The sequence below is a fragment of the Bacillus sp. MM09(2025) genome, from assembly GCF_050496725.1.
In the GTDB taxonomy this organism is placed as follows: domain Bacteria; phylum Bacillota; class Bacilli; order Bacillales; family Bacillaceae; genus Bacillus; species Bacillus pumilus.
The window spans coordinates 1,150,334-1,265,676 of sequence record NZ_JBNWEN010000004.1; the positions used below are offsets into that span (position 1 = coordinate 1,150,334).

The 115,343-nt window shown below is 40.5% G+C and carries 103 protein-coding genes, 2 pseudogenes, 1 riboswitch and 1 other annotated feature (1 of these 107 cut by a window edge); of the genes and pseudogenes, 37 read left to right on the forward strand and 68 right to left on the reverse strand.

Annotation, left to right across the window (positions count from 1 at the left end; genetic code table 11):
• Nucleotides 1-142 precede the first annotated feature (142 nt).
• The 9 genes from ACQYAC_RS12270 to ACQYAC_RS12310 form a co-directional block, all read right to left on the reverse strand.
• Nucleotides 143-2,524 carry an immune inhibitor A domain-containing protein gene (locus tag ACQYAC_RS12270; protein WP_429943385.1) on the reverse strand — a complete coding sequence of 794 codons (2,382 nt, stop codon included), beginning with the start codon at nt 2,522-2,524 and terminating at the stop codon, nt 143-145.
• A gap of 189 nt (nt 2,525-2,713) precedes the next feature.
• Complete coding sequence (locus ACQYAC_RS12275) at nt 2,714-3,007, reverse strand: putative quinol monooxygenase (RefSeq protein WP_058013306.1); 294 nt, start codon at nt 3,005-3,007, stop codon at nt 2,714-2,716.
• A gap of 25 nt (nt 3,008-3,032) precedes the next feature.
• Complete coding sequence (locus tag ACQYAC_RS12280; protein ID WP_323639783.1) at nt 3,033-3,671, reverse strand: nitroreductase family protein; 639 nt, start codon at nt 3,669-3,671, stop codon at nt 3,033-3,035.
• 14 nt (nt 3,672-3,685) lie between these two features.
• A complete protein-coding gene (locus tag ACQYAC_RS12285; protein WP_008345718.1) occupies nt 3,686-4,129 on the reverse strand; it encodes a MarR family transcriptional regulator in 444 nt (147 codons plus the stop codon).
• A gap of 235 nt (nt 4,130-4,364) precedes the next feature.
• Nucleotides 4,365-5,666 (reverse strand): pyrimidine-nucleoside phosphorylase, encoded by a 1,302-nt coding sequence (locus ACQYAC_RS12290; RefSeq protein ID WP_012011779.1) that lies wholly within the window; start codon nt 5,664-5,666, stop codon nt 4,365-4,367.
• 25 nt (nt 5,667-5,691) lie between these two features.
• Nucleotides 5,692-6,873, reverse strand: coding sequence for a NupC/NupG family nucleoside CNT transporter (locus ACQYAC_RS12295; protein ID WP_088002690.1), 1,182 nt, complete (start codon nt 6,871-6,873; stop codon nt 5,692-5,694).
• Between the two features lie 166 nt (nt 6,874-7,039).
• On the reverse strand, nt 7,040-7,711 hold the full coding sequence (deoC, locus tag ACQYAC_RS12300) for a deoxyribose-phosphate aldolase (RefSeq protein ID WP_429943386.1): 672 nt from the start codon (nt 7,709-7,711) through the stop codon (nt 7,040-7,042).
• A gap of 83 nt (nt 7,712-7,794) precedes the next feature.
• Nucleotides 7,795-8,739: a sugar-binding transcriptional regulator gene (locus ACQYAC_RS12305; RefSeq protein ID WP_058013302.1), complete on the reverse strand. Its 945-nt coding sequence runs from the start codon at nt 8,737-8,739 to the stop codon at nt 7,795-7,797.
• 60 nt (nt 8,740-8,799) lie between these two features.
• Nucleotides 8,800-9,675, reverse strand: a complete 876-nt coding sequence (locus ACQYAC_RS12310) for an aldose 1-epimerase family protein (RefSeq protein ID WP_429943387.1) — start codon at nt 9,673-9,675, stop codon at nt 8,800-8,802.
• 207 nt (nt 9,676-9,882) lie between these two features.
• On the opposite strand from ACQYAC_RS12310, the gene ACQYAC_RS12315 reads away from it, so the two are divergent.
• Nucleotides 9,883-11,706: an acyltransferase family protein gene (locus ACQYAC_RS12315; protein WP_429943388.1), complete on the forward strand. Its 1,824-nt coding sequence runs from the start codon at nt 9,883-9,885 to the stop codon at nt 11,704-11,706.
• A gap of 137 nt (nt 11,707-11,843) precedes the next feature.
• Here ACQYAC_RS12315 and ACQYAC_RS12320 read toward each other — a convergent pair whose 3' ends face one another.
• From ACQYAC_RS12320 to ACQYAC_RS12330, 3 genes are all read right to left on the reverse strand, one after another.
• Nucleotides 11,844-13,115 (reverse strand): MFS transporter, encoded by a 1,272-nt coding sequence (locus ACQYAC_RS12320; RefSeq protein ID WP_429943389.1) that lies wholly within the window; start codon nt 13,113-13,115, stop codon nt 11,844-11,846.
• Nucleotides 13,116-13,351: 236 nt separating this feature from the next.
• Entirely contained in the window at nt 13,352-14,449 is a 1,098-nt protein-coding gene (locus ACQYAC_RS12325; protein ID WP_429943390.1) for a saccharopine dehydrogenase family protein, read from the reverse strand.
• A complete protein-coding gene (locus tag ACQYAC_RS12330; protein WP_429943391.1) occupies nt 14,446-15,153 on the reverse strand; it encodes a class I SAM-dependent methyltransferase in 708 nt (235 codons plus the stop codon). The genes ACQYAC_RS12325 and ACQYAC_RS12330 overlap by 4 nt, the downstream gene beginning before the upstream one ends.
• A gap of 129 nt (nt 15,154-15,282) precedes the next feature.
• Here ACQYAC_RS12330 and ACQYAC_RS12335 point away from each other — a divergent pair, with 129 nt between their 5' ends.
• Nucleotides 15,283-16,290, forward strand: coding sequence for a helix-turn-helix transcriptional regulator (locus tag ACQYAC_RS12335; RefSeq protein WP_339164520.1), 1,008 nt, complete (start codon nt 15,283-15,285; stop codon nt 16,288-16,290).
• Nucleotides 16,291-16,327: 37 nt separating this feature from the next.
• Here the strand turns inward: ACQYAC_RS12335 and yidA are convergent, their stop codons facing one another.
• The gene (gene yidA, locus ACQYAC_RS12340) at nt 16,328-17,140 is read right to left on the reverse strand and encodes a sugar-phosphatase (RefSeq protein WP_169056025.1); all 813 of its coding nucleotides are present in this window, start codon (nt 17,138-17,140) and stop codon (nt 16,328-16,330) included.
• 308 nt (nt 17,141-17,448) lie between these two features.
• Here yidA and ACQYAC_RS12345 point away from each other — a divergent pair, with 308 nt between their 5' ends.
• Nucleotides 17,449-17,808, forward strand: a complete 360-nt coding sequence (locus ACQYAC_RS12345; RefSeq protein WP_039182663.1) for a MerR family transcriptional regulator — start codon at nt 17,449-17,451, stop codon at nt 17,806-17,808.
• A gap of 144 nt (nt 17,809-17,952) precedes the next feature.
• Complete coding sequence (locus ACQYAC_RS12350; RefSeq protein ID WP_429943954.1) at nt 17,953-18,936, forward strand: Gfo/Idh/MocA family protein; 984 nt, start codon at nt 17,953-17,955, stop codon at nt 18,934-18,936.
• Between the two features lie 39 nt (nt 18,937-18,975).
• On the opposite strand, the gene ACQYAC_RS12355 is transcribed toward ACQYAC_RS12350, so the two are convergent.
• Nucleotides 18,976-20,490, reverse strand: a complete 1,515-nt coding sequence (locus tag ACQYAC_RS12355; protein WP_058013290.1) for a methyl-accepting chemotaxis protein — start codon at nt 20,488-20,490, stop codon at nt 18,976-18,978.
• 318 nt (nt 20,491-20,808) lie between these two features.
• On the opposite strand from ACQYAC_RS12355, the gene ACQYAC_RS12360 reads away from it, so the two are divergent.
• Nucleotides 20,809-22,146, forward strand: a complete 1,338-nt coding sequence (locus ACQYAC_RS12360) for an amino acid permease (RefSeq protein WP_429943392.1) — start codon at nt 20,809-20,811, stop codon at nt 22,144-22,146.
• Between the two features lie 31 nt (nt 22,147-22,177).
• Here ACQYAC_RS12360 and ACQYAC_RS12365 read toward each other — a convergent pair whose 3' ends face one another.
• The 8 genes from ACQYAC_RS12365 to ACQYAC_RS12400 all read right to left on the reverse strand — a co-directional run bounded on the left by ACQYAC_RS12365 (nt 22,178) and on the right by ACQYAC_RS12400 (nt 30,050).
• Entirely contained in the window at nt 22,178-23,284 is a 1,107-nt protein-coding gene (locus ACQYAC_RS12365) for a DNA alkylation repair protein (protein WP_268497334.1), read from the reverse strand.
• Nucleotides 23,285-23,374: 90 nt separating this feature from the next.
• Nucleotides 23,375-24,703 carry a GntP family permease gene (locus ACQYAC_RS12370; RefSeq protein ID WP_058013287.1) on the reverse strand — a complete coding sequence of 443 codons (1,329 nt, stop codon included), beginning with the start codon at nt 24,701-24,703 and terminating at the stop codon, nt 23,375-23,377.
• 24 nt (nt 24,704-24,727) lie between these two features.
• Nucleotides 24,728-26,272, reverse strand: coding sequence for a gluconokinase (gntK, locus tag ACQYAC_RS12375; RefSeq protein WP_429943393.1), 1,545 nt, complete (start codon nt 26,270-26,272; stop codon nt 24,728-24,730).
• A 184-nt stretch (nt 26,273-26,456) separates the two neighbouring features.
• Entirely contained in the window at nt 26,457-27,314 is an 858-nt protein-coding gene (locus ACQYAC_RS12380; protein ID WP_429943394.1) for a MurR/RpiR family transcriptional regulator, read from the reverse strand.
• Nucleotides 27,315-27,406: 92 nt separating this feature from the next.
• Entirely contained in the window at nt 27,407-28,342 is a 936-nt protein-coding gene (locus tag ACQYAC_RS12385; RefSeq protein WP_429943395.1) for a nucleoside hydrolase, read from the reverse strand.
• 97 nt (nt 28,343-28,439) lie between these two features.
• Complete coding sequence (locus tag ACQYAC_RS12390) at nt 28,440-28,922, reverse strand: DUF1433 domain-containing protein (protein ID WP_212045736.1); 483 nt, start codon at nt 28,920-28,922, stop codon at nt 28,440-28,442.
• A gap of 63 nt (nt 28,923-28,985) precedes the next feature.
• Nucleotides 28,986-29,465, reverse strand: a complete 480-nt coding sequence (locus ACQYAC_RS12395; RefSeq protein ID WP_429943396.1) for a DUF1433 domain-containing protein — start codon at nt 29,463-29,465, stop codon at nt 28,986-28,988.
• An 84-nt stretch (nt 29,466-29,549) separates the two neighbouring features.
• Nucleotides 29,550-30,050: a DUF1433 domain-containing protein gene (locus ACQYAC_RS12400; protein WP_268497326.1), complete on the reverse strand. Its 501-nt coding sequence runs from the start codon at nt 30,048-30,050 to the stop codon at nt 29,550-29,552.
• 99 nt (nt 30,051-30,149) lie between these two features.
• Here ACQYAC_RS12400 and ACQYAC_RS12405 point away from each other — a divergent pair.
• From ACQYAC_RS12405 to ACQYAC_RS12415, 3 genes and pseudogenes are all read left to right on the forward strand, one after another.
• Nucleotides 30,150-31,642 (forward strand): annotated as a pseudogene (locus ACQYAC_RS12405) (lipase family protein).
• A 12-nt stretch (nt 31,643-31,654) separates the two neighbouring features.
• On the forward strand, nt 31,655-32,065 hold the full coding sequence (locus tag ACQYAC_RS12410; protein ID WP_058013281.1) for a hypothetical protein: 411 nt from the start codon (nt 31,655-31,657) through the stop codon (nt 32,063-32,065).
• Between the two features lie 82 nt (nt 32,066-32,147).
• Nucleotides 32,148-33,824: a hypothetical protein gene (locus ACQYAC_RS12415; RefSeq protein WP_429943397.1), complete on the forward strand. Its 1,677-nt coding sequence runs from the start codon at nt 32,148-32,150 to the stop codon at nt 33,822-33,824.
• A 14-nt stretch (nt 33,825-33,838) separates the two neighbouring features.
• Here the strand turns inward: ACQYAC_RS12415 and ACQYAC_RS12420 are convergent, their stop codons facing one another.
• Nucleotides 33,839-34,738 carry a LysR family transcriptional regulator gene (locus ACQYAC_RS12420; protein WP_169056036.1) on the reverse strand — a complete coding sequence of 300 codons (900 nt, stop codon included), beginning with the start codon at nt 34,736-34,738 and terminating at the stop codon, nt 33,839-33,841.
• A 172-nt stretch (nt 34,739-34,910) separates the two neighbouring features.
• On the opposite strand from ACQYAC_RS12420, the gene ACQYAC_RS12425 reads away from it, so the two are divergent.
• From ACQYAC_RS12425 to ACQYAC_RS12455, 7 genes are all read left to right on the forward strand, one after another.
• Nucleotides 34,911-35,906, forward strand: a complete 996-nt coding sequence (locus ACQYAC_RS12425) for a LacI family DNA-binding transcriptional regulator (protein ID WP_429943398.1) — start codon at nt 34,911-34,913, stop codon at nt 35,904-35,906.
• A 172-nt stretch (nt 35,907-36,078) separates the two neighbouring features.
• On the forward strand, nt 36,079-37,344 hold the full coding sequence (locus ACQYAC_RS12430) for an extracellular solute-binding protein (protein ID WP_429943399.1): 1,266 nt from the start codon (nt 36,079-36,081) through the stop codon (nt 37,342-37,344).
• A 144-nt stretch (nt 37,345-37,488) separates the two neighbouring features.
• On the forward strand, nt 37,489-38,727 hold the full coding sequence (locus ACQYAC_RS12435) for a carbohydrate ABC transporter permease (protein WP_169056152.1): 1,239 nt from the start codon (nt 37,489-37,491) through the stop codon (nt 38,725-38,727).
• A gap of 1 nt (nt 38,728) precedes the next feature.
• The gene (locus ACQYAC_RS12440) at nt 38,729-39,571 is read left to right on the forward strand and encodes a sugar ABC transporter permease (protein ID WP_012011808.1); all 843 of its coding nucleotides are present in this window, start codon (nt 38,729-38,731) and stop codon (nt 39,569-39,571) included.
• Nucleotides 39,572-39,582: 11 nt separating this feature from the next.
• Nucleotides 39,583-40,791 carry a glycoside hydrolase family 53 protein gene (locus tag ACQYAC_RS12445; RefSeq protein ID WP_429943400.1) on the forward strand — a complete coding sequence of 403 codons (1,209 nt, stop codon included), beginning with the start codon at nt 39,583-39,585 and terminating at the stop codon, nt 40,789-40,791.
• A gap of 23 nt (nt 40,792-40,814) precedes the next feature.
• Nucleotides 40,815-42,881 (forward strand): beta-galactosidase, encoded by a 2,067-nt coding sequence (locus tag ACQYAC_RS12450; protein ID WP_429943401.1) that lies wholly within the window; start codon nt 40,815-40,817, stop codon nt 42,879-42,881.
• A 295-nt stretch (nt 42,882-43,176) separates the two neighbouring features.
• Nucleotides 43,177-44,505: a CitMHS family transporter gene (locus tag ACQYAC_RS12455; protein WP_429943402.1), complete on the forward strand. Its 1,329-nt coding sequence runs from the start codon at nt 43,177-43,179 to the stop codon at nt 44,503-44,505.
• 41 nt (nt 44,506-44,546) lie between these two features.
• On the opposite strand, the gene ACQYAC_RS12460 is transcribed toward ACQYAC_RS12455, so the two are convergent.
• The 8 genes from ACQYAC_RS12460 to ACQYAC_RS12495 all read right to left on the reverse strand — a co-directional run bounded on the left by ACQYAC_RS12460 (nt 44,547) and on the right by ACQYAC_RS12495 (nt 51,985).
• A complete protein-coding gene (locus ACQYAC_RS12460) occupies nt 44,547-44,975 on the reverse strand; it encodes a DUF4064 domain-containing protein (RefSeq protein WP_058013272.1) in 429 nt (142 codons plus the stop codon).
• Between the two features lie 28 nt (nt 44,976-45,003).
• Complete coding sequence (locus tag ACQYAC_RS12465; RefSeq protein ID WP_429943403.1) at nt 45,004-45,957, reverse strand: ABC transporter permease; 954 nt, start codon at nt 45,955-45,957, stop codon at nt 45,004-45,006.
• Nucleotides 45,954-46,883 carry an ABC transporter ATP-binding protein gene (locus ACQYAC_RS12470; RefSeq protein WP_268497317.1) on the reverse strand — a complete coding sequence of 310 codons (930 nt, stop codon included), beginning with the start codon at nt 46,881-46,883 and terminating at the stop codon, nt 45,954-45,956. The genes ACQYAC_RS12465 and ACQYAC_RS12470 overlap by 4 nt, the downstream gene beginning before the upstream one ends.
• 248 nt (nt 46,884-47,131) lie before the next feature.
• Nucleotides 47,132-47,653, reverse strand: coding sequence for a tubby C-terminal domain-like protein (locus ACQYAC_RS12475; RefSeq protein WP_429943404.1), 522 nt, complete (start codon nt 47,651-47,653; stop codon nt 47,132-47,134).
• A gap of 227 nt (nt 47,654-47,880) precedes the next feature.
• Nucleotides 47,881-48,219 (reverse strand): zinc ribbon domain-containing protein YjdM, encoded by a 339-nt coding sequence (locus ACQYAC_RS12480; RefSeq protein ID WP_429943405.1) that lies wholly within the window; start codon nt 48,217-48,219, stop codon nt 47,881-47,883.
• A gap of 92 nt (nt 48,220-48,311) precedes the next feature.
• Nucleotides 48,312-49,451: a glycerate kinase gene (locus tag ACQYAC_RS12485; RefSeq protein WP_429943406.1), complete on the reverse strand. Its 1,140-nt coding sequence runs from the start codon at nt 49,449-49,451 to the stop codon at nt 48,312-48,314.
• Between the two features lie 31 nt (nt 49,452-49,482).
• Complete coding sequence (locus tag ACQYAC_RS12490) at nt 49,483-50,754, reverse strand: GntP family permease (protein ID WP_429943407.1); 1,272 nt, start codon at nt 50,752-50,754, stop codon at nt 49,483-49,485.
• A gap of 118 nt (nt 50,755-50,872) precedes the next feature.
• Nucleotides 50,873-51,985: a CdaR family transcriptional regulator gene (locus tag ACQYAC_RS12495; protein ID WP_429943408.1), complete on the reverse strand. Its 1,113-nt coding sequence runs from the start codon at nt 51,983-51,985 to the stop codon at nt 50,873-50,875.
• A gap of 161 nt (nt 51,986-52,146) precedes the next feature.
• Between ACQYAC_RS12495 and ACQYAC_RS12500 the strand changes: the two genes are divergently transcribed.
• The 5 genes from ACQYAC_RS12500 to ACQYAC_RS12520 all read left to right on the forward strand — a co-directional run bounded on the left by ACQYAC_RS12500 (nt 52,147) and on the right by ACQYAC_RS12520 (nt 59,055).
• Nucleotides 52,147-52,797 carry a TetR/AcrR family transcriptional regulator gene (locus tag ACQYAC_RS12500; protein ID WP_429943409.1) on the forward strand — a complete coding sequence of 217 codons (651 nt, stop codon included), beginning with the start codon at nt 52,147-52,149 and terminating at the stop codon, nt 52,795-52,797.
• Between the two features lie 69 nt (nt 52,798-52,866).
• Nucleotides 52,867-54,120 carry an MFS transporter gene (locus ACQYAC_RS12505; protein ID WP_429943410.1) on the forward strand — a complete coding sequence of 418 codons (1,254 nt, stop codon included), beginning with the start codon at nt 52,867-52,869 and terminating at the stop codon, nt 54,118-54,120.
• Complete coding sequence (locus ACQYAC_RS12510; RefSeq protein WP_429943411.1) at nt 54,117-56,444, forward strand: FtsX-like permease family protein; 2,328 nt, start codon at nt 54,117-54,119, stop codon at nt 56,442-56,444. Before ACQYAC_RS12505 ends, ACQYAC_RS12510 begins: the two co-directional genes overlap by 4 nt.
• Before the next feature lie 13 nt (nt 56,445-56,457).
• Entirely contained in the window at nt 56,458-57,219 is a 762-nt protein-coding gene (locus ACQYAC_RS12515) for an ABC transporter ATP-binding protein (RefSeq protein ID WP_429943412.1), read from the forward strand.
• A gap of 657 nt (nt 57,220-57,876) precedes the next feature.
• The gene (locus ACQYAC_RS12520) at nt 57,877-59,055 is read left to right on the forward strand and encodes a Rap family tetratricopeptide repeat protein (protein ID WP_058013260.1); all 1,179 of its coding nucleotides are present in this window, start codon (nt 57,877-57,879) and stop codon (nt 59,053-59,055) included.
• Nucleotides 59,056-59,154: 99 nt separating this feature from the next.
• On the opposite strand, the gene ACQYAC_RS12525 is transcribed toward ACQYAC_RS12520, so the two are convergent.
• The 4 genes from ACQYAC_RS12525 to ACQYAC_RS12540 all read right to left on the reverse strand — a co-directional run bounded on the left by ACQYAC_RS12525 (nt 59,155) and on the right by ACQYAC_RS12540 (nt 64,572).
• A complete protein-coding gene (locus ACQYAC_RS12525) occupies nt 59,155-60,003 on the reverse strand; it encodes a PRD domain-containing protein (RefSeq protein WP_169056052.1) in 849 nt (282 codons plus the stop codon).
• 30 nt (nt 60,004-60,033) lie between these two features.
• A complete protein-coding gene (locus ACQYAC_RS12530; RefSeq protein ID WP_058013258.1) occupies nt 60,034-61,500 on the reverse strand; it encodes a glycoside hydrolase family 1 protein in 1,467 nt (488 codons plus the stop codon).
• 4 nt (nt 61,501-61,504) lie between these two features.
• Nucleotides 61,505-63,367, reverse strand: a complete 1,863-nt coding sequence (locus tag ACQYAC_RS12535) for a beta-glucoside-specific PTS transporter subunit IIABC (RefSeq protein ID WP_429943413.1) — start codon at nt 63,365-63,367, stop codon at nt 61,505-61,507.
• Nucleotides 63,368-63,675: 308 nt separating this feature from the next.
• Complete coding sequence (locus ACQYAC_RS12540; protein WP_429943414.1) at nt 63,676-64,572, reverse strand: hypothetical protein; 897 nt, start codon at nt 64,570-64,572, stop codon at nt 63,676-63,678.
• Nucleotides 64,573-64,761: 189 nt separating this feature from the next.
• On the opposite strand from ACQYAC_RS12540, the gene ACQYAC_RS12545 reads away from it, so the two are divergent.
• Nucleotides 64,762-65,313 carry a PadR family transcriptional regulator gene (locus ACQYAC_RS12545; RefSeq protein WP_429943415.1) on the forward strand — a complete coding sequence of 184 codons (552 nt, stop codon included), beginning with the start codon at nt 64,762-64,764 and terminating at the stop codon, nt 65,311-65,313.
• 4 nt (nt 65,314-65,317) lie between these two features.
• Nucleotides 65,318-65,806, forward strand: coding sequence for a DUF4188 domain-containing protein (locus tag ACQYAC_RS12550; protein WP_008347392.1), 489 nt, complete (start codon nt 65,318-65,320; stop codon nt 65,804-65,806).
• A gap of 10 nt (nt 65,807-65,816) precedes the next feature.
• Here the strand turns inward: ACQYAC_RS12550 and ACQYAC_RS12555 are convergent, their stop codons facing one another.
• Entirely contained in the window at nt 65,817-66,440 is a 624-nt protein-coding gene (locus tag ACQYAC_RS12555; protein ID WP_061410092.1) for an NUDIX hydrolase, read from the reverse strand.
• Between the two features lie 169 nt (nt 66,441-66,609).
• Here ACQYAC_RS12555 and ACQYAC_RS12560 point away from each other — a divergent pair, with 169 nt between their 5' ends.
• Both ACQYAC_RS12560 and ACQYAC_RS12565 read left to right on the forward strand, forming a co-directional pair.
• Nucleotides 66,610-66,816, forward strand: coding sequence for a helix-turn-helix transcriptional regulator (locus tag ACQYAC_RS12560; RefSeq protein ID WP_012011842.1), 207 nt, complete (start codon nt 66,610-66,612; stop codon nt 66,814-66,816).
• Nucleotides 66,813-67,493, forward strand: a complete 681-nt coding sequence (locus tag ACQYAC_RS12565) for a DUF3169 family protein (protein WP_061410094.1) — start codon at nt 66,813-66,815, stop codon at nt 67,491-67,493. The genes ACQYAC_RS12560 and ACQYAC_RS12565 overlap by 4 nt, the downstream gene beginning before the upstream one ends.
• Before the next feature lie 49 nt (nt 67,494-67,542).
• Here ACQYAC_RS12565 and ACQYAC_RS12570 read toward each other — a convergent pair whose 3' ends face one another.
• On the reverse strand, nt 67,543-68,889 hold the full coding sequence (locus ACQYAC_RS12570) for an amino acid permease (RefSeq protein WP_003214712.1): 1,347 nt from the start codon (nt 68,887-68,889) through the stop codon (nt 67,543-67,545).
• 162 nt (nt 68,890-69,051) lie between these two features.
• Nucleotides 69,052-69,131, reverse strand: a riboswitch (glycine riboswitch).
• A 264-nt stretch (nt 69,132-69,395) separates the two neighbouring features.
• Between ACQYAC_RS12570 and ACQYAC_RS12575 the strand changes: the two genes are divergently transcribed.
• The 3 genes from ACQYAC_RS12575 (at nt 69,396) to ACQYAC_RS12585 (ending at nt 72,954) form a co-directional block, all read left to right on the forward strand.
• Entirely contained in the window at nt 69,396-70,415 is a 1,020-nt protein-coding gene (locus ACQYAC_RS12575; RefSeq protein WP_429943416.1) for a LacI family DNA-binding transcriptional regulator, read from the forward strand.
• A gap of 437 nt (nt 70,416-70,852) precedes the next feature.
• Nucleotides 70,853-72,034 carry an MFS transporter gene (locus ACQYAC_RS12580; RefSeq protein ID WP_429943417.1) on the forward strand — a complete coding sequence of 394 codons (1,182 nt, stop codon included), beginning with the start codon at nt 70,853-70,855 and terminating at the stop codon, nt 72,032-72,034.
• 17 nt (nt 72,035-72,051) lie between these two features.
• Nucleotides 72,052-72,954, forward strand: coding sequence for a shikimate dehydrogenase (locus ACQYAC_RS12585; protein WP_058013249.1), 903 nt, complete (start codon nt 72,052-72,054; stop codon nt 72,952-72,954).
• A 42-nt stretch (nt 72,955-72,996) separates the two neighbouring features.
• Here ACQYAC_RS12585 and ACQYAC_RS12590 read toward each other — a convergent pair whose 3' ends face one another.
• A complete protein-coding gene (locus tag ACQYAC_RS12590) occupies nt 72,997-74,190 on the reverse strand; it encodes an MFS transporter (RefSeq protein ID WP_058013248.1) in 1,194 nt (397 codons plus the stop codon).
• Nucleotides 74,191-74,357: 167 nt separating this feature from the next.
• Nucleotides 74,358-74,663: a YxiF family protein gene (locus ACQYAC_RS12595; protein ID WP_429943418.1), complete on the reverse strand. Its 306-nt coding sequence runs from the start codon at nt 74,661-74,663 to the stop codon at nt 74,358-74,360.
• Nucleotides 74,664-74,803: 140 nt separating this feature from the next.
• Here ACQYAC_RS12595 and ACQYAC_RS12600 point away from each other — a divergent pair, with 140 nt between their 5' ends.
• Entirely contained in the window at nt 74,804-74,965 is a 162-nt protein-coding gene (locus ACQYAC_RS12600) for a hypothetical protein (RefSeq protein WP_429943419.1), read from the forward strand.
• Nucleotides 74,966-75,018: 53 nt separating this feature from the next.
• On the opposite strand, the gene bglA is transcribed toward ACQYAC_RS12600, so the two are convergent.
• Nucleotides 75,019-76,458, reverse strand: a complete 1,440-nt coding sequence (bglA, locus tag ACQYAC_RS12605; protein WP_429943955.1) for a 6-phospho-beta-glucosidase BglA — start codon at nt 76,456-76,458, stop codon at nt 75,019-75,021.
• Nucleotides 76,459-76,467: 9 nt separating this feature from the next.
• The gene (locus tag ACQYAC_RS12610) at nt 76,468-78,366 is read right to left on the reverse strand and encodes a beta-glucoside-specific PTS transporter subunit IIABC (RefSeq protein ID WP_429943420.1); all 1,899 of its coding nucleotides are present in this window, start codon (nt 78,364-78,366) and stop codon (nt 76,468-76,470) included.
• A gap of 154 nt (nt 78,367-78,520) precedes the next feature.
• Here ACQYAC_RS12610 and ACQYAC_RS12615 point away from each other — a divergent pair, with 154 nt between their 5' ends.
• The gene (locus ACQYAC_RS12615) at nt 78,521-79,231 is read left to right on the forward strand and encodes a GntR family transcriptional regulator (RefSeq protein ID WP_429943421.1); all 711 of its coding nucleotides are present in this window, start codon (nt 78,521-78,523) and stop codon (nt 79,229-79,231) included.
• Between the two features lie 49 nt (nt 79,232-79,280).
• Here the strand turns inward: ACQYAC_RS12615 and ACQYAC_RS12620 are convergent, their stop codons facing one another.
• Both ACQYAC_RS12620 and ACQYAC_RS12625 read right to left on the reverse strand, forming a co-directional pair.
• A complete protein-coding gene (locus tag ACQYAC_RS12620) occupies nt 79,281-80,288 on the reverse strand; it encodes a hypothetical protein (RefSeq protein ID WP_429943422.1) in 1,008 nt (335 codons plus the stop codon).
• A gap of 72 nt (nt 80,289-80,360) precedes the next feature.
• Nucleotides 80,361-82,535, reverse strand: coding sequence for an Ig-like domain-containing protein (locus ACQYAC_RS12625; protein ID WP_429943423.1), 2,175 nt, complete (start codon nt 82,533-82,535; stop codon nt 80,361-80,363).
• Nucleotides 82,536-82,774: 239 nt separating this feature from the next.
• Between ACQYAC_RS12625 and ACQYAC_RS12630 the strand changes: the two genes are divergently transcribed.
• Entirely contained in the window at nt 82,775-83,671 is an 897-nt protein-coding gene (locus ACQYAC_RS12630) for a PhzF family phenazine biosynthesis protein (RefSeq protein WP_429943424.1), read from the forward strand.
• A gap of 40 nt (nt 83,672-83,711) precedes the next feature.
• Here the strand turns inward: ACQYAC_RS12630 and ACQYAC_RS12635 are convergent, their stop codons facing one another.
• The 3 genes from ACQYAC_RS12635 to ACQYAC_RS12645 are packed head-to-tail and all read right to left on the reverse strand — an operon-like array spanning nt 83,712 to nt 85,629.
• The gene (locus ACQYAC_RS12635) at nt 83,712-84,587 is read right to left on the reverse strand and encodes a LysR family transcriptional regulator (RefSeq protein ID WP_429943425.1); all 876 of its coding nucleotides are present in this window, start codon (nt 84,585-84,587) and stop codon (nt 83,712-83,714) included.
• 9 nt (nt 84,588-84,596) lie between these two features.
• Nucleotides 84,597-85,103 (reverse strand): hypothetical protein, encoded by a 507-nt coding sequence (locus ACQYAC_RS12640; RefSeq protein WP_429943426.1) that lies wholly within the window; start codon nt 85,101-85,103, stop codon nt 84,597-84,599.
• A gap of 16 nt (nt 85,104-85,119) precedes the next feature.
• Nucleotides 85,120-85,629 carry an LURP-one-related/scramblase family protein gene (locus ACQYAC_RS12645; RefSeq protein WP_429943427.1) on the reverse strand — a complete coding sequence of 170 codons (510 nt, stop codon included), beginning with the start codon at nt 85,627-85,629 and terminating at the stop codon, nt 85,120-85,122.
• Nucleotides 85,630-85,778: 149 nt separating this feature from the next.
• On the opposite strand from ACQYAC_RS12645, the gene ACQYAC_RS12650 reads away from it, so the two are divergent.
• Both ACQYAC_RS12650 and ACQYAC_RS12655 read left to right on the forward strand, forming a co-directional pair.
• Entirely contained in the window at nt 85,779-86,027 is a 249-nt protein-coding gene (locus ACQYAC_RS12650; protein ID WP_058013239.1) for a hypothetical protein, read from the forward strand.
• 17 nt (nt 86,028-86,044) lie between these two features.
• Nucleotides 86,045-86,287 carry a hypothetical protein gene (locus ACQYAC_RS12655; RefSeq protein ID WP_429943428.1) on the forward strand — a complete coding sequence of 81 codons (243 nt, stop codon included), beginning with the start codon at nt 86,045-86,047 and terminating at the stop codon, nt 86,285-86,287.
• Between the two features lie 51 nt (nt 86,288-86,338).
• On the opposite strand, the gene ACQYAC_RS12660 is transcribed toward ACQYAC_RS12655, so the two are convergent.
• The 9 genes and pseudogenes from ACQYAC_RS12660 to ACQYAC_RS12700 all read right to left on the reverse strand — a co-directional run bounded on the left by ACQYAC_RS12660 (nt 86,339) and on the right by ACQYAC_RS12700 (nt 97,293).
• Nucleotides 86,339-87,709: a sensor histidine kinase gene (locus ACQYAC_RS12660; RefSeq protein ID WP_429943429.1), complete on the reverse strand. Its 1,371-nt coding sequence runs from the start codon at nt 87,707-87,709 to the stop codon at nt 86,339-86,341.
• Complete coding sequence (locus ACQYAC_RS12665) at nt 87,706-88,377, reverse strand: response regulator transcription factor (RefSeq protein ID WP_144461418.1); 672 nt, start codon at nt 88,375-88,377, stop codon at nt 87,706-87,708. Before ACQYAC_RS12665 ends, ACQYAC_RS12660 begins: the two co-directional genes overlap by 4 nt.
• Entirely contained in the window at nt 88,378-90,495 is a 2,118-nt protein-coding gene (locus ACQYAC_RS12670; protein ID WP_429943430.1) for an MMPL family transporter, read from the reverse strand. It abuts the gene before it with no gap.
• A gap of 103 nt (nt 90,496-90,598) precedes the next feature.
• Nucleotides 90,599-91,465, reverse strand: a complete 867-nt coding sequence (locus tag ACQYAC_RS12675) for an MBL fold metallo-hydrolase (protein ID WP_410581568.1) — start codon at nt 91,463-91,465, stop codon at nt 90,599-90,601.
• Between the two features lie 72 nt (nt 91,466-91,537).
• Nucleotides 91,538-92,704, reverse strand: a complete 1,167-nt coding sequence (locus ACQYAC_RS12680; protein WP_058013234.1) for an MFS transporter — start codon at nt 92,702-92,704, stop codon at nt 91,538-91,540.
• A gap of 137 nt (nt 92,705-92,841) precedes the next feature.
• Nucleotides 92,842-93,144 carry an ArsR/SmtB family transcription factor gene (locus ACQYAC_RS12685; protein WP_045034889.1) on the reverse strand — a complete coding sequence of 101 codons (303 nt, stop codon included), beginning with the start codon at nt 93,142-93,144 and terminating at the stop codon, nt 92,842-92,844.
• A gap of 44 nt (nt 93,145-93,188) precedes the next feature.
• Nucleotides 93,189-93,327 (reverse strand): annotated as a pseudogene (locus ACQYAC_RS12690) (MBL fold metallo-hydrolase); the annotation flags it as partial.
• 69 nt (nt 93,328-93,396) lie between these two features.
• A complete protein-coding gene (locus tag ACQYAC_RS12695) occupies nt 93,397-95,226 on the reverse strand; it encodes a hypothetical protein (RefSeq protein WP_429943431.1) in 1,830 nt (609 codons plus the stop codon).
• 183 nt (nt 95,227-95,409) lie between these two features.
• Complete coding sequence (locus ACQYAC_RS12700; RefSeq protein ID WP_429943432.1) at nt 95,410-97,293, reverse strand: 3'-5' exonuclease; 1,884 nt, start codon at nt 97,291-97,293, stop codon at nt 95,410-95,412.
• Between the two features lie 557 nt (nt 97,294-97,850).
• On the opposite strand from ACQYAC_RS12700, the gene ACQYAC_RS12705 reads away from it, so the two are divergent.
• The 3 genes from ACQYAC_RS12705 (at nt 97,851) to ACQYAC_RS12715 (ending at nt 101,035) form a co-directional block, all read left to right on the forward strand.
• Complete coding sequence (locus tag ACQYAC_RS12705) at nt 97,851-98,807, forward strand: hypothetical protein (RefSeq protein ID WP_429943433.1); 957 nt, start codon at nt 97,851-97,853, stop codon at nt 98,805-98,807.
• Nucleotides 98,808-98,824: 17 nt separating this feature from the next.
• A complete protein-coding gene (locus ACQYAC_RS12710) occupies nt 98,825-99,346 on the forward strand; it encodes a hypothetical protein (protein ID WP_339164600.1) in 522 nt (173 codons plus the stop codon).
• A gap of 285 nt (nt 99,347-99,631) precedes the next feature.
• A complete protein-coding gene (locus ACQYAC_RS12715; RefSeq protein ID WP_339164602.1) occupies nt 99,632-101,035 on the forward strand; it encodes an ion channel in 1,404 nt (467 codons plus the stop codon).
• 224 nt (nt 101,036-101,259) lie between these two features.
• On the opposite strand, the gene rlmH is transcribed toward ACQYAC_RS12715, so the two are convergent.
• The 6 genes from rlmH to ACQYAC_RS12745 all read right to left on the reverse strand — a co-directional run bounded on the left by rlmH (nt 101,260) and on the right by ACQYAC_RS12745 (nt 106,140).
• Nucleotides 101,260-101,739, reverse strand: a complete 480-nt coding sequence (rlmH, locus tag ACQYAC_RS12720) for a 23S rRNA (pseudouridine(1915)-N(3))-methyltransferase RlmH (protein WP_429943434.1) — start codon at nt 101,737-101,739, stop codon at nt 101,260-101,262.
• Between the two features lie 80 nt (nt 101,740-101,819).
• Complete coding sequence (locus ACQYAC_RS12725) at nt 101,820-101,990, reverse strand: CxxH/CxxC protein (RefSeq protein WP_073414986.1); 171 nt, start codon at nt 101,988-101,990, stop codon at nt 101,820-101,822.
• 164 nt (nt 101,991-102,154) lie between these two features.
• Nucleotides 102,155-102,982 (reverse strand): energy-coupling factor transporter transmembrane component T family protein, encoded by an 828-nt coding sequence (locus tag ACQYAC_RS12730; RefSeq protein ID WP_216889539.1) that lies wholly within the window; start codon nt 102,980-102,982, stop codon nt 102,155-102,157.
• On the reverse strand, nt 102,973-104,688 hold the full coding sequence (locus ACQYAC_RS12735) for an ABC transporter ATP-binding protein (RefSeq protein ID WP_429943435.1): 1,716 nt from the start codon (nt 104,686-104,688) through the stop codon (nt 102,973-102,975). The genes ACQYAC_RS12730 and ACQYAC_RS12735 overlap by 10 nt, the downstream gene beginning before the upstream one ends.
• Nucleotides 104,689-104,707: 19 nt before the next feature.
• Nucleotides 104,708-105,265, reverse strand: a complete 558-nt coding sequence (locus tag ACQYAC_RS12740) for an ECF-type riboflavin transporter substrate-binding protein (RefSeq protein WP_012011871.1) — start codon at nt 105,263-105,265, stop codon at nt 104,708-104,710.
• A gap of 14 nt (nt 105,266-105,279) precedes the next feature.
• On the reverse strand, nt 105,280-106,140 hold the full coding sequence (locus ACQYAC_RS12745) for an SAM hydrolase/SAM-dependent halogenase family protein (RefSeq protein WP_169056086.1): 861 nt from the start codon (nt 106,138-106,140) through the stop codon (nt 105,280-105,282).
• Between the two features lie 110 nt (nt 106,141-106,250).
• Nucleotides 106,251-106,521, reverse strand: a binding site (T-box leader).
• 192 nt (nt 106,522-106,713) lie between these two features.
• Here ACQYAC_RS12745 and ACQYAC_RS12750 point away from each other — a divergent pair.
• Nucleotides 106,714-107,403, forward strand: a complete 690-nt coding sequence (locus ACQYAC_RS12750; protein ID WP_169056087.1) for an ABC transporter permease subunit — start codon at nt 106,714-106,716, stop codon at nt 107,401-107,403.
• Nucleotides 107,404-108,285, forward strand: coding sequence for an ABC transporter ATP-binding protein (locus ACQYAC_RS12755; protein WP_180309769.1), 882 nt, complete (start codon nt 107,404-107,406; stop codon nt 108,283-108,285).
• Nucleotides 108,286-108,321: 36 nt separating this feature from the next.
• Here ACQYAC_RS12755 and ACQYAC_RS12760 read toward each other — a convergent pair whose 3' ends face one another.
• The 7 genes from ACQYAC_RS12760 to yycF all read right to left on the reverse strand — a co-directional run.
• Nucleotides 108,322-108,789 (reverse strand): GNAT family N-acetyltransferase, encoded by a 468-nt coding sequence (locus tag ACQYAC_RS12760; protein ID WP_169056089.1) that lies wholly within the window; start codon nt 108,787-108,789, stop codon nt 108,322-108,324.
• A gap of 67 nt (nt 108,790-108,856) precedes the next feature.
• A complete protein-coding gene (locus ACQYAC_RS12765; RefSeq protein WP_429943956.1) occupies nt 108,857-110,047 on the reverse strand; it encodes a S1C family serine protease in 1,191 nt (396 codons plus the stop codon).
• A 78-nt stretch (nt 110,048-110,125) separates the two neighbouring features.
• Nucleotides 110,126-110,920, reverse strand: coding sequence for an MBL fold metallo-hydrolase (locus ACQYAC_RS12770; RefSeq protein WP_034660602.1), 795 nt, complete (start codon nt 110,918-110,920; stop codon nt 110,126-110,128).
• Between the two features lie 6 nt (nt 110,921-110,926).
• On the reverse strand, nt 110,927-111,790 hold the full coding sequence (locus ACQYAC_RS12775; RefSeq protein WP_058013224.1) for a two-component system regulatory protein YycI: 864 nt from the start codon (nt 111,788-111,790) through the stop codon (nt 110,927-110,929).
• A complete protein-coding gene (yycH, locus tag ACQYAC_RS12780) occupies nt 111,777-113,156 on the reverse strand; it encodes a two-component system activity regulator YycH (protein WP_058013223.1) in 1,380 nt (459 codons plus the stop codon). The genes ACQYAC_RS12775 and yycH overlap by 14 nt, the downstream gene beginning before the upstream one ends.
• Nucleotides 113,146-114,984, reverse strand: a complete 1,839-nt coding sequence (gene walK / locus ACQYAC_RS12785) for a cell wall metabolism sensor histidine kinase WalK (protein WP_180309766.1) — start codon at nt 114,982-114,984, stop codon at nt 113,146-113,148. Before walK ends, yycH begins: the two co-directional genes overlap by 11 nt.
• A gap of 7 nt (nt 114,985-114,991) precedes the next feature.
• Nucleotides 114,992-115,343, reverse strand: the final stretch of a protein-coding gene (gene yycF, locus ACQYAC_RS12790; RefSeq protein ID WP_058013221.1) for a response regulator YycF. Its footprint extends 356 nt past the window's final position; the window shows 352 of its 708 coding nt (coding positions 357-708); its start codon lies off the right edge, out of view; it ends in the stop codon at nt 114,992-114,994.

A 115,343-nucleotide genomic window follows, 5' to 3' on the forward strand; every position in this document is an offset into this window, starting at 1 on the left:
CCAGTCTCTATTATATAATGATTTCATTCGGATATCAAAATAAAAAAGAACAGACATTCGACCAAAAAGCCGCCTTTTTCATCAAAAACAGTTTATTATCATATCAAAAAGCCGGATTCAATGGTAGAATCCGGCTTTCTATTTAGTTACTTTTAGAAATTAATACCTTTCCAACAGAACGATCCTTACTTTGTCCAACAACTTTAAAGGATAGACCGTATGTTGGGACGTCACGCCCTGCATCTGGATTATTTGGATTCACATAATTCTTTTTATCACTAAATGTACGAGTCGAGCGAATATAGCGATCTACCAATGTTAAGCCAGTTGTCGCTGTATAATCAATATTGAGCTTCGTACTTGGATTCAAAGAAAATGCGGCATCATGTACTTGGAAACCTGTAGCAGCAATGGAGCCGTCACTCCACTTCAATACTTGCTGATCTGCATCTACTACCCCAAGGAAACCGTTCCCTGGGTGTTTTCCTACCCAGTTATCACTGTAGGATTGATCGACATACCACACGACCAAACCGTTATTATAGCTCATGAGGCTTGCCCCTCGTTTGATATGCTTTAACCCTTTATCGACATCAGCATATGAGCGCCACTCTAGTAAATAATATTGTGCTGCATATTGTTTTCCATTCGATTTCGAGAATCCGTTAAAGGTGAAAGTAGACGTGCCCTCTGCATCATCTGACCACACTTTCGTTCCATCTGCAGTGATGTTTAAATCATCTACAAATAACCCTGGCAATGAATAGCCTGCATCGGTTGTGTAGCGGAATTGCAGGTCAATTTTCTTCCCTGCATAAGCAGAAAGATCAAAGGCTGCATCTACCCATCCGTCTGATTTTCCATCAATGCCATTGCCTTCGTTCGCTCCAGCTTCATTTCGATCGTTCGTGATGTTACCAGCAATGGTCTTCCACTGATCAGTTCCTGTTTCACGAACTTCTACATACGCATAGTCATAATCCTCTTCGATATCGTACCATGCTTTAAATGTCAGCTCTGCTTTGCTCCCTTTCGACAAATCGATACCTGTTGTCGTCATGGTCGCATTTAAATTGTCACCCGTTCCGCTAAAGTACGCATTTTGTCCTTGAGCAGGTTTTGTGACCACAATCTCTTTATCTGGTAAATCCACTCGAACCGCATCATGATTCGTTCCTTTTGTTGCTGCTTCATCAATCAGCACTGTTTTGCTTTTCTTTAATGTTTTACCATCAATGGTTTGTCCAGTAAGCCAGTTACCGCCATGCAAGTTTTGAAGCATTTCTTTCGCATATGGACTAAAGCCTGTTGGTTCCGTACCAGGGACTTTACCTGCCCAGCTTCCGCTTGACATGATCGACCAGTAGGAAACAGGTTCGCCCCCGCCTGTGTACTGTGTATCGTACTCATCAGGAAGACCAAGATCATGTCCGAATTCATGTGTGAATACGCCTGCCGCGCCATCTTCAGGCTCAATGGTGTAATCTAACGCGCCTAATTTTCCGCCTTGTCCGACTTCAGATTCAGTGTTTGGAATTTCAAATACATCACCAAGTGACCAGCGGTGCGACCAAATCGCATCAGAGCCAAGTTGTCCGCCGCCAGCTTCTTCACCTACGCCAGCATGAACGACCATCAGATGGTCAATGATGCCGTCTGGTTCATTATAAACGCCGTCGCCATCCATATCATATCGATCCCATTGATCATAATCACCGAGATCAATGTTCGGGTCCTTTGCTGCTGCTTCGAGTGCTTCTTTCACCAATTCACGCGGTCTGCCGTCACTGCCTGATTCATCAGGCACATTCCCGCCATAATAGGCTGCTTCATGCTTCGCTGTATACCAGCCAGCAACCGTTCCACTGATCGTGTAACTGCCGCCAGACTGCTTTTCATAATATTGCTTCATAGAAACTTTTCTTTTACCATCTGGACCTATGTAGCCATTTTTTCCGAAAAGCATGTCTTGATAGTGCTGTTGATCGTACTTGTCATAGTACATATCAGTCTCTTCTTTTTTAATACTATTATGCTTATAATCTTTAAAATCTACTAATAACACCAATACCTTATCATTGCGAACTTCGCCTTTATACTTTTCCTTTTTGACCGGTTTTACATGATTGCTTTCTTTTCCTTTATGCTTCTTTAACTTTTTCTTTTTAGCTAATTTGTTATGTACCTTTTGTTTGTATTCTTTCAGAAATTCAGGCTCTTCTGTTAAAGTGCTTGCACTTTGTTTCATAGCAGATTCTTCTTTTTTCTTAAGATAGTTCTTTAGTGCTTTTTGGGTTTCCGCTTCATTGGCATTCTTTTTGATCTTTCCTTGTTTTTTCAAGGCTTTGATGAGACGGTCTTCATTCACGACACTTGCGTCAAATGGAATACCTGAATAATGACCGCCATCTGAGGATGTTGATTTCTCTGTGGTGTGGGCAGATAGAGGGGTGCTGAAAGCTGCCAATGTGCCTAAACTGAGGACAGCCGTTAGTGCAATACTCGTCCATTTCCCTTTTTTCATATTGGTTCCTCCCTAATTTGGTAATAAATAATATCTAATTCTAGCATATTCCAATATACTTAAGTCGAAAAACATTTTATTTTCAGAAACTTTGTGGAAAATGCACAATACGGGAATGAAATGGGTGGAACAAGCTGTCGAAAATAAAAGAACCCTAGGCGATAACCGCCTAGGGTGTTTGTTGTTTTACTATGAAAGTTGCTGGCCTTGAAAGGCAACAACGTCAAGTGGAGCGGCTAAGAATTCTTTTGCTTTCGCGACGAAAGCTTGAAAATGAGCGCTCGCATTATGACTCTGAACCGCAGCGTCATCTTTCCACACTTCTACCATTAAGAAGGTATTTTCCTTATCTGTATCCTTGAACAGCTTGTAGGATACATTGCCTTCTTCCGCTTGTGAAGCTTTCATTAATGCATTGATTTCTTCTAGAAATACATTTTCTTTTTCTGGATGAATGGTCATCCCTGCATGAATAATAATCATCTAATCGTCTCCTTTTTAAAAAATATTATTTCCACTCTGTAATGCGTTCAATCGGTAAGCGGTAAGATGCATAACCTTCGTCAGCAGCTTTCCCAATTGATAACAGCATCACTGGTACATAACGTTCTTTATCCCAGCCAAATGTTTCAGCGATGACTTCTTTATCAAATCCGCCAATCGGGTTTGTATCATAGCCATGAGCACGAGCAGCAAGCATCAGCTGCATAGACACAAGTCCACCGTCAATTAAGATCGTTTCACGATTCACTTGCTCTGGAAGAGCTTCAAAATGTGCAGTTAATGCAGCAATTTGTCTTTCTTTTACTTCTTGCGGCATGTAGCCATTTTCTACTGCTTTTGAATAAATTTCTTCTAAGTATTCATTGTTTTTCATATCTGCAAACACTGCGATGACAGCTGATGATGTTGCCACTTGTGTTTGGTTGAATTTTGCAAGTGGTGCAAGCTTTTCTTTTCCTTCTGGGCTGTCAATGACCATGAAGCGCCAAGGCTGTGCATTCACTGACGATGGTGCAGTTGTTGCTTCTTCTAGAATCTCTGCCATTTCTTCTTTGCTGATTTTCACAGCTGGGTCATAGTTACGAATGGAGCGGCGTCCTTTCATAATTTCCATAAAATCGTTTGTTTTTAATGTTGTAGCCATGTTGAAACACTCCTTTAGGTTGTTTGAATCTTTTCGATGTTTTGTTGTATTCGGATGAGCACATCAGTGAGAAGCTTTCGTTCTTCGTCACTTACGTTTTCAAGCATTTCTGAGATAAATCGTTCTTTTTCTTTTTTAGAAGCTTCAATTCTCGTTCTGCCTTCTTCTGTCAGACGAACAAGCGTGACTCGATTATCTTCTGGCTTTCTTCTGCGCGTGACCATTCCTTTTGTTTCTAACTGTTTTAAGTGACGCGTCACAGCCGCACTATCAATATTTACTTTTTTCTGCAAATCTGACTGGCTGATTTCGTCTGCTTGAAATAACAGTGAGAGCAACTCTAGTCTTGATTGGCTGATGCCCGTGCATGCTTCGAACTTCACGCCCATCATACGGTTCACACACTGCAAACGGTATAATACCTCTGCTTCTTCAGAGCAAAATGCAGTCAATGCCATCCCCTCTTTTCTATTCAGATCAATTAGTTGATATATCAATCATTGACTCGTCAACTAATATACACCCATTATTTCATGATTGCAAGAGGTTTGTTTCATAAAGTGAAATTTTTTATCTCAATAGAAAAAGACGAGCTGAACGCCCGCCTTTTTAAACACCATACAGGTGGGAATCCCCACCTAAATCTTACATAAAAAAGGACAAAAGCGACGAAGCACTTTTGTCCTTTTTTCTTTATTCTGTGATCACCGTGTGAATGAGAGTTGGTGCATCAGCATGATCTGCGATGCGGATGTTGTCATAAATTTTCTCCATGACATTCGCAACATCTTCACGATTTGCATGAAGTGTCACGAGTGAATCTCCTTTTTCAACACGATCGCCGACTTTTTTGTTCAGCATGATACCAACAGATAGGTCGATATCGTCCTCTTTTGTTGCACGCCCTGCTCCAAGAATCATCGCTGCAACACCGATTTCGTCTGCGACGATTTCAGCAACGACACCTGCTTCTTTTGCAGGCACTTCGATTTGGTAAGGGGCTTGCGGCAGTTTTTCTGGTTGATCTACAATCGAGCCGTCTCCACCTTGGTTTTCTAAGAATTCCTTGAATTTCTCAAGTGCTTTACCGTTTTTCATGACTTCAATTAGCTTTTCTCTTGCTTCATCAAGCGTTTCTGCTTTTTTCGCAAGAACGACCATTTGACTTCCTAAAGTGAGCACAAGCTCGTTTAAGTCTTCAGGGCCTTCGCCTTTAAGTGTGTCAATCGCTTCTTTCACTTCAAGGGAATTTCCAATCGCTAATCCTAACGGCTGAGACATATCAGAGATGACAGCCATCGTTTGTCTGCCAACGTTGTTTCCGATGCGGACCATGGCTTTTGCAAGCTTCTCAGAGTCTTCAGGTGTTTTCATGAAGGCACCTGCACCTGTTTTCACATCTAATACGATCGCATCTGCGCCAGCAGCAATTTTCTTACTCATAATCGAGCTTGCAATGAGCGGGATCGAGTTAACGGTTCCTGTTACATCACGAAGGGCATAAAGCTTTTTATCTGCTGGTGTCAGGTTGCCTGATTGACCAATGACCGCTACTTTATGACGGTTCACGAGCTCGATAAATTCATCTTTTGTAATTTCTACGTGGAAGCCTTTTACCGCTTCAAGCTTATCCACTGTACCGCCTGTATGTCCAAGACCGCGGCCAGACATTTTCGCAACAGGTACATCAAGTGCAGCCACAAGAGGAGCAAGTACAAGCGTTGTTGTATCACCTACACCGCCTGTTGAGTGCTTGTCTACTTTAATGCCCTCAATGGCAGACAGGTCAATCGTGTCCCCTGAGTTCGCCATAGCGAGCGTTAAGTCAGCACGTTCTTGATCCGTCATATCTTGGAAGAAAATCGCCATCGCCAAGGCACTTGCTTGGTAGTCAGGAATTGTTCCGTCCGTATATCCTTTGACAAAGAAAGAAATTTCCTCTGAAGATAATTCTTTTCCGTCACGTTTTTTCGCAATGATATCTACCATTCTCATTGTTTTCACCATTCCTTTTTTTAAATTAGTAAATCAAACCGACAACGCCTGCTGTTAAGAAGCTGACAAGTGTTGCACCAAATAGAAGCTTTAATCCAAAGCGTGCAACAACGTTTCCTTGTTTTTCGTTTAAGCCTTTGACTGCTCCAGCAATGATACCGATAGAAGAGAAGTTCGCAAATGATACAAGGAATACAGAAATGATCGCTTCTGTACGAGCAGTGAAATGCAGACCGTCTCCAGATAGAGCGAGCATCGCCACAAATTCGTTAGATACCATTTTGGTTGCCATAATACTTCCTGCTTGTACCGCTTCACTCCAAGGTACACCAACAAGGAAAGCAAATGGTGCAAATACATATCCAAGTACATCTTGGAAAGAAACACCGATGACAGCTGTGAAAATGCCATTAATCATCGCAATTAATGCAACGAATCCAATCAACATCGCAGCGACAACAATCGCTACTTTGAAACCATCCATAATATATTCGCCAAGCATTTCAAAGAAGGATTGCTTTTCTTCTTCAACGACTTCGAGCATGTCTTCGTCCTTAGCTACTTCATATGGATTGATAATAGACGCGATAATAAATCCACCAAATAGGTTCAGCACAAGTGCTGTGACCACGTATTCTGGTTTAATCATTTGCATGTACGCACCGACAATGGACATTGAAACAGTCGACATCGCAGATGCACACAATGTATAAAGACGCTGTTGAGGTAATAATCCGAGCTGTTTCTTAATGGAAATGAAGACTTCGGATTGACCTAAAATCGCTGACGCCACTGCGTTGTACGATTCTAATTTCCCCATTCCATTGACTTTACTAAGCAAGTATCCAATTCCGCGTACGATCAACGGAAGGATACGCCAATGCTGCAAAATACCGATCAATGCTGAAATAAAGACGATCGGCAGTAAGACGTTGATGAAGAAAGTTGATGCATTATCATTCATTAATCCGCCAAATACGAAGTTGATTCCTTCACCGGCATAGCCTAAAAGCATTTGGAATCCTTTTGCAAAGCCCCCGACTAGGAAGTTCCCAACACCTGTATTGAGCAGAATATAACCTAAAATAAATTGCAGTACAATCATGACAATTACTGGACGGAATTTTACTCGTTTTTTGCCGTTACTAGCAAGCCATGCAATGGCGAGAATCACCAGCAAACCGATGATACCAATCACGTATTTCATGTTTTTCCTCCTCGAATGAATTCGTTTACATTAATGCGCTTGTATGGAACAAACCCTATTTCGTAAACAAAGTGCGGAAGAAATTCCCAGAAGTGAGATCCTTCCGCATATGACTTTTTCATTATTTATGAGTCACGAATGTTATCCTACCATAGGATCGTATGAATTAATAGTCTTTCGAAGGAGCTGATTGATCCCCTTTGATAATAGAAACACCTGCACTCGCACCAATTCGGGTAGCGCCTGCAGCTAGCATTGCATCAACATCTTCTTTTGTTCTCACGCCGCCTGATGCTTTCACACCAATGTCAGGTCCTACTGTTTTACGCATTAATGCGATATCCTCAGCAGTCGCACCGCCTGTACTAAATCCAGTCGATGTTTTCACAAAATCAGCGCCAGCTTTCACTGAAAGCTCACAAGCTTTGACTTTCTCTTCATCTGTGAGTAAACACGCTTCAATAATGACTTTCACAAGTGCTTTCCCTTTTGCCACGTCTACAACTGCACGAATATCTTGCTCAACTGCATCATATTCGCCGTCTTTCAATGCCGCGATATTGATGACCATGTCCACTTCGGTTGCACCGTTCTCAATGGCATCCTTTGTTTCAAATGCTTTCACTGCTGTTGTGTTTGCACCTAGTGGGAAACCGATGACTGTACAAACATCAACGCCTGTTCCTGCTAGTTCTTTCGCCGCAAGAGACACCCATGTTGGATTCACACAAACAGATGCGAACTGATGAGTCTTTGCTTCTTCAAGTAACTGCATGATTGCAGCTTTCGATGTATCTGGTTTTAGTGCTGTATGATCAATGAGCTTTGCTATCGTCATGCTTACACTTCCTTTTATTTATGATACTTTCATCATATATGACCGATGAACAATTGTAAACATAGTTATGAAATTTTGTTCATCTATTTTGTGACATTTAAAAGAGCCTTTGCTGTATGCTGATCAATAATCAATACGTTCGCATATTTTCCTCTTAGTGCCCCGTGGATAGAAGCAACCTTGCGATGTCCACCAGCAACAAGAATAGAACGTTCTTTTGCCCTTAAATCATCAAGCTCCACGCCAATCGTACGGTTGTTAATCGCTTCGCTGCAAATGCGTCCTTCTTGATCATAAAAGCGCGAACAGATGTCGCCAACGCTGGTTGCTTTGAGCAGTGCTTTTTCTTCTTCACGGAAGTAACCAAGTCTAAACAAAAGGGCCTCGTCTCTTACCGTTCCAACAGTGAACACAGCAATATTCGCCTGTTTGCCCATTTCAATGATGCGCTGAATATGTCTGTCCTGTTCAACCATCTCTTTGACGGCAGCACTGTCAAATACAACAGGAAGCGGCAAATAGCGGGGTGCTGTTTGAAAGGCCTCGGCAAACAGCTGGATGGTTTCCGCAGAATATGTATTCACATGGGAGTGGCTAATCCCACCCTTCAGCTGGACAACTTCTACACCTTTGACCTGTTTAGGTTGCATCTTTTGGGCAATTTGATACATGGTGGTTCCCCAGCTCACCCCAACGATATCACCGTCCTTTACTGTGTTTTGCAAGTACTCGGCACCAAATTGGCTCAAGTATTCGGTGATCGTTGGATAATCATCTTTGGGCGAAAATACCACATGAGCTTCGAGCAGGTCATATTTTTCCTTAAGCAATGAAGACAGCTCATTCAAGTCTTCAAACGGGTCCATTACCGTTATCTGGACGTACCCCTTCTCCTTTGCATATTGAAGCAGCCGAGATACAGTTGGTCTCGACAGGTCGAGCTGTTTGGCAATTTCCTGCTGGCTGTAATCCGATAAATAATATAGCCTTGCCGCTTCAATACTCAATTGTTGTTTCTCCCGATCCATTCGTACGCCTCCTTTTTTCTTCTATCATAACAAATTGTTCAACCTATCATGCACAAATGTTCATTTAAAGAAAATCGTATAGGCGGCTTGGAAGGTCTCATTCTTCTCTAAAGTTTGAATACCGAACTTTTCCTTGTACTGCCCATTCGTCCCTTCAACATCGGCAATACCGTACCAAGGCTCAATACAAACAAAAGGAGCCATTGTGCCATTTTCTTGATGATAAGGTGACCAAATACCAACGAACGGAAAACCAGTGAGATCAACCTCAACCCCGTGACCTGCCTGAGACGTCAATGACACTCGATTGATATGACTAAAGATCATCGCATCATGCTGAAAAAGTTCTGGTCGAAGCTGAATTGGTTGAAGCTGAATGCTTTTTTCTTTCTCCCTGACAAGTGAATTTTTCAGTTCATATTGGACAGGAAGATGCTCAATAGAAGGCGTCAATGTCAGAAAGTAATCTGCTGTGCGCTCTCCTTCAACAAGCGGGACTTGGAATGCAGGGTGACCTCCAATGGAGAAATACATCGTGTCATCCCCAGCATAATCAATTTCCCAGGAAATCGTCAGACCATTTTCTGATAGCTCGTACCGAATACGGGCGGTAAATTCATAAGGATACTGCTCGATGTGACGGCCTTTTGATTCATATTGAAAGGTCACTGTATGTTTCGTTTCTTCATGTAAATCAAAATCAACATCACGCAAGAATCCATGCTGCGTGAGCTCATAGGTTTGATCACCTATCTTATATTGGTCATTCTTTAATCGTCCAACAATCGGGAATAAGACAGGCGACACCCTGCCCCAGTAAGCAGGATCGCCAGACCACATATATTGGCGTCCACTTTCCTTGTGAAGCACCTCTCTGACCTCGGCACCTCTCTCATTGATCTGAATCAATAACTGATTATTTTCAAGTCTTCTCATTTCACACATCCCCTTTCCATCTTCTTTTATTATGACAGGGATTTTGGTTTTGAGTATAAAAATAAGGCCGCCTTCCAAACCATCAATTCTTTCTTTATATAAAATTTTAAAAAAGACAGAAATTCGCCAACAAAATGTGATGCTGATTCGTCTAATCTTATATAAAATAAAAGAAGCGTTTTTGACATAAATGGGGGATTCATTTTCATGAACAGCAAGGAGAATCGTTTACGTTATATATTAGGATTGGATGGGCTAAGAGCCGTTGCTGTATTGGCGGTCATTGCTTATCACTTACATATTGGACCTGCGAGCGGCGGGTTTCTTGGCGTTGATTTGTTTTTTGTGATCTCTGGTTACTTGATCACGACGATTTTGTTACATAAACAGGATCTAGGCTATCAAGAGCTTTTGCCATTTTGGATGGGCCGGATCAGAAGGCTTCTTCCAGCTGCTTACGTGATGATTTTCTTAACCGTCAGCTGGTGTGCGATTGCGGGCTCGAATGCACTATTGTCCATTCGCGGCGATGCCTTATCGTCCTTTTTTTATGTCAGTAACTGGTGGTACATCTTCCATCAGCTGTCTTATTTTGATAGCTTCAATGCTGTATCTCCACTGAAAAATTTGTGGTCTTTGGCGATAGAAGAGCAATTTTATATCATTTGGCCGGTACTACTGATTGCAGGTCTAAAATGGGTGAAAAATAGATCCCATCTGCCAATGATCACCTTTGGCCTTGCACTTGTCTCCGCCTTATGGATGGCGATTCTTTATTCACCAGATACGGACCCAAGCAGGGTTTATTATGGAACAGATACTCGTGCATTTGCACTTCTGATTGGGTGCAGCCTAGCATTTGTATGGCCCATGCACAGACTGTCCAGCAAAAAGCTACTTCCTGTTGGCAGACGTATTTTACATATCGCTGGTTTTGGTTCGTTTGCGATTTTTCTTCTATGTGTTTATGCAGTGGACGAATTTGACGGTTTCCTCTATCAAGGCGGCATGCTTTTATTCTGTCTGAATGCGGCGATTTTAATTGCGTGTATCTGTCACCCTGCAAGCCTACTAGGAAAATGGCTCTCCTATCAGCCGCTCGTCTGGCTTGGAAAGCGTTCTTATGGTATTTACCTGTGGCATTATCCCATCATCGTGCTGACCACCCCTGTCATTGAAATTGGACAGCCTTCTATAGGGCGTGTCGCATTGCAGATCATTGCCATTTTACTCATTGCAGAGGCTTCTTACCGCTTCCTCGAGCAGCCGATTCGCCGGCTTGGCTTCAGACAATATTTTGCCTCTTGGTCTATTTGGAAAAAGGGTTTCAAACAATGGTCTACGTCTCATAAAGTGTTCCTTGGAATCACTGCAGCTCTTTTGATCTTATTTACCATTGGCATGTCCAGCTCGTCCCATACATCTCCACATGCCAAGGAAGTGACTCAAATTAAGACGGCACCGAAAAAGGCAGGAGACTCTGCTGAATCAAAAACGAAGAAAAAGAAAGAAACACACGAGAAGAAAGCAGTAGATCAGAAGCAGTTTCACCAAATTCTTGCTATTGGTGACTCCGTCATGCTAGACATAGCGCCGAATCTTGAAAAAGCATATGCCCAAATCACCATCGATGCAAAGGTTGGCAGACAAATGAACGAAGCCGTCAGCATCGCTCCTCAGTATGCTTCATTTAATCAATCTAATGCCGCTGTTATTATTGAGCTTGGCACGAATGGCTATTTTACTGAGGGCACATTGACCGCATTTATTCAGCAATTTTCAAAGGCGCACATTTTCCTTGTGAACACGAAAGTCCCAAGGTCTTGGGAAAATGATGTGAATGCCGTCATTCAGCGAGTAGCCGATCAACATTCCAATGTGACCCTGGTCGATTGGCATTCAGCCGCTACCGGACAGCCATCTTATTTTCAGCCTGATGGTGTTCACCTTTCAACAAAAGGCTCTGATACATTGACCCAGCTCATTACAGCGAGCATCAAGAAAAAAGGAGATGTGTCATCGTCATCATAAGAAGACTAGCATCCTGTGAAGAAATTTGTGCAATTGCTCTACTAATAATAGAAGATGAAAAAAAGACATGCTTTCCCATGATTGGAGGCATGTCTTTTTTGTGATGGATGGCAGGAGCATCTGCACTCGGAGCTGCATTATGTTTTACTTTTAAAAGACCAAACTATGACAGGTATGAGAATTAACGATAAAATTCCTCCGCTTAAAGATAATGCAGCATAACTCGTATTCGCAACGATCATTCCTGAAAGAGCACCGCCAGAAGCACCTGCTAACGCCACAAAAACATCGAGTGTTCCTTGGGTTTTTGCCCGGGTTGATGGGTCTGTAGAATCAACTATTTGAGCAGTACCACTAATTAAACCAAAGTTCCATCCCAATCCAAGTAAAGACAGAGCAATGATTAATAGAATCATTGAATCACTTGGTGCGAATGCTGCGAATAAACCAGCAAGTAACAATGTGATGCCCGACGCTATGCTCATAGCTGTTCGCCCTAGTTTATCTACAAGTACACCCGTGATAGGTGAAGGAAGATACATCGCACCTATATGAAAACCAATTACAATGCCCACTTCGGCTAATCCATAACCATGATGCTGCATATGCACCGGTGTCATGGTCATGAGTGCAACCATGACGATTTGAGTTAAAATCATAACCGTGGCACCTACTGTAAGCCCTTTTCTATCTATTTTTTGATCAGCAGAATCTCGTTTATTTCCATGCCCATACTCTGCTTTGTATGCTGCTATTTTTTGGGCAATGACTAACGGATCAGGACGCAACAGAATAAAAAGGACAAGACCTGCTACAACAAATGCTGCTGCTGATAAAATAAAGGGACCCGCAAGTGCTGGAACACCAATTGATACTGCAAATTCACCCATCATTTCAACTAAATTGGGACCTGCTACTGCTCCAAATGTTGTCATGACCATTGTCATACTAATTGCAGTTGCACGTTGTTTAGAATTCGCTAAGTCAGTCCCAGCATAACGAGCTTGTAAATTTGTGGCTGTTCCTGCGCCGTAAATAAAGAGCGATGCAAATAATATAATGACACTATTCATCATAGCTGCAATCACAACACCAATTGCTCCTAGCCCTCCAGCAACAAAACCTGTCGATAAACCGATGCGCCGTCCATAACGTTGCGAAAGCTTTCCTACAATGAAAGCTGACCCAGCTGACCCCAAAGTAAATAAAGCGATTGGGACACCTGCATAGGCTTCAGTTCCAAGCATTTGTTGAGCTAAAAGTGCACCTACCGTAATTCCTGCGGCTATACCAGCCCCTCCAAATATTTGCGATAGACTGACAACGAACAATACTCGTTTAAATAATTTTTTCAATTTTTGGGGTGAATCTATATAATTCTTCACTACATCTTGTTCTGTATCTAGCAATTGTAAACACCCACTTGAGATTTATTTGCAAAATGTAACCATTATATTAGTTCAGCCTACAATCCTCGATTCGAATCTTTTTCACTCTCGACCATTTACATTGAGGACAACTTGTTTTTCAAGGAGATCATGAATAAAGCTGCCACATGACTGATCTATTCTTTTGAACTGACGCATATCTTAGAGTGAAAATGTCTTCATCTCGTTACCCAGACTAGCATCCTGCTAGTCTTCTTTTATGCCGTTAAAAGGCTGGCTTTCAGCGCTAACACACGCTTTCCCTTCGTTTTTTGATCCACCAACGCAAAATCACCATTCTCATACGCTAATGAAAATAATTGTTCGATATGAAACACACCTGTCTGAAACTGCCTGCTCAATAAATGCAGTGCCGCAGCAGAGGCGACTTGAGCTGTTGCTTGAGACTCATCATGCCCTTTTATTCCAAGCGCTGCTTGATGAATCTTGTTCCCCTCCATTCCTGTCGCCTCCACTTTCACTGCATATTGATCTGTTCCCATTTGAGCAGATTGAATCATGGAAATGGCACGTTCCTTGATTTTCGGCATAGTGAGAAGAGACGTCATTCCAATGCTCCTTGTGAAGGCAAATGCCCGCGTTGCCGCGCGAGAATCAAAACATAGCCTTGTTGTCACAGAAGGCACGCTGAGCGTCAAAGGCAATGTTTGCTGATCAGAGAAGGGGAACTGATAGGCTTGCCGCTTTCCAAGTTTCACACCAAAATCTATACGCTTGCCCCCGGTAAAGCTTTTGACTCTTTTATGCTGATGATGCTTAGTAATCACATAGTCAGTATGGACATTGTCAAGCGTCCATTCAATGGCGGCTTTTCCATGCTGATCACCCAATCCAAGCATAATCCCTATATCTATTTGATTCACTGATGAGAGCATAGATGCTGCTTTTGCTGCCAATAAGTTCGTAAGACCAGGCGCAAGCCCGACACTGAGTAAAGCCGTTGCACGGGTGTGCTGCTGATCCAGCTTTGCCACCTGTTCCATGTACGACCCTTTCGCAGAGATATCTATATAATCAATACCTGACCGCAGAACTGTTTCGGCAAATGATGGATCTTCTTGATCAAGGCACATGATCACCAGTTTTGTTTGATCCACCCAGTCCGAAAATAACGGCTCACTGACATCTAGTTGATAGGGAAGAACTTTCCCTTTTGTCTGGCGTGAAAATTTCTCTGCCTTCTCATAGCTTCTGCCTGCCGCTACAATTTGCCCGGGATACACTTCGCTTAGCTGAAGACATATTTGCTTTCCAACATGTCCATAACCGCCTATTACCATCACCTGTGATCTCATTTCTCATCCGCCTCTCTACGACCTCGCTTGCAAACAAGCCCCTTAATCATTCCTGCCTGAAAATAAGGTCTGATGTCTTCAAATCCTGCTTTGATTAAATGCTCTTTTATTTCTTCATCGGGAACAGGGTGTGTCGTGTGTCCCAGCCTGTTTTTAAAGGATGTAAACACTTCTTTTTCTAGGCCTTGCCGTTGCATGAAAAGAGACAGCATGTGAAGCTCCTGTTGAAATACTTGGGACTTCAACTCTCCCTGTATAAATGCCAAGACAAACGGCGCACCTGGTTGAAGCCTGCGGGCAACCTCCTCTAAAAAGGGCTGGCGCTTTTCTATAAAATGAATGACAAGCAAGCTCACCGCTGCATCGTAAACAGTTTCAGCTGAAACTTTATCTAATGAGGCCTCATGCCATGTGACACGCGCCTCCATCTCAAGCTGTGCAACTCGCTGTTTCGCCATGTCCAGCATAAAAGGTGACGGATCAACCCCTGTGATGAGCCAGTCTTCCTTTCTTTGAAGCATGTTGATGATCTCTTCGCCCCCGCCCGCTCCAACAGTCAGGATGCAGGAAGCCGCTCCCTTTAATTCAGTTTCTAATACGTCTATTGTCAACTCATGCAATAGCTGATAGCCGGGTACTTTATGGGCAATCGTCGCTGCATATGACTCAGCAACGGGATCGTGCCAATGCTGGTTTCCTTTCATATCCTTCTCCTCCAGTTCCTTTCCGCTTTACATCGTTTCCTGTACACTAACGGTATGATATCTTTATTGTAAAAAGAGACAACAGAAAACACGATCCCTAAAAGTGGGGATTTTTGAGGAGGAGATTATGTGACCAATCCAGCCACTCATTTTCAGCAGCTGAGACAACACATTCGGGACGAACTTGCTGCCGTCCTTGATTTTGATGCCGCCTGTATCACGACCATTGATCCAGCCACTCTCCTCTCGACAGGTTCCTTCACAGATGAACCGATTGAAGAAATTCATGACCAGCTGTTTCAAAATGAGTTCTTAAAAAAGGACGTGCATCAGCATGAGACTCTAGCCAAAGGCCCTGTTCATGCTGCTAGCCTAGTCCAAAGCGGGGAATATCTCGACAGTGAGCGCTACCAAGACATTTTGTTACCTAAAGGATGGTCTGATGAATTGCGGGCAGCTCTTGTGATTCAAGGAGAATGCTGGGGGATTGCCAGCCTCTATCGTCTAAAGGACAAGGAACCTTTTCAAGAAAAAGATATCCGAGTGGTCATCGAACAAACGCCTAGACTCGCAGCCAAGCTGAGAGATGAACTTTTCAAGAAAAGAGATACGGAAGAGGACGCGGCGGCGGAGCAGCAAGGCTTCCTCATTCTCTCGCACGATTACAACCTTCTTTATGGAAATGAAACGGGTCTTCATTGGCTTCAGACGTTTCAAGCCTTTGAACAAATTCATGACAAGGCGATTATGCCGCGCCCGTTTAGAGCATTAGGGGCTAAACTTTTATACGGCGGTATTGAGCAAACAGCGGCAAGTATGACGAGATTGCCTACGGGGCTGTTCCTCTCTCTTCAAGCATTTCGATTAACTCAGGCAGCAGGGCAGGAAGAAGCTGTCATGATTCACATCAAGAGAGCCCAAACCAGTGATATTCTTCCTTATGCGGCAAAAACGTACAAGCTGACAGAAAGAGAGATGAACGTCCTAGACTGCTTATTAAAGGGACAGTCTACAAAGGAAATTGCCAGTACTTTATTTATTTCAACCCATACCGTCCATGACCATGTGAAGGCGATGCTGCAAAAGACAAATTTGAGCAGCAGACGGATGCTTGTTTACTTTTTCTCTCACATTTAAAAAAAGCGGCTACCTAACTGGTAGACCGCTTTTTTGTTTATTTTCCTAGAACTAACTCATGCAGGATATGTGCAACGCCGGCTTCATTATTGGATTTTGTCACAACATCCGCTACTGCTTTGACATCATCAATGGCATTTCCCATGGCAACGCCGCAGCCCGCAAATTCCAGCATCGATACGTCGTTGCCATTGTCACCAATGGCCATGACCTCTTCACGAGCAATCCCCAGCTCTTTCGCTAGAAGCTTCACGGCATTCCCTTTGCTGACTTCAGGATGCAGGATTTCAAGGAAGAAATCTGTGCTTTTCACCATCATGTACTTGTCTTTTACTTCAGATGGAATGGCTTGTATCGTCTTTTCCAACCGTTCTGGCTGATCAATATACATCATCTTCGGAAGTCTCATTGATGGATCTGCCTCTTCAACAGGTAAATATTTAAGCGGCAGCTTTGTTAAATAAGATTCAAGTACTGTGTACTCACTAATATCACGATTCGGTGTGTACAAATGAGCGGAATCGAAATAATGCATCGGTGTATCAAGCTCACGGCTCAGCTTATATAAAGAAGTTAAATCCTCATAGGATAACGTCAGTTCTGACACTACTTCATTTGTGTGACTGTTTTGGACAAGCGCCCCATTGTAGGCAATCACATAATCTCCCTCTTGATTGAGCTGAAGATCATCTAGATAGCGATTCACTCCGCCAATAGGCCGTCCTGTACATAATACAATTTTAACGCCCTCTGCTTTCGCCTGTTGAATGGCTTCAAACACCTCATCCGGCACCATATGTTGATCATTTAATAACGTACCATCCATATCAATTGCAACTAATTTATACATTCACTGGTCCCCTTTTCTCAGCAAAAAACGTGCTGCACTATTTTGAGCCATCATCTAATGATGACAGGTTATATCATTACTATTTACCTATTTTAGCCTATCGTTTTTTCATCACGCTGTCTACTTGTTCTCACCTGTAACAAAATTGTCATATGCCTTCTCTATTATATCGTATTCTATTCATCCTGCTTTAAATAGAGTTTCTGCCCTTTTCCAACGTGAAAATGAAGACAAATGTTCACCAGTGAATATTTTGAAACTAGCAAATCTAATTGTATGATGGATAGCAAAGAAAGGAGGTGCAGGGAATGATTACGTTTACTAGAGGTAAATTGTCAAAAATGTCTGGTGTGCATATTGAAACCATTCGTTTTTATGAAAATGAGGGTGTGCTCCCCGAACCAAAAAGAGCACACAATGGCTATCGTTTATATGATAAAAAATATGTACTCATGCTATCCTTTATCACAGAAGCTAGAAAGCTAGATTTCTCACTCAAAGAAATTCGCGAAATTATCAAATCGCTATTTGAAAAACAATCAAAGACAGAAGCTGAACAGCTGCTCGAACAAAAAGTTGAGGATATTCAACACTCCATTCAAGAGTTAAAGAAGAGGAAAGCTGCCATTCAATTGTTAACAAAACAAACATTAGCGAACATCAGCTAATTGTAAGGGCTGCCAAAGATGTGCCAGTGTTTGCCGCTGGCGCCCCTCTCCGCCCAGGTGCCAAGTGCGCGTGCGATTCAAACATCAGTTATACTAGAGACAGCTTTACTTGATATCAAACGAGTGGAAGGGGTTTTGAATAGAATGAACATTGCAACCATTGGAACAGGTGTGATTGTGGAAAGCTTCTTGCAAGCGATTGACCAGCTTGACGGCGCTTCTTGTCATGCCGTCTATTCAAGAAAGGAAGCAACGGCAAAGAAGCTCGCAGACCAATTTGGTGTAAAAACGACTTATACAGATTTAACGGCTATGCTAGAAGATCCAAATATTGAAGCCGTTTATATTGCTTCACCGAATCGATTACATAGCGAGCATGCCACGGCTGCATTAAGAAACGGAAAACATGTGATTTGCGAAAAGCCTTTCACCTCTAATGTCAAAGAGCTGGAAGCCTTAATCGCACTCGCAAAGGAAAAGCAGCTTCTCCTATTTGAAGCCATTACGACTGTTCATATGCCAAACTATCATTTAATCAAAAAACACCTTCATCAATTAGGTAAAATCAAACTGGTTCAATGCAACTATAGTCAATATTCAAGCAAATATAATCAGCTGCTAGCCGGCGAAACGCCAAATGTCTTTAACCCTGAATTCTCAGGAGGAGCATTGATGGACATTAATATCTATAATGTCCATTTCATCATGAATCTCTTCGGATCACCGGAGCAGGTCCGCTACCAGGCAAACCGCCACCCAAATGGCATCGATACGTCTGGTGTTTTAACTTTCACCTACAATGATTTCATTGCGACAAGTGCCGGCAGTAAGGATACAAGCAGCATGAATTTTGCATTGATTCAAGGAGAAAAGGGCTTCATTCATGTGAAAAATGGGGCGAATGGCTGCGAGGAAGTGCTGCTTCATGTGAATGACCAGGTGATCTCACTCAATGCACAAACAAATTCAAACCGCCTGTTTTATGAAGCAGAGGCTTTTCAGCACATCATTGAAACAAATAATCATGAACAGTGCTATGCATGGCTTGATGAAAGTCTCTCCGTCATGAAAGTCCTTGATTCTGCAAGAAAAGATGCAGGTATTGTTTTCCCAGCAGATCAATTTTAATGAAAAAACCGCCTTCTATGAGAGGGCGGTTTTTGATGATTAAATACTCTTTGAATAGGCAACAAGGCGCTGAGACATGTGGTTCACTTCATCGACTGAAGCATTTACTTGCTCTGTTAAAGCAGCCTGTGTTTGTGTAAGAGCTGTCATGTTCGAAATATTTTCAAGAATTTCATCAATTTGTGTTTTCATTTCCGTTAAACTAGATTCGATATTCTCCGTTGCATTGGCACTATGAAGCGCCAGTTTACGCACTTCATCTGCAACGACTGAGAATCCTCTTCCTTGTTCACCAGCTCTTGCTGCCTCAATCGCAGCATTTAGACCAAGCAAGTTCGTTTGGTTCGCTACTTCTTTGATCAAGTCAGAAATATTTTTCGTCTCATCTGCACTATTTTTTGCTAAATTGGCAGCAGATGTTGACTGCTCCTGTGCGACAGCAAGCTCTTGCGCTTGGTTTGTCACAGAGCTGATGCCTGATACCATCTCGCTGATTGAACTTGATAGCTGTTCTACTTGTGAAGCCATTTCATTCGCTGTTTTCTCTTTGTTTTTTTCTAACGTGATGTCACGAATGGTTCCAGCCACACGAAGAGGAACACCTTTTTCATCACGAATGGTTTCACCACCGGCATGATACCAGCGATACTCGCCATTTTTGCTCTGCAATCTGTAATCAATATCAAATGGTGTGCGTCCAGAGTGATCATTTAAATGATCTGCAAAAGCTTGGAGAGCTTTTTCTTGATCCTCAGGATGCAGGCGGTCGCTCCAGCTGCTTAATACGTTCGGGAAATCCTTTTCGTCCGTAAAACCAAGCGTTTTTCTGAACTGCGGGGACCACCAGAACTCATTATTCGGGTTGACTGGATCGCCGGCCTCTACGACCATATCCCAAGGAGCCTCCACAAGCGCACGGTTGATTAAGTCATATCTCGTCACGAATGCTTGCAGTTCTTCTTCTTTCAATTTCTGATCATGAATATCAAAAAGAGCTCCCGCCACACGAAGAGGGACACCATTTCGATCACGAATGGTCGTGCCAGTTGCTTTGAACCAGCGATAATCTCCGTTCTTCAACTTCAAGCGATATTCGATATCATATGGTGTACGTCCCGAATGATCCGATAAATGCGAAGAGAATGCATTTAGGGTATATTCTTGTTCATCCGGATGAATTCGAGATGCCCAGCTGTCTAAAACGTTCGGAAAATCGTGCTCGTTTTGAAAGCCGATCATTTTGCGGAAATCATCCGTCCATGTGAATTCATTTTTTGGATTGACTGGATCTCCAGCGATCACGACCATATCCCATAAACCAACTTGAATGGCTTTTGTCACTAAATTCATCCGCATTTGAATATCTTCATTTACTTCCTGCATCTTTTGCAAAGCTTCATTTATTTGGGCTACTGCTTCAATCGTTTGACTTGAAGAGAATGCAGCAGTATCTATTCTTGCTGAAAGGTCTCCCTTCTCAATTCGTTCTACTAATCGACTGCTCTCATTTAAAAGGGTTCCCGACGATGAATCATTTGCTTTTCTCATAAACATCTTTCATAACTCCTTTCATTCCTTCATACTTTTTTGAAATATTTTACAGTTATAAACAATTCTTTATTAGGACTTTAGTAATACAAAAGATATATCGACAAAAACTGAAAATTGTTTATGTCAGAATGAAGGCAAATGTTCATTTTTTCACGAAGTTTCAGATTTTGGAGATGGGTCATGAATGAATCTATGGAAAAAAACGGCTCATTTGATAGAATCAACCGCCTTTTTTGTCTGAAAAATCTCTTTTTTTATATTGACACTGACGTCCCGAAAAAAGAAAATGGAACATAAGCATTTTTAAAAAAGGAGAACGTTATGAGCGCGAATCAGGAACAACAAGAATTAAAAAAGCTTTTATCACCGCGTCACATTCGCATGATTGCATTGGGCGGGGTCATTGGTACAGGAATCTTTAAAGGAAGTGCCGATACAATCGGTTTAGCAGGTCCTGGGGTCATCTTTTCCTATGTATTTGCTGGATTATTATTGCTCATCGTAATGGCAGCCTTAGCTGAAATGGCGATTGTCTATCCGGGAAATAACCTTCGCGACCTGATACAGATTGCGCTTGGTCAACGTTTTTCATTTGTTGTCGGCTGGGTTTACTGTTTCATGTGGCTCACTGTGTGTGTCATCGAGATTATTGCGGCAGGCAGCCTGCTTCAATACTGGTTACCGAATGTGCCGCTATGGTCACTATGTTTACTCTGCTCTCTCTTAGTCATCGGAATTAACTTAAATAATGTAAAATACTTTGGTGAAATTGAGTTTTGGTTCGCTGGAATGAAGATTTTCGTTATTATTGTGTTTATTATTCTTGGTGCAGCTCTATTATTTGGGATCATTCCGAACGAACAAAACACATCGGCACTCACCAATTATCAAAACTTCGTCCCGAACGGATGGGGGGCGATCTTTGCATCTTTATTAGTTGTTATTTTCTCTTATGGGGGCTCTGAATTGATTGGGCTAACCATTACAGAAACAAAGGATGCCGAAAAGGTCTTACCTGGTGTTGTTAAAAGTATGATGTGGCGTATTATCTTATTTTACACTTTGCCGATTTTGATCATCTGCGGACTCATTCCTTGGAATCAAATTGATCCAAATAACAGTCCATTTGTTCAAGTCTTTTCAGCAGCTGGTATGCAAGGTGCTTCTCACTTCATTAATTTTGTATTGATTACAGCCGTTCTATCGGCGGCCAATTCTGGCATTTATGGAACAACGAGAATGATGCATTCTCTCTCTAAATCAGATGGCGGTCCGAAAAAACTGGCACAGGTCAACAAAAGAGGCGTACCCATTTTGAGTTTATGGGTGACCGTTCTGTTTCTTCTCATCGGAACATTCTTTGCTTACTTATATCCAGAGCAAATTTTCAGTTATATGCTGGCTATTCCTGGTTTTGCTGTTTCACTCATTTGGATTAGCATTTGCCTGGCACATCTGAAACTTCGCCCGAAATATCCACAGGAGCCGTATTTCAAAGTGTGGCTGTTTCCGTATTTGACATTATTTGCAGGTCTTGTGTTAAGTGTGAGTTTTGTGATGTTTCTATTCAGACAAGAAAACTTGCCTAGCTCGATTATCAGTATCGGTTTCTTAATCGCAGCCATCATCGCTTCATTCTTAATGAAAAAGAAGGCTTAAACACTAAAACCCGCCATTAAGGCGGGTTTTTTCATAAACTGCTGTCTTTTGTCACTTCAAAATCAACAGACGCTTTCGGTATGCCGTTGATGATGATTGTTAATGTATGAGTCCCCTCATAATGTTTTCTCGTCGTCATATTTTGAAAAGACTGTGACCTGACGAATTCTCTATGTAACGTTGCGTCTGTTTCAAACTCTGTGATTTTAAATACCTTCTGATTGCGGGTACCCCGAGCTTTGACGTAGTCTATGGCATACTCTACACGCAGCTTTAGCGGCTTTTCAGCTTGTAGGGTAAAATGAAATGTCATTTTCTCTCCGATTCGAATAGGATCTTGTACAATCTTCAAATCCGTTACTTGAACGGATGGATCGTCCCCATAGCCAAACAACGCCATAATAGCTGGATCTCCTTTTTTGAGTAAGGTACGAGATGCATGTTTGACAATCCAGTTTGTATGTTTGTTGGTTCCATACCAGCTTTGAACCGTCTGCTTCATCAGATCTGGCTGAATTGCAGAGATATCATTTAAATGATTCGCTACACTTTTTTGCACATACCGCGATGGGTCAGCCTTCAAGTTTTCCAAAATGGGCAGCGTGACCGAAGGATTCTTTTTAAGTGAAGGGACAGATAAGCCCCATGGCAGACGCGGTCTGCAGCCTTCACTAGCCAGCCTCCGCAAATGTTCATCTTGATCCTGAGACCATATGAGCATTTGCGCCAGCATTTTGTCCTGATCTTGAATCAGAAATGGCCGAACGGCAAATTCAGAAGTGGAAAAGGGTGTGAAGAATTCGAGCGCTTTGATCGAGAGGTCCCAGTTTGCAAGGCCGTACGTCTCGACGTAGTCTGGAAATACGAGCGCACTAAGCCCTGAAAAATGCGGGGCTGCCTGACGCAGTACCTCAATTGCCTTCTCATAGTTTTGAGGCAGACAGGCGTGCATCGATTCAGTGACTCGTCGCATCCGCCCTTTTAATTCAAGCTGCTGCCAATCCTCTTGAAATACGAGCCGCTTGAATGGCTCAGCATCAAATCCAGACGAAGCCTGCGCAAGTTTCTCCGCTAATTCTTGGATAAATAATTCATTGTACACATGTTTTAATGGTTCGATCGTGTCCGCCTCCCACATCTCAATATCATTATTTTACCCCAATCTGAAGAAAGTGGTATCACAACACACAAAAACAGCCCGACTCATATGAATCAGACTGCTTGTTCGCTATATAAACATATTAATAATCATAATAAATGCAATGGCACTAACGGAAATGATCGTCTCCATAGCCGTCCATGTCAAAAACGTCTCTTTAATGGTCATACCAAAATACTCCTTGATCAGCCAAAAACCAGAATCATTGACGTGAGATAAAATTAACGAACCCGCTCCTGTTGCTAACACAAGCAGCTCCCTGCTCACATCCGGCATAGTTGCAGCAATTGGTGCTACAATACCTGCTGCCGTCATCATGGATACCGTCGCAGATCCTGTTGCCACACGAATCACTGCAGCAATCAGCCAGCTAAGCAAAATCGGTGAAATCGGCGAGTGTTTGGCTAAATCTGCAATATAATCACCAACACCCGAATCAATGAGCACATTGTTGAAAGCTCCGCCTGCTCCAATAACAAGCAAAATGGAAGCGATCGGACCTAAGCACTCATTACTAAAGGAAAGCACCCGGTCACGGCTCATTCCTTGCATAAAGCCAAGACTGAAGAAAGAATAAACCGTTGCAATCAGCAATGCTGTTATCGGATCTCCGATGTACTTGAATACCTGAAACCACATATTGTCCTCTGGTAAGATAATGTCCGCCAATGTGGCAAGAAGCATCAGAATCACCGGCACCAATATGGTAAACATCGTATTCACAAAGCCGGGGAGTCTTCGATCTTCATTGCGTTCAGTGAATTGCTTTCTCAGCATCTCCGGAACGGGTTTATGTATACGTTTTCCAATCCACTTACCATATAGCGGTCCAGCAATAATCGCTGTCGGCAATCCCACAATAATAGAGAAGAAAATGGTTTTCCCCACGTTGGCATGATAGATGCCAACGGCTGCCATTGCCGCTGGATGAGGCGGGACTAGCCCATGCACGACAGACAGGCCAGCGATTAACGAGATCCCAATGGTCACGAGCGAGATGCCTGTTTCAATGGCAATTGTAAAAAGTAAAGGAATGAGAAGAACAAAACCGACCTGGAAAAAGACAGGTATCCCCACGATAAAAGCAACAAACATCATTGCCCAATGCACATTTTTCGTCCCAAACCGGCCGATTAGAGTTTGCGCTATTCGCTCTGCTCCCCCTGATTCAGCCATCATTTTCCCAAGCATGGTACCAAGCGCTAGAACAATAGCCAGCAATGATAACGTATTGCCTAATCCCGTTTTAATCGATTGAATGATTTCCTGCAAATCCATCCCCGTCGCAAAGCCTACTAGCATCGAAGTAATAATTAAGCTCACAAACGGATTCAACTTAGCGACTGTAATGAGAATGAGTAAAAGGACAATCGCCGCAATCACAATGAATAAAAGCATGTTCTCCCACCTTTTCCCTGATGTTTAACGATTTTGTTTTAATTGCAGCGCACTAATGACATCAAATTCATCTTTCAGTTTGTCGTAGAGGCGCTCATATAAATAAAACAGCTCTATGTAAGTTTCATTGTTCTTCATATTAGGTTCATGACGAGCAGAGATTCGAATCCACTCTTGAACCTCTTCTATCTCTTCCATATGACCTAAACTATGTAGTGCAAGGACAGCAGCCCCCAGTGCTGACGCCTCGTAGCTTTCTGGAACAAGCACTTCTCTACCCATCGTATCCGCTAAAATTTGCCGCCATAGCGGAGATCGTGCAAATCCGCCCGAAGCTCTGACATCCTTTGCTGAACCGGTTAAATCTCTTAAGGCAACACCGATCGAGAAAACACTCATAATGACACCTTCTAACACAGCTCTAATAAAATGCTCCCGCTTATGCTGAAGACCAATTCCAAAGAAGGTGCCTCTCGCATTTGGATTCCAATAAGGTGCACGCTCACCTGATAAAAATGGCAGAAACAGCAAACCCTCAGAACCAGCTGGAACCTTTTCCGCGATATCCATCATCAGATCGTAAGGGTCCACCCCTAGACGCTTTGCTACCTCAACCTCTGACGACCCGAATTCATCCTTCAGCCATCTCAGCATGATCCCGCCATTATTGGTCGGTCCTCCTACAACCCAATGCTTATCTGTCAGGGCATAGCAGAACGTTCTTGATTGCTCATCTGTAATTGGTTTGTCCACAACCGTACGGACCGCACCGCTTGTCCCAATCGTCACAGCTACCTCTCCTTGACCAATAGCGCCCACACCTAAATTCGCTAGAACGCCATCATTCGCACCAATGACAAATGGTGTATCTTCTTTAATGCCCATGCGCAGTGCAATCTCTGGCTGAAGTCCTCTCAATTGATATGTCGTTGGGACAAGTTCGGATAGTTGACTGGCTTCAATTCCAGCAATACGAAGCGCCTTCTCATCCCATTGAAGCGATTCCAAATGAAACATGCCCGTTGCTGAAGCGATTGAATAATCGACGACATACTGACCGAAGAAATGATAAAGAATATATTCTTTGATCGAAATAAATTTTGCTGCCTTCTTAAAGACATTCGGTGCCATTTCTTTCATCCAACGTATTTTTGAAAGCGGTGACATTGGGTGGATCGGAGTACCTGTCCTTTTATAAATGTGAAAGCCATCCATATCTGATTTAATTCGTTTCGCTTGTTCTGCACTTCTGTTATCTGCCCAAATGATACTGTTCGTTAGCGTCTTTCCATCCTGATCCATCACAATTAAGGAATGCATCGCTGTACTGATCCCGATGCCTATAAGATTTTCTTCATCAAATGCTGCTTCCGTCAATGCACCTCTTACACTCGCAATGACGGCTTCTAATATCTTCTCAGGGTCCTGCTCAACCCATGCTGGCTGGGGCTGAATGAGCTCATAAGGAACTGAATGCTTCGATAATACCTTCCCCTGAGGTCCAAACAGAACCGCCTTTGTACTTGTTGTTCCTATATCCAAACCAATTACCGCCTGGTTCCCCTTCATCTGTATCACGCCCAATCATTGATTTGAAGTCACATATGTAGTTTTTGAATGCCTGCTGAATCCCATTATAAAAATAATTTTTTCGACATTCAACGACCGAAAAGAAAATTATTTTCAATAAAAAGCTCACAACCGTTACCACATCAGCATTTTTCATTATCAGAAAAATTTATTTTTGGAATCATTACACCCTTTTTTGTGAAATGGTTTCTCGCATTTGTTTTAAATTCGTTATTGTTTCCTGCTGCCTTAAATGAGCAAGTGCAAAATATAGAACGTCAATGACCGTCAGCTGAGCAAGTCTTGCGGACATTGCTTCTGTTCGAAAAGCCGTTTCTTGCGTTGCTGTATACAACGTGACATCTGCAAGCTGGCTCAATGGAGAGCGCTGATAGCTTGTAATGCCAATGGTTTTGGCTCCTTTTTCCTTTGCCGTTTTCATCGCATCGAGCAAATCTTTATTACGTCCAGAATGAGAAATACCGATCACTGCACTGTGCTGGTCAAGAAGACCAGCAGACATCGCTTGAAAGTGAGAATCTGTGTGAACAATACAGTTGATGCCTGTCCTCATAAATTTATGAAAAGCGTCAGTCGCAATGAGGCCAGACCCACCACTCCCATAAAACTCTAAGCGTTTTGCTTCATGAATGATTTGTATGGCCTTTTCTACATCCCCTGGATTCAATAATTGAAAGCTATCCTTTAATGCAGATATATTCGTCTGAAAAACCTTTTGCATAAAAACAGCCATATCATCATCAAGACTCATTTCTTCATCTACATAATTAGGCTTTGTTTGGTCTATTTCCTGGGCAATAGCAATCTTCAAATCTTGAAAGCCCTCAAATCCAAGCCTTTTACAAAGACGAAAAATCGTTGCCTCTGAGCTTGCGGTCTTTTTCGCAAGTTCCACAATAGACAAGTGGATGATGTCGCGGGGCTCACTCGTAATATGCTCTGCAATTGCTTTCAGCTTTGGCGGCAACCCTCTGCTTGCTGCTCGTATTTTTTCAATACTACTTAAACTAACAGAAGCCAATTGACTTCACTCCTCCCTTACTCATGTGAACGCATACATTTCCTCATGTTCCCATCTTATAAAAAAGAAGCCTGTTTGCACAGACTTCTTTTTTAAGCGCTCATTGTTTTGATCAATAAATCAAAGAAAGCGTCAGCATCTACATCCGTACACACTTGAACGTTTCGCTCTTTCTCCCATTGATGCTGAAAATCACAGATCATCTGTCCATCACAAAACTCACTCTTCGTCTCGACATCCACATGAAAGGCCTGTGTGCTCACGAGCTGCTTGTCAATGGCAAGACTGACAGCAAGCGGATCATGCATGGCACACGCCCACACACCATTCCGCTCAAAATAGCGCTGACGGTAAATGCTTGTACTCTCTCTAATATAATGGGCTAATGTTTCACTCTGAATCGCATCGATTCTTTCATCCGTAAGCAAGACCTGTCTCGTGACATCTAAACCCACTTGAGTCAATAAAGGGAATCCTGCATTCAGCACTAACTTCGCCGCTTCTGGGTCTGCATATGTATTAAATTCCGCAACCGGCGTGACATTCCCCTGTCCTTCAACGACACCACCCATAAAAATGACTTCTTTCACGTGATGAATCAGCTCAGGACACTTTTTCACTGCAAGGGCTAAATTCGTTAAAGGTCCTGTCAACACAAGCGTAACCTGCTTCGAATACTGCATCACCCGGTCGATGATAAAATCAGGCGCAAAACCAGCATCTGCTTTTTTCATAGGCTGAGCATTCTTTAAAGCACCGCCAATCCCATCCTCTCCGTGAACCCGATGTTCATAATGGGGCGCTCTTAAAAGAGGCGTTGCTGCACCTTTGATGACAGGAATATCATCTGCCTCAACCAGCTCAAGCACTTTACACGTATTCAATGTAGCCGCATCGACAGACACATTCCCACACACCGTTGTAATCCCCAACATATCAAACCGATTACTTTTCACTGCCAGCAATATCCCGATGGCATCATCTATTCCAGTGTCTACGTCCAAGATCAATTTCTTTTTATTTGCCATGGTTGAAATCTCTCCTTTATTTGAAAGTGTTGTTAGGGGAATGATAGCATATTATTTTTGAAATTGATTTAGGGAATCAATCGGCTTTGTCGACTTGTTATTTCTCTTTTTCTCCAATGTCTTTCAGATATTGTTCGCGTTCTTTTTTAGAAAGACTATTTAGAAAATCTTCTTTTACTTGAGGTTCAAAGTCATCCCAGTTCTCAAAGCGGTCTGATAAATCGGGGGAATGACTCATCGAACCGATTTCTTTTGTTCTATACTTTAATGAAGCGGAGAACTCGTACTTTTCTGGCTCACCATTTATATATCCTCTAATTACGATGTAGCCCATTGGATTAATAGTTACCCTCTTCTTAAACGTTATGGTCTTAATAAATTGATGGATGTCTTCTTTGCGTAAAAATTCTTCTATTTTAGGCTTCATTTTTTCTGCGAGCTCTTCTGCTTTTTCTTGATCGCTCTTTTCTTTTACCACATCATTTGATTTACTTTGCTTATTGTGCTGAGTGATTAACGAAGTCACTGAGACAATGATGATAACGACCAAAACAGATACAAGTTTTATTGTGTTTTTCATGTCTACCGTTGCCTCCTTCTTAATAATGAAAAATAAAAAACAGGTAGGTGATTACCTGTTTTATTATTTTTCTTCAATATCCTTAAGATACTGTTCTCTTTCCTTTTCAGAGAGTCGTTTAAGATAGTTTTCCTTTAATTCTGGTTCATCCTTAAATTTATCCCAATCTTTAAAACGATATGACAACTCAGGATCATAACTCATTGAACCTATTTTTTTAGCTCTATATTGTAAAGAAGCTGAAAATCCGTACTTCTCCGGTTCATTATTTATATAGCCATCGATTATAATATCCCCCATAGGTTTGATGGTCACGTCTTTTTCAAACGTTATGGTTTTAATAAAGTGATGAATGTCTCTTTTATGTAAATGCTCTTCTATCTTAGGCTTCATCTTCTCTGCGAATTCTTCTGCTGTTTCTTCATCGCTCTTCTCTTCCACTACATCATCCGACAGACTCTGATTAATGTACTCTACAATGAAAGCAGTTACTGAGATGATGACGACCACAATTAATATAGAAAATTTCATTGTATTTCTCATAAAAAATAAAAACTCCTTTATGAACCTTTAATCAATCTACCAATGAAATTGACACAAATAAAAACAGGTAGGTGAGTACCTGCTTTACTCTTTTTCTCCAATGTCCTTTAGATATTGCTCCCGTTCTTTTTCAGAGAGTCTATTAAGGTAGTTTTCTTTTATCTCAGGCTCATCTTTATATTTATTCCAGTCTTTAAAACGATATGACAACTCTGGGGAAAAGCTCATAGAACCAATTTCGTTAGATTTATGCATTAAGGATGCTGAGAAATAAAATTTTTCAGGATCATCATTTATATAACCATCAACTGTTACATATCCCATTGGACTAATGGATACCTTTTTTTTGAATGTTATTTTTTCTATAAAATGATGGATATCTTTTTTATGTAATCTTTCTTCTATTTTTGGTTTCATTTTCTCTGCGAACTCTTCTGCTTTTTCTTGATCACTTTTCTCTTTCACAACAGTTTCCCCTCCTGAATCATTCGATTTTTCTTTCTTATCTTGTTGGATAATAAGAGAAACTATTAGAATAATAACGATAGTAAATAATATAATCACAACTTTGATTGTGTTTTTCATTAGATAAATCCACCTTTGTTAATCTAGAGAATTTTAATCCTCTTTTTATAGATATCTATCATACAATATCATATAATATATAAGATAAATATTACAGGAGTGACAATTTTGTCTAAAACCGTAGCCCAAAACGAACTTTCTGCTAAAGACTATAATCTTATTTCCAATGCAGCTTATAAAATAGATTACTATAGAATTTCTAGTGAAATAGACATTAGTAAAAATAAGACCATGTATGTCATTGATTATAAAGAAACAACTAAAGGTCTTAATGCACTAACTATCGTTTCCGAAGAAGATTTTGATCGCTCCGATGGAGGCAAAGACCTCACCAAAATCAAAAACGCAGTCATCGCCTACCTCGGGTCAGAACCGATTGGCGCTGGCCAATATAAAGATACCATTAAAAAACATGAAAAAAAGAGTCAGATGATCTTCTTTATACCATTTTGACGAAGCTGCCTCCTTTTCGTCAGTCACAGACGTCAAAGGAAGTCACGACGAAGGTGGCGACAGGTACAACGACCTATACAAATGAGATTGTGCAAGATTGGCTGATATCAGATACAAAGTATTTGATTAAAAATATTCCCTTTGAACATGGTGCAGAGAATCAAATGGTTCAAGCAGATCGGTATGCGAAAGAAATACATAAGAAAATGCCAAATGCCAAGATGTATGTGACAGGTCATTCACTCGGCGGGTCGAATGCGTCCTATGTTCTTGTCAAAAATGATTTTATTAAAGGCGGGGTCACCTTTGAGAATCCGAATATTTACCCCAATCTATCGGATGGCCTCCAAGCCAAAGCATTAAAAGGTGATTACCGTAGTAGATTAACAGAATATATCAATCTCAATGACGGGCTTTCTCTTTTAAATCGACATACGACAGAAATCGGTCGTGTGAAAGTGATGTATGATGCCGCTTTACCTGAAGGCGTCGATTACTCCGAGGACCCCTCCAAAGCCGTCCAATTTATGAAAAATCTCCTCAATCGGGCAATGAGCGTTAATCCTTCATTGGATGCAAATTTGTTTCTTGAAGCCCTTGCTGGCAGCCATGGCTTAAATCGGTATGCCTTTTCATCAGATGGCTCCGTTGAAACCATTGATGACATGTTGAGAAAAAACCCTTCTCTCACTGCCGCCATGTTACATCAATTGAGTCAGTCGAATGTTCATCCGCAAAGTGTGGTGGCAATTTTAATCAAGTCCCATGTTCTCATGAACACAGGTCGTAAATTCTCGACATATGCCAAGCACCATATGCAGCAAATTATTCGCAAAATCGAGAAACTCGATGACAAAGTGGATCAATCTGTGGAACAGGTACGCTCGAGATACAAACAGATTGTTGGCTTTGGTTCCTATGATCAGCTGACGGCTTCTGATGTGGATGCCGTGATTCGTCATTTAAAAACGGAGGGACTTGAGAATGAGTTCTATTCCGTCAAAGAGTATGATACAGCGATTGATAGCGCGATGAATATAAAAAGGTGGCTGGACTCAATATCAGATGATATGAGCCAGCTAGGGAAAGAATACCATGATGCAGATACAGCCCTAGCAAAGAATATGGGCATTTCATAAGGAGAACGAGGAATGGAATTTTCAAAGAAACAACCAACAGATGCAGACCGTTTTTTGCAACGAATGACAGATACGCATACATCAAGCTCCATCTTTTCTCAAACAAACTTTCGCACTGAAGACATGACACCAGCAGAGCTGGCTGCTTTGAAAGCAAAGATCAAAGAAGAGCAGAAAACAGCGCTAAGCAGAGCCATCCGGCATCAGCTGCAACATGAATTTGCAGAAGACCGCCAAGAAGCGGGGAAAATTTTAGATCTAATTGATGAACTTCAGATCAAAGTGTATAAACATCAAAAGCGCATCCATTCGCATATGTCAGGACAAGCCATTGACGCTTTAACAGAGAAAATCGAGCAAAGACTCAAGTTTTACGAGCTGAAAGAAGATGTTCAATCCGCCATCGACTCGATTGGCATTTAGATGAACCTTCCGTTCGATGAATCTTTTCCCCGTCTCACTCGTATATACTAAAAGAGTGATTGATTTGAAAGGAGATCTGTTTGTGGGATATATTTTGTTATTTTCGGTTGTGATCGGTCTTGTCTTGACCCTCTTGCTCACACCGCTCAGATTAATCGTTAGAAAGAAAGGGACAGAACAGCAGGTTCCGCTTATGTGGATTGCAGGCCTTGCTTTACTGTTTATGGTCGGAATTTTTGTATTCTATTACATCACCAATTTGGATCGCAATCCTTCATCCCTCTGGTTGATTGGACTTGTTGTGACAGCAGCAGGCGCCTTTTTATCAGTTGGATTGGAGCGTAAGATCAAAGGCGTGCTGTTTCTTATTCTCTTACTGCTCGGTGTTTATATGGCGACAGCTTTTCTATTCAATGCGAATGAGAAATTTGATGTCTCCAAAATGGAACAAAAGGTGGAAATCAAAGCGTTTGATGAGACGGAAACACCTGCAAGTGTACCGCCTCAATTTGCTCGGAACAAAATGAAGAAATCGTTCGGACAGGTTCCGAACACAAGCTACTATGAGCTTGGCAGTCTGCAAATCCAGAAGGTCAACGGTGAGTATGTATACATCGCCCCAGTGGAATTCTCGGATTTCTTTAAATGGATTCGTTCAGGGAGTACGCCGGGTTACTTTACATTAAGTGCGACCGACTCATCTGCCAATCCAAAGTTTGTGAAAACAGAGATGGTCTACACACCTTCCTCTTATTTCAACAAAGAAATTGAGCGGCATATCCGCCTTCAATACCCTGATTTGATTTTCTACGGCGACACACAGCTGGAAATCAATGATGATGGAAAGCCTTATTACATTCGTACGTATGGCGATTTTATCTCTGCCCGAAACGGCTTTAAAGCTTCCGGCGTGGTCGTTGTTGATGCCAAAACTGGTGCAACGAAGAAATATTCGCTAGATCAAGTACCTGCTTTTATTGATGGCGCTGTTTCACCAGAAGCCGTTAGTCTGCAAAACAGCTATTTCGGAAACTATATTCACGGGTTCTGGAACAGCATGTTTGGAAAGTCAGATGTGAAGCTGCCTTCAGATGAAGGAACAGAAGCCAATGTGAGTCCAGTATTTGATTCAAAAGGAGATATGTACTACTTCACAGATTTCACAAGTCCAAAAGAGGGCGTTGATTCGATGCTTGGATATGCCCTGACAAATGCCCGAACAGGAAAAGCGACTTATTATACCGGTAATCTTGAAGCCTCCTATATGGATTCTCAAGGCGCTCTGCAAATTATCGAGAAACGTTTCATCGAGAAGAAATGGAAAGGCCGCATGCCGATTCTGTATAATTTCTATGGAGAAGCCAGCTGGCTCACGCCGGTTCTCGATTCAAATGGATTCCTGCAAAACTACTTTATCGTGTCGGCAGCCAATCCAGAAATTGCCGCGTACGCTTCTACACCAAACGAAGCACTGAGAGCCTATAAGACAGCTCTGCAAAAAGGCGGCGGTACCGTTAACAGTTCCTCTAAGCAGGAAAAGAAAGAAACTACAGGGAAAGTCAAACGAGTGTATAAAGAAAAGACCGGTGATTATACAACCGTCACCTTCCTTCTAGACGATGGAAAAAGCTACACCATGTCATCTGAAAAAGAACCTCTCGTCATTTATTTAAAAGAAGGCGATCAGGTCGCCATGAAATACACAGATACAGGTGAAATCTTCCTTCCAGTTGATGAAATCAACATTAAAGGGTTATAAAAAAGATGCTTCTCCTACCGAGGAGAAGCATCTTTTCTCTCTTTTCTTAACAATTCAACAAGCAATTCCTTATTTTTATTTCCCCCTGTCATAGGTGACTCGACATAGGAGAATTTTCGTTTGAAATCCATTCCTCTCACAGAAATGACAGCCAGTTCCCCCCCAATGCTGCCTCGCTGGAGGACATATTTAGATAAAATAGAAAGCCCCATTCCATGAATCACAGCCTCTTTAATCGCTTGATTGCTGCTAAATGTTACAAATGTCCGAGCTTTCAGTCCATTTGATTTCAGGACGTGCTGTAAGTATTCTCCGGTACCTGATCCCTCTTCTCTCGTGATCCATGTTTCGTTTTGCAATTGATCAATCGTGACATCCTTTTTCTTAGCAAAGGGGTGATCTAATGGTGCGACGATATAAAGCTCGTCTTCTAGAAAAGTTTCTACTGTCAATTCTTTGTCATTCGTCTGTCCTTCAATCAAACCGATGTCGACATGGAATAAGCGGACATGACTGGCGATCGCCTCTGTGTTATCAATGACCACCTCAATGTCCACATGCGGATAGAGCTGATGAAACTCTGCCAATATTTGCGGCAGCACGTACTCTCCAATGGTAAAACTCGCCCCGATTGTCAGCTTCCCTCTTGCCAGATGATGATGCTCATAAATATCCTGCTTCGCCTGTTCATATAAACGAATGATTTGTTTTGATCGATGGTACAGCATATCCCCAGTTGGTGTAACAGTTAGTTGCTTTGGCGAACGATTGAGCAGAACGGTCTGGAATTCCTGCTCCAAGTTCTTAATATGAAGACTGACACTCGGCTGAGAAATCCGCAGCTTTTGGGCTGCCTTTGTAAAGTTTTTCTCTTCCACAACTGTCACAAATGTCTTCAGTGCATCGTAATACATCGGTCCCTCTCCTATCAGAAATCTTAATCCAAAACCTTTCTTATATATATCTTACTAATTCCTTCCCAGTGCGTAAAGAAGCGCTTTACTGAAAACAATTTAATAAAAATATTTACTAATTTTTTTAAAGACTCTATACTAGAAGGAGATATTTTCTATAGGAGGTGCTGATTTGGCAGCTAAAATAAAGGACATTGCTGAAAAAGCCGGATTATCCATTGCGACTGTATCTCGCGTACTGAACCAAGACCCCAACCTATCTGTCACGGATCAAACACGCGAGAAAGTATACGCCGCCGCTGAAGCTTTGTCCTATCAAAAGAAGACATTCAAACATTCATTAAAAAAAATCGCCTTTCTCTATTGGATGACCGAAAAGGAAGAGCTTGAAGATATTTATTTTAAATCCATCCGTCTGGGCATTGAGGAACTTACGAATACTCGGAGTTTAAATGTCACCGCTTACAAACCATCTGACGGGCTTCACTCCATTGATCCTTCTACAGAAGGGATCATTGCCATCGGCCGATTTAAAAAGTCAGAGCTTGACCAATTATATGCGATCACCCAGCATATCGTTTTTATTGATACGTCACCAGATGAAGACCGTTTTGATTCTGTAAAGCCAAACCTGAAACGCATTGTTGAAAAGATCATCGATTCTTTTATTGAAAAAGAACATACATCCATTGGATTTGTTGGCGGCACAGACCTTGATCTGAATACGAATATGCATATTCCAGATATTCGTGAAACGACTTTCCGTGAATATATGATGGCTCACAATGTCCTTGAAGAGCGATTGGTCTATGTTGGTCACCATTTCTCAGTGGATGAAGGTTATGCGCTGATGATGAAGGCGATTGATGAGCTTGGAGATGACTTGCCATCCGCATTTTGTGTCGCTAGTGATCCTCTTGCCATCGGCTGCTTACAAGCATTAAACGAGCGCGGATTTTCTCTACCGAACCGCGTGAGCGTCTTTAGTATCAACGATATTCATGTGTCTCAATATGTATCACCACCGCTTACCACGTATCATATCCACACATCTTTACTTTGTGAAACAGCAGTCGATTTACTGTTAGAAAGACTTGTAGACGGCAGAACATTACCGAAAACTGTGCTGATTGCCTCAGAGCCTGTCTTTCGAAAAAGTACAATCTAAACAACTGGAAGCCCCGTCCAATCTGGAGGGCTTCTTTTCTCTCTATATGAGTAAAAAATTTTACTTAATAAATTTAATAAAATATGTTTACTTTTTTTACTTAAGTTGATATTCTCACATTAAGAAAGCGTTTTCTTATCATCTGTGAAAAAAGAACGAGAGGGGATTATTCATGAAAAAGGGAAAATGGGCGACTTTATCAGCAGTCGTTGGGACTGCTGTGCTTCTGCTTTCAGCTTGCGGACCGGGAGATGACAATTCAAGCGGAACACAGCCAGCATCTACAGGTACAAAGACCTTGCTAGTGTGGGAGGATGTCAAAAAATCTGATGGGATTCAAGACGCTGTAAAAGAATTCGAAAAACAACATGATGTGAAAATCAAAGTGGTCGAAAAAGCTTATGCCGACCAAATTGAAGCTCTCCGCCTAGATGGAGCAGCTGGGACAGGCCCAGATGTCATCACGATGCCTCACGATCAAATTGGATCTGCTGTCACTGAGGGGCTATTACAGGAAATGAAGCCAGATCAAAAAGTGATCAACTCCTTCACAGACGAATCCATTCAATCACAAACGGTAAACGGCAAGCTGTATGGTCTTCCTAAATCCGTTGAAACGACAGTGCTTTTCTATAATAAAGATCTTGTCAAAAAGGCACCAACGACACTTGATGGCTGGTATGATCTTTCGAAAAAGCTGACAAAAGGCGGAAAGTACGGTTTTGTTGCGAAATGGGATGAAATTTACTACGCACAAAGTGTTTTAGGCGGATCTGGAGGCTATATTTTCAAGCAGAAAAATGATGGCTCTTATGATGTCAATGACATTGGACTGAACAACGATGGCGCCATCCAAGGCGGAGAATACATTCAAAAATTCTTTAGCGAAGGACTTTTCCCGAAAGGCATCATTGGTGAACAAGGAATCAACGTCCTCAACTCCTTATTCACAGAGAAAAAAGCGGCTGCTGTCATTTCTGGTCCATGGTCATTTGGTCCATTTAAAGAGGCGGGTATTGACTATGGCGTGGCCGAGCTGCCAACACTCCCTAACGGAAAACATATGAGCTCATTCTTAGGTGTGAAGAGCTACAACGTCTCCTCTTATTCTAAAAATAAAAAACTAGCTGAGAAATTTGTTGAATTTATCACGAATGAAAAAAATTCGAAGAAGCGCTTTGAATTGACAGAGGAAATTCCACCAGTGAAAAAACTGATGAAAGATCCAATCATTACGGAAAACGCGAATGCGGATGCTGTTTCAAAACAAACGAAATACGCCACACTGACACCGAACAATCCTGAAATGGCAGAGGTGTGGAAGCCGATTGACAGTGCATTAGGTCTCATTGCAACTGGTCGTACAGATGTGAAAAAGGCATTTGATGATGCGGTCAATCAAATCGACTCTCAAATTAAAGCAAATCACTCCAAATAACATCAAATGCGGGTAGTCGGTAGTCTATCAAACTGCCCGTAGTTGATCTAATTTCATATGAAGTAGGTGTTAGACGTGACGGGTAACCTTGAACTAGACCGCACACACACAGTGGAATCAAAGACACACCGGAGACGGGCGCTAATGTTCTCCTTTATACCCGGGATGGGGCAGATATACAACAAACAGTACGGCAAAGGGGCACTCTTTTTCCTGTTCGGCGTCGCTTTTTTGATTGTATTTTATGATTTATTCAATATTGGCTTCTGGGGACTGTTCACACTGGGGACGATGCTGCCTCGTGACAACTCTGTTTTTCTTTTAGCAAAGGGGATTATTGCGCTGTTAACAGCTGGTTTTGGTATCGGCTTTTATGTACTCATGATGCGTGATGCTTTTATGAATGGAAAGAAACGGGATCAAGGGGTACCACTTCATTCCATCCGTGCTCAATATCATCAGCTCATCGATCAAGGCTTTCCTTACTTAATGAGCACTCCTGCTTTCTTTTTACTTCTATTTTCTGTTGTCTTTCCTATTATGTTCAGCTTTGCGCTTGCCTTTACGAACTATGATTTATACCACTCACCTCCTGCCAATCTAATCGACTGGGTAGGAATCAAGAACTTTCAAAATATCTTTTCCATTGATATTTGGAGAGACACCTTCATTGATGTACTTGGCTGGACCGTCGTATGGACTTTGGCTGCATCGACCCTTCAATGTGCCCTCGGCATCTTTTTAGCGGTTCTGCTCAATCAGAAGGATTTAAAGGGAAAACGGTTTTTTAGAACCATTTTGATTCTTCCTTGGGCTGTTCCAGGCTTTGTGACCATTTTGGTGTTTGCTGGACTGTTCAATGATACATTCGGGGCCATTAACAATACACTTTTTGCATCAATAGGGATTGATCCAAAACCATGGCTGACAGATCCATTTTGGAGCAAAATCGCCCTCATTGCGATGCAGACTTGGCTTGGATTTCCTTTCGTTTTCATTATGACAACAGGCGTTTTGCAGGCAATTCCCGAGGATTTATATGAGGCTGCGACCATTGATGGAGCCAATTTTTTTCAGAAATTCCGGTCCATCACGTTACCGCTTGTTCTCTATTCCATTGCCCCCATCCTCATCACACAATATACGTTTAACTTTAACAACTTTAATATCATCTACTTATTTAATGGCGGAGGACCGCCTGTTGCGGGGTCAACCGCTGGAGGAACGGACATCTTGGTGTCTTGGATTTATAAACTCACAATGCAGTCCTCTCAATATGCACTCGCTGCGGCTGTCACGATTTTACTTTCAATCTTTGTCATCGCCATTGCACTCTGGCAGTTTAAGAGAACGAATTCATTCAAAGAGGAGGACATGATGTGATATGGGATCAAAACAAAACAAGCTCATTCGCCTGAGCATTACTTATTTTATCCTTTTCATTGCCTCCATTTGTATTCTATATCCACTGCTTTGGACAATCGGTGCTTCTTTTAATCCTGGAAACAGCCTCATGAGCACAAGTATGTTTCCGAAGAATCCAACGTTCAGTCACTTTACCGAGCTCTTCTTTGGCCAAGGCGCACTTTATGCAAAATGGTATTGGAACTCCATGAAGATCAGTATTGCCACAATGTTGTTAACGCTGATTCTTGTTAGTTTTACAGGCTATGCCTTTTCTAGATTCCGTTTCAAAGGACGGAAAAATGGGCTGATGCTCTTTTTGCTGCTGCAAATGATTCCTCAATTTTCAGCACTGATTGCGATTTTCGTTTTGGCTCAAATGCTTGGACTGATTAACAGCCATCTTGCACTGATTTTGATTTATGCAGGCGGACAAATTCCGATGAATACGTATTTAATGAAAGGCTATCTTGATGCGATTCCAAAAGATCTTGATGAATCAGCCAGAATGGACGGCGCAGGGCATTTCCGTATTTTCATCCAAATTATTATGCCGCTTGCTAAACCCATTTTGGCGGTTGTCGCCATCAACTCATTTACAGGACCACTGGGTGATTTCATCATCTCCAGTGTCATTGTCCGCTCACCCGAAATGTATACACTCCCGATCGGTCTGTACAATCTAGTGTCAGACAAAATGGGGGCCAGCTACACGACCTTTGCAGCCGGGGCTTTACTCATTGCGATTCCAGTCGCTTTATTGTTCCTTGTGTTACAAAAACAATTTGTGTCCGGCCTCACACAAGGCGGGACAAAAGGATAAGGGGAGATTTGATGAAGAAATGGATGCTTGTCACGGTTATCGTTTTCTTTTTGATGGGGTTAGGGATTTTACCTGAAGCAAAAGCGGATGCCATTTCCGTTCAGCCGATCAATGGACTGCAAGGTGATTTCATTAAAGGAGCCGATATCTCCATGCTTGCGGAGGTGGAGAGAAGCGGGGGCAGATACTTCGACCAGAACGGAACACAGGTGGACCCGCTCAAGCTATTAAAGGAAAAAGGCGTCAACTATGTGCGCATTAGACTGTGGAACCACCCATACGACAACCAAGGCCGTGCCTATAATGGCGGGACAAATGATCTCAATACAGCCATCGCTTTATCGAAACGCGCAAAAGCGCAAAATATGAAAGTGCTGCTTGATTTTCATTACAGTGATTTCTGGACCGATCCTGGTAAACAGTTCAAACCGAAAGCATGGGCATCTCTTTCACAAAACGATTTGGTAAAAGCGGTTGGCACTTACACAGGGGATGTACTCAAAACGATGAGAGCCCAAAATGCACTGCCGAACATGGTACAGGTTGGAAACGAATTGAACTCAGGTATGCTCTGGCCGAACGGCAAAAGCTGGGGTGAAGGCGGGGGTGAATTTGACAGGCTCGCCGCTTTGCTAAAGGCTGGCACAAATGCTGTCCGCTCTGTTGATTCAAATATCAACATCATGCTTCACCTTGCCCATGGCGGGGATAACGGGGCCTCCCGCTGGTGGTTTGATGAAATCACCAAAAGAGGCGTCTCATTCGATACGATCGGTTTATCTTACTACCCGTATTGGGACGGGGGATTTAGCGGTCTTACTAACAATATGAATGACATTAGCGCCCGCTATCACAAAGACGTCATCGTGGTAGAAACCGCCTACGGCTTCACAACAGCAAATGGCGACAACCTAGAAAACTCATTTAATCAAGATTCAGTCAATACTGCTGGCTACCCAGCTTCACCTCAAGGCCAGGCATCTTTTATACGAGATCTATCAGAAAAAATTTCACAAGTGAAAAACAATCGCGGGAAAGGGTTCTTTTATTGGGAGCCGCTTTGGATTCCAGCGAAAGGTGCCCCGTGGTCAAGTCAATATGGGCTGGCTTATATCCAAACAACCGGTACGGCCGGAAATGCTTGGGAAAATCAAGCGATGTTTGATTTCAACGGAAAAGCACTGCCTTCTCTAGACGTATTTAAACAAATGACACCGTAATTAAAAGGATAGGACGTGACAAAATGGGAAAGCGTTACCCACTCGTTCACCCAAATGTGAAAGGCTTTTTGCATGGTGGCGATTATAACCCAGATCAATGGCTTCATATGCCAGAGATCATTGACGAAGATTTTCGATTAATGAAGCTTGCACATTGTCAAACATTCTCCATCAACATTTTCGCATGGAGTAAGCTAGAGCCAAAAGAAGGTCAGTATGATTTTGCATGGCTGGATGACATCATGGACCGCTTGGCAGCGCAAGGGGCACACGCCATTCTTGCAACACCAAGCGGAGCTAGGCCTGCTTGGCTGTCACAAGCATATCCTGAGGTATTGCGCGTCGAAGCGAACCGTCAGCGTAATTTACATGGACTGCGCCATAATCATTGCTTCACCTCACCCGTTTATCGAGAAAAAACGAATACGCTCAATCGTTTGCTCGCTGAACGCTACAAGGATCACCCAGCACTGATCATGTGGCACATTTCGAATGAGTACGGCGGCGAATGTCATTGTGATCTCTGTCAGGAAGCATTTCGAGGCTATTTGAAAGACAAGTACAATCATGACCTTGAAGCTTTAAACCAAGCATGGTGGACGGGGTTTTGGAGCCACACGTATAGTGATTGGTCACAAATCGAATCACCTGCACCGCACGGGGAGCACATGATTCACGGAATGAACCTAGACTGGAAACGCTTTGTCACAGCGCAAACGATCAATTTTTATCAAAATGAAATTGAACCGCTGCGGGAATTGACGCCTCACATCCCAGTGACCACCAACTTTATGGGCGACTACCCGCATATGCGCCCATTTCTCGGACTGGATTATCATCAATTTGCAAAAGAGGTCGACGTGATTTCATGGGATAGCTATCCAGCATGGCATAGCGGTAGGGAAACAACCGCTGAATTGGCGTCAAACGTAGCCTTCGTTCACGACTTATATCGTTCATTAAAGGACGGTCAGCCATTTCTCGTGATGGAGAGTACACCTAGCCTTGTGAACTGGCATGAAGTGAATAAGGTCAAACACAAAGGCATGGCACACCTTTCTGCCATACAGGCGATTGCCCACGGATCAGACTCTGTGCTTTACTTCCAGTGGCGCCAAGGACGAGGTGCCTCCGAGAAATTCCATGGCGCCGTAGTCGATCATTCTGGACATGAACATACGCGCGTGTTTCAAGAAGTCGCTGATCTAGGGAAACAGCTGGAGCAGCTGCAGCCCATCGCAGGGACATCCGTTCAACCAGAAGTCGCCATCATATACGATTGGGAAAACCACTGGGCCATTGATGATGCGCAAGGCTTAAATAATACAAACAAACGCTATGTAGAGGCTTGTCAAACTCATTATCGAAGCTTTTGGAAAAAAGGCGTCCCTGTTGACATTGTCGGCATGGAAAAGGATTTCTCATCCTATCGTGTGCTCATTGGTCCAATGCTCTACATGATCAAACCAGGTGTTGCAGAAAAAATTGAAGCCTTTGTTAAAGCGGGCGGTATTTTTATCGCAACCTATTGGAGCGGTATGGTCGACGAAAATGACCTCTGTTTCCTCGGCGGTTTCCCGGGTCCTCTCCGCCATGTACTTGGCATTTGGGCGGAAGAAATCAACACATTGATGCCAGATGAACACATATTAATGACCACAGGAAATGGACGCACCTACCATGTCGGGCAATATTGCGAATCCATCCATCCTGAAACGGCCTCTGTGTTAGGACATTTTGAGAATGGCTGCTACGAAGGACAGCCAGCCCTGACTGTCCATCCTTTTGGAGATGGAAAGGCGTACTATATGGCTTCCGAAAATGAGCAGATTTTTTATGATGAGTTTTACGAGGATCTCATCACAGGAATGGATATACAGCCCGTCCTATCAGCGGTGATTCCAGAGGGAGTCAGTGTCCAAAAACGAACAGATGGGTCGCAGGACTATGTGTTTATGATGAATTTTACGGAAAAACAGCAGCTCCTTTCACTAGATTCAGAAGCGAGCTATCAAAATATGCTGACAGGGCAACATGTGCCTCAAGAGCTTCAGCTTGATCCTTACGAGTACATTATTATGAAAAAATAGATTGAAAGAGGCGTCTACTCATTGGACGCTTCTTTCATTTTAACGAATCTAAATACCTATATAAATTTATGTGTTTTATATATAAACTTGAACCTTTATATTTTATCTAAATTTTTTGACATGTTTCACCCTGCGCCAATACTGGTTCCACCATCCTTTTTCACCATTTTATAGGTATGAAAGCGGTTGCCTAATACTCATATTTTTGATACCCTTTTTTCAATGCAGATATGGGACTGCATTGTCATAAAAAGAGCAAGAAAATGTAAACGGTTTATTGTAGGGGGAGGGACTTATGTTAACGTTTGTTGGATTGTTGATTATTTTAACGATTGTTGTATTGCTGATTTGGGGGAAAGCAAGTCCAATTGTTGCCATGGTCATGGTGCCTTTAATCGGGGCATTCATCGCAGGATTTGGGATTAATGACATTCAAACATTCTTTGAAGAAGGAATTATCAAAGTACTGCCAGTGGCGACCATGTTCATTTTCGCCATTTTATTTTTTGGCATTTTACAAGATACAGGGTTCTTTGAACCTGTAATAAAAACGCTGATTAAACTGACAAAGGGAAATGTTGTCACGGTTGCGATGGGGACAGCTCTAATAGGAGTCATCGCTCATTTAGACGGAGCAGGAGCGACTACATTTTTATTAACTGTCCCTGCACTGCTTCCACTTTATAAAAAATTACATATGAGTCCGTACTTATTGCTGCTTTTGATCGGGACGAGTGCCGGCTTAACGAATATGGTGCCGTGGGCTGGCCCCACAGGACGGGCAGCAAGTGTGTTGAACGTGGACCCATCCGAACTTTGGGTGCCGCTCATCCCCATTCAGCTCATTGGGGTCGTTCTCGTATTAGGAATGGCATTTATTTTAGGAAAAAGAGAAGAAAAACGCATTCGCGTCAAAATCGCCGCAAATGAAATCGCTGCTGTTCAATTAGAAGGCGCAGATTGGGACCGGGCTATTCAATCCATTAGCGAGACAGGTGATGCTGCTTTAAAACGTTATCACTTGATTTGGGTGAATTTCATTCTGTTTATAGCCGTAGTTGTCCTTCTTGTGCTCAACGTGATTCCGGCTAGTTATATGTTTATGATTGGTCTTTCTCTCGCACTATTAATTAACTATCCGAAAGTGGATGTACAAATGGAGAGAATCAAGGCGCATGCACCTAGTGCACTTATGATGGCCGCTGTTATTTTCTCCGCAGGTTCGTTTCTAGGCATTCTCGAAGGAACGGGAATGCTAAAAGCTATTGCTGTGGACAGCATTCAAATTCTACCTGCTTTCCTGCTTCCATTTTTACATATCATTGTCGGGATGTTTGGGGTACCACTGGATATGCTGACAAGTACAGACGCTTATTATTATGCACTTCTGCCAATTGTCGAATCCATCACATCTGAGGTTGGTGTGACGGGCACTTCCGCGGCGTATGCCATGATGATCGGAAACATCATAGGAACCTTTGTCAGTCCTCTCGCTCCAGCCGTTTGGCTTGCGATCGGTCTTGCAGGAGTCGATATGGGGAAACATATTCGCTACTCTTTCTTCTGGATGTGGGGATTCAGTATTGCTCTACTGATCGTTGCCAAACTGATAGGCATTATTTAAATAAAAAAAGACATGCGCACAGCGACGCATGTCTTTTTTATTTATGAAGGATATTCATTTGTGTGAATGTCTGTATTCGGCTTTCTAATAAGAGACATTAATCCAATGATAAACAATAGAACCATTGGAGCGAATGCAAGACCGATTGTTCCAATTAAAAGAGTCACAGCAGACACCAAGAAAAGAACACCTGAAATCACGGCACGGCGGTCTGTTTTCAAAAGAATCACAGCAACAATCGACAGCACTGCTGCAATTCCAGAAACGACCATAAACTGCGTACCAAATGCATTGACTGAAGCTTGAAGCGTTTCAATCGGTAATGTTTCGCCTTCCTCTTGTAACACTTCATTAATTTCATTATAAAATGATGGACCTACCGAGAGGATTAATGCTCCAAATCCAACACCAATGGCATTGAGGACAATACTAATAATCCCCATAATTTTTTCACCTTTACGACTAATCATGTGTAAACCTCCTAAAAATTTTAAAAATTTAACTGCCTGTTTTCACTTCTCGTTTTTGGAAGACAATTAAGGCAATGGCTAAGAAAATAGCCCAATAGATGACTAGGACTATTAGTGAGAATCCTAGAGACATACCTTCGATAACAGTAACCTGTTCCATAAAGTATTGGGATGGATCGTTTGCAAATAACAAATATTTTGACCAATCAAAGAAGAGCATTAAAATACCTGTAACTGATCCACCCACAATATAAGCTAACACACTAATGGCAATGGAGATGGCTTCACTTCTAAATACTGTAGAAATGGCAAACGAAAGGGTTCCCAAAACGACAAACATTGCACAATGAGCAAGATAATAATAGATCATATTTGCAAACTGCGAACGTTCAATCACTTCACCATTGTGATACACCAAATTCACATAATCAGTGCTAAGTCCAAAGAAAATAGCACCCAATATGAAGGACAAAATAAATAGAACCACAACAAGTAATAGAGCATACAGCTGTACTGTAATATATTTAGATATTAGGATCTTTAGCCTTGATGGTGGACGAATCAATAATAATTTTATTGTACCATGCTTGTATTCAGCCGACACAATAGTGGAAGCAATAATGATCACAAACACACCTACTAGCTGAAGTAAACTGGCGTTTGTTTTCACATAATCCCATACACTGTGGCTAAACTGATCAGCTGGCGGCAAGTTATGCTTGATTCGATAATCATTAATAGCGATCTCTTTTTCAAGGTTTCTTTTAAAGAAACCAGCCTCTGTCTCTTTGAGCTCTTTCTTGTTTTCCTTATTCATCATTTCTAGCTGGTTTTTCCAATCACCTGAAGCTTGATCTTTGTCATTTGTTTTCACTACAAAGATCAGTGTAGCAATCATCCCTAAAATAAGAAGTCCAACCATAATCCAAGTTCCAATACGATAACTGATCTTCATCCACTCGTTTTGAATGAGGCGAATCATACGTCTGCCTCCTTTTTACCTGTTAAGCTTAAGAACTTATCTTCTAAGGTTTGTTTTTCAATTTTGATTTCGTACAAATGAATGGATGCGCCGCTTAAATGACGAATCAATTCCGGCATTTTCTCTTCTGACAAGGAGAAGAATAAATACTGCTCCTCTTCTCTCACAGTCGTGCCTTCCTCAAATATACCAATGAGCTTCTGTGTTTCTTCCAGCTCACCAGATGCGACCTTCATTCGATAATTGACCAATTCGTCTTGATTCGTCTCTGCACGCTGATCCTCAATCGCTATCAGCTTGCCTTTTTGGATAATCGCAAAACGATCACACATCAATTCCATTTCTGACATGAGGTGACTTGAAACAATGACAGCTAGCCCTTCTTCCTTTGCAAGCCTTCTCAAGTAATCTCGTATCATGCGAATTCCCTCTGGATCAAGTCCATTGGTCGGCTCATCTAATATCAACAGTTTCGGTCTATGTATAAGTGCTTGCGCAATGCCTAAACGCTGCTTCATTCCTAATGAAAATGTTCGGACACGCTTATGTTTTACGTGCTGTAAGCTGACTAGTTCTAGCAGCTCATCAATTCGCCCTTCATCCACTTTCCCATTCATTCTGGCAAAGTGAACAAGATTTTGTCTGGCTGTTAAATGATTATACATTTCTGGGTTTTCAATAATGGCACCAACATCTTGGATGGCATGCTGATATGAAGATTGAATACTATGACCATTAATCAGAATGTCACCAGATGTAATTGGAGAAAGACCGACCATCATACGAATGGTTGTCGTTTTCCCTGCGCCGTTTGGTCCTAAGAAGCCAAAGACTTCGCCCGCTTGGACAGAAAAGCTCAAGTCTTGAACGATCTTTTTCCCGTGAATATGCCTAGATACATTATGCAGTTCTAAAACGTTCGTCACGTTACCTCTCCTTCTTTGTCTAAGTATCATCTATCATCTATTTCCAAATAAACACCATGATCCGTTAAAAATAGAAGAACACTTCCATATGGTACAGCAATGCCCAAAAGTTGTGAAGGGGATGAGCCAAAATTTAGTGAATCATCTGCCTTTTTTAAGGTAGGGTTAAGGTAATGATTTAAAATGAGTAAATTTTATATTTTTAAGACTGTGTAATTCAAAGTTTTATTGCAGTATGAGTTCCAAGCCTATTCTCTTAACATAAATATATAATAGAGGCATGCAATAAGATGTAAAGATAAGTCACCTTGCTTTTTTTCCATACTAACTTTTGCAGGAGGCACAATTTTATCGTATGTAATTTCAGCTATAGTCTGTTTTGCATTTTCCAACCTAACACGTTTATTGGCGAAATCTTTCTTTATATAATAAGTAGTATCTTTTATTATAAAACTCATCGTTGGATTTATCTTAATTTTGGTTCTATCTTCTAATACTAACCTTCCTTTATCTTTACATTCTATAACCCAATTTGAGCGAAACATTGATTGGAAAGACTTATTTTCAATAGCTGTTACAATAATATTAGAATTCGAATCCATTACCTCTATATTCACAAAGAACTCATCAAATATGTGATCAATCAACTTCTCAACTTTATTTGTATAGAATCTTTTTATACATCCAATTCTGAGATCTTCTTTATTCATAATAGGTATGCATTTAGTCGTTTTCTTTATCACAGGTTTTTTAAAGTATCCAAATTCCATTTTTACCTCCCATTGATAATTTATTAATTTATATAGTTGGAAAAACATTTAGAAAAATGTTTAAAAAATATAAAACACCTAATTTATCAAGGAATATGTTTCCTTTAACAATTTAGGTGTTTTTTTAGTTTAGCAACATTCATATCTTTATTTCTAAATCTTTAATAAACCAATGAAGCAGACCATCTCACTCAGAAAAAAAGGATTAATATCTTGCTTTTTTGATATTATATCTTTTTCACAAACTCTGATTTCAACTTCATTGCGCCAAAGCTAGGAATTTTACAATCAATGTTATGATCGCCTTCCACTAAACGAATGCCTTTGACCTTCGTCCCTATTTTTAAGACAGAAGAAGAACCTTTTACTTTTAAATCTTTAATGACAGAGACCGTATCCCCATCACTTAACAGATTTCCATTCGCATCTTTGACCACAAGCTGCTCATCTGCCGCTTGTTCTTGTTCAAGTGACCATTCATGCGCACATTCAGGACAAACCAGCAGACTGCCATCCTCATAAGTATACGTTGAACTGCATGAAGGACAATTTGGTAGATTAGACATTTGTGTTTCCTCCAACTTTCTATTTCATTTCATACAATTTTACCACATTTCTATAGAAAGAATGTGATAGAAAAGGAAACATTTTTCATCGTTTACTTATTTTTTCCAATCGATATAACAGCCGCAATATTCCGAGCGGTTCTTTCTACATGAATAGCCCCATCTCTCATCGCCTCAGAAAGAGAAGTGACACCTGGAACGATACTAAAAAGGGCATCAATGCCATGCTCATGTACGACTGCACTATCTTTTGAGAGAGAGCCCGCGATGCCGATCACAGGCAGGTGATACTGCTTTGCTGCTTTAGCTACACCAATTGGGGTTTTTCCATAAATGGTTTGCTGGTCAATTCGGCCTTCACCAGTAACAACTAGGTCTGCCTCCTTGATGACATCATCAAACTGAACTGCCTTCAGCACAATATCAATTCCTCGCTGCAAATCAGCGTGTAAAAAGCCTAATAAACTCGCACCAAGTCCTCCTGCCGCTCCTGCCCCTTCTGCATCTTCAAAAGATACATTAAACTGCTTTTCTGCTATTTGAGCAAAATGAGCTAAATTCTTGTCTAGCACTTGAACCATTTCTTCATCCGCACCTTTTTGAGGACCAAATACAGCAGACGCTCCTCTCTCACCTGTTAAAGGATTATCCACATCACAGGCTGCCTCCAGCCGAACTGATTTCAGTCTAGGGTCAAGTCCAGTTAGATCTATCGAAGCTAATTGATGAAGGGCTCCACCGCCTGGCGACAGCTCCTGTCCTGCTTGATCAAGAAAAGCCGCACCTAACCCTTGCATCATCCCAACGCCGCCATCATTTGTTGCACTTCCGCCAAGCCCAATGATGACATGCTTTGCTCCTTGATCTAGTGCCGCAAGCATTAATTCCCCAGTTCCTCTCGATGTCGTGAGTAACGGATTGCGTTTTTCTTGCGGAACAAGGTGTAACCCAGAGGCTGCGGCCATCTCTATAACGGCCGTCTCACCGTCTCCTAACATGCCAAAAAAGGCATCGACGGGGTCACCAAGCGGGCCTGTGACCACATGATTGATTATGTACCCACCCGTCGCATCAACTAGCGATTGAACAGTTCCCTCTCCTCCATCTGCCATGGGAAGTTTGATATATTCAGCGTCTGGCAAAATCGCATGAAATCCTCGTTCGATGGCACATGCTGTCTCATATGCAGATAAACTTTCTTTAAATGAATCTGGTGCAATCACAATTTTCATCCTAAAGCCCCTCGTTTCTTATCAAATGTCATCAGCCAAACAACTGGAAAACGCCAAATATAATGGTCGATACGACGGTTAATGTCAAACCAATTAACGATTCAAAAGGCATGAGCTTCAACCGCTCTTTGATATCCATTTGAACACTTCCTGCTGTTGCATGGAAAAAGCTCCCGTGCGGCATATGATCAAGCACAGTTGAACCAGCATGAATCATCGCTGCCCCTGAAAGAGCCGATACGCCGAGACCAAGTAACGTACCGCTAAATACGCCACTCGCTACTGCTGTTCCTGCTGTTGTCGAAGCAGTGGCGGCTGACATAAAGATCCCTGAAGCTGGTGCAAGTAAATACGGAGGTAATCCCGATGCATCAAGTGCTTGAATAAACACATCTTTTAAGGAAGAATTCGATACAATGCCTGCTAGTGTGCCTGTCCCTAATAACATAATCGCTACACCCGACATTTTGTTCAGCCCGGACATCGCATAATCATTAATAAATTTCCCTTTTTTCATGAAAAGAGCACCTACAATGCCTCCGATCGGTAAGGCGATCATTGGGTCTATATTGATTTGAAAAAGCGGTCTTAAAGCCAACAATAAAATGGTAACAAGTGGACCGACCACCGCTGGTAAAAAGGCAGGTACTTGAAACTGGCTTTGATTAACTTCTTCTTCAAATACAAGCGCTCCTTTCTTAGCAAGCTTTTTGGCTAACACGTATGTGACAGCTAAGCCAAATATAGCCGGAATGACACCTGCTGCCATCATTGAAGTAAGCGGTACACCAAACGCATCAGAAGCGGCAATGGCATTGGGGTTCGGTGACATGATATTCCCTGCTTTCCCGCCTCCAATCATGGCGAGTAAAATCCCCGTTTTTGACAGCTTTGCCCGTTTGGCAAGGGCAAGGGCGATAGGCGCTACCGTGATAACAGCTACATCTACAAAAACGCCCACTGTCGTTAAAATCATGGTTGCCAGTGCCAGTGCTAATAACGCCCTCGCCTCTCCAAGCTTTTTCACGATCGCCTCAGCGATAGATAAAGCTGCACCCGATTCAATTAAAACGCCAGCCAGCACCCCTGCCGCCATAATTCTAAGGACAGCCGGAATCATGCCTTTAGCACCTTCCATCATGACATTGACGGTCTGAGCAATATCTACGCCGCCAATTAAACCGCCTATAAATGCACCTGCCAGCATGCCATAAGCAGGTGATACTTTTTTTAGAATAAGAACAATCGCAATAACCAGTGCCATAATGGCTCCCAGTGTACTTACAGTCACATCACCATTCATCCTCGATCCCCCCAAAATTGTCTTTCTTTTATTGTAAGCGTTTACTAATTGGAATCGGGTTGTGAATCTAGATGAACTTTTTTCATTTATCACTTCATCTCATTGTGCATATGCACAATCAAGATAATTGATTCATCAACTGCGCCATATAAAGCTCCATCAACTGTTTTACATGACGGGGATCTTTTCCGGTCAAAGCTTGTATCTTATCTAAACGATATCTCAATGTATTCCGGTGAATATATAAACGATCAACAATTCTTTGTAAATCACCGCCCTCTTCAATGTAACTTCTTAATGTGTGGGCAAGCTCCACTTCTTGTGTTAATGGCTTGTAAAAGTCAGCCCAACTACCGTTTTCTTCAACAGCACCTGCAGCGATGAATAGCCTTTCCAGCTGATAAGATTCAAAAAAATAAATACTTTCCTCCGGATCAAGAGCCTTCCCTAACCGCAAGGAATTTCTAGCGTGTTCAAAGGACAATGACAGCCGGCTTATGTCGTCTGCGACAGTTCCTATCCCCACCAGCACCTGGCCTCCTACTGCATTTTCCATTGTTCTTTGCAGCTGCCCAACCACATGCTTTAAATGATGATCAGAAATCGGCTGCCTTAAAAGAACCAATTCATGGCGAAAAGTCATGCCAAGCAAATCATCCGCATTCTTATCGTATTGAATTGCATGCATCATTTTATGCACAGCGTCTTCTGAGGATGGAACTGGCTGAAAAATGATGGCCATTCGGCGCTTATCTAAATCCATGCCCAGCCATGCAGCTCGGTTCTTTAGCTGATGATCACCAACGTCCGAATCAGAAATTAACTGATTGACAATTTCACTCTCTATCCGCTGCCGCCACTGCACTCGTTCAAGCAGAAAAGACTGCTCTAACACTAGCTCAGCTGCCATTTTCACCAGCTCGGCATGATGCCGAATGTCCTCTGGCTCACCAGTAATGCCGATCACACCAACCACTTGTTCACGAAAGCAAATGGGCAAATTGATTCCTGGTCTTACTCCTTCTAAGTGCAAGGACGCATCGTGGTCAATTTCCATACTGTTCCCGTTTGTGAGCACAAGTCGTGCACCATCATGTTTCTGACCAATCCTTTTTCGTTCACCAGAACCAATGATGACACCATCCGCATTCATTACATTGATATTTTTATCTAAAATACGCATCGTACGTTCAACCATTTCTTGTGCCAATTCAGTGGTTAAAAATTGCATGAGGCATCTCTCCTGAAGGTGTTTTCATTCAATGTAACATAGTGTCATTGCACAATAAATGCAAAGTGTTTAAAAATGAGCCATTGACAAAGGTACATTGAAAAGTGTTTAATCAAATCAAAGGACCGACCGACAGTCTAGTTAAAAGAAAGGATGGCTTTATGAGAACCGTTAAACATCCTGAAGAACGTAAAAATGACATCTTAAACGCAGCAGAAGAGCTTTTTTCTACAAAAGGCTATCAGCAAACAACGATTATCGACATTCTGAAAGCTGTTGGCATTGCAAAAGGCACTTTTTATTATTACTTTTCATCCAAAGAAGAAGTGATGGATGCCATTATTGACAGGATCATCAAAGCAGATATCATCGTGGCAAAGCGTATTGCGGCAGAGCCAGACCTTCCAGTCGTTGACAAACTATTTCGCATCATCATGGCGCAATCACCAAAGCAAGGAAGCAATAAACAGGGCATGATTGAACAATTTCATCAGCCTTCTAATGCAGAGATGCATCAAAAAAGCTTAATCAAAGCAATTAAAGAACTATCACCCGTTTTAGCTGATGTTATTCAGCAAGGAGTGGAAGAAGGAACATTTAAAACGAATTATCCGCAAGAAACGGTGGAATTCCTTCTTGCTTCTGCACAGGTCATATTTGATGAGGGCCTTTTTCAATGGACAGCCGAAGAGAGTTTGCAGCGAGCGCTAGCTTTTATTGATATCCTCGAATCCTCATTACATGCAGAAAAGGGGAGCTTCTCCTTTCTTCTGAAACGTTTAACTGGAGAGCTTGATGAACACAATCAGTGATTGGTCACTTCAATACCAATCCTGCATACATTGTAGACTGACGGTCGGTCTAAAAGGAGAGTGATACCCATGTCTTTATTATCTAAAAGAGGTTCATCCCACTTTATGTACCTCGTGCTCGGACAGATTATTTCCGTTTTTGGGTCTTCCTTAATTCGGTTTGTTCTATCTTTACACGTGCTGGATATGACTCAGCGTGTTGACTTATATGCCTTACTATTCGCTTTATCCAATGTCCCGCTCCTTCTTTCCCCCTTAGCAGGCGCAATCGCTGACCGGTATAACAGAAGGAACTTGATGATTTTATTTGATGTTCTCACCGGCATCATGATTCTGGCTTTTTATTTTTGGTTATTCTCAGGCAATGATTCACTCTTTATGATCGGAGCGGTCATGGTGCTTCTTGGTGTGATGAGCACGTTCTATGCTCCCGCTGTGATGTCCAGCATTCCACAGTTAGTAAAACAGGAACACTTAGAACAAGCAAACGGGATCGTCAATGGCGTGCAGGCACTTTCAGGTGTTCTCGCTCCTATTATCGGCGGAGTTCTGTACGGACTGATTGGAAGTCAATCCATCATAGGTGCCAGTGCCATCGTGTTTTTTCTATCAGCATGCATGCTTTTACGGTTAAACATCTCCTTCTCCCCTAGCCCCTTAACGGAAAATATGGGCAAAGTGCTCGTAAAAGATATGAAACAAGGATTTTCCTATATTGGCAGTCAGCCATTTTTAAAAAGAGCCATGTTGCTTGCTGCAATGTTAAATTTCATCCTCACGCCATTTTTTATCGTAGGTGGTCCAATCATTTTAAGGGTCACAATGAAAAGCAGTGACATCATGTATGGTGTAGGCATGGGCTTAATTGAGTTCGCTGTCATCGCAGGAGCTCTGCTAGTTGGACTTGTAGCAAAGCATTGGCGCATCCCTACTTTATATCGCTGGCTGATCGTCATCGCGATCATCTTGCTACCTGTCGCATTCTCAACATCCAGCACAGCTCTTCAATTTGGTACTTATCCAGCTTATTTTCTCTTTCTAGCAGGATGTCTTCCAATTGCTATGCTGCTTACAATGATCTCAATCGTTGTGATTTCACATGTTCAAAAGAAAACGCCAAATAGTCAATTAGGAAAAGTGATGGCCAATCTGACAATGGTTTCTCAATGTGCTGCCCCGCTTGGTCAAATGATGTATGGGTTCTTGTTCAATACGTTTTCAGCAAACATGTATGTGACAGTACTAATAGTCAGTACTTTCATGTTTGCCCTTGCCTATTTAACAAAAGATATGCTGCAACATGAAGGAGAATCAGCCTCATGAGACTGACGTTTATCAAGAAAGACTTAACCCGCCATCGTCTCATTTCCATCGGTTTAATCATTTGCATTATGATGACATCATTTCTAGCAACAAGTGCCGCTCAAATGATAGTACAGCTGAATGGTTCCATTTCTAATCTGCTCCATTCAGCCAAGGCACCAGACTTTGTCCAAATGCATGACGGCAGCCTAAAGGAAAAAGATATTGAGGCATTTTCAAGAAAGCAGTCCATGGTAAAAGCACATCAAATCGTCCCAATGATTCCAATTGAACATGCAAATATCAAGTTCGGAAACGAACCTGCTAAAGCAGGTGTGATGGATCATTTATTTGTAAAACAAAATCTTTATTTTGATTTTCTTTTAAATGAACAAAATGAAAAGCTCACTGTCAGTAAAGGTGAAGTGGCTGTGCCTATCTACTTTCAGCAAAGGTATCATATGAAAATAGGAGAAACATTACTGATTGGGAAAGGGTCTCATCAATTCTCTTTCCGCATTAAAGCATTCTTGCGAGATGCACAAATGAACCCCAGTCTTGTTAGTTCGAAAAGATTCCTTCTTCATCACAAAGATTGGGACGCAATGAATCAAGTGTTTCATAAAAAGGAATATTTAATTGAATTTTTACTGCATGCTGCCGCTCAGGCAGATGCCTTTCAAGCAATCTACCAGTCATCACAGCTTCCACAACAAGGGCCAGCTGTCACATTACCTTTGCTGCGTATGCTGAACGCATTGACAGATGGAATGGTGATCGCCATTCTCCTACTTGTTTGCATGCTGCTCATCGGTATAGCTCTTCTCTCTCTTCATCTTGCTATGACTGCTTCTATAGAAGAGGACGAACGTGAAATTGGAATATTGAAGGTGCTTGGGATTCCTTTAACAAGAATCAAGAAATTATACGTTGGAAAATATGCCTTCCTTGCTAGTATAGGGTGTACAGCAGGATATGGGTTAACTCTTATATTTGGTGATTTGTTTACAGCCAATATTCAGCGATACATGGGGAGTCAGCCTTCTTTTACTTCTTGGTTCATCCCGCTTTGTGTTTCTATTGTGATGGCAGTGATCATCATTTCTTGCAGCTATACTGTCCTAAGAAAGTTTGGCCGAGTATCAGCCGCTAAAGCACTTCAAGGCAGCGTCATTTCAACGGATGATAAACAACAAATACCCTTGCATCTCAAGAAAAATAGGTTCATACCGGTCAATATGTGGCTTGGTTTAAAAGATCTGTTATCACGAAAGAAGTTGTACACAACAATTACTTGTATTATCGCCCTTTGTACATTTTTGATGCTGCTGCCTATTCAGCTATGGTACACCTTACAATCGCCGGATTTCATCACATATCTTGGCTCTGGTCAAAGTGACCTTCGAATTGATATACGACAAGGAAATTATCTAGAAGAAAATACTAATAAAATAGAATCAATGATCCGTGAAGATCGAGATATTCATGCATCAGCCATATATGAAACAACTTCTCTTCAGGCAAAATCAAAGGAGAATTCATTAGAAACACTCTATTTAGAAACAGGTAATCTCTCAGCATTTCCTCTCACCTATTTACAAGGGCGACAGCCATTAAAGAAGAAAGAAATTGCCTTATCAGTGCTCAGTTCAGATTCACTCCAAAAAAAGGTAGGAGAAAAAATTACTCTTGTAACAAACGGGCATGAAATTGAAAAAACTGTGACTGGCATTTATCAGGATGTCACCAACGGCGGGAAAACAGCAAAAGCAATATCACAGCCATTTCCGCAATCAGCCCTTTGGAAAACCATTCAAATTCAACTAAACCAAGAAATAGAAATTGCGGAGAAAAAGACAGTATTTGAAAAAGAGATATCTCCTGCAAAAGTGACAGATATGAAAGAATACGTTCATCAAACAATCGGTAGCACAGCATCTTTAGTAAAAGTCGTTGCATTTTTGTCTACATTAGCTGCTTTTGGAACTGCCAGTTTGATGTTATTCATGTTTCTGCATATGTTAAAAGCAAAAGATTCAAGTCGAAACCATTTATTACGAACGATTGGATTTTCTAAAAAAGATGTAACAGTACAATATATGACAAGTTTTATCGTCGTTATCTCTTTGGGCACCTTTATTGGCACGATCGCTGTCCACACAATTGGACCAGCTTTAATGAGTGTAGGTGGAGCATCCTTAGGGGCATCAAGCCTTCAGTGGCTGGCACCACAATGGGTGTCAGTTGTGTACCCAATCACACTGTTGATTGTCAGCTTAGCTTTAACCGCTTCGTTATTGAAGACGTTTTTTACTAGTCAAACTACTCGTCATACACTTTCATAAGGAGATGTTTCACATGGAACACTTGATTGAAACAAAACGATTGTCTTTGCAAATTAATTCTTTAAAAGGACAGAAACAAATCATTCTTAAAGATATCCATTTATCAATAAATCCTGGGGAATTTGTGACGATTATGGGACCTTCCGGCTGCGGGAAAACCTCCTTGCTTTATCAGCTTAGCGGGATAGAAACAGCCTCAACAGGAGAGATCAAATATAAGGGCCATTTATTATCAGAAATGACAGATAAACAGTTAACTGCTCTGCGTTTAACAGATATGGGATTTGTCTTTCAACACAGCCACTTACTAAAAAACCTTAATCTGTTTGATAACATCATTGCTGCAGCTTACTTAACAAAGAAAAAGCCAAGAAAAGAAGTGAATGAACGAGCTAAATATTTAATGGAGAAACTTGATATTGATCATTTAGCAGATAGATATTTGTCAGAAGTATCAGGAGGTCAGCTTCAAAGAGCCTCTATCTGTCGAGCGCTTATGAATGAACCAGACATTCTTTTTGCTGATGAACCAACAGGTGCTCTTAACTCTCATGCAACGAAGGATGTGATGAATATATTTTCGAAAATCCATTCTGAAGGAGCAACACTATTGCTTGTCACACATGACCCAAAGGTTGCTCTTCGTTCTGAAAGAATCATGTTTATGAATGACGGAGAAATAACAGCCAGCTTACATTTAGGGAAATTTGATGAGGCAAGTGCCGAGAAACGGGAGACCAGATTAAATCAATGGCTTCAAGATTTAGGTTTTTAAGTTGGAATAAAACAGGCAGCTTTCTGCCTGTTTTACTTTTCCTGGCACTCAAATGAATAATCCATAGACAAACTATTAGTTTCTAATATGATTTTGCCGCCTACTTGTTGACAAGATTCTGTCAGCAATTCTATTTCTTTGCTATAAAAATATCTCTTTGACATATACAGAGTCAATAAAACAAGTAACAGTGTCGCCATAATCACTGTGATTTGCCAGTTTAAGATTTTAAATCTTTTTTTCATACCAACATCCTTTCCAACAAACTAGTGTTTGAGATTGCTATTTATTTTGTCTGCTTCTATCAGTTTCTATTCCAAATTTGATCTAGCATCATCATAACTGATTTTCTTTAATAGATCGACCTTCCAACTTAACCACCGATCACCTGAAATCTCTTTATTTGTAATATACCAGTGATATTTTCGATCATAATCATAAAACCCATTGTATATATTCCTTTTTTAGACGATTAAAAAAAGATTTTAATCATTTGTAAAAACATTCAATCATCATTACAATTTCGTACATCACATGACCATAGGTCCTTTTTATTACCTCTTGGCAATCACCTCACAGAAATGATTATATTTTTCCAAAAATTGTGATATCGTTTTTTATGAAACAGGTGAAAGGATCTTAAAGAGGTGAAATTTCATGGCTATCATTTCTGCTGAACAGGTGGGGAACCGTTTAAATGATTGGCGAATTGCGATTCGCAAACATGATGTACAAAGTGCTAACGCAATGTACACAGAATTAAAGCAATTGCTTCAAGAAATGGAAGAGAATCAGGAGGTATTGACGTATTATTCATTGCTAGAAGGCAAGTATAAACTCATGATATATGAACGAAGAGGTAAAAAACTGAATGAACAGACAGAGCTAGATTGCCCCTCTAAAACAAACGACTTAATTGAATACTATTTTTACCTATACAAAGCCCTTTACGCTTCATATAACAGAGACTATGCATCAGCCATTGGACTGTTTAAAATTGCCGAGAAAAAACTGCAAAACATTCCGGATGAAATAGAAGTAGCTGAATTCCATACGAAAATCGCAAACTTATATATGCTACTTCGTCAAAGCCTAATTTCTCTTCACTATATTCAGAATGCTATAGATATTTTCAAAAGTCATGAAGGGTATGAAAGAAGACTAGCAACAGCCATTGTCATCGCTGCTGCTAATTATATGGATATTGGTGACTTCACAAGAGCAGAAAACTACTACAAAAAAGCATTACACATCGCTGACAGTCTAAATGATCATTTTCTAACTTCACAGCTTTTTCATAATATCAGTATTCTGTATGCCGAAGCTGGAGAATCGAAAAAATGTATCGATGCCCTAGAAAAGGCTCTAAGTGATGAAAACTACCTCTCATCGTGCTATTTCCATCACACCATGTTTATGTTAGTCAAAGAGCTGCTCTCTATTGATGAAAGAACACAAGCTCTCTATTACTTCGAATTGGTCAAACAAAAACATGAATCAGAGAAATGCCCCATCTATACAGCAAAAATGAATTTGCTTTACCATCTATACTTTACTGAGGATATGTCTCAAAAAGCTCAAGCCTGTTTCGAGGAAATCAGTATTCTAAAAGAATTAAAGGATGCTGAAGGTGTCTGTGAATTAAGTGCACTAGCTGCAAAACATTTTGAAGATTTAGGTGCCATTCATCAAGCCTATCTCTTTTTGAAGGAAGCCTATCACATGAACCATCCTATATTTGAATGGAGGAATTCTAATGAAAAAAATGAGTTTATTGATCATCGCATTAACCATCGTCGTTTTCGGACAAACAGTGTCTTTCAATTCGTTAAATGAGACGAATTCTGGCACAACAGAACGACCTATCGGAACTTAATATTAAATTGATCACAGCAAAGAACCACTTGCCCGATCACAAGGCAAGTGGTTCCACCATTATTTTAATTGCTGATAAGATATGAGGCGGTGTATATGTACCGCAAGATAAGTAAGCTCATCATTAGGAATGACGATACTATGCACCTGTTTAATATAATCTTTGATTTTAAAAGCAACATCCATCGCCTGAGGATACAAGTGTGCAATTTGTTCAAACAACTCATTTTCTTGATCCGAAAGTAATTTATTTGCATAAAACCTCTCTACAAAGAACTTCACATGTGTAATGAACCGACTGTAATGAATATTCTCTTGGTCCATTTTCATATTCAGTGCATAGCGCACAAGATTGACAATGCTTCCGATCATTTTGGCATATTTCATGCTATCTTTTGAATCGGATTCTTCACCTAATGCATTGATTAAGTGAAAGGCGATATTGGCAGCTTCTTCTTTGGGCAATTGTATGCCCAATGTATCATTGACTAACTCAAGAGCGTACTTCCCTACTTCAAATTCTTCAGTATAGTAATTTTTGATTTCCCAGTACACGCGGTTTGTAATATTAATATTCTTTTTATGTCGTTCAACAGCAAAATTCAAATGATCCATTAAGGTAAAATAAACCCCTGAATTTAGATTTGAATTTAACCGTTTTTCTGCATATTGGACGATGCGCTGAGTTAAATCGATAAACTCTTGAGGCATTGAATCTAACAATTGAAGAAATTCCTTTGCTTTCATGTTATCGACTGACATAAAGACTTGGTCCGCTTTTTTCTCTTCTATCATTTGACCCGGTTTCTGTCCGTAGCCAATCCCACGGCCAAACAAAACCATCTCCTGTTGGTTCTGATCTTCAGCCAGGACCACACTCGAGTTTAAAACTTTTTTGATTTTAAACATCGTCATCACCTGTTTTCATGATTGTGGTGTTCAATCAAGCGATTCACCATTTGTCTCAATGACTTTTTGGTACCAATAAAATGAGTCTTTTCGAGATCGTTTTAACGTTCCGTTTCCATCATCATCTTGATCTACGTGAATAAAGCCATAGCGTTTTGACATTTGTGATGTACCTGCACTAATAATATCAATTGAGCCCCAGCTCGTATATCCAAAGAGATCGACGCCCTCTTCAATCGCTTCTCTCATCTGGCGGAAATGCTCTTTAAAATAGTTAATCCGATAGTCGTCATGGATAGAGCCATCACTTTCAACTACATCCTTTGCACCCATTCCATTCTCAACAATGATAAGAGGTTTTTGATAGCGATCATACAGTTCAATTAAAGAAATTTTCAGACCAACCGGATCAATTTGCCAGCCCCAGTCAGTTGAAGGCAGGTAAGGATTTTTGACTCCACGAATCGTGTTTCCTTCTGTCTGTTCTAACCCTTCTTGAGCTGATTCAGTTAAAGACATATAGTAGCTAAATGAAATGAAATCGACTGTGTTTTCTTTTAGAATGTTGAGGTCTTCTGCCTCCATATGAATATGAATATTTTTTCTCTCAAGCATCCGTGTAATCAGTGGTGGATATTCGCCAAACACCTGAACATCTGCATAGAAATAGTTTTCTAAGTTTTGTTTTAAGGCTTGTTCCACATCATTCGGGTGACACGTATGCGGATACGTTGTCAATTTTGTCAGCATACACCCAACCTGGCTGCCTGGGATAATACGATGGCAATCAGCTGTGACAAGAGCAGATGCAACAAATTGATGATGAAGTGCTTGATACACCGTCTCTTCTACTTTACCTTCTGGGCAACGATCAGGAATAATTCCTGCTGTAATGAATGAGTGGCGGTGAATACTATCAATTTCATTAAAGGTGAGCCAATATTTCACATCATGTTGATAACGTTCGAAACATACATTGGCGAACTTCACAAAGAGATCGACCACTTTTCTTTCCACCCAGCCGTTATATTTCACACTAAGGGCTAAAGGCATTTCATAATGAGAGAGTGTCACAATCGGTTCTATATTGAGTTTTTTCATTTCGGCAAATACACGATCATAAAATTGCAGCCCTTTTTCATTTGGTTCAGCTTCTTCTCCAGTAGGGAAGATCCGGCTCCACGCAATAGAAATGCGAAGTGTTTTAAAGCCCATTTCAGCAAATAGAGCCAAATCCTCTTTATAGTGATGATAGAAATCAACCCCTCTGCGTTTAGGGTACTTTTTATCGTCTGGGTCTTTTATTGCACGATCTATATTTTCAGAAGTCACAGCAAGATGTCCTTCATAATCTTCTACACTTAAATTGGAACGATACATTGCAATATCTGCAACTGATGGTCCCTTTCCATCTATATTCCAAGCGCCTTCTGCTTGGTTGGCGGCAATGGCGCCGCCCCATAAAAATCCTTTTGGAAAACCTTTAATTGTTGTCATCTGTTTAGCCTCCTAATTGTGTGACAACCATCAATGTATCTTGACGATTGACCTCTTGTAATGGCTGTACCTTTATTTCATATTGATCTGTATTTGTGATGACAGCAAGTGTAACTGGATCATAACCTGCTGCTATGATTTTTTCTACATCAAATTCAATCAGTAAATCTCCTGCTTGAACACGTTCCCCTGCCTGCACTTTTGGATGAAAATACTGTCCTTCCAGTTGAACGGTATCAAGGCCAATGTGGAATAATACTTCAACCCCTTGGTCCGTTTTCATACCAAGTGCATGATTTGTTTCGAACAGCATGGTCACCTCACCATCTACTGGTGCATAAAGCGCTCCTTCTGAAGGGACAATGGCAATTCCGTCTCCCATGACCTTTGAAGAGAAAATATCATCTTTTACTTCAGATAGAGAGATCATTTGACCAATCACAGGACTTTTGAATGTTTCACCTGCTCCAATTTGTTCAGCAAATGCAGCTTGGTCATTTTTCTTTTCTTCTACTACTGTTTTATCCTTACCTAATACAAAAGCAGCAATAAAAGCGACAATAAAGGAAATGACTGCTCCAATGACAGCAAACATTAGATTTCGTGGGAGCTCATCTGATATAAACATCGACATACTTGCTAATCCAGGGCCAACAAGTACAAAGGCTTGTATACCAACTAATCCAATGAAGATCCCGCCAACAAACGAACCAATCATGACACTTCCAAGGACTCGCTTATTTTGAAGTGTCACACCATACAAAGCAGGCTCTGTGATACCAAAAAATGCTGAAATCCCTGCCGAAATGGCTGTTGATCTGAGTACCTTGTCTTTTGTGCGTAGTGCTACAGCGAAACAAGCTCCACTTTCCGCAATATTATGCGCAAGTGATGCTGGCAAATAAAGTGCTTCTTTCCCAAGGGTTCCCATCGTTGTGACTGCATAAGGGACCATTGCTTTATGCATACCTGATGCGACCATGAATGGGAGGACTGCTGCTAAAATCGCGACAGCTACCCAGCCTACTGTATTAAACATCGCAAGAATGATGGATGAAAAACCTTGTCCTGCTGTAAAACCAATCGGTCCTAATAGAAGTAATGTAATTGGTACAGTAATGACCAATGACATCATTGGAACAAAGAAAATCCGAATTGGTTTTGGTGAAAATCGCGTAAAAAATTTTTCCATTTGAGCGTATAACAATACAGAAAGGATTGCTGGGAACACTTGATACGCATATGCTATATTTTTCACGTCGAATGACAGCAATTGCGCACCTTCAGTAAGCATAGCCGTCATGTTCGGAAGAAGAAGCGCGCCGACTGCTGATAGTGCGACCAGTGGATTTACCTTTAGTTTATTCGCCGTCGTTACAGCGACTAGTAAAGGCAGGAAGTAAAGAGGTGCGTCCCCTACCATATTCAATATTTGATAGGTTTGACCCTTTGCATCCATCCAGCCTAATAGAGAAAAAAGGAGAAGAAATGATTTTAAAATCCCTCCGCCTGCGATAGCTGGAACAAGCGGCTGGAAGACACCGACAATGAAATCTAACAGAACTGTGCCTATTTTTCTTTTTTCTTTTGGCTGATTGGATGGCATGACTTGCCCCGATGAGCTGCCACCCATTAGACTTGTTACCTTTTGATACACTTCAATCACGTCATTCCCAATCACCACTTGGCATTGTCCTGACATTCTGACAGCTATGACACCTGGTGTTTTTTCTAGTGCTGGTACATTTGCTTTTTTCTGATCAATTAGCGTGAAGCGAAGTCTAGTTGAACAGTGCTCAAGGTGCGCAATGTTTTCTTTACCACCTACATACTGTAAAACGTCTTTGGCAACTTGTGTATAATCCATTTTTCTCCCCCTTTTCCCCATACATGAGACCTATATTTTGGCAATAAAAAAAGGACCTAAAACGACAAATTAAAGAAATTCATCGTTTTTAGATCCTGCCTGCATGACCAGTCACATGTCTAATTTATTTATATTGGATTTGATTTTAGTATATATTGAGTTAATGTAAGCGTCAACATAAATTTTTGAATTTAAAAAATATTTTTTTACAAGTCTAATGTCATCAAAATGACCTCATTTTACTTTATAGGACATTTAAATCGAAAAAGTCAGTAGTCTCAAATGCCCTATCTGATTTAATTATTATCTTATTTTTTCTTTGCTTTTTTCTTTGCGGCATTTTTAAATGCTTCTTCTTGCTTTTGATATTGTTTCTTATTCACAGCTTTCAGTTTCATTTTTTCATTCTTTTTCCAAATCGGTAACTCAATATAGGAAGCCTCTACATCAGATGACCCTATCATCTTAGACAAGCCACACTTTATTTTTGGTGTGGGATATACCCAAAAGTTTTTAAAACCTGTTATTCCAACTGCTTGATATTTTTCTTTTTTCAATGGCTTACTTTTCTTCCCTGTGGCTTTGGAGATTGTAATAGCCCCTGAAAAATCCCCTTCAAAAACGGCTTCTTCGATATGAAGGAAAATTTGATATGAATTGTTTTTTGCTGTATACAGATAGCCGTAGGCTTTATTTAAATTATCTGTGTATTTCCCTATGATCTCATAGTATCGGTCTTCTGCTGTATCCACGTACTCATCATAGCGCTTATCAATGGCTTTTTTGTATTCTTTTAATTTCTTCTCATCAACAGCTTGATAGCGTTTACTTTTCTTTGCACCTTGCTTTTTGACCATGAGATCTTTTCCAGAAAAATAGATGTCATATACGATTGTTTTCTTCTTTTGTTGGACCTTAAGTTTGTATCCTTTTTTGGTGGTTTTCCCCGTTAGTTTGTATTTTGTTTTCACCATAAAAGGTTCAATTGGATCAAGCTTAACACCCTTACCGTTTAGATAACCCGTGACTTTGCCTTTCTTTTCAGTCACTTTCAGCCAACTGACATTGTCCTTTGTTTTATAGGCATATGCATTAGATTGATTCAGTGATTCTTTTTTAGCAGATGCTTTGTTTCCTCCAAAACTTCCAACACCAATCAATAGTGCAACAATCATGAACAATATTCCTATGTTCCTCAACTTCATTTGTACACCCTCCATTCTTTTATGAATAGATGCGCAAGCACTTTACACATCAAGTATATATTACCATATTTATGATTTAACTCCTGTATTTCAGAAATATAAATCTATCAATTATTATTTTCTTGCTTTTTATTCATTTCAAATTTATTATATATCTAAATGATATATCTTTTAGATAGGTGTGTTGATATGAAAAAATACAATGATACGACGTATGCGATTTTAGGTATTTTAACGACAGATTGTAAGTCAGGGTACGAAGTGAAGCAATTAATTGATAGAAGCTTGCATCATTTTTGGAAAATTAGTTATGGACAAATTTATCCAGCTTTAAAGTTAATAGTCGAGGAAGGGCTTGCTGAGGTTTCACCTGCTTCTTCGTCAGGTCGCTCTGACAAGCGGGAATATTATCTGACTGAAAAAGGGCTGGACACGTTGAGGCAATGGCTGGCGCAGCCGCTCGATCAAGTACCATCAGAACGAAATGAAGTGTTATTAAAGTTATTCTTTGGTCAATATCTTTCGTTTGAGAAAAAATTGGTGCTTTTACAGGATTATGAGAGGCAGCTCCGTATCCGTTATGAGACATATGTTGCGATTGAACAAAACATTCAAGAGCTGTATCCAGATGAAGCTGATGCGAAGTATTGGCTGTATACGTTAGATTACGGAAAGAAAGTGGCGCAGGCTGGAATTGATTGGTGCGTGGAGACCTGTGAATCGATGAAGAAAGAAGGGTGAACAAGTGAAAAAAAATATACGTGCTGGCAGGTATACAACAGACAATTCTGAGCCGATTGTTGTGTTCATTATCGGAATGAGAATCAATAAACGCTGGGCTGTCCATCAATGGCTGCCAGTATTTAAGGCGATGCCGGGGATGATCAAAGAACTTTATACACATCAAGAAGAACTTGGTTTTCTAGGGACAGAAAATTACTTCGGTTTACGCACCACCACCATGATCCAATATTGGAAATCAACAGAGGACCTCCTTGCCTACGCCAAGATGGAGAAGCATTTGGCTGCTTGGAAAGGATTTAACCAAAGAGCACGAAATAATGACGCGGTCGGAATTTATCATGAAACGTATCAAATTCAAGCCGGCTCATATGAATCTATCTACGTGAACATGCCTTCATATGGATTGAGCCAAGCTAAAGCGCCCATCCTAATTGGAAAAGGGAAAGGAAAAGAAACCGCAAAAGAACGCCTTTCTACAACAAATTCCTAGAGCTGATTCTCTAGGAATTTCTTTTTGCAACCATCACAAAATGTTTTAATATGCGGGCAGTTAATCCCCAAATGGTGTAACGATCGTAATCATAAAACCACTCCTCAATCGAACGACTCCCCCAGCTGTATTTTTCTCCATTCATGATTTTTTCATAAGGAAAGTCCTCTCCTGGTGTTGGCTGCACCGATACATGGTGTAAGTACGGTTCGTATTGGATGAGCCATGATAGAGGCACAGTAAAGGTCTCCTCTACTTCTTCTTGATTAAAGGAATGTTTGACCTGCTGTTCATCAATGATTCCGACAAATGGATATACCACAAAGGATGGAGAGGCAATATAAGGACTGAGCTGTCCTAACACCTTGACGGATTCGGGCGGAATCCCTAGTTCTTCATATGTTTCCCGCAGTGCAGCTTCCTGTGCGGTTTCGCCGCCGTCGAGTTTGCCTCCTGGGAAGCTAATATCGCCAGGCTGTTTTCTCATCGTCAGTGATCGTACTTCAAATAAAACATGCCATTCCCCGTTTACTTGCACCAAAGGGACAAGGACTGCAGCTTTGAACGCTGTTTCTTCTCCAATAAATAAAGGTTGAGATTGATGTAAGTCATTTTTTAATTGGTCAATGAACACGGGCATCACCTATTTTCTGTTTCTCTTTCTTTTAGCGTATCATGGTTCATCTTTTGAAGAAAGATGATCTTTCTGACAATTATTTTTATCAATTTGACAACTTTACTTGTCAAATTGAATAATATGCTTTACAATCAAAGAAAGATTCAGATCAAATTGAGGTGACAGAATGAAAAATCGATTAAAAGAGCTTCGTGCGCGTGATGGTTTGAACCAAACTGAGCTTGCCAATCGTGCAAAAGTTTCTCGTCAGACCATCAGCTTAATGGAGCGAGATGAACTAATGCCATCTCTCTTGCTCGCTGTTAAGCTTTCACGAATTTTTCAGGAACCCATTGAACGTATTTTTCTATTCGAGGAGGATGAACTATCATGAAAACTGTATACAAAATGCTCTTAGGTGCTCTCCTTGGCTTTCTCGGTGCTTACTGTCTGCTTGCAGCTGAATTTGAGATGACCCTTCTTGATGTTGCATTTGAAGCGACTCTTGTCATCAGCGGCTTGACGATTGTATTAATTGTTTATTGTTTTTCAGGGATTTCACGTATGAAGAAAAGAGTATCACTTTCGGTATCTGGAGATGAAGAGGATGAACTCGAAGTAAAACAGTATCGCACCTTTACTGATTCGACTTTAGCCAATACGGTAAGTACCATTTTATCCATTATTGCCATCGGTATGGCTATCGTCACCGAACAGCCTATTTGGCTGATTCTCGTCAATGTTGCTATATTTATCGTCACCATTATCAGTTCTTACGTAGCAATATCCGTTCTAAAACTTGTCTACCCTAATCGCAATCTCCCAAGCCCTTCTGACAAAGATTATAGTAAAAAACTGCTTGCTATTTCCGACGAAGGTGAAAAGCATGTGATGCTTGGCGGATTGTTTCACACGTATCAAATGATGAACATCTTATTGACCGGTGCCATGTTTATTCTGATCGTGTATTCCCTTGGAGCCAATCACTCTCAGCTCTTTTCAATCATCGTGATTGGACTTGTTTTAATTATTTTGAATGCAAATTATATGTTCAGGATTAGAAATCGTTAAATAAACAAAAAGCACAGCCTAATACAAAGGCTGTGCTTTTTTCTGTCCATTATGACGCACGGCGTTTCTTTCGTGCATAAATCAATAATAAGAAACCAAACCAAACCGGTGTTAACAAGAGCGCCGGACGTGTTGCATCCGCAAACAGCATGATCACAAGAATGGCAGCAAAAAGGACAAGAACACAAATGTTTACAAAAGGTGTGAACGGTGCTTTAAAGGTAGATGCTGCATGCAGTTCAGGCTTTGTTTTTTTATATTTCAAATGGCAAATTAGAATTATACTCCATACCCAAATGAAACAAATGGCGCTGATGGTTGTGACAATACCAAAGGCTTGTTCTGGAATCAGCTTGCTTAAAAGAGCACCGACCGAAACTACAATCGTTGAAACGAATAGTGCATTACTTGGAACAGCGTGCTTGTTCAGGCGGCCAAAGGAAGATGGGCCCTGTTTTTGATGACTGAGATTATACAAAATTCGGCTCGTTGAGAACATACCGCTATTACAAGCCGAAGCCGCAGACGTCAAGACAACAAAATTAATGAGTCCCGCTGCTACTGGAATTCCAATCAGCCCAAAGGTTTTCACAAAAGGACTTTCTGATGCACTGAGCTCAGTCCATGGATTGATACACAGTAAGACAAAAATGGCGCCCACATAGAAAAAGAGAATTCTTAATGGAATTTTATTAATCGCAGATGGGATGTTTTTTTGCGGATTGGCTGTTTCTGCTGCGGACACACCGACCAGTTCCACTCCCACATACGCAAAGATGACCATTTGGAATGACAGTAAGAAGCCTGTGACACCATGCGGGAATAGTCCGCCGTGTGACCAAAGATTCGTTACCGTCACCGGCCCTGCATCTGTTTGGAAACCAATGATTAAAAGGACAATTCCAACGCCGATCAGCAATAGAATCGTAATCACTTTAATGAGTGCAAACCAAAATTCCATTTCTCCGAAAAGCTTCACCGTTAATAAATTAAACCCTAGTAAAATCAACAAACAAATAATAGCAGGAATCCATTGCGGGATATCAAACCAATACTGCACATACACTCCGACCGCAATAACATCCGCCATCGCGGTCATAATCCAGCAAAACCAATACGTCCACCCTGTCACAAAGGAAGCCCACGGACCAAGGTAATCCTCTGCAATATCGGTTAATGACTGATAGCCTGTCTTCGATAAGAGTAGTTCACCAAGTGCCCTCATGACAAAAAAGATCGCCATTCCGACAATTAAATAAGCAAAAATGATCGATGGCCCTGCCAACTGAATGGCCTTTCCAGAGCCTAAAAATAGCCCAGTTCCAATGGTTCCGCCAATTGCAATCAACTGAACATGGCGGTTTGATAAATCTCGTTTTAATTCTTGTTGTTCCAATGCTAACGCCCTCCTACGACACGATCTTATACTGAAATAATGAACTCTCAAAAAGTCCATAAAAAAAGAGATTGGATGCGCTCCAATCTCACGGTCATAAAAGAATAGCAAAATAGAGAAAAGCAATACACGGCTTCATCCATGCATTACAAATACAATATTTCGTACTCTTCTGTCCTTTTGCCTGAGATTGTGAACCCTTCGGCGCCGCACATACATGCGGTCTCTCCAGAAGCTGCTCCTGCTATAGTGTGACCCACAGCAATCATAGCCTTCGTTATTTACTTAAAATGTTGCTATTTCTGAATAATTTCATATTTTACGCCTCTAAAAGAAAGCTGTCAATGGAAATCTTTTATGAGTGACGGTGGCAGCCATATAACTTCACTTCATCAATCCCCCTTGATTCATGTATAATAAATCAAAAGATGTTCGGCTCGTTTGATGGAGAAATCCCTCTTGATCAAGAACAAAGTTAGGTAATCCATGGAAGTTGGTGAAAACAAATGAAAAAAATGAACAAACAGCGTGTCACATTACAGGAAGTCGCCAAGCATGCCGGTGTTTCGACTTCAACGGCATCACTTGTTGTTCGAAATAATCCTAGAATCTCTGAAGCCACTCGAAAAAAAGTACTGCAATCCATGGAGGACTTAGGATACGTATACGACCGCGTTGCTGCCAACATGCGGTCAAAAAGCTCAAATATCGTTGGCGTGATTGTCACGGATATTTCTAACACCTTTATTTCTGAGTTTTTAATTGGCGTGCAAACCACACTTGAATCACTGGGCTATACTGTTTTACTTGGTACGACCTTTGACAGTGTCGATAAACAGGAGCGGCTCATTTCCACAATGGTAGAGCACCGAGTGGGCGGAATTATTTTAAACCCAGCTTCAAAAAGCTCTGCACGAACGATCAAACAATTAAATCAAATTCGCACCCCAAAAGTACTGGCAAATCGTGAATTATCAGATGTGCAATGTGACTATGTCGGTGTTGATTATGAACAAGGTGCTTGGATGGCGGTTCATCATCTTCTTCAAAAGGGGCATCGGCGTATCGCCTTCTTAGGCGGCATCAAGACCTCATCGACTTGGATTGAGCGGATGAAAGGTTTCAAAAAAGCCCATGACGAAGAAAATCTGACGATTGATGATTCTCTTATTATTGACATAGAACCTACTCGTGAAGGCGGGAAAGAAGCACTTGGCCAAGTGCTTGATCAGCCTGAGCCTCCTACTGCTATTTTTTGTTTTAGCGATCTAGTCGCATTTGGGGTCATTCAAGAACTGTCAGCACGGGACATTAAGCCTGGTGAAGATATCGATGTGGTTGGATTCGATAATGTTCCTGAAGCGGAGATGTACCATCCGCCGCTCACCACTGTTTCCTCCTTCCCCCGATCCATCGGGGTAAAAGCAGCGAACCTTTTATATCATAAAATGAACGAACAGGATGAAGAGCTGCAGAGATTGATCTTAAAGCCTCAACTTCATATTAGAGAAACCGCTCCCTCATGATGAAAAAGAGAATTGCATGCAGCAATTCTCTTTTTTTATTGATCAAGTCAATGATTTCTTTGTTTCATTTTTCTTTTTTTAAAACACAAAGTCATAAACTTGACACATTTAAAACACAGGAGTATATTTATCTCGTTGCTTCTTTTAGTATATCGTTATACCTATTTCATCTTATCGTTATTTCTATTGAAAAACAGGAGAAATTGATTTTTTATGATTCTGATCAAATCATGAAGTGTCATTTTCTAATTAAGACTGGTATTATTTTTTGCATTTTGGTAGAACGATGTACTTAATTGAAGAACAGATGAATATTCATTATTTTACTCATCAATCACACAAGGGGTGTTGTGATGGACTTATGTACATGTAAGGAAATATCAAAGGGTATACAAAGAATTTAACCTTAAAGGGGTTTCAAATATAGGAGTGGGAACATGAAAAATCCTTATATTAAATCATCACTTGGAATGTATTTAAACTACTTCATGCTTGGCATGATCAATATTATTGTAGCTTCTAACATGGACAGCTTATCTGAACGTTACCATGTAGATATTCCGAAAATCAGCTTGCTTGTATCGGCGATCGGAATTGGTAAACTCATTGCTCTCTTTTTCTCAGGCCGGTTAGCCGACAGTTGGGGACGTAAGCCTGTCATTATTACAGGAAATTTTCTTTACTTATTATTCTTAATCGGTATTCCAACGACAACGAGTTATACACTGGCATTCATCCTTGCGATTTCAGCAGGTATTGCAAATTCACTGCTTGATTCAGGAACCTATCCTGCTTTGACAGAGTCATTTCCGAAGAAAGCAAGTTCGGCTTCTGTTTTAGTGAAGGCGTCTGTATCCATTGGTGCGACTGTTCTTCCATTTATCTTGGCGTTCCTAGTGGCACATGACATCTTTTGGGGCTGGGCGTTCTTTGGACTAGGAATTCTTTATTTACTTGTTGGGATTTACTTAATCTTTATGCCCTTCCCGAACCACAAGCAAGTTTCTTCACAAGACGCTCTTCCAGTACAGGAGCAGCTGAAAGAAGAACCAAAAATGCTTGGCGAAGGCTTAGCTGTTGTACTCATGGGATTCACGTCAACTGCATTGTTTGTCGTATGGCAGACATGGCTTCCACAGCTCGGGTTAAAATTAATCGGACTTGGCACAGAACAAGCCACACAGCTTCTATCTTATTTTAGTATCGGTGCACTGGTATCTGTTCTCTTGCTGTCGATCGTCTTAGACAAATTCATTTCACCGATTATGGTAGCGATCATTTATCCAATTGGGGCGTTCCTTGCAATGCTTTCACTTTTCCAAATCGAAACATACAGCATTGTCATTATCAGCACCTTTTTCTTAGGGCTATTTACAGCGGGAATCTTCCAGCTGGCGATGAGTATCATGATGAAACTATTCCCGACAAACAAAGCAACGGCTTCATCCTACGTCAACATTGCGGCAAGCTCCGCGTTTATTCTCGTGCCACTCATTACAAGCGGATTGGTCAGCACGTACGATATTAAAATGACGTTATTTTTCGATATGATCATTGCGGTTATGAGCGTATTGCTAGCGGTCTTTGTTCTTGGACGCATGAAAAAATTATTTAGATAATTAAGGAGATGTCAATCATGACAAACATACATGAACGAAATATTGATGGGAAAACAAAATTAGTCGGTCTTCTTGCTACACCAATCGGGCACAGCCTTTCACCACGGATGCATAACCTTGGCTATACACTAACAGGGATCAACTATGCTTATCTCGCATTTGAAGTAGGAAACGATGAACTAGAAGCAGCCGTATACGGTATGAAAGCAATGGGTGCAGCTGGATTTAACGTCTCTATGCCGAACAAAATGAAAGTACTAGATTACTTAGACGAACTAGACGATTCTGCAAGATACACACGTGCAAGCAATACCGTTGTCAACAAGGATGGTAAGCTCATCGGTTACAACACAGACGGTCTTGGATATGTGAGAAACTTGATTGAACACGGCGTTGAATTAGCCGGTAAAAAGGTCACTCTCGTTGGCTCTGGCGGTGCGGCGACTCCAATTGCGATTCAGCTTGCACAATCTGGCATTCGTGAAATTAGTATTTTTGCTCGTAATGACCAATACTTTGTTCAAGCAGAAGAAAATGTAAATTATATCAACAACGAAATGAAATCCTTCGGTGTCAAAGCAAACATTTTCCCACTTGAAGACAAAGACGCGTTCCGTCGTGAAGTAGCTGAAAGTGCGATTCTAGCAAACGGGACAAGCCTTGGCATGAAACCACTAGATCAACTCAGCATTATCGATGATACACTTGATGTACTTCGTGAAGATTTGATCGTGACAGATGTCGTATACAACCCGCAAAAAACAAAGCTTCTTGCGCAAGCACAGGAAGCTGGCGCCAAAACCATTAATGGTCTTGGAATGATGCTATGGCAAGGTGCACTTGCTTACAAACTCTTTACTGGTGAAGATATGCCAGTTGATCAAGTAAAACAAATTCTTTTTGAAAATGACCGATTCTAATACAAAAGAAAGACGACTTCCCTGAACGGAGGTCGTCTTTTTTTAATCATGCACCATGATTTGGCGGTATCGATACAGGATATACAATGCGCCGATAATGGCCGCAACAGCCACCACTGCATCGAACATAAAGATTTGTAAAATGGACGAGTGACTCTGAATTAAACCTGTTACAACCGGGATGACGATAGCCGACACGCCGCCCGCCGTGGAGATAATCCCTGTCATCGTCCCTTTGTTTTTCCAGAAGAATTCAGCCATCACAGTTAACGTCAGCTGAAAGACTCCTGCTGTTGAAAATCCCAATACAAACGCATTGATGGTTCCGATGACTGGAGATTTCACGACCAAGAGTACACAAATAGAAACAAGTGTAATGATTGGATAGATCAGCAGCACAGTGACTGGACGGACAAAACGGCGCAACAGAAATGCGAGCATCACGACAGACAGCAGCCCGCCCATGCTATAGTAACTGAGCAGTTTCACAGCACTGCCCGATGCCATCCCCAATATAGCCTCACCGTACGTAGGAAGCCAAATTTGCGGCAAAGCATATAGCCCATTTGACGTAAAGCTGATCACAATGAGTGCGATCCCTTCTCTCCAAAATGTAGGCTCTGTCGAGAAGCGCGGAAGTCCGTCATGGTCCGTTACCTGGACTTGTTCTACCTTGCGATGATTCGGAAATGGCAAGGTCCACAGCATCAAGACATTCACAAGGTAGATCAGAGCAGGAACAAAAAATGCCATTCCATAAAACAAATCATGCTCTGCCAAAAAGAAAATCGCGAGTGGCAAAATGGTTGCCCCAATTGATATAAAGGCCTTCACCATCACATTCGCAGATCCCGAATTTTGCGGGAAAGCCTCCATTAATGCAGGATACGTCCCAGCATCCATCGCTGAATTCGCGACTCCTGCCAAAATCGCAAACGCAAACGCAATTTGATAATTCGGTGACAATGGGATTCCGATCAGGAACACCGCCATCAGCACACCCGAAACCAAAATGACCGGCTTCCGCCCAAAACGATCTGACAGCACGCCCGATAAACCATACGTAAGTACCCTGCCAATGCCAAGCGCCGAAATCATATAACTAATTCCTGCACTATTGGTATCTAACTGTTTGATTAAAAATGGCATATTGGAAGCCAAAATTATATTGACCATACCTAATAAAAAGTAATTAATATACAGACTAGAAGCCGTTCTCACATACGGATTCCTCATCCTGACACACCCCTCAACACCATCGCAATGAAGTGACCGCTTATAAGATCTCATGTGTGAGGAAGAACAGCTTTACAGCCTTCACGTTCATACATCTCATCATGTCATGCAGCTCGCAGCTTACATGCCCTTCATGTATCAAGCATTTCTTCAATTTTTCACTGCTCTTATTTTATATGAATGTGAAAAGTAATGATAGTGAATTGCTTAAATTTGAGGGAATTGAGACGCTCTCGGTAGTGGTTTCCATGTATTTGAATTTTATCTTCTCTTGATTGAAGGAAAGTAAAAACCTTTTGACAAAACAGTTGATTTTCTTCGATATCTAAAAATGCGTTTTCTGGTAGTGTCATATAGCTTAATTCGTTCATTAAGTGCTTTCTTCTGCTTCTTCTTTTTAAGGTGTCCATTTTTGCTTTAGAGTTATTCATATTAGCGACCTTAATCTTCCCTTTCCATCTCGTACTTATCATTACGATACATACTTCATTAGAAAATTCATTACATCAAATCATGTAATAAAACCTATTCATATCTTTATCTCTTTTCAACCTCTGCAGCGATATGAGACAATGCTAACTAAAAACAAACCACTCTCAAAAGGAGTATCCATATGTATAAAAAAATTATTCCTGTTGTTATGGTAATATTCATCCTTTGGATTCTTCTTCAAATATCCTTGAACATGAATATCCTTCACAATCCAATGAACTATTTTGTCACTATTACTCTCTTTTTTCTTTGTATTCAGTCTCTATTAAAACATAAACGATGAAAAACCCGAACAAGCATATACCACGCTCATCCGGGCTTCTATTATTTTCTTTATTACACTTCTTCACCATTCGTGGCAATGACGTTTTGGTACCAAGTAAACGAATCTTTTTTGAGTCTCTTCATTGAACTGTTGCCTTCGTTGTCGCGGTCAACATAGATCATGCCGTAGCGTTTTTTCATTTCACCTGTTGTGAATGACACGATATCAATGATGCCCCAAGGTGTGTAGCCAATCAGGTCAACACCGTCGTATTCGATGGCTTTTTTCAGTGCTTCGATATGAGAAGCGAGATATTGAATTCGTTCTGGATCATGAATGGAACAGTCTTCCTCCACTTGATCAATGGCACCAAACCCATTTTCAACAATGAAGAGCGGGATTTGATAGCGATCGTAAAAACGATTCAACGTATATCTTAAGCCTGTCGGGTCAATGGACCAGCCCCAGTCGCTTGATTTGATATAAGGATTATCTACACCATGCGGAAGGGCTCCGTTGACAATGTCTCCGTCGTTATCAGACACCGCATCACTTTTAACCGTTGTCGACATGTAGTAGCTAAAGCCAAGATAATCTACTTTCCCTTTTCTTAAGCTTTCTTCATCACCTTCTTCAAACGGAATATGATAGCCTTCGCGTTCGAATTCTTTCAGTGCATAGCTTGGATAGTAGCCCCGAACTTGTACATCTGGAAAGAAATAGCGTTGTCTCATATATTCTTCAGCAAGCATGACATCCTCTGGATTTGAGGAATATGGATAGATTGGCACATGAGAAACCATTGCACCAATTTGAAAAGCAGGATTGATTTCTTTTCCTTTGGCTACTGCCCATGCACTTGCAAGTAATTCATGGTGTCCTGCTTGATACATGACTTCTTTGGCATTTTCGCCTTCTTTGACTGATACCCCTGAATTTGTCCAAAGGAACAGTGGGTTGTTGACATCCATTTTGTTATTGATTTCATTAAATGTCATCCAGTATGTGACTTTGTCCTTGTATCGATTGAAGCACACTTCTGCGAATTTCGCGAAGTATTCAGCGACTTTTCGGCTTCGGAATCCGCCGTATCCTCTTGCTAAATGAAGGGGCATTTCAAAGTGAGACAACGTAATGACAGGCTCGATTCCATGTTTAATCAGTTCATCAAACACATCATCATAAAACTGTAAGCCTGCTTCATTCGGCTCTTCTTCATCCCCTTTAGGGAAAATTCGGCTCCAGCCGATCGATGTTCGCAAGCATTTTAATCCCATTTCAGCAAACATGGCGATATCTTCTTTGTAACGATGGTAGAAATCAATGGCTTCATGGTTTGGATAAAAAGTTCCTTCTTCTATCGTTTCCGTGATCTGTCTTGGTACACCATGAGCACCTGCTGTCATCACATCTACAACACTCGGCCCTTTGCCAGCTGCATTCCATCCACCTTCGAATTGATGAGCGGCTAATGCCCCGCCCCATAAGAAATCTTTTGGTAAAGTCATTATCTATTCCTCCTATTTCACAATTGTCATCATCACGTCAGTTGGCTGACATGTCGAACGTTTCTCTACAATCACATCTTCGTATGCTTGGGTATTGGTAATGATAACAGGTGTGATTGTTTGTAATCCTTTGCTTTCAATTGCTTCCTGATCAAATGTCATCAACAAGGCACCCTTTTTCACCTTGTCGCCTTCTTTGATATTGAGTGTAAATGCCGATCCATCTAGAGAGACCGTATCAATTCCTACATGAACAAGTAACTCTACACCAAATTCAGAACGCAGACCAATCGCATGTTTTGTTGGTGCAAGCATGACGACACTGCCGTAAAACGGTGCAAACAGTTTGTTATCGGTCGGATGAATGGCAAAACCTTTCCCCATCGCCCCAGAGCTAAATACGGCATCTGGCACTTCAGATAACGAAAGCACTTTTCCTGTAAGTGGAGCCGTGATCATTTCTTCATTGTTCATAGAAGTATTTGGCGTTTCTCCGTCTTGATCTTTAACAGGTGTTTCACCAGCTGACTGTTCTACTGTATCTTCTCCATATCCGAACATTTGAATAAGCACAACTGGTAAAATGAGCGCAATGGCCACACCAATCAAAATACCAATGATAGACGTTGGATAATCTGCACTGATTCCGTTCACAATGGTCAGCGGGCCAGGCAGCCCTGCATATGCAAAGTAATAAGGCGTAAAGAAGCTGGCTACAACGGCACCGACCGCTCCAGAAATACACCCGAAAATAAACGGCTTTTTAAAACGTAAGGTGACACCATAAATCGCAGGCTCCGTAATACCGAAGAGTCCTGTAATTCCAGCTGAAACCCCAACTTTCCGTGTTTCCCGATTTCTTGCTTTTAGAATAACTCCCAGCACCGCACCGACTTGAGCGATAACAGCGATGGTTTGATATGCCTGAAAGGAGTCACGTCCATATTGTTCAAAGTTCGCAAGTACCATTGGCGTGATGCCCCAGTGAACACCGAAAATCACGAGTACTTGCCAGAAACCGCCGATAATGGCCCCTGCCAGAGCTGGTATATTTTCAGCTAAAACATTGTATCCGTTTGCAATCCCATTTGCACCTGCTGTCGAAAGAGGACCGATTAATAGTATGGTTAACGGAACCATGACGACCATACATAAAAATGGGACAAATAGCGGTTTGACGACCTCATGAATTCGTTTGTTTAAGAATTTTTCAACATAGGAAAGAATCCATACTAAGAAAAGCGGTGGCAAGACGGATGATGTATAAACCGTTTCAGATAATGCAATCCCTAAAAAGGTCACACCTTCCCCTGATGCTACACGTCCAGCAATCTCTGTCCAAGAAGGACTGACAAGCGCTGCTGTACAAGCAACCGCGATATACATATTCGTTTTGAAATGCTTGGCTGCAGTTATCGCAATAAAAATGGGCAAGAACGTAAACGGTGCCCAAGAAATAAAGCTAAACACTTCATAAGTGCCTGTTTTCGAGAAGCTTGGAAATATCAAATTTATTAAGATAAGTGCACCTTGCAAAATACCAGCTGCGGCTAAAATATACACAAATGGCGCAAACACAGCGGACATGGTCGCAATGACCCGATTCAGTATCGTTCCTTTATTTTCATTCGGCTGGTCATCATCCGACGTTTGGAGCTGAACAAGGTTGGAAAAATGCTCATATACCTCACCTACATGCTGACCGATCACAACCTGAAACTGACCACCGTTTTCCACCACTGTAATGATGCCAGGCATGGCGTTGACTGCTTCTTTTGCCTTTGGATTAGAACGCTTCAGCACCAAACGCAGCCGCGTGGCGCATCTTGCGGCACTCACCACATTTTCTTCTCCGCCAACTGCCTCTAAGATGTCTTCTGCGAGCTTTTGATAATCCCTCACTTTTGACATATAAACCCCCCCTTTATCACCAATAGTATATATACATTATAATTATACCGGTACAATTTATCAATGCATATATAATTTCGTTTAGCATATCAAATAAAAATCGGTATGTGCTATAATCAAAGACAATAAATCGTGAAAACAAAGAGGATTAGCTATGTTAAAGTATCAACAAATTGCGAGCGATATTGAAAAATATATTGTCACCCATGAGCTGCAGCAAGGGGACAAGCTTCCTGTACTCGAAACCCTCATGAGCCAATTTGCTGTGAGTAAAAGCACCATTATTAAATCATTAGACTTACTCGAAAGAAAAGGAATTATCTATCAAGTGAGGGGCAGCGGCATCTTTGTTCGAAGACACAGGCGCAAGGGCTACATTAGCCTTTTATCCAACCAAGGGTTTAAAAAAGATTTAGAGGAGTTTCAACTGACTTCAGAGGTTTTAATGCTAGACACCCTCAAACCGCCTGAAGAAGCAGCGCTTAATTTGAATATTGAAGAAGATGAGGATGTTTTTTACCTCAAACGCATCCGCTATATCAATGAACAAACCTTATGTCTAGAAGAATCCTATTACCGAAAAACCATCATTCCCTATCTCAACACAGAAATTGCCGCCGATTCTGTTTTTAAATTTATCAGCGAAGGCCTTGGGCTCAAAGTCGGCTTTTCCGATATGTACTTGCAAGTAGGTAAACTAAATGAAATCGAAGCAAAACACCTCGGCCTTAAACAAGACGATCCCGCTCTCCGCGTCGAAACCGTCTTTCATCTCACAAACGGCCAGCCTTTCGATTTCTCGAAAATCACATATAACTACATGCAATCCCAATTTTTTATTCAAGCGAATAATTATTATGGGTGATGGTTGGAAAAGACCCCTCATAGCTGAGGGGTCTTTTAAAGTGGACATTTTATTTGTAATAGTTATAGTCATTAAACGTTGCTATCATATCTTCTTGTGTTCCTTTTTTTCCACGATTCGTATTAAAATATAATGTTCCGTCATCAAAATCGACAGCTTCTATTTCAAAAAGAGTAAATGCACTGCTCGTAATTCGGAATGAAAGATCTTTTCTCGTAAACAATTCTTTTGAAAAATCCTTTGTAGGTGTCTCCTTTTGCTCTTTGATCATTTGATTAATATTTAGCGGATATGTGAGAATAACACTCACATTAGAAGCTCCTCCGTTAGTATCCGGTTTAGATAAAGGTACATATAATGTTCCTTGATAGAATGAGATTCCTTGAAGAATGTATTTGGACACATCAACCACTGATTGGTTTACGACAGCTTTTGTATAATTTAATGCAAATGTTGCCTCATATTCAAACTGCCCTTTCTTGTCATTGAAATTCCCAATAAAAAAGCGATTGCCAGACCTTACAATAAACTTATCGGTTCCAACAGAATATGTGATGCCGCTAATTGATAAATTCGCCCCTTGGTACTGCAGGACATAGGATTTAGCCACTTTGTACGTATTTTTCTTCGTGTTCACACTTAACTTCACTATTTTTTTTACATACTTTACACCATCGGTCATCGGCGCTACATATAAGCTAACTTGTTCATCACCTTTTTGAGCTTTCACAGCTAGGTCATTCGCATGTCCTAAATCATTGATAGTACTGTTAGTGTCAGAGTTTTTAAGGAGCTTAACCATTCTTTTGCTGGACGAGTTGTTCATTTTTGTCGAATACAATTGCGTCATATGATTTGACGTATTTATTTTTGCAGAATAAATCGTATTATTATTACGATCTACAGCCATCCCTTGCATAGAAGTGTAAAACCCAGAACCAGACATTGCAGAATACGTTGTATACGTGTTGAAATATCCTGATTGAGCCTGAGCTGTAGTTGACCACACGCACAAAAAAATTACATATATTAGGATAATATACTTTGTTTTCTTCAAATAAACACGCTCCTATCGAAATTATTTAGCTATTTAAAAATCGCCACCCTAAATGAATGGCGATTGAACACTCTACTTTTCAGCCTGAAACTTCTTTACTGTCTTACTACTTTCCGACATGCCTTTCCCAGTGACGGTGAAGTAAAGCTTTCCACCCTTGGCACCTAGTTGTTTAAAAGTGACTTTCACAGCCTTGTCTTTAGAAGCCGTTGATTTTCCAATCAGCTTCCCTGATGAATGATAGATTTTGACAACATCTTGTTTCGCTAATTGACTGATCGTGACAACGTCTTTTTTCTTCTTGTTGTTCACGATTTTGATTTGATTGCTTTTTAGCGCAGCAGAGGGTTCACCTTTAAAAGAAATGGCTTGCTTTACGCTTTCCAGCATCTTATCTCCGCTACGCGTCACATACACTTTGCCGCTCTTAGCCCCTACTTGTTTAACGTACAATTTGATAGATGAACTGTTCGCTGGTTTTGATGTGGCAAGTAGTTTTCCATTTGTTGAGTAAACTTTGATGACATCTTTTTTCTTGATCTTACTCACTGTAATGACGTCTTTTTTATTTTTAAGATTATTGATTTTGACTTGATTGGCTTTTAAAACATCTGATTTTTCACCCTGATAACGGATTGGTACTCGATTGCCCTCTTTTAAACCAGGCTCTTTCATACTAATATAAAGTGTTCCATTTGTATGGCCTAATTGTTTCAAGGAAATCGTCATGTTCGAGCTAGATGCAGTTTGTTGAGCAATTGCTTTTCCACCAGAAGCTTGTTTAAAGATTTTAATGACAGATTGTTTTTTGATTCCTTTTATCGTCACCGTATCGTTTTTTCCTTTGTTGTTTGTCACCTTCACTTGAGATGATAGAAGTGGAGATGTGATGACTTTTTTAACGGTAACAGCTGGCAGGGCAACCTTTCTCTTCCCACTTTGCAACGTGATGATCACTTTAGATCCTTTTGTTAATTTTCCTGTTTTTAATTTGAAGTTTTTCCCCGGTGTAATGGCAAACGGCCCATATTTCTTTTTCGTTATGCTTGAGCTGAGTTTCGACATAGCTCTTATTGTGTTATCAGTTTGCACCTCTACAACAGCTTGATCACCAAACGTACTGATACCATTAATCGTATCACTTGAATCATCAATTTCTTCCACAAAAACTTTCTGTACATCTTCCTGAGATTGATCCGTTTCATTCGGGTTATCTGCCATGAACGACTTGACTGTGATTAAGTCACCACCGATTAATTTTGAAACAGGAACATCATAGTGTCCATTAGGGTTTGTCTGACCTTCCCCAATGACTCTTCCCTCTCCATCTAAAATATTGATCATACTTTTAGGAGTTGCGGTCCCAGCTACTGAAGTGGAAAGCTGAGTAAATAGATCAAGAGTCGGAGCTGTTGATCTAAGTCGGAAAGTGGTCTCATATAAAGCATTATCAAAAGAGGGTTCCATCACTTGAAATTTACTTTGATCCAATGCTTTTATTGTGTTTTTGTCCACACTCAATTCAAATTTGCCATCACCATCTGCAGTCATCGATTGAATGATGTCACTTGATTTTTGATTTTTAAAGACGATCTTTGCATAAGGAATTCCCGTTTGGCCTTTCACTGATTTAGACCATTTCGTCGTAGGAATAAGTGAGATTTTCTTAGGATTAACAATTTTTTTGTAAACGTCGATATTGCTGCCAGTCGTCATTTTCACTGTTAGAAATGTGCCTGCATATAGGGCAGGCAGCTTTAAATGAATGTCATCATTGAATGTGCCTGATGCAATCACTTTGCCATCATTCATGACCTCTATTTTTGTGTTCTTCACTGTTTTTCCAGTTAGCTCGTGAGAAGTATCATATATCGGATCTAATGAGGTAAACGATTCCTTGAAAACATACACTTTGTTTGAAGAAAGCTTTGTCCCATTTTGGTCATACGTATCTAACTCCACCGTTTGGCCTGAACTAAAGTTCTGAGAAAACAACTTAAAGTTTCCGTTACTATCTGCTTTTGCGTAGTGCATATATTTAGATTTCCAGTTACTCGGAACACCCCAATCTACGAATGCAACGATTGCGTTTGGCGCTGCTTTACCTGTTAGATAATTATCACCATATTGATAACGATCAATCGTTGTTTTCGTTCCACCCTCTGCGGCACTCACATTTTCCTGTATATTGAAAGTTAACATCATCATACAGAGAATAGAAGCTGCTATTTTCAGGACTATTTTCATAAAGTTATCCTCTTTTCCTATTAATGTTTTAATATACAAATATTATACATTTCATCCAAAGTAGGCACAAGAGTTAATAGTGTGACCAAAGACTTATCTAATTACTATTTTAATAATACTGTAAATTTCACTCTCTTACATGAACACTTCCGATTTAAAGTATCAAAAAGATTCATTTTACGAATGCATTAATCAAACTTATGATAAACGTAACAAGAATGTATAGGGGGATTCATTATATGAGAGATGTTAGGGTGTACCATGTCGATGCGTTTACAACTGAGAAATTTGGAGGAAATGCTGCTGGGGTCGTGTTGGATGGTGATCTTTTAACGGAGGATGAGATGCAGAGCATTGCCAAGGAGTTGAATTTACCGGAATCCGTCTTCTTGCTGCCTGCCCATGATAAGGAAGCCGATTATCGCGTCAGATACTTTACACCGACGGAAGAGGTTAATTTCTGCGGGCATGCGACTGTTGGATTGACTTGGCTTTTGGCGACGGAGCTTGGGCTGGCAAAAGAGAAAACAGGGGTCGTGTTAGAAACGAAGATTGGCAAGGTTCCTGTTGTATGGCACGAAGAAAATGGCAAAGTCATCGATGTGGAAATGACGCAGGTGACACCGGAAACGCGGGATTTTATAATCGATTTAGAAGAGCTTAGTGACATGCTTGGTATCAGCTGTGACCGCATTGATCCATCGTATCCTATCAAATTAGCAAACACCGGAAACTGGCATCTACTCGTTCCAATGAAGCACCAGCAAGACATCGATCAAGCGGCACCGAACTTAGCCGCTTTAGGGAAAATGAATAAAGAACAAAATATCACGACGACTCACCTTTATTCATTTCACACCACAAAAGAGGTTGATCTTTACACGAGGGATTTTGCACCTGGGATTGGGATACCCGAAGATCCGGTGACAGGGGCAGCAAACGGAGCATTGGCTGGCTATCTTTATTTGGAAGGTATCATTTCTCAGCAAGAAACCACTCTCCTGCACATTGCCCAAGGGGATGCCATCGGCAGACCTGGCATCCTTCGTATCACGGTCATTCCGGATGAATCAAAGCCTGTGATCAAAGTGGCAGGCGCGGCGGTTATCACTATTCGAGGCGTGTTGACCTTATAAGCCATCAGCTTGAATGGGTGACATCCTGTTCAAGCTGATTCTACTTGAAATGATCTTTGACCACTTCGATCCATCTTATAGCCGATGGAGATGCCGCTTTGAATGATTTGAACGCCAAGTTGATCTCACGATATACGCTTTTCTCAAGTGGAATCACTTTCGTATCAGACATCTGCTCCGGCAAAATTAACGTCGGAATAATGGTCACTCCAAGTCCCTCTTGAACCATAGAAATGAGCGTATTGTTGTCTCCTATTTCAAACAAAACATGAGGCTTCTTCACGCCTCTTTCTTTTAATAATTTCTTAACGAGCAGGTCACAGCCCGCTTTTGGCATAATGAATGCTTCATCATGTAACGAGTCAACTTCTATCACTTTCTTCGTATTGAAGCGATGATCCTCTTGCATCAGAACCACCAATTCATCTTGGAAAAGTGGAATGGTTTCGAATTCTCTCGATGGCTGCGTTAAAAAACCAACATCAATCGTACCAGACGCAATCCATTCCTCAATCTCCTCATAACCACCTTCATATAACTCTACTTGGATATTGGGATACACTTTGGTAAAACGGTGAATCAGCTGCGGAAGCATTTTTGAAGAAAAACTAGAAAACGTTCCGATCTTGATACTCCCCACTTCCATCCCTTGAATTAGCGCCGCCTCCTGCTCAAGCAATGACGCATGATGAATGATTTGCCGAAGATGCGGCATCACCCGCTCACCTGCGTCCGTTAACGACAACCCGTTTCGATTTCGCCGAAGCAGCACAACCCCTAACTCTGACTCAAGCTTCGCAATATTATGACTGACTCCAGACTGCGTTAGTCCAAGCTTCTCCCCGGCTTTTGTAAAACTGCCGCACTCGACGACTGTTAGAAATACTTTGTATTGGAATGTGATCAGTTTGGTCACCTCACAAACTTATATTAGATCTTGGCAAAATCTACTGTTAGATATTTCTTTGATTTTTCGATTTAACTGTTGTTCTATTAGTTGAAAGCATGTCTGCTTAATCCATAAATGTTTAAATGTATAAAGTTGTTCTTTTTCATCTCCATGCAAGTCTTCATCTTCCTCTAACTGAAAATCAGTTAAATCGATGTTGTCATGAACATGCATTTTCATAAAAACATGAGCATTGTGAAAATCATGCATATGTTCTACTAAAAAAGAAATCTCAGTGATAAAATCCTCAAATGCATCTCCTTCAATCGTTTTTTCAAGATCCACATGACTATGAATATCAATTGAAAGGTAATTATCTCTTTCATCCAATTCTGATTGGGTAGCTAGCGGATTATCGTGAATTGTTGCTTTTCTATTCACATCTGTAATGGAGAAATAAATGATGATGTCTTGATTATCGAGAAATTCATACTCCCATATTTCTGCATCTCTTAATCTTAAAATGCGGGTGAGATTGGCCAATTTTTTAGCCCTCCAATTAATTATTCATCGTTGTCGACGAAGACGACCTAGACGCTGCTTCATCAGCCTTCACACAATCAATCGCAACAACGAGCGCAATCATCACAGGCTCCATCTCTTCTTTCAAAATATCAACCTTATAGCTGTCACCCCAAGTAAACCATTCCTTCTTCACCTGGCCGATCACTTCGCCATTCTGCAGCACCTGGAAATTCATATCCCACCAGTTACCTTGCACTTCTATACCCGCTGCATCAATTGAATATTTTGCTTTAAAGAACGTAAACTCTTTTTTGATTGTCAATACCTCTTGACCACCAACTTCTACTAAAAACTTCGGCAAAAAGCTAAACATTTTCTTCGTAATTACAGCAATTTCTTCTCGTTCTGTATTCAGAATGGTAAACGTCTTCGGTACCTTCATAAAACTGCCTTCGACCACATACACATCGTTCTCCTGCTGATCCTTTACTGTAAACCTGCCGCTTAGACTAAATACTTTCTGCTTCATGTATAGTTGCTTCATACGTACCTCCGATTAAATTCAAACTTTTATCAGTCATTTATCCATTCTTTATTTACATCTAATTATACCAAAAAATAGAATGATCAAATAACATGTCGAAACTCATGCAAGTTATAATGGAAATATAATCAAAATTGAGAGGAGACCTCATGAAAAAAATAGCGTTTTTTGACTGGACCATTCAATTACAAGCAGACTTAACAGCAATAACAGATCATCATGAAAAGAAGATGGTCATTTTAGAGCCATCCATTGAATTAAACGGTGTGATCTGGATAGATGAAAACAACGAGCTACAAATCAAACCTACTTGGGATTGTGTCATTACAATCGATCCAACCAACAAAACTCTAACAATCCGGCAAACAGAAGAAGTATTCGGAGAAGTGTACGAATGAAAAAAGCAGGAGGAACTATGAAGAAAATCACTTTTTATGATTGGACAGTTCACTATCCTGAACATTTAACAGCTGTCAAAGATGATACAGAAAAGAAAATGGTCTTTCTAGAACAGACTGTTGAATTTAAAGGGATTATCCGTATTGATGAGAATGATGAACTGCAAATGAAGCCAACGTGGGATTGTGTCATTAAGATTAATGCTAAAAACATGTCTGTTACAGTTCGTGATTCAGAAGATGTTGTAGGCTTGCCATAGACATTTAAAAGTCTCATTTGACACATCGCAAATGAGACTTTTCTTCACTAACTACTTCTTTGGAAAAACCGTCGTAAAAGTCGTTCCTTCTTCATTGCTTTCTACCTCAATAGAAGCATCGTGATAAGAGAGAACTTCTTGTACAATCGATAATCCCAGACCCATTCCATCTTTATTTCGTGCTTGATCTACCCTGTAGAATCGTTCAAATATTTTTTCCAATGTCTCTTTTTCTATTCCAATCCCCGTATCTCTGATCTTCACGACCGCTTCTGATTCATTTTCTTCACAATGAATACTGATCTCTCCGTACTCTTTGTTGTATTTAATCGCATTGCCAATTAAGTTCTCCCATACGTTGATCAGCAATGTACGGTCAGCATATACAGTGACAGGCTGTAAATCGATTTTAATTTCTAAGCCCTTCTCTTCTATCCGCCATAGCATTGAATGAACCACTTGATGAAGCTGATCATCGATCCTGACTAGTTGTTTATTCGTTGGATATGTCCCTTGATCAATTGAGGTAAGAATGAGAAGTTGTTTCGTTAAGTTTGATAATCGCTTCGCTTCTGTTTGAATAATGTGATTGTATTTTTTCCCTTCGCTTGACGAAAGCTCCCCATCCAGTAATTCAGAATATCCCCGGATATTGAGCAGCGGCGATTGGAAATCGTGCGAGACGTTATTCACGAATTTCTTTCTCGCTTGATCTGTATTCTCTAGCTTCTGCTGCATCATCCGAAAGCTATCGGCAAGCTGCCCAATTTCATCTTTGCGATTAATCATTAATGGGTACTGGAAGTTATGGTTGGCCATCTCTTGCGTTGCGCTCGTCAATTCTGAAAGGGATTGGGTGACCTTTCGAGACATCAATAAAATGCCAATGATGCTGCTAATAAATACGGCGAATATAAACCCAAATATAATCAAATGAAATTCTGTGAAAAGGCTAATATTATTTGGACGTAAAAATAATCCCCATTCTTCCCCTTCAATTTCTATTTTCGTTCCCACTGTATTTTCTATATCATTTGCGAAATGACTCATGATTAAATATGAATTTTTAAAGGATTTGATCCCATTGTACGCTTTTCCGCCTTCAAATAAGGCGTGCATTTGGTCATTCCATTGTGTCGTTTTAAAGGGTTCCCCAAACATCCGCATTTCTCCATCTTCTTTAACCAATGCAATTTGATACCCTAGATCGCTCATGGTTTGCAGAAAATCGGAAGATGCCTGTAATGTGATTTCGTGTTCTTTGATTTGTTTCGATAACTGCTCCGCAATGACTAAATAACGATCATTTAATTGCTCTTTTACAAAGGCATTGTAAATCAAATTCGAACAAATAAACCCAACAAAGATACTGATACAAACAATCAAACACGTATATAACATAAACCGTTGTTGTAGTCTCATTCTTTTACCTCTAGTTGATAGCCAAAACCACGAATTGTCACAATTTCAACATTCGCTTTAGCTCTTTTTAATCTCTCACGAATGCGGTTAATATGGGTGTTTAATGTGAATTCGGGTTGTTCTAACGTATCCCCCCAAATGTCATCAATTAAATCCCAGCGGCTCACATTGCGGTTTGCCCGCTGCAGCAGATAATGGAGAATTTCTAATTCCCGCATGGGCCAAATATATTGCTGATTCTCAATCATTAATTCCCAACGGTTCGTATCAATCTGAATATTCCCCGCAGTTGTTAAAGCTTCTATGGATTTACGATATCGCCGTAAAATGGCATTTACACGGAATAGCAGTTCTTTCGTTTCAAATGGTTTGACGATATAATCATCAATCCCTTGTTCAAATCCTTGCTGTTTATCTTCAATTTGTCCTTTCGCTGTCAGCATAATGACAGGCAATTCATATTGTTTGATCACAATGCTAGCCAGCTGAAAGCCATCCATTCCAGGCATCATCACATCAATAATCATGAGATCAAATGACTGATGTTGCAAAAAAGCAAGCGCTGCCTCAGCATTGCTTGCTTTTGTCACGTGATATCCTGCCTGCTCTAGATGGATGGACACTAATTGCAAAATGGCTTCATCATCATCCACGACCAATACATGCAATTATCCTTCCTCCTTTATCGCCTTAGCTTTGTCTTTTTCAAAGAATAATATGAGCGACGGCAGCAACATTCCTCGAACTAAGAATGTATCGATGATAATCCCAATAGCGACAATAAATCCAAAGATAAATAAGTCGGTAATGGGCATGGTCATTAATGCGGCAAACGTCGCGGCAAGAATGATTCCCGCTGAAGAAATGACCCCTCCTGTGTTTCGTATCGCCACTTCTAATGCAGCTTTGACGTGTAACGTTTTACGTTCTTCTAAGAAACGGCTCACAAGGATGATATTATAGTCAATTCCTAAAGCCACTAAAAAGATAAAGGCATAAACAGGGGCACGAGTAGAAATGGCATCATAACCAAATAACACATCAACTAAGAAAATGCCTAACCCTAAAGCAGATACAAAGGAGATTAAAATCGTCGCCATCATATAAATCGACATTTTGATCGAGCGTGTCAGAACGAGTAACAAGAGAAGAATGAGTAACGTTTCCAGCAAAACAATCTTTTGAATATCTGATTGATTCACTTGTTGTTCATCCACTAATTTAGCCGTTGTGCCCGCAAAAGATAGCTGAACCTCTTGACCATCTGATAAACGATACGTGGATTGATCTGTACGGAATTCTTTTAAAAATTCAATGGCCTCTATACTGTATGGATTCACCTTCAATGATATCGTCATTTTGCCATGCTCTCCATCTTTGGTAACTCCCGAAGGACGAGCCGACCCTATTTGGTCATTTTCTGAGAAATGAGAAGAGATTTCTTGTAAATGTTCCTGAGATAGGTTTTGACCGGTCACTAGCACCGTTGTCTGGGCTAGATCACCTTTATTAAATTGATCCTCGACGATTTCAAATGCGACACGAGAAGGTAAATCCTTCGGGAAATTTTTCACTGAGTTAAATTCATAATGTAAATTGAAAACATTCGCCCCTGTCACAAGTAAAAACAGTAAGACAGCACCGCCAATCAATCCTGGTTTTCGAACAACAAACTTTGCAATAGGCCCCCAAATGCCATGTTTCACTTCTTTCGCTTCACCATATTTGGGCACTTTCGGCCAAAATGCTTTGCGGCCAAATAATGCAAACAAGGCTGGAATCAGTGTGACAGAAGCCATCATAATGACCACCATCGCAGCACCAAAGATTGGCGCAAAGTTTTGATAATCACGAAAATCCGCCACAAATAATATGATCATAGCCGCAAATACTGTACCGCCTGCAAATAATACGGGTTTGGCTGTTGAACGCATCGCCACTTTCATCGCTTCAAATTGATTTTCATGATGTTGTAACTCCTCACGATAACGTGAGAAAACAAACAATGAATAATCAATCACAGCAGCAAATAACAAAATGCTCATAATCGAAGTGGTCGAGTTATTGATTTCAAGTCCACCGACGCCAAGTAAAGCCACGACTTGATTCACCACTTGATAGACAATCACCGTTGCAAATAATGGGATGATCGCTAATAACGGGGAACGATAAATGGCGATTAATAAAACCAATATGATCGCAACAGTGGCGAATAACAGCTTCAAGTCGGCAGATTCAAACAGCTTCACCGTATCCCCTGCTATACCAGCTGGGCCAGTAATATAAAAATCAGCATCTAGCCCCTTCGCTATGTTTGTACCGACTTCTGTTGTCTCATCATTAATCTTTGCATAATCAGCATTGCCTAATCCGGCTTCCAAATTCATTGGCACAATCATCGTCGATTGATCCTCTGATAAAAATGCGGATAACGCTTGAGGAGGCAATGCGGACACATCGACAATTTCTTCAATCCCCTGAATTTTTGCCTCTTTGATTCCTTTTATGATTGTTTTTACATCTTGAATAGCCAGCTTTCCATTAGGATGATGGAACACATATAATCCCGGAGTCCCTTTGTCACTTGGGAAATACTGATCTAACTGCTTTTGTGTCACGATAGACTGAGCATCACTAGGTAAAGATTGAAAGTTGCTCACTTTATGATCGCCCAATGTAGGACCAGCACTCAACCCTATCATGAGAACAAGCCAAATGATAACAGTCAGCCAAGCTCCCTTTTTTGTAGATATTTTATCAATAAATGATCTAAATACATTCATCAATGGTTCTCCTCCTTTTCTTACCGGTTCGAGTATATCGCCTGTATATAAACTTGATATAAACTCAGGGAAAAGGACGAGCTATGAAAATAAAAAAAGCAGAGGTTTATCCCTCTGCTAATCCTTCATAACCATTTACAAAATAAACGATCGTCTCCAACTCATCTTCTTTCAGTTCTCTGTTCACATGTGCTTGATATTCATTCACGATTCTCTGTCGATCTCCACCATAAAGATCAGTGTATTTCGCCATCATCCGAAGCTTATCTGTTTCCTGACGAAACTCCTCTTTTGACCATGGTCTTTGATGTGAAGGAATATACGTATCTGCATCAAAAGCATCTAGCTCATCTAAAAGACGCAAGATTTCTTTCACCGTATAATGTACTTTTTCGGCGTACATTTTCGGATAAATGCAATCAGCAAGAAACAGGATTTTCTCTTCTTTCACATACACGATCACTGAATCTGCCGCATGATCGCCCCCAACATGCTGCACAACACAAGTGACCCCGCCAAGATCAATCTCCATCCGACGGTCAAACGTGACATCCGGTAAAACCACCTGAATATCTCGATGATCCTGATATTCTTCTTTTATCGCCTTCGCGCAGAACTCAATCTCCGTTCCTTCCCTCACCCGCTCATCAATCGCCTCATCTGACCAAGAAAACGGAAGAAGCTTCTCCATTTCCTTTCTGGTCTTTGCAGAAGCAATTGAAACCGTATCAGGCAGCGCTGGCAGACCAAAAATATGATCCCAATGCCAATGCGTGAGGACAACCATATCGGGCTTGGCGTTCTCGTGCTTTAAAGTTTTTTGGATAAAATAGTTCGCATGATCTTCCGAGTTGCCGGCATCGATCATTAATGTTTTGTTATTGCCTACGACCATGCCTAGAATGGGGCGGTCGGTAAGTGATACTGGTGTGATGTACCAAAAACTCTGACCTGTTTTTTTAATTGAGTGCATAGGTGCTTCCTACTTTCTGTCATTATATTTTAAATTGAATCACGTTTTTTCCCATCGTTCTGCTGTTTATGATTAAGTATATCGAATTTCATTACTCGAAGTAGCACGTGAAGCCAATATTGTGACAATGATCGCGATTGCAACGCCTAAAGCCCCTACCCAAGTAACGGAAGATAGAGAAACTTTCTCTACAAAGATACCTCCAATAGCTGCACCTGCAGCCATCGCCAATTGCATCATTGACTGATTGAGACCTAATAGTATACCTGATGACTCTGGCTCCATTTTAGCTAAGTGATATTGTTGAGTCGGGCCAGAAGACCATGCAGCAAATGACCATAATATTAAAATGAGCAATACTCCAACATAAGAATGCGTAACTAGTGAGAGCAATATGAGCATGATGACATGTAATGTCATTCCACTAATCAGAGTAAAATTCACACCCCATCGATCGGTACTAAATCCACCAAACTTTGACCCAACTAGACTAGCAATCCCGAATATGAGAAGAACTCCACTCAGCAATTTGCTGCTTACACCTGATATGTTTAAAAGGTAAGGGGATAGATAGGTATAGGCAATTGAATAACCACCGAGCCAGAAAAAGGTGATGGCTAATCCCAACACTACTTTTGGTTTTTTAAAAAGAGCGAGTTGTTGAATTAAAGGTACAGGTTTATCCCCTTGGATTTTTGGAATCGTAAGAGAAATTATAGCCATAGCTAATAATCCGAGTAAGGCTATTCCTCCAAATACAGCTTTCCAACCAAAGAAATCACTAGTCATTCTGCCCAGTGGGACTCCAATGATCAATGATGCTGTAAATCCCATTACTACTGTAGCAATAGCGGTACCTTGCTTACCTTTTGGTGCAATTTTTTCAGCTATTGTTAATGCAGTAACTACGACCATCCCCGCTCCAAGAGCCATAATAATTCTTGACACAATAAATAATTGATACCCAGGGAGGACGAATGCCAGAATATTACCTAGAATAAAAACGCTAAGTGAAAATAACATTAACTTGCGCTTATTCATTCCCGATGTTAAAGCCATTAATACTGGGGTGAAGATGGCATACACAAGAGAAAAAATCGTAATTAACTGGCCAGCTGCAGCTATTGTAATCCCTAATGATTCAGAAATATTATCCAAAATACCAGAGATGATATACTCTGATGTACCAACTAAAAAACTTACAATAGCTAAAATGTAAATCTTTACAGTGTTTGACAATGTAGATCACTCCTTATATATAATACATTTACATATCTAGAATTGTTAATATGTATGGACAAAAAAACATATTACGATAAGTCGATGTGTATTTAATAAATGAAACTGAATTCTGATGTATGAATTCAGTTCATTTATTAAATATTTTTTTCTAGAATCTTAGCAATTTTTTTTATGGCATTTTCATCTCTTTTATAATACGTGTATTTACCTATACGCTCTGTCGTAATTAATCCAGCTCGTAGTAAAATTGAAAGGTATTGAGATGCTGTTGATTGCGTCATTTTCAATTTATCTGTTATTTGACTAACACATACCCCTGTAGTATTCATATCAATCCCTTCATGGGGTGTAAAATGACGATCAGGTTCCTTTAGCCATTGTAAAATTTGCAATCTGGATTCATTGGATAAGGCTTTAAAAACTTCTATTGGCTCCATACACCCCATTATATCGATAAATAACGATATGTCAACATGTGTTGTTGGAGATTCCTTACAACGTTGCCGGCATCGATCATTAATGTTTTGTTATTGCCTGCGACCATACCTAGGATGGGGCGGTCGGTGTGTGATACTGATGTGATGTAGGAGAAGGTTTGGCCTATTTTTTATTGTGTGCATGGTGTGCCTACTTTCTAATATTTTTAAGTTTTATCCCCGTTGAATTGTTATGCTCTACTTAATCAAATATTATTTCTTTAACAAATGTTTGGCTAACTTTCGATCTTCTTTATCATCAGTCTTAATGGATATATGTTCAATCAATTCCCTTGTGGCCGCTTTCTGCGCATACGAAGGAGGCCATTCCTTTAATACACTTAAAGCATGATACTGTAAATTTCCATCATCTGATCTAAGTGCAGCTTGAATCAATGACAATCCTACACCTTCGTGTTCATATAAATCTTGCACAATATATTGTAGACAAGCCACTTCATCATCGGAGAGGTTTAATAACGATAAATGTGTTTCTGCAAATGTGCAAAGCTCTCTAATATGCTCTTGATGATTTGTGTCCATCACAGCAAAGTATATTTCACTATTTGCCGGATCTTTCTCAAGTAAAGCAAATAGATGCTCAATCACATCTAAACGATAAAAGAGAGCGATTTCAAGTGCTTGGGAGCTAAAACCCTGTTGTAACGAATCGATCGCAAGCTTTGGCCATCTACTGTCATTAATAAACGGTTGAACAGCTTCCTGGATAGCCTTATAATCGTCCTGTTTCCATGAGGCATTCAATCGGTCTTCCCAAATCTCTTGTTCATCATTTAAAAACTCATTTATTTTCAATATTGTATAAAAGTCCTCAATTGCTTGGCAGTGCTTATGAGCATGGTGAATAAATCGGCAGAGAACTGAGCTTGCATTTGAATACTCATCGATTCCGTAGATAGAAACCTCATCTTCTAATAATGCTTGAATGATGAGACTCGCTCCATCATATAATTCTTTGGAAATTTCATCTTCTGATAAAGCTGTTTCCAGACCACCATTAAGAGCGCAAGTATAGGCTAAGTATTCATTCATGATTGTATTTTCGCAGCCCTTTGTTAGTAACCAACGTTTTATTTCTGGCGTCGAGGCTTCCATTTGCTCAACAGCCGAAATTTTTCCCCATCCATCAACAGACTTTGCAAGACGCCAAACATGTTCGTTTCCTTGAATTGTGCCATTCTTCAATGCAAACACGACATAAGAAGTAAATTCTTCATGCATACCTATTGTGAATAAAAGCTCTTTGTATTTTTCACAGTTCGTACATCCCAGTATCATGACTGCAAATTTGACGACCTCCCGATGTGCCGCATGCTCAAAAAGCCATAACGCTTCTTGCTGTACAAGAGACTCATCCCATTGTGTTTGTTGAAATCGGTCAATTAACTCACTGTTGCGACTCGCCATATTGTTAGAAATGATTTTTTCATATGTTTTTTTTCTAGTTTCGTTTGTAGGATGATTCAGTTGTATTTCAAAAAGCTTCAATAGTTTCTTCACATAAAAAGGGGCAGGTCGTTCATCTACATAATAATCAGATAAACCGGGAGCCAATCGTGGTTCATTTTCGTCAAATAAATAATCTTCATCGGGTAAACGGTCGTCTACTATTTTATGATGTGATTGAATTTGTTGTTGAATAAAGGGAACGATTTTCTCTTTATGATCCCATGGGAGAAAGTCTATCTTCATTGATTCATCTAAAACCGTTTCATGATCTACCTTCACCATACAACGAAATCGTACATACCCACCAAGTTTAACGGACACTTTGTGTTTTGTACCATCTTGAAGCTCCAATATCCCCGACAATTTTGAATATGGAATTATATGAGTCAATAAACTTTTTCGTTGTTTTTTATCAACTGTCACACCATCAATGATTAGTTGCTCTTCTTTTATTTGGTTTGTAATTTCTATAGAATGCCCTTTATATTCAATTTTCCATGTTTTATTTATTTCTTTTTCTACATCTTTTATTACGTTACGTATTTCATGTTTAAAGTCAGCTTTGAAACCCATGAAAGTCTCCTTTGAGTAATTGTAGATTGAATATGTGATCGTTCCCAATACCTGCTGTAATCGTTTCTTGAACTAAGTTTTCATTATATATAATACGATATTTATTAAGAAGAGTCTTCTTTTCTTCTTACATGAAAAAAGGTATGAGAAATGAATAATTCCCGTACCTTTTACTATTTAAAATTATTGATTAAATGTCGGCTCTTTTTGCTTTGCATCCTCAAAATACTGAGTAAACAAAGAAACACCTGAATAAGATATTGATAGGTACTCTTTAGCACGAGTCATTCCTATATACATTAAAGACACTTCTTTTTCTTGATCCTCTTCATACTTTAATGGCATCAGATCAGCTTTCACAATAAAAACTGAGTGGAAGTCAAGACCTTTACTACTATCGAGAGAACAAATTTTGACTGTCTCTTCCTCTGGATTGAACTTATGTTTGGTTGCACCATTTTCAGTTATCCAATTGTAAGGAATATTCTTTGTTTGAAATTCAGATTGAATCGCTGATATATAATGGTTATTATATCCCTTTATACGATATAAAATAGCCATTTCAGAGTAAGGTATGTTCTTTTCATTATGTTGATCCACTATTTGTTTAGTAATCTCTTCTATTTCTTCTTTAAAGGTATTACATCTTAAAAGTTCTACTTCTGGCCCTTTACGTTTCGTCTTTTTTGGAGGGATTATTTCGATTGTCTCTGTCTGTTCTTGTTTTAATTTAAGATCTAAAGCTCTATGGCTATCGTAAAATTTCCATCCAAAATCCACAATTTGTGACGTATTACGATAATTTATATTTAAGATTCTAGATCTACCTCTAAAATCAAGCCCCGTATCTTTCACATAGCTTCTACTTTTCCGATAGATATCTTGCGCTCTATCTTCTACTAAAAGTAAAGATTGCGTCTCTTGATCTAAGCATAAGCTGATGAGATGCAGCCAGCTCCCTTCAAAGTCCTGCCCTTCATCAATTAAAATGGCATCATACTTTACAGGAGTTAAAGCATCATTTTCTATTTTTTCAATGTAATCATCTATTTCAAGTTCTGAAATACCATGATCTTTTTTAATCCAGTGATGAAAATTTAATATTTGTATATTATTTAAATTTGGTGTTTTTCTATGATCGGATGTCAGAAAATCATCTGGTTCTGTAAATTTAGAATGAATCATTTGTTTAATATTTTGTTTCAAAGCTACATTGTAACAGAGTATTAATATCTTCCAATTCGGATGTTGTTCAGCTAACATTTTTGCTCGAGTCGCTAAGATTAAGGTTTTACCACTTCCTGCTACTCCTCTAATTAGCCGATGTTTATCACCAATCTGTTTAGCCAAGTTTTCTTGATGCAGATCCATCGTTTTGATGTTTCGAAAAGATAATAACAGTTTTTCTTGGTATGGGACTGGTTCAACATCTGCTCCAACGCGTATTTCTTTGTATAGATGATAACGAATCCTTTCTAATTCGTCAGATGATAGTGGCGTATTTAACTTGAAAGGCACATGAAACATATCAAACAATTTTTCTATTAAGATCTCAGGATCAAAATGGTCATTATCCGAATCAATCTGATCACGCGATAAAATAAAATGTGGATCAATAACCTCATATACTTTATTTTTTAAAAGTTGTTCTTCCTGAAGCCGAGTGAAGACGACACCATAACCATAAGGAAACTTTAATTTAAACTGATATTTCCCTTCTGTATTGATTAAATCAATGTCTTTCTCAAGCATATCTTTTATTTTAAAAGCATACTCTCTTGATTGAACTAGAGGACTCTTCACTCTATGTAAATCACCAGAAGAATTTAAAATGCCCCAGGTATTATCGTTTAGCTCTCTTATTGTATTTTTGGTGTAATCTTTTACTTCCAAAACTAATACTCCTAGATCCGGACCGATTATCACAAAGTCTGGTCTAAACCCATTGATATTAGGCTCATAATGTACAATATACTCCTCGGGTAGATATTCCTTTAATGTTCGAAATAAAATTCGTTCTCCTGCAGTAGCAGTACTTTTAATACTTTCTGGTAATGTGATTGCCATTCATACTCCACCCCTCTATTATCCTTATACATCATATATCGGAATAATATGGTTTTTTTAAATTATTGACTTAGAAGCTTACAAATAGTTTATTTTCGACTCAAGTCAGAATTTTTAGGGCTTTCCTTTAAATAACTAGATGAAATTCTATCAAAAAAACTTCAAATTAATAATAGAATTTTTTAGATATCCTACTCAACAGAGACGTTTTCTATAAAGATACTATACCTCTTTAGAATTTTCCTTAAAAATCAGGAAATACTCGAGCTATTACAAAGTATTTTATACAATACCTTTTCTCATTTCTATGTATAATATTACTCCTTCAAATTTAATAATTTTATGGTATTATATATATTAATATAATACCTTATATTAACTTTTTTTGATATTTTTTTATTTTATCGACTTTGTGTGTTTTATCTGTCTAAATATTTTATTTTTCATCTACATCTTAATATAGAATCAATAATTTGATTAATTTATACGGTTTAGTTCGACAATGAATCTAATTCATTTATTCTCCTAATTGAGTTATTAAGAAAGGGGCAGTCTCTGTGAGCTATTTTGTTTTCAAATTGAATATTCAACCAAATATTTTATTGAAATATAAAGATAACAATGAAATTGAATACTTACTTTCTAGAGTTATACCGCTCGGGTTCGAAAGTGTTTTACAGATCAAGGAGAATAAAAATTTATTTGAATTGATTCCAGAAAAAAATGATGAACAGGATTTCCAAAATTCATTTGAAGATTTAGAAATTAATACTATCAAATTATTCAAACTATATAACAAAGTACTATCACATTATAAAGAAAAGCATGAGATTCATTATTCCCAAGATTTTTTAAATCTAAATGAAATATGTATGAGTGCTAGAAGAACTTTGGAAAATAAATATCCTGGTATAATAAAAGCGTACGAAGTAATTGAAGATGAAAAAATAGATCAATTTGAAAATATAGAAACGAACAGTAAGGTCGGAACAGGCATTACACACCTAAGGAAATTTTATAAAATAAAGTTTTATTTAGAAAATTATAAAGAGAATAATGTAATTAATACATTGAATCTAAGATCTTTTTATAATCCAAGAACTGAACATATACTCGTAGAAAGCTCTTCTGAAATAGCAGCATTAAACTACATAAGTGACTTAGTTAAACTAGTAAATAGCAACAGCTCAGCAAACAAGCACTTAGGAAAAATTAACATAAATCCTATTTATGATTCTATTTCCTTAGAAGGCGAGTACAGTGAAATAAGTTATGTTATTGTTTATCCTAATGGTAATCCACCTCTAGATAGACATAATATTTTACAAGAAGCGGAAGCAAAAGAAGTTGAGACTAAGCTCCTAGGTGCTGATGGTAAACCTTTAAATAATCCCCCCATTCAACAATTATTGGAGAATGAGGCGAGACAAGGATATCTGAAGTCCGTAATATCTAAAGGGAGAAATATATTTAAAAGAATCAAAACACTAACAAGGATTGATGAAACCTCATAAGAAAGGAGAGGTGACCTATGAAAGAAAATTTTTATAATAATCCTTTAAAAATAATTTGGAAATCAAAAAGCAATTTAATGCCCAACTATCTATATGCAATATGGATTCTATTTGTATTAATATCACTAACAGGCGCTACATTTTTTGATTTTATGGATTTTTCCTCATTTCAAATAGGAACTTACTTTTCAGTATCATCAACAGGATTAACATTGACATTGGCTTTATTTGTTGCAGGGAAAAATGCCTTCAGCGAAGAGGAACTGAAAAGATTAGCAACACATAAAAAAAACAGCAAAGCTGTGCAAGGACAAGCATTAATTGATTTTTTGGGACCTTTTGTATTTACAGCATTACTATTTTTAATTACGGGATTACTTTCACTTTTTGGTCCATATATTAATCTACCTCTAAAAAAAGAATATGTAGAAATAATTAAAGTTATTTTCATTAACATACTTTTTTTAGGATTGTTAAGTCTCTTTAACCTTGTAATTACGATGCTAAATGATGTTTATGCTTCCGCATTTAGAAAATAGAATTATTGCTTTTCAAAACACAATAATGAAATAACAATTACTCCGAGGTAGCAATCTTATAAGAAGATGAGCTATCTTTAATTAGCCTTCATAATATAAAATTACTATTTTTCAAAACGATTCACTTATGATAAGGCTCAACGTAACTGTTTTAAGTGCGATTTTTGAATCTAGTATTTTCGCGATTAACTCTACTATATATTTTTCTTGAAGTATGACAAAATAATTAATATATGCGTAATTAATTATCTTGTAAATAAAAAATAAATTAAGAGGGCGTATTTAATGAAATATGTAACAACTTTTTTTATTTTCTTAATCGCATTTTTATTCTCACATCCTGTGTCTGCAGAAGAAAATATAAAGATTACAAAAGTAATCGATGTAAGTACAATAGAAATAAATAATCAAAGTAAAATAAAATTATATGGTATTTCAGATAGTATTTATAAAGAATATAAAACCTTTAAAGAGAAAAATGATATGCTTCCATTTGAAATTAATTATAATTCTGTAGGTGATTTAGAACACTATACTCTAGAAGGTAATACATATAACGAAGAACTTGCCATTGAAGAAATAAAAAAACTGCTTCTAAATAAATATATATATATCAAAGAAGTTCAAAAAGATAAGTATTTAATATTTTTTTCTGATAAAGACGAATATAGTGTTAACCAGCTAATAATTTCGAAAGGTTTTGCACTGGTAGACGAAAACATTGATATCGATTATAAAATGAAATTTTTATTAGAGCAGAAAAATGCAGAAGAAAATCAGGTAGGAATTTGGAGTATTAATTTTAAAACTGTAAGTTCGGGTAAATCGGAATTGAGCATGTCTAATAGCATCTATATAATAATATCCATTATAATTTTTATTAATACGATAATATTATTATTTGCTTTTAAAAAATTATCGTCCTTACCTAACTGGAAGGGGCTGTTTTACGGGCTATTTTCGTTAATGAGCTTTCCTTGTCCTTCCATTATTATTTCATTCCAACATGAATTAATAGCTAAATTTTATCTACTTCTTATTTTCAGTTTATATATATTTATTTTTTATTATCTAATTAAATATATATTCAAATTTAAAGAGAATTTAACTATAAAAAAACTTCTTTTACTGATAATAGGTGCTATTATAATAGTTATTTTTTATTTTTCAAATGTATATAGTGTATTTGATAAACCACGTTCTATACACACGTTAGAACAAACATTTGCTTACAGTCATATTATTTCTGATTCTGTAATATTAACAGGAGATTATATTTATGTAAATAACCAATTAGATTCATTTAATTTTATCGATGATTATCTATATTTTAGTGCAACAACGTTTTTTGGTGGCTCATATGGCGATGTTATACCAAAAGGAAACATACGATATATTGTATTGATTGAGATGTTAATTAGTTTCATATTACAGTTGGTTTTTTTTGGAATAATTTTTAATGTTGTATATGAAAAATTCAACAATAATACATTAAAACAAATAACAAGGAAAAGAGAAAAGGAAATAGAGAATTTAGATTTCAAAAAATACGATGTAATAGAAGTTCCAAATTTTGAAAAAGAAGAGCAACTACCATCTATACCCTCTAAAAAAAGCACTAACAAAAAAACTCTACTTTTATTAGTTCCCATATTTATTTTACTTCTTCTCTTTAGAAAGAAAAAATAATCCAAATAAGTTCGCTTATTATATATAAATAATTTCAGCAGTCATCTATGTAAAACACATAAGGAAAGTGGATAGATCCATTTTCCTTTCTTATTTTAAATCTTTTCTTTACTATTTGTTATGCCCACATCTAATATAGCCACAAAATATTAATACTGAGTAACAAAAACAAACCACCAACTACAATAAAACTACTGTAATTGATGATTCATTAAAAACTACACTCACTTATGATAAGGCTCCCTCCGAACAATCCGAAACGCCCGATAAACCTGCTCCACCAACACCAACCTCATCAACTGATGCGGAAACGTCATCCTCGAAAACGACAACTTCTCATTCGCCCGCTGCATCACAGCATCACTTAACCCGAGGGATCCCCCTATGACAAAACACACCTTACTTTTTCCGTATGTTGCCAGCTTATCTATTGTATCGGCTAATTCTTCGGAACTTTTCATTTTTCCTTCGATGGCGAGGGCGATGACGTGGGCGTCTGGGTTGATTTTGCTTAGGATGCGTTCGCCTTCTTTGTCTTTGATGATTTTCATGTCTTGCTCACTGAGATTCTCGGGTGCTTTTTCGTCTGCGAGCTCAATGATCTCGATTTTTGCGTATGCTTGTAATCGTTTTGTGTATTCGGCTATGCCTTGCTTTAAATATTTCTCTTTTAATTTTCCTACTGTGATAATTGATATATTCACAGGTCATCCCCACCTTAAGAACAAGTTATTCATATAAGTTATCAACAATTGTGGATAAAATTTGTGTATTTTGTGTCCGATCATTCGTTCCCCACTATATATATTGCAGGTTCATCGCACAATTCACAGGTTGTGGATAAGCTGTGTGTATGTTCGATTTTTCTGAATTCTGGCGGTGTTTCGTGATCATCTATGTACATGTCTAGTACGGTTTCTATATGTTCTGCACAAGCATAAAGTAATTTGTTCATAAGTTTCTAATTCCTCCAATATGTTGTCTCGTTATTCACAAGTGTTTCGCTCATTGTTCAATATAACCGATTTATTCACATGTTAATAGTCTTTTACCATTTTCCACACCTTTTATCCACAAACCAAATAAAAAAGCCTCCACTCCTGTGAAGGCTTCCTTCTATCAAAACGGATTATAAAATCTCGTTCCTCTAATAAATGTAATCACAAGCGACACAATGAGCACCACACCAACAAACAATAACGCAGCATAATCTGCTTTTTGAAAGTCTTTTGCCGTAAACCATGTGCGCTTTTTATGTTTCCCAAACCCGCGCAGCTCCATCGCATTGCTGATCGTTTCAATCCGCTCTAAGCTGGAGAAAATCAACGGCATGACAATCGACAGCGCATTTTTGATCCGTTTTCCCAGTTTTTCATTCTTCGATAAATCAATGCCCCTTGCTTGCTGAGAAATGGCAATCGTTCGAAAATCACGCTGAATATCTGGAATGTAGCGCAGAGCAATCGCTACCGCATACGAAATCCGGTAGCTGACCCCGATTCTGCTGAGCGATGAGGCGAATTCACTTGGATTTGTTGTCACGATAAACAAAAGCGCTGCTGGCATTACGGTCACGTATTTGAGTGTAATGTTCAATTGATAGAAAAGCTGTTCAAGTGTGACATTGTACCAGCCTGCAATGTGAAATAGTTCATGCTTTGCTCCGTAAATCGCGACACCTTGCTGGGGTGCAAAGATGTAAATGGCAATGTTGTTGATGACAAGGAAAATCGCCAGGACAATCACTACGAAGGAGATATCACGAAATCGTACGTTTGATAGCTGAAAGAACACGATACTGGCAACTAACATAAACACTAATACGCCTGTATCATACGTGAGCATCGCTGCAGATGACCAAAGGATAAAGCAAATGAGTTTGGTTGCACCTGTCAGCCGGTGAATCGGCGACGGGCGATCGATATAGGACAGCATGTCTACAGCCATGTCATTCGTTCCTTTCTGTCAACCTCAATGAAGCGATCCACGAGTTCATTTGGATTCGGCCAGTCTGCTTTCAGCGCCAGTTCATACAGCGACGTTTCCTTTAAGCTCGCCTTTTGGACAAGCAGCTGATCTGTCAGCACTTTGGCTGGTGTATCATCTGCGATTTTTTCTCCATCTGAAATGACAATGGTTCTTGTCGTGTATTCAAGCATTAAATGCATATCATGGGTAATCATGAAAATCGTGACACCCTGCTGGTTTAATTGCTCTAAAAACGTCATCATCTCTGTGTAATGTTTAAAGTCCTGTCCTGCGGTTGGTTCATCTAAGATGAGGATTTCTGGTTCTAATACAAGAATTGACGCGATGGTGACGCGTTTTTTCTGTCCAAAGCTGAGGGCTGAGACCGGCCAGTTCCTAAATGGATACAGTCCGCATACTTTCAGGACCCGCTCCACCCGTTCCTTGATCTCGTCTTCCTTTACGCCTCTTAAAACGAGACCGAGTGCCACCTCATCAAAGATCATTTGTTTTGAAATCATTTGATTTGGGTTTTGCATAACGACGCCGATTCGTTCGGAGCGCTGTTTGATGGTATCTCCTGTGATGTCATTACCATTTAGATGAATGGTTCCTTTTGTTGGCTTTTCGAACGCGCAGAGCACCTTGGATAGTGTCGTCTTGCCTGCCCCATTGGCTCCAGCGATGCTAATCATTTCTCCTTTTTTGACGGTAAAAGAGATGTTGTTCAGCGTGTTTCGTCTTGCCGGATAGTCAAAGCTCAGCTCACGTACTTCTAGTAAATCCTGCGCTGTTTTTTGCTCGACTGACGGCTCAGATGCTTCCATCCATTGCTCGATTTTCTCTTTTGCCTCGTCATTTAAGGTGAGATGCTGTAAATTAGCGATCTGATCTCCTGCTTTGACCGGAATGCCTGCATATTTCATGGCTCTTACATATAAAGGCTCACGTAAATAAGCCGCTTCTAATACATTTGAGGCGAGCAATTCATCTGGTGTCATGTCTGCTGCAATCGTGCCGTCATTAACGACGATGATGCGGTCGACTTTGCGGAAAAGAACGTCCTCTAATCGGTGCTCGACCATCACGACGGTTTTTTTCGTTTGTTTTTGTAGTCGGTCAATAAGGTCGATCACTTCTTTGCCTGTTGCGGGGTCAAGGCTTGCGAGTGGTTCATCAAACAGCAAAATGTCGACTTCGTTAACAAGTACGCCCGCAATAGCGACACGTTGTTTTTGTCCGCCTGACAGCTCATGCACGGACGATGCCAGCTTGCCGTCTACCTCTGTTAATCTTGCTGCTTCCTCGACACGTGTTTTCATTTCTTCGCGTGTGACTTGATCATTTTCAAGTGTGAACGCGATATCTTCTCCAACGGTCAGCCCAATGAATTGTCCATCAGGGTCCTGAAGCACCGTTCCGACAAGCTGTGAAAGGGAGAAAATGTTCTCTTTCTCTGCATTTTTCCCGCCGATGTGAAGACTTCCTTCCATAGAACCTTTATAAGACGCAGGAACTAGCCCATTGATACAATGGGCTAGTGTGCTTTTTCCCGATCCAGACGGGCCTGCGATGAGGACTTTTTCGCCTTCATAGATGGTCAGGTTGATATCTTTCAATGTCGGTTCTGCCTGACTGCGATATTGGAATCCGAAATGTTCGAATTGAATCATCGGTTTCTTCATTTATGTGTTCCACCTTGCTTCATGATGTTTCTTTCGATAGACTGCCGCTTTTGCTTCTCGTTTTCGCATAAGCTGCAATGATGATGGTTCCTAGTACACCGACTGTGATGATGTTTGAGATTCCTGCCACGATGCCTTGAACAAATACTTTGTTCGCAGGTTCTGCATAGATCACAATGTCGAGTACTGGGGCAATGACAAACCAGCCCAATGCCTGTGCGCCTGCTTGTACGGCGTTGAAGAGCGTGATTTTTTTCCAGCCAAAGTCGCCCTCTTCTACTTTTAAACGGTTCGAAATGAATCCGATCAATAACCCAACAACACCTGAAACAATAATCCAGCTCCACCAAGGGCCGAATGTGGTCGCATCTTTAATGAGATGACCAATAAATCCAATCAGTGCGCCTGCAACAGGACCAAATAGCACAGCCATTAACGCAAGGAATGCATACGATGTCTCAATTTGTGTATTCGGAATCCCAGTTGGAATGGAGACGAAGCGTCCTAAAATCACAAAGACGGCTGCGCCAATTCCGATGGCAACGACAGTTTTCGTTGAAAGTTGTTTACCTGCCATGATGTATCCTCCTCTTATTCGTATATAATGCGCGGAGCTTTGCGAATCGAAAGGCGCCAGCCTGTGCCTGTCCCGATGTTATAAGCCTTTGCAAATGACCCTTGATTGATCGCCACGCCTAAATGGTCGAGTGAATTGACATATACGAGTGGTTCGCCTACCTTTAAATCGGCAAAAGATCGTCCATAGGTCATGATATTTTTATACACATTTTTTGGCCCGTTGGCAATGGTAACTTCTATTGCATCTCCATAATTGATTGAAAGCTGTTCAAATAGCGTGTGATGAATGTTTGTCCATAGGTTTCCGAACCGCACATCTAAAATATCAATTGTTCCTGTGATTACTTCTTCTTTCGCATAAGCCTGTACGACTGGAAGGTGAATAATTTCATCAATATTCGCCCTTGGCCCAACCTCTTCAAAAGAAATCACTCCTGAAGCAATTCTCGCCCCTGTATACGCGTAAATGTCTCTCCCATGGAATGTATGTGATTTTCCCGACTTCGGCAGCCGGTTAATGGTTTCATCTAAATAACGTGCTTCTACAATGCCTATATCCTGTGCGACGTGTGTGAGTGTTCCGTTATCTGGGGTAATAATGTAGTGCGAGCTTGTGGTTTTGACGACAAGACTCTTTCTTTCTGACCCAACCCCTGGGTCAACGACGGATACGAATACCGTCTCTTCCGGCCAGTATGTGACGGTTTGGAGCAGGCGGTAAGATGCCTCCCAAATGTCATACTGCGGTATATTGTGTGTTAAATCAAAAAGGCGGATGCTGCTGCTGACCGTATTTGCCACTCCGTACATGGCGCTGACCGCTCCATCATCAATGCCGAAATCTGATTGTAAAACCAATGCATGTTCACTCATGTCAATCTCCCTTTCATTTGAAAAAATGGATGTGGTGTTTCACGTGGAACATTTGAACATTTGTATGAAAAAAGTGGACAATAAAAAATACCCCATCCTTATCTTTGAATCATAAGGACGAGGTATTTGTCTCGTGGTACCACCTTTATTTACTGTTTGCTCGCGCTAAACAGCCTCTACAAGTACAAAGCTCCAATTTGGCTCATATACTGTGGTTTTGATAACGAGTACCAACTCTCGTCGTGTCCTACTAATATCATGGATATGTTCAGCACGAGGCTCAGAGACCATTTTTCGAATCATTATTTTTGCTTCTTTTCAGCTGCCGAAGCTCTCTGTGGAAAAATTGATGATTGTACTTTCTCTCGTCATCGCCTGTTTAACTATCTTGAATTAAAGCTATCATACATGATGTTTTTTGATAAATCAAGATATTTTTCTGAACATTTTCAAAAATGAGTTAACTGTTCTGGAAGAGTCTTCTTTTTTATAAAATTTAAGCAAATGTTAAAGAGCGAGATATGGTGTCTTTCTTTTCTAGCGGTATAATAAAGATGAAGGGAGGTACAGCGTGTGTGGACCATCTGTATGAATGAGTTTAAGCAGCTCTTCAAAAGCACAAAATCTATTTTAACAATTGTTATTATTTTCATTTTATCTACTTTTGTTTCAACTCTACCGTTTATTGCTGCTCATCAGGACAAATGGGAGCAGGCAAAGGATCCTTATTCCATTGGGAATGAACTGGTGATGTCTCTATTTGGTTTCTTCCTTATTTTCTTATTGTCTCACGATATTTTAAGCAGAGAAATTCATTTGAAAACCATTCGTTTTCTCGTCAGTAAAACCACCCGTTTGAACATTATTATCGGGAAATATCTTGGACTGATGCTGTTTTGGCTTAGCTGTATTATGACGACCTACGTACTGAATATGGTGATTTCACATCGTTTTCTGTTTTCTGATGCGTTAAAAATCTTAACCTTTATCAGTGTCGGTATCTCATGTGCTTTATTTTTGTCCATGCTCTTTCCAACCCCGCAGAAATCTATGTTTGTTGGGATGTTGTTTTCCTTTCTTTTCCCGATCGTCAGTATGATATCTGTTCTTTCTTCAGAACGATTGATTCATTGGTTCCAATATATCACGCCTTATTATTATGCGCGCTTGAGTGAACCGCTGACCTATATACTCTTGAATACAGCATTAACCGTTGTATTACTCATTGGAACAGCACTCCTATTTCAAAGGAGGGATGTCTAAATGCTATATACAAAAGAACTCACAAAAAAATACAGGACAAAAGTCGCAATAGATCACATCACCCTTGATGTCAATCAAGGCGATATCTTCGGACTCATTGGACCGAAGGGTTCTGGTAAGACAACGTTCTTCAATATCATTACGGGAATTTCCCGGCCAACCTCTGGGACGTTTACGATGATGGATATGCCTTCATTAAAAAAGGTGAGACAGCATATCGGTGTTCTGCCTGAATATACGGATTTATATGAAGGGCTGACAGCACTTGAACATATTGCCTACTTATCAAAAATCACCGGGACGCGCCAGAAAACGAGTGATTATGAAGAACTGCTCGAATTTGTCGGCTTGGATCACTATCGGCAGGAAAAGGTCGGTTCCTTCACACCCGGTATGAAGAAACGGCTTGGCATGGCGCAGGCCATCGCCCATCGGCCCGAATTTATTTTACTCGACGAGCCTTTTGCCGATATTGACGCAGATTCGATCTTGCACATCCAGCAGGTCATTGACACGTTAAAACATGAAGGGAAAACCGTCTTTTTAACGGCTGACCGCCCAAGGTTCACAAATAGTATTTGTACCAAAACTGCTTTTATTTCTGAAGGAAAATTAGTGTCCCCCCATACACTCCCTCAAGAGAAAACCATCACATCCTCAAACATACGTGCAACCTTCAAGCATGCGTGGATTGATGATGAGGTGAAGCCTGTTCTCACGCAGTACTTACAAACTGTGGGAACAGATCTTGTGATCAGTGATGACGAGACCTCATTGTTGATTCGTTCAGAAGCTCAAGTTCCATCAATCATCCGCGCTTTCGTGAAATGCAAAGTTGATTTATACAGAGTCACGGCTCAGGATGCCATGAGCTCCTCATAAAAAAGCACCGTATGCGATCCGCACGGTGCTTCTTCTTTATGATAAAGGTTTACTCATATAGATTCCGGTTTCTTCAAATCCCGTCTTCTCATACAATGAACGGGCAATTTGATTGTGAGCAAAGACATGCAGCGAGAGTTTCTGCACTCCTAATGACTTTGCCTGCTCCTCTAATGCAGCAATGGCCTGCTTTGCAAAGCCTTTCCCTCGATAAGCTTCGAATAAGAAAAAGTTATAAATGAATCCTTCCTTCTGCGGGTGATTGGGGTCATAACAAAGCCAAACCCAGCCAATCGCTTCCTCCCCATTCAAGAGATTCCATAGCTCATGATGCTCTGTCTGCAGTCCTTCAGGAAGCAGCCGATCAAATTGTTCTTCGGCGTTTGCAAGTGATTCTTCCTTTCCCCAAGTCCCTGCAAGTACCTTTTCTTCTGCGTACCGCTGAATGGCCTTCTCCATCAATACATCGTAATCCGTCTGTGACATTGGCTGTAATGTAACCAATCGTATCGCCCCCTTTCCTCCATCATATGATGAGCATGCAAAAAAACCAGTCCCATCAAGGAACTGGTTATCCGCCGAATCGGTCGGTTTGAGAAAGTTTGATCTCTACTGATTTTTTCTTTCCACTTCGGTAAAACTGCATCTTTACCTTGTCGCCGACTTTCTTTTGATATAAATACTTACGAAGGTCTACGATATTCTGTACACTCTTGCCATCAAAGGAGGTGACAACATCCAGTTCCTTTAGCCCCGCTTTTCCTGCTGGAGACAAAGGCTCGACACTCATCACGACAACGCCTGATGTAACGTTAGATGGCAGCTTCAATGTCTCATCCCAGTGGTAGCTCGCAATATCTGCTAATGATTTCATGCCAACACCTAGGTACGGACGTTTCACCTCTCCGTAGCGCTCTAAATCCTCTATGACAGGGATGACAAGATTCGCCGGGATAGACAGCCCGATGCCTTCAACCTCTGATTCAGCAATCTTCATTGAATTGATGCCGATCACTTTTCCGTCCATATTGATCAAGGCACCACCACTGTTACCTGGATTGATGGCGGCATCTGTTTGCAGTACCTCCGCATTCCAATCCGCCTGTCCGTCTCCATTTGAGTCTACAGGAATCGCACGTTCCGTTCCTGAAATGACACCTTGTGTGACAGAGCCTGCAAATTCAAGCCCTAATGGATTTCCAATGGCGATCACTGGCTCACCGGGCTTCACATGATCTGAATTTCCAAAGGCAGCGGTTTGCTTGATCTTATCACTTTTGACGGTGAGAACTGCTAAGTCCATGAGCTGATCGCTACCAACAAGGTTGGCGCCAATTCTTGTCCCATCCTGAAGACTCACTTCAAGCTGGTTGGCACCTTTGATGACGTGATGGTTGGTTACGATATAAAAGGTGTCACCCTTTTTCTTATAAATCACACCTGACCCGCTGCCTGCCTCTCCGCCTTCTTCCCAAAAGCTCGACTTTTGGATATTAATGACGCCGACAACCGTATCCGACATATGAGATACGACTTTTGTGACCGCATCATTGACGTTCACATTGATGGTCTTTAAAGGACCCTGTGCTGCTTGCCCATCTCCGTTCTGCTGCCACCCAAAGGGACTGCCGCTCTGTCCTGACACATAGGGGAAAAAGAATCCCATTAAAAAAGCTCCTACCAATACGCCGATCAGACCAGATAGGAAATATCCTTTTCTGCTTCGTCTCGGCTTCCACTCTACATCGCGATAATCCACTATGTTTCCTTCCTTTCAGTGAATAGATGATGTATATAGTGTTGGTAAGAAGCTCTTATCTTAATCATCCGATTGTAAAAATCATACGGCGCAAAGCGGGGTTGCCTTTTTCGGGTCCGTATCATATAAATCAAAGCCATCCCCGACAACAAAACCTTTCATCTCAAGCGTTTGCTGGACCGCCATACGGGCTAAATCCTTCATGTTGTTGTCTTGACTCAAGTGAGCCAAGTAAATGCGTGAGGTGGCATCTCCAATGACATCTGTCATCGCAAGAGCGGCATCTTCATTTGAAACATGCCCGACATCGCTCAAAATTCTACGCTTAATACTCCACGGGTATCGGCCCATTTGTAGCATACCGACATCATGATTGCTCTCAAATACAAATGTATTGGCTGACTGAATGATCCCTTTCATACGGTCACTCACATAGCCTGTATCCGTCATTAAGGCAAGTTTGCGCCCGCCATAATGGAACACGTAAAACATGGGCTCAGCCGCATCATGTGAGACACCAAAGGACTCAACATCGAGACCGCCGAAGGATTGGACGGTTTCCATATCAAAATGAAATTTTTGCTCTGTATCAATCTTTCCGATATGAGACTCCATCGCCTTCCATGTTTTCGCATTTGCATAGACAGGAAGCTTATACTTTCTTGCCATGACACCGAGCCCTTTAATATGATCTGAGTGCTCGTGTGTCACAAAAATGCCGTCCAAGTCTTCAGGCTTGCGATCGATTTGACCAAGCAGCTCAACCATCTGTTTGCCGCTTAAACCCGCATCTACTAGAAAAGCATGCTCGTCTGTTTCTAAATAAAAAGCGTTCCCCGTACTTCCGCTCGCTAGTACACTGAACTGCAAGCTCATGTTCTCTCACTCCATTGAAGATTTGTCATCTTTCTCTATATGATCAAGTGTTGAGCCATCAATGGCATTGATCAAATATTCTTCCTCTGTCTTTTTCTTTGAACCAGTTGATACGCCCTCAAGCTCGACTCGCCATACAGGCACCATGACCTGCGTGCTTGCACCCGGGTATTGCGTATAGTAGCCAAGTTCTACTTTTTTCACGGTCGTGTTTTGGCTCAGCATGTTTTGCGTATATAAGTCCTTCACGGTTTCAAGCGCTGGGACAAGGGTTTCTTTTCTCACTTCATTAATCGATATCACCATCGACTGCTGATACGATACGACCTCGTTTTTATCATTTAGATCTAGGGTGATTTTTCCGATGGTTTCGGAGTCATCAAGCCCCTCTTGGAAAATGTATTTCCCTTTATACGTTTGGAAAAAGACGATTTTCCCTGCCTCTTCATCAATACTCCACAGCTTATAATTCTTCCCATCCAGCAAACGCTGGTTCACCAGGTTTGCCGCCGCTGTTTTCATATCTTTTTTCGGCAAGGCCACTGGTTTATTGAAGGTCATTTCAAGCAGCGTGACAGGATCATCTTTGTCTGTTTTCGGGAATGTGCTTTTCGCCTTTTGATCAGCTAATTCGTCGACATCCTTTTTCGTATATTGCTTCTTTTCAGCTGTAATGCGGTAGCCAATCTTCGCTTCATCTGATAGATTGCCATATTTGATCCCGTCTGCCTTCATTTCTTCCAGCGTATCCGTTTTTTCGATAATCGCAAAATGATCGGTTGATCGTTTTTCAAAGTATTGAAAACCTAGAAAGATATCGAGAACGAGAAAAGCTAGGATAAAGATCGTTTTGGTCTTATTCCACTCCATGATTCTCGCTCCCCTCTGTCAACAAATCATGCGATAGAATCACGGTTTTGCCGTTGTATTTCATGCACCATACTGGCTCCAGCCAGACAAACATCGCTTGATCTTGATCTGATGCGGTGGAAGCAGCTTGATAGGCCGGGAAAATTTGTTCAATTTTCTCAAGGTCATCATATTTCGTCTGCTTGACGATTAAGTCCTTCAGCTCTGTCCCGTTCATCAGTTTGACCTGTTCACTCTGACTCGCTTTGTTGCCTAGAATATAGTTTGGACGCTTGTAATTCAAGATGTCGTCATTCGCCCACTGTACTTCAAGAGAGGTCATCCCAAATGGATGCTTTGTACTGTTGACGATCGGCAGGCCATCCATAAACATATTAAAGGAAAGCTGCTGGTTGCTATTGATGCCAAAGTATTGATAGTCATCGGTAAAGCTCCCCGTATCATTGAAATATTTCACACTTCGCTTGATCAAATCGCCCGTTTGGAAAACGGTGCTGGAATTGATATTGCGGTGCTGATATTGGATGCGGTGGTCTTTTTGATTGGCTTCAAGACGACTTGTGCCATCTGTGTACACCGTCCGGTTTAAATTAGACTCCTCACCGACAAGACTCGGGTCCGTAAACAGAGCGTCCTTGAATTTGCTTGTCTTAATCGTTTCAATAAAGAACATTTTCGCTTCAAGCTGCTTTTGCTTTCTCGGAAGAAGGAAATCTCGTTTCGAATTCGCTGAGAATGTATAGAGATCGTAGCGCGGCATCTCGTTTTGAGCAGCTGCGATACTGTCCATGAGATTCCGATAGTTAGCGGACTCTATTGTCAGCTCAAGCACCGTTTCCTTACTGTATGAAACCAAATAAACTTTCTTGTTGGCCTTATCCTGCTGGGAGAACGGCACAATCATCCGATCAAACGAGTTGTATTCAATGGACTTGTTCGGCCATTTAAACAGCGCTTGGAAAATATCAATCGGAATCGGGTCATTGAACACAAGATCCAATGTCTTCCCCTGTCCTCCGTTTCCATAGAAGAAATTCTTAAATTTCTGCTCCGAATATTGATCTGACACATCCGAAATCTCTTTCACATCCCAAAGGCTCACATCATTCCAGAAGTTTTGAAAGAGTTCCTTTTGATCCACTTTCAAATGCTCTCCATTTGAATGGATGAACATCTCGCGCGGTTTCACGACGTCAATGAGGCTCCGCGGCTCGTCGCTTGAAATCTTCTTCGTTTCCACGACCTTAGTGCCGGCATCTGCCTGGTCCTGCATGACGGGCTGGAACATCCAAATATTCCACGTAAACACAAGACTGATCGCAATTAGGATTGTCAATATTATGGTTTTAAAGGTCTCACGCTTCATCCCAATCATCCTCTTGTTCTTCATTGTACGGAAGGGTAAAGGTCACTGTTGTTCCTTTTCCTTCAATGCTGTCAGCCCAAATATCTCCGCCATGAGCCTGAACCATTTCTTTTGCAATCGCAAGGCCTAGGCCGGTTCCGCCAAGTTTTCTTGTTCTCGCCTTATCCACTCGATAAAAACGTTCAAAGATTTTATCCATATCCTTCTTCGGAATACCGATTCCTTCGTCTTTGACGCTGAATAATACAAGGCCCTTCTCCTCATCCAGATCAACGGTAAACGTGATATGTCCACCCTCTGGAGAGTATTTCATGGCATTGGAAATGATATTATCGAGCACCTGTGTGATTTTATCTTGATCAATTTCCACATATATTTCACGCTGCGGAAGATTGCGGATAAACTCGACATGCTGCTCCTTTGTCATTTCAAAACGATCAATGACCAATGAGATAAATCTGATAAAATTCGTCCACTCACGGTTGAATTGATAATCCTTGCTGTCGAACTTAGACAGCTGCAGCAGGTCGTTGACAAGCCGGATCATGCGCTCTGTTTCATTTTGCGTCACACTAAGGAACCTTGGTGCAAGCTCTTTATCACCAATTGCGCCTTCAGCCAGCGCCTCAAGATAACTTCGCATCGTCGTCAGCGGTGTGCGCAGCTCATGTGATACGTTCGCAACGAATTCACGGCGTTCTGCATCAATTTTCTCCTGCTCTGTGACGTCGTAAATGACCGCAATTAAACCATCAATCTTTCCGTGCTCTTTCTGAATCACTGAGAAATTCACACGCAAAACAGACAGCTGATCTTCGCGTTCGATTTCTAGCAGCATGGAATCTTGATTTTCGACTAAATCTTCAAAGGTATGCGTGTCCTCGAGGCCCAGTAAGGACGTAATCGGCATCTCTAGTGCTGTTTCACGTGAAACATTTAACAGCTCTAATGCTGGGCTGTTTAATAGAATAATCGCACCGTTTTGATTCGTGGCGATGACGCCGTCTGTCATATAGGCAATGACAGAAGAAAGCTTCTTCCGCTCTCCCTCTGTCATGAGCTGCGCTTCCTCCAGCTCTCTCGTCAGATGGTTAAAGGTTGTCGCAAGCTGGCCAATCTCGTCATGTCCATACTTTCGAACCTTCCTGGAAAAGTTCCCTTTGGCGAGCTCAATCGCTTGCTTCCTCATATCCGAAATAGGATGAGTGATGGTTCTAAAAATGAAAATCCCAAGTAGTGCGGTCGTCCCAAGGGCGATCAGTGTCCCCGTCGCCAAAATGGTGTTAATGGTTCGCATTTGGTTAAACACGCTCTCCATCGAAGACACAACATAAATCACTCCGACAGTTTCTTGGTTTTCATTTTTCACGGCTGTCGCAGAAATACGCACCCGTTTGTTTGATTCTGGGTCATAGAATTTCTTTTCATAGTCTTTGCCTACTGCGAAAATCCGGCTAATGATTTGATCTGTGATTTTCTTGCCGGCAATCTCCTGACTGCCGTTATTCACAGAGGCAATCACCTCTCTGCTTTCGTCAATATAGCTGACTTCAGAAATTTCATTAGACTCATCTTTGTTATTAAAGTCGTTTAATATCTTTTGAGCATCCTCTTTTAATTCTGCCTTACTTTTCGATGAATCTTGTTCTAGGTAATACGATAACGAGTAGATTCGCTGATTCAAGGAATTATCATATGAATTAATTAAGGACTGCTCTAGCTGCTTCACAAAGTACACGCCAATGATCTGCATGGCAACGATGATCAGCAGCACGTAAATCAAGGTCAATTTAAAGTGAATCGAGCGAAAAAAACCTACTTTATTCATAAGAATCTTAGTCCTGCTCTGGGTTTCTTAAATAATAGCCGACGCCTCGTCTTGTCACGATCCAGCTTGGGTGGCTAGGGTTGTCTTCAATTTTCTCACGAAGACGGCGGACGGTGACGTCTACTGTCCGGACATCCCCAAAGTAATCGTAGCCCCATACGGTTTGCAGCAAGTGCTCACGTGTCATGACTTGTCCGATATGTTTCGCTAAGTAATGAAGCAATTCGAACTCACGGTGCGTCAATTCAATCGTTTCCTCACGCTTAGACACCACATACGCATCTGGATAAATGACAAGTGATCCAACTTCAATATCATTTGATTCAGATTCTTCCTCTGTCTGCGGCGTAGCAATTTGC

What these genes read in the sequence shown, in the direction of transcription:
- ACQYAC_RS12360 (WP_429943392.1), top strand. Translation starts at nt 20,809, where the DNA reads ATGAGCGCGAATCAGGAACAACAAGAATTAAAAAAGCTTTTATCACCG.
- ACQYAC_RS12695 (WP_429943431.1), bottom strand. Translation starts at nt 95,226, where the DNA reads ATGGGTTTCAAAGCTGACTTTAAACATGAAATACGTAACGTAATAAAA.
- ACQYAC_RS12430 (WP_429943399.1), top strand. Translation starts at nt 36,079, where the DNA reads ATGAAAAAGGGAAAATGGGCGACTTTATCAGCAGTCGTTGGGACTGCT.
- walK (WP_180309766.1), bottom strand. Translation starts at nt 114,984, where the DNA reads ATGAATAAAGTAGGTTTTTTTCGCTCGATTCACTTTAAATTGACCTTG.
- ACQYAC_RS12440 (WP_012011808.1), top strand. Translation starts at nt 38,729, where the DNA reads ATGGGATCAAAACAAAACAAGCTCATTCGCCTGAGCATTACTTATTTT.
- ACQYAC_RS12645 (WP_429943427.1), bottom strand. Translation starts at nt 85,629, where the DNA reads ATGAAGCAACTATACATGAAGCAGAAAGTATTTAGTCTAAGCGGCAGG.
- ACQYAC_RS12305 (WP_058013302.1), bottom strand. Translation starts at nt 8,739, where the DNA reads ATGGATCGGGAGAAACAACAATTGAGTATTGAAGCGGCAAGGCTATAT.
- ACQYAC_RS12610 (WP_429943420.1), bottom strand. Translation starts at nt 78,366, where the DNA reads ATGTCAAAAGTGAGGGATTATCAAAAGCTCGCAGAAGACATCTTAGAG.
- ACQYAC_RS12565 (WP_061410094.1), top strand. Translation starts at nt 66,813, where the DNA reads ATGAAAACTGTATACAAAATGCTCTTAGGTGCTCTCCTTGGCTTTCTC.
- ACQYAC_RS12500 (WP_429943409.1), top strand. Translation starts at nt 52,147, where the DNA reads ATGAGAACCGTTAAACATCCTGAAGAACGTAAAAATGACATCTTAAAC.
- ACQYAC_RS12560 (WP_012011842.1), top strand. Translation starts at nt 66,610, where the DNA reads ATGAAAAATCGATTAAAAGAGCTTCGTGCGCGTGATGGTTTGAACCAA.
- ACQYAC_RS12275 (WP_058013306.1), bottom strand. Translation starts at nt 3,007, where the DNA reads ATGATTATTATTCATGCAGGGATGACCATTCATCCAGAAAAAGAAAAT.
- ACQYAC_RS12770 (WP_034660602.1), bottom strand. Translation starts at nt 110,920, where the DNA reads ATGAGCTTGCAGTTCAGTGTACTAGCGAGCGGAAGTACGGGGAACGCT.
- ACQYAC_RS12510 (WP_429943411.1), top strand. Translation starts at nt 54,117, where the DNA reads ATGAGACTGACGTTTATCAAGAAAGACTTAACCCGCCATCGTCTCATT.
- ACQYAC_RS12715 (WP_339164602.1), top strand. Translation starts at nt 99,632, where the DNA reads ATGAAATATGTAACAACTTTTTTTATTTTCTTAATCGCATTTTTATTC.
- ACQYAC_RS12310 (WP_429943387.1), bottom strand. Translation starts at nt 9,675, where the DNA reads ATGAGAAGACTTGAAAATAATCAGTTATTGATTCAGATCAATGAGAGA.
- ACQYAC_RS12725 (WP_073414986.1), bottom strand. Translation starts at nt 101,990, where the DNA reads ATGAACAAATTACTTTATGCTTGTGCAGAACATATAGAAACCGTACTA.
- ACQYAC_RS12270 (WP_429943385.1), bottom strand. Translation starts at nt 2,524, where the DNA reads ATGAAAAAAGGGAAATGGACGAGTATTGCACTAACGGCTGTCCTCAGT.
- yidA (WP_169056025.1), bottom strand. Translation starts at nt 17,140, where the DNA reads ATGTATAAATTAGTTGCAATTGATATGGATGGTACGTTATTAAATGAT.
- ACQYAC_RS12290 (WP_012011779.1), bottom strand. Translation starts at nt 5,666, where the DNA reads ATGAGAATGGTAGATATCATTGCGAAAAAACGTGACGGAAAAGAATTA.
- ACQYAC_RS12655 (WP_429943428.1), top strand. Translation starts at nt 86,045, where the DNA reads ATGAAGAAAATCACTTTTTATGATTGGACAGTTCACTATCCTGAACAT.
- ACQYAC_RS12280 (WP_323639783.1), bottom strand. Translation starts at nt 3,671, where the DNA reads ATGGCTACAACATTAAAAACAAACGATTTTATGGAAATTATGAAAGGA.
- ACQYAC_RS12285 (WP_008345718.1), bottom strand. Translation starts at nt 4,129, where the DNA reads ATGGCATTGACTGCATTTTGCTCTGAAGAAGCAGAGGTATTATACCGT.
- ACQYAC_RS12590 (WP_058013248.1), bottom strand. Translation starts at nt 74,190, where the DNA reads ATGAGGAATCCGTATGTGAGAACGGCTTCTAGTCTGTATATTAATTAC.
- ACQYAC_RS12490 (WP_429943407.1), bottom strand. Translation starts at nt 50,754, where the DNA reads ATGAATGGTGATGTGACTGTAAGTACACTGGGAGCCATTATGGCACTG.
- ACQYAC_RS12520 (WP_058013260.1), top strand. Translation starts at nt 57,877, where the DNA reads ATGGCTATCATTTCTGCTGAACAGGTGGGGAACCGTTTAAATGATTGG.
- ACQYAC_RS12730 (WP_216889539.1), bottom strand. Translation starts at nt 102,982, where the DNA reads ATGGCTGTAGACATGCTGTCCTATATCGATCGCCCGTCGCCGATTCAC.
- ACQYAC_RS12710 (WP_339164600.1), top strand. Translation starts at nt 98,825, where the DNA reads ATGAAAGAAAATTTTTATAATAATCCTTTAAAAATAATTTGGAAATCA.
- ACQYAC_RS12465 (WP_429943403.1), bottom strand. Translation starts at nt 45,957, where the DNA reads ATGATTCGCCTCATTCAAAACGAGTGGATGAAGATCAGTTATCGTATT.
- ACQYAC_RS12755 (WP_180309769.1), top strand. Translation starts at nt 107,404, where the DNA reads ATGCTATATACAAAAGAACTCACAAAAAAATACAGGACAAAAGTCGCA.
- ACQYAC_RS12325 (WP_429943390.1), bottom strand. Translation starts at nt 14,449, where the DNA reads ATGAGATCACAGGTGATGGTAATAGGCGGTTATGGACATGTTGGAAAG.
- ACQYAC_RS12660 (WP_429943429.1), bottom strand. Translation starts at nt 87,709, where the DNA reads ATGAGACTACAACAACGGTTTATGTTATATACGTGTTTGATTGTTTGT.
- ACQYAC_RS12435 (WP_169056152.1), top strand. Translation starts at nt 37,489, where the DNA reads ATGTTCTCCTTTATACCCGGGATGGGGCAGATATACAACAAACAGTAC.
- ACQYAC_RS12740 (WP_012011871.1), bottom strand. Translation starts at nt 105,265, where the DNA reads ATGGCAGGTAAACAACTTTCAACGAAAACTGTCGTTGCCATCGGAATT.
- ACQYAC_RS12495 (WP_429943408.1), bottom strand. Translation starts at nt 51,985, where the DNA reads ATGCAATTTTTAACCACTGAATTGGCACAAGAAATGGTTGAACGTACG.
- ACQYAC_RS12315 (WP_429943388.1), top strand. Translation starts at nt 9,883, where the DNA reads ATGAACAGCAAGGAGAATCGTTTACGTTATATATTAGGATTGGATGGG.
- ACQYAC_RS12580 (WP_429943417.1), top strand. Translation starts at nt 70,853, where the DNA reads ATGAAAAATCCTTATATTAAATCATCACTTGGAATGTATTTAAACTAC.
- ACQYAC_RS12675 (WP_410581568.1), bottom strand. Translation starts at nt 91,465, where the DNA reads ATGCACTCAATTAAAAAAACAGGTCAGAGTTTTTGGTACATCACACCA.
- ACQYAC_RS12585 (WP_058013249.1), top strand. Translation starts at nt 72,052, where the DNA reads ATGACAAACATACATGAACGAAATATTGATGGGAAAACAAAATTAGTC.
- ACQYAC_RS12530 (WP_058013258.1), bottom strand. Translation starts at nt 61,500, where the DNA reads ATGACAACAATTAAAGGTTTTCCAAAAGGATTTTTATGGGGCGGCGCC.
- ACQYAC_RS12460 (WP_058013272.1), bottom strand. Translation starts at nt 44,975, where the DNA reads ATGATTAGTCGTAAAGGTGAAAAAATTATGGGGATTATTAGTATTGTC.
- ACQYAC_RS12595 (WP_429943418.1), bottom strand. Translation starts at nt 74,663, where the DNA reads ATGATAAGTACGAGATGGAAAGGGAAGATTAAGGTCGCTAATATGAAT.
- ACQYAC_RS12410 (WP_058013281.1), top strand. Translation starts at nt 31,655, where the DNA reads ATGGAATTTTCAAAGAAACAACCAACAGATGCAGACCGTTTTTTGCAA.
- ACQYAC_RS12420 (WP_169056036.1), bottom strand. Translation starts at nt 34,738, where the DNA reads ATGTATTACGATGCACTGAAGACATTTGTGACAGTTGTGGAAGAGAAA.
- gntK (WP_429943393.1), bottom strand. Translation starts at nt 26,272, where the DNA reads ATGAAGGGGAACCAGGCGGTAATTGGTTTGGATATAGGAACAACAAGT.
- ACQYAC_RS12330 (WP_429943391.1), bottom strand. Translation starts at nt 15,153, where the DNA reads ATGAAAGGAAACCAGCATTGGCACGATCCCGTTGCTGAGTCATATGCA.
- ACQYAC_RS12745 (WP_169056086.1), bottom strand. Translation starts at nt 106,140, where the DNA reads ATGAGTGAACATGCATTGGTTTTACAATCAGATTTCGGCATTGATGAT.
- ACQYAC_RS12505 (WP_429943410.1), top strand. Translation starts at nt 52,867, where the DNA reads ATGTCTTTATTATCTAAAAGAGGTTCATCCCACTTTATGTACCTCGTG.
- ACQYAC_RS12515 (WP_429943412.1), top strand. Translation starts at nt 56,458, where the DNA reads ATGGAACACTTGATTGAAACAAAACGATTGTCTTTGCAAATTAATTCT.
- ACQYAC_RS12370 (WP_058013287.1), bottom strand. Translation starts at nt 24,703, where the DNA reads ATGCTTTTATTCATTGTGATTGCGGCGATTGTCCTTTTACTCATTCTC.
- ACQYAC_RS12395 (WP_429943396.1), bottom strand. Translation starts at nt 29,465, where the DNA reads ATGAGAAATACAATGAAATTTTCTATATTAATTGTGGTCGTCATCATC.
- ACQYAC_RS12455 (WP_429943402.1), top strand. Translation starts at nt 43,177, where the DNA reads ATGTTAACGTTTGTTGGATTGTTGATTATTTTAACGATTGTTGTATTG.
- ACQYAC_RS12735 (WP_429943435.1), bottom strand. Translation starts at nt 104,688, where the DNA reads ATGAAGAAACCGATGATTCAATTCGAACATTTCGGATTCCAATATCGC.
- ACQYAC_RS12600 (WP_429943419.1), top strand. Translation starts at nt 74,804, where the DNA reads ATGTATAAAAAAATTATTCCTGTTGTTATGGTAATATTCATCCTTTGG.
- ACQYAC_RS12355 (WP_058013290.1), bottom strand. Translation starts at nt 20,490, where the DNA reads ATGTTTATGAGAAAAGCAAATGATTCATCGTCGGGAACCCTTTTAAAT.
- ACQYAC_RS12540 (WP_429943414.1), bottom strand. Translation starts at nt 64,572, where the DNA reads ATGAAGTTGAGGAACATAGGAATATTGTTCATGATTGTTGCACTATTG.
- ACQYAC_RS12485 (WP_429943406.1), bottom strand. Translation starts at nt 49,451, where the DNA reads ATGAAAATTGTGATTGCACCAGATTCATTTAAAGAAAGTTTATCTGCA.
- deoC (WP_429943386.1), bottom strand. Translation starts at nt 7,711, where the DNA reads ATGACGATAGCAAAGCTCATTGATCATACAGCACTAAAACCAGATACA.
- ACQYAC_RS12365 (WP_268497334.1), bottom strand. Translation starts at nt 23,284, where the DNA reads ATGTGGGAGGCGGACACGATCGAACCATTAAAACATGTGTACAATGAA.
- ACQYAC_RS12775 (WP_058013224.1), bottom strand. Translation starts at nt 111,790, where the DNA reads ATGGAGTGGAATAAGACCAAAACGATCTTTATCCTAGCTTTTCTCGTT.
- ACQYAC_RS12685 (WP_045034889.1), bottom strand. Translation starts at nt 93,144, where the DNA reads ATGGAGCCAATAGAAGTTTTTAAAGCCTTATCCAATGAATCCAGATTG.
- ACQYAC_RS12630 (WP_429943424.1), top strand. Translation starts at nt 82,775, where the DNA reads ATGAGAGATGTTAGGGTGTACCATGTCGATGCGTTTACAACTGAGAAA.
- ACQYAC_RS12545 (WP_429943415.1), top strand. Translation starts at nt 64,762, where the DNA reads ATGAAAAAATACAATGATACGACGTATGCGATTTTAGGTATTTTAACG.
- ACQYAC_RS12400 (WP_268497326.1), bottom strand. Translation starts at nt 30,050, where the DNA reads ATGAAAAACACAATCAAAGTTGTGATTATATTATTTACTATCGTTATT.
- ACQYAC_RS12575 (WP_429943416.1), top strand. Translation starts at nt 69,396, where the DNA reads ATGAAAAAAATGAACAAACAGCGTGTCACATTACAGGAAGTCGCCAAG.
- ACQYAC_RS12345 (WP_039182663.1), top strand. Translation starts at nt 17,449, where the DNA reads ATGATTACGTTTACTAGAGGTAAATTGTCAAAAATGTCTGGTGTGCAT.
- ACQYAC_RS12480 (WP_429943405.1), bottom strand. Translation starts at nt 48,219, where the DNA reads ATGTCTAATCTACCAAATTGTCCTTCATGCAGTTCAACGTATACTTAT.
- ACQYAC_RS12390 (WP_212045736.1), bottom strand. Translation starts at nt 28,922, where the DNA reads ATGAAAAACACAATAAAACTTGTATCTGTTTTGGTCGTTATCATCATT.
- ACQYAC_RS12385 (WP_429943395.1), bottom strand. Translation starts at nt 28,342, where the DNA reads ATGGCAAATAAAAAGAAATTGATCTTGGACGTAGACACTGGAATAGAT.
- ACQYAC_RS12475 (WP_429943404.1), bottom strand. Translation starts at nt 47,653, where the DNA reads ATGGAATTTGGATACTTTAAAAAACCTGTGATAAAGAAAACGACTAAA.
- ACQYAC_RS12615 (WP_429943421.1), top strand. Translation starts at nt 78,521, where the DNA reads ATGTTAAAGTATCAACAAATTGCGAGCGATATTGAAAAATATATTGTC.
- ACQYAC_RS12650 (WP_058013239.1), top strand. Translation starts at nt 85,779, where the DNA reads ATGAAAAAAATAGCGTTTTTTGACTGGACCATTCAATTACAAGCAGAC.
- ACQYAC_RS12625 (WP_429943423.1), bottom strand. Translation starts at nt 82,535, where the DNA reads ATGAAAATAGTCCTGAAAATAGCAGCTTCTATTCTCTGTATGATGATG.
- ACQYAC_RS12535 (WP_429943413.1), bottom strand. Translation starts at nt 63,367, where the DNA reads ATGGATTATACACAAGTTGCCAAAGACGTTTTACAGTATGTAGGTGGT.
- ACQYAC_RS12450 (WP_429943401.1), top strand. Translation starts at nt 40,815, where the DNA reads ATGGGAAAGCGTTACCCACTCGTTCACCCAAATGTGAAAGGCTTTTTG.
- ACQYAC_RS12445 (WP_429943400.1), top strand. Translation starts at nt 39,583, where the DNA reads ATGAAGAAATGGATGCTTGTCACGGTTATCGTTTTCTTTTTGATGGGG.
- yycH (WP_058013223.1), bottom strand. Translation starts at nt 113,156, where the DNA reads ATGAAGCGTGAGACCTTTAAAACCATAATATTGACAATCCTAATTGCG.
- ACQYAC_RS12700 (WP_429943432.1), bottom strand. Translation starts at nt 97,293, where the DNA reads ATGGCAATCACATTACCAGAAAGTATTAAAAGTACTGCTACTGCAGGA.
- ACQYAC_RS12525 (WP_169056052.1), bottom strand. Translation starts at nt 60,003, where the DNA reads ATGTTTAAAATCAAAAAAGTTTTAAACTCGAGTGTGGTCCTGGCTGAA.
- ACQYAC_RS12350 (WP_429943954.1), top strand. Translation starts at nt 17,953, where the DNA reads ATGAACATTGCAACCATTGGAACAGGTGTGATTGTGGAAAGCTTCTTG.
- ACQYAC_RS12295 (WP_088002690.1), bottom strand. Translation starts at nt 6,873, where the DNA reads ATGAAATACGTGATTGGTATCATCGGTTTGCTGGTGATTCTCGCCATT.